Genomic DNA, 115,343 nt, shown 5'->3' with positions numbered 1-115,343 from the left:
ACTGCTTCCATTCCATTATCAGTTTTAATTGATTCATCACATGAAATAGAAATTATATAATCACTTCCTTCTTTTTTTAAATAGACATATTTCGTAATAGCTAGATCAAAAAAAGTTGTTTTTGTAAACCCTTTGGCAATTTCATCAGCTTCTTTTTTCGAAACATTTTGTGAGTCAAAAACAATTTCATGATTCATTTTGCCATATTTCATAGTTATTTCGGTTGGCAAATTATTTGTTGGACTTGATATTGTATCGGATAAAAGCCCAATGCTTACAAATGTTACGAGAGTTACAATAACTCCAATAATCCCGATTGCAATGATTCTCCACCAACCATACAGTTCTCCATTACGTTCAATGTGATTATTTATCTTTTGTCCTTGAAAATGTATTAAACAATAATAAGCAATTACTGTATAAACAATTGGAATAATTTGATTTGGAATTTTAGCATTCTCAGGAATTAAAAGTAATCCTCCAAATATTAATATTGTAACACCTATTGAAATAATCCAAGTTTTTTTTGCTTTTTCTGGTTCGCCAAAAGCTTTAAAATTTTCTGCTATTAAATAACCAGCTACTAATGGACCTCCTAAAAACGTTCCTACCCAAATCGCGCGATCTTTGTAAACTTTATATTTTGGTATTTCAATTAATTCTGAATTTTCCATTTTTGTCAAGGTTGTTTTTTGTGGTTTCTGCTAACGTTTTGCCGGTAAGCGAATTCGCGATGTCAGCGGACTGAGTTTTCTCTGCCAAGATAAAACATTCTTCGTGAAAAACAAACGTTCAACTTACCGAAAACCAGCGTAATTCGCTTACCGGCGGTTACCTGCTGGCTTTTTTGCATTTAATCCTTTCAGTTATTTTATAAATTTCTTCTGGAAGAGCATCTGTTGAATAATATATTTTATCTACTTCGCATTCACATTCAGCATTTTTCAAAGTAATTGAAACTATTCTTGGGCCTAATGGATGATTTCCTCTTCCCCAATTGATGACTGTAAAACCTTTTGTTTTTAGAATTTGTACAAGAATGAGTTTTTCATTTACGTCATTTAAAATTTTATGAGGTAATGAATCGTACAAATTTTCCAATTCTAGATATTTATTGCTCGAGTTTTCAATAATGAAATCGACTATTTTTTCATCAAACTTTTTTGGTTCATTTTTCAAACTTGATTGACACGAAAAAGACAACAAAATTAAAATGCTTTGATATTTCATTTTTTATACGAATTTTGGTCGAAGCTTGCAGGTAACGTTTGGCCTGTAACCGCAGTTGCTGATGCAAGCGAGCTGAGTTTTCTCTGCCAAGATAAAACTTTCTACGTGAAAATAGACGTTCTGTAAACCGAAAATCAGCAATTGCGGTTAAAGGCGGTTGGGCGAAGATTCTATGGTTCTGCAAATGGTGAATCTTTTGAAATCCATTTAATTTTTGAATATTTCTTCCGAAAGACTTTTTCGATACATTTTTTATCTCCGTCAAAATTTGTTAGGTCGAGAAAAATCGTTTTTGAATTCGGCAATTGTTTAATTTCATACTCTAACGATTCACAATTCTCATCTCTGTTTTCTAGCACTTTTACGTACAACGGATTCCGACTTTTTACTTTTATAAGTTTGTCATCAAAATATCTTTCAGAATTTTCTATACTTTCTTCTATAACAGTTTTGTTTTTAAAGATATCTATTAAAATTTTATAGGTCTCAATTATAATTTTTCCTTGTTTGGTTTTCTTAGATGGTGAATAAAAAGTATTTCTCCGAATATTCTTGTTGCCAACGCTATCTTCTACAAAAATTGTAATTCCGTCATTTGGTGGTATTTTTTCTCTTTCAGATAGTTTATAATCTAATAGCTTATCCAAATTTATTTTCAACTTCTCGTATTCTGAGTCACTTATTTCGACAGTTATATTACTTCCTTTTGGAAGAAAATTTTTCACACTTCGCGCGTCAAGAGAATCTATCATTCGGAAAAGCGTTGGCGATAATGAATCAGCAAAAAAATATTGATAATTCTCTTTTGCGCTAATTCGTCTATTTTTTAAATCAAGTTCTATATCGAATCCTTCGTGAAATGATGGCGAAGAATAAAAGAAATATTTTCCAGATGAATTTTCGGAATTACAGCCAGATAAAATGGTAATTAACAAAATTGTAATGACTAAATGTATTTTCATGATGTATGTCTGAATTTTCGCCCAACGTTTTGCCGCTTCACGAAGTTGCCGATGAAAGCGAGCTGAGTTCTGTCTGCCAAGATAAAACATTCTTCGTGAAACAAAACATTCAATAACCTAAAACCGGCAATTTCTTGAAGCGGCGGTTAGCTGTTGTTTTAATCTTCAGACCAAAATTCCGGAGTCAAATAGAAAACGGTATCGATAAAATACAAGATTTCATTCCTTGTCAAAACATTCTCGTCGTGTAAATCTTCTAATATAATTCCTAATTCAGAATTGAAATAATCATTACTACGATTATTCTCAAATCCGTTTTGTGTTAAAAATGTTTTGACTTGTTGCAAATCAGTATTTACTGAATGGCAACATAAGATTGTTGAACTACACAATACAAAATATCGTTGTCTTTTGTAAAACCAATCAATTCATATGCTGTGTCTGGAAAAAAATAATTGTGAAGCAATAAATTGTAAAAGTAATCTTTCCATGAAGTGTAATAAATTGAATCATTTAATTTCAATACATTTTCCGAATCTTTCAGATATACTTTTTGTTCTGCGCCTTCACTAACATATTGAGAAAGATCGATATCTCTAACCCAAAGATTACTCTGCGTAATATAGTTTTCTAATCTCTTTGCTTCTTCACTTTTGAAATGCTTTTCGATTTCAATTGTTCGGCCTGTTGTTTCGCCATTTTTAAGGTAACCGGCGATTGTTTGGATAATTGTTCGAAACCTAACTTTGCTCTTTCCTGAAAGGATATTGTGTAATTCATATTTTAAACGGTTTTGCCTTGACAAATATAATCAAACTTTCAATTAAAGAAAAATCATGATTTTTTTGAGATTTTCAAAAATAACAGCTAACGTTTCGCCGCTTCACGAAGTTGCCGATGAAAGCGAGCCGATTATTCTCTGCCAAGATAAACTTTCTTCGTGAAACTACAATTTCAATTTAAAAAAAACCGGCAATTTCTTGAAGCGGTTGTTGGCTGACGTTTAGTTTTTGTGACTAATTTCGTCTTCCGATTCGATATTAAAAATTTTCTGCAATTTACGAATTTGACTTTGGCGATTAAAAAATTCATCAAAGAGAAATGTAACTAAAAAAGTCGCCATCCAAATTATTAAAAACACAATTGTTGAGAATTTATAATTTGACTGAATCGCTGACAATATTACGCAAAATGCAAATCCTAGCCATGAATAATAATTAGCTTGTTTGAGTTTTAGCTCAAAACCATCATCGAAAAAATTTCTTTTAAAAGGAAAGTTTAGAAATGGAATCCAAATATAAAAGAATAAGTTTTTTTGCAAAAATGATAAATCGTCGACAATATTTTTCTGAATAAAATTCTTGATTTCAAGTTCTTTTGCGGTCTTGTATTTTTTTATGTCTTGTTCATTCAAATTTCTTTTAGAGATTTCTGACATAGCAACCAAAACGGCTATATCAGTATAACTAAATTTATCTTGTATAATTTCCAACAGTTCCGAATTTGAAAATGTTGAGTATTTCTTTTCTAAATCTTCTTTTGTTATCATTTCTTGTTTATTCGTTCTGCGGTCTTCATAAATGTCAGCCAACGTTTCGCGGCTTAAGCGAGGTTGCGATTCAAGCGGATTGAGTTTTCTCTGCCAGGATAAAACTTTCTTCGTGAAAACAAAATTTACGGTTACCGAAAACCAGCAATCTCGCTTAGCCGCTGTTAGCAGATGTTTATTTGCAAATTTCACGAATTATTTGTTCTGCTGCTCGTCTTGGAGTCGAATGTGCAGATTTGGGGTCACCTATGAAAACATTTCCGATAAAGTCAAAAAATATCGAGCTATTCTCCTTTAATTTATATTTTGGTTCCGGCATAAAATGCGTTCCTATTTCACTTTCATAAATATTAAATTGTCCAAGGTCTAATTCTTCATTATAGGTTATTTCAATTAGATACGGTTTATACAAATAAATTATCTTTAAAATATTTTCAGAAAATTCGACAGCATCTGTTTCATTTAGCACATACGCATTTGCATAGTAATCAGTTATTTGTTTAAAAAATAATTTCCCTTTTTCTATTGAAATCCTATAATTGTCAATTCTGTTCTCTTCTTCTTGAGTCATGTTATTTACGTTTTTTGGTTAAATATCTGCTAACGTTAGGCCGCTTCACGATGTTGCCGATCAAAGCGAGCTGAGTACTCTCTGCCGAAGATAAACAATGTTCGGGAAACCGCAACTTCCAGCTACCGAAATCTCGGCAATATCTTGAAACGGCGGTTGTGCGATGTTATGATTTCCAAATATTAAATTCCTTTTGTAAAATATTAATAATTTCAGAATAGGAATTCAATTCATCTACTTTGGGATAATATTTTAAATACTGATCATAATTACTAAAATCAAAATTATGTTTGTAATTATCTGTTCTTACAAAAGCTTCGTAACCAATTCCGTCTAATGGATGAATTTGTCTACTGATTACTTCATATTCTCCATCGATTAACTGATATTCTGGCTTTCCTTTAAGTTTATGCTTGATTTGTTTGATGCTTTTTAGAATTTGAATATCATTTTCTATAAAAAAAAGCCAAACTAATCGCAAGTCTGTATTTGATTCTAGTTTTTGTAATTCAAATTTAGTTTGAGTACTATTTGTTTCGTGATAATATTTATAGAGTTCAGCTTTCCATTTCTTTTCTTTCGTTTGATACATTCGAAAAATCTCACTAGCATTCGTGATGCTATATCTTTTGTAAATTCTTATTTCTTTTTCATTTGACAAAGAATCAGGAATTTTTATTACTTTATTAATTTCTGAAACAGTTTGCGGAAATAAATTTGAAACAAAAAACAATATAAAAATGGTAAATGTTCTTTTCATGATGATGTTTTTCTATAATATCGCACAACGTTTGGCCTGTAACCGTCAGTCGCGGATCAAAGCGAGCTGAGTTCTCTCCTCTAAGATATAATTTCTTCGTGAAAACAAAGCGTCAATTTAACGAAAACTCCGCGATTGCGGTTACAGGCGGTTAGTTGCTGTACCTATTCCAAGGCGATATTTATGCATTCCTTTCTTAGCAATGCTAAATATTTTGATTTTTTTGGATTATGAGTTGTATTTAAAATAGGCTCAAAATGTTTAATTAAATCTTTCTCGATAAAATCAATATTCTTTTCGACTTTTAAATAATCAAATTGAAGATTGTCATTCATCCAATTTATAATTTTTGCAGAATCTATTGAACTAAATTTATAATTGTTTGAATTTGCTTTGCCAATTAATGAACCCTTAGGCGGTTTAAAATTAATAAGCGCACCAATTCCTCTGAAAAATGTTCCATGACTTTTTCCTCGACATTCTTCTTCTAGTCGCTTGCCTAAGTTTTTGCTCGCTTTACCAATATAAATTATAGAAGATTTTTTGTCTTCTATTTCACTTCTAAGTTGCAAAGGGAAAGAAGAAATATCCATAATTCTCAATGCATAAATTCCTGCGAAATTTAGTTTGCATTCATCCAAATCCTTTAGTGATTTGAAATTTTCAGGTTTAAAAATTTCGTTCATTTTATTGCGTTTTTTTTGGTATAGCAACTAACGTTTCGCGGCTTAAGCGAGGTTGCGATTCAAGCGGACTGAGTTTTCTCTGCCAAGATAAAACATTCTTCGTGAAAACAAAATTTCCGGTTACCGAAAACCAGCAATCTCGCTTAGCCGCTGTTAGCGGTAGTAATTGTTCAATTGGTTTTCTATTTTGATTCCTAGTTTTTTCAAACTTTGTATAAAAGCAACTAAAATTTTTCCTTTATAAAATAACGCAAATTCATTTTCTGAATTACTAGAAATTATTCTAATAAGCGGCGTTGGACGACGATTGTCTGTAAAAGTAAATACTATTTTTTCAATATTATTCACGACGAATATTTCACTCTTTAAGTATGGTCGACGAACTTCTAGTAAGTCTTCATACAGATGAAATGTTTTCAAACCTCTTAAAATTATAAATATAGTAAGAAAAATAAAAATGAAAATTAATGTAGAAAAAATAATAAAATTTGCTCTACTAACATAAATTAAAAAAGCACCTGGAAGTAAAACTATTAAGCTACGCGATAAAGAATGCAAATATTGGGGCTTTCTAATCTCGGTTTCAAATAATGGTTTCTTTGTGTGCATTTTTATCTTGATTATTACCGCTAACGTTTCGCGGCTTAAGCGAGGTTGCGATTTAAGCGGACTGAGTTTTCTCTGCCAAGATAAAACTTTCTTCGTGAAAACAAAATTTCCGGTTACCGAAAACCAGCAATCTCGCTTAGCCGCTGTTACCCGCAGATTATACTTGTTCACACTTAAGTTGACTCATCTGTTTTTTTCTTAAAACATCAAAAAGAATAAAAACTGCGATCGCTGATATTCCTAACATAAACCACAAAGTGCCAATTTTAAATGGAAGAAAACCCATAATCAAAGATATAATCCAAATAGCGAAAAGATTCAGATTAAAAAAACCAACTAAAATATAAAAGAAGTTATTTTTTAGAATGTTTTGTTTTTGTTTTTTGAAAATTGTCAACCTCAATATTATCAATAAAATACCAACAGCTATGGCTACGCAAACACTTTCGATAAAGTTAAAATAGCGTCATGCTGCTCATATTGTATTGATCGTTTACCACAGAATTATAATAGTCAAAAAAGCTATATAATGTCCAGATATTTATAACAATAAAGGACAAAGCAATATTTTTGTAAAGTTGTGTTTTCATCATCGTGATTTGTTTACTATTCGCAGCTAATTTGCGGGTAACGTTTCGCGGCTATCACGCAGTTGCGAATCAAAACGAGCTGAGTTTTGTCTGCCGAATATAATGTTTCTTCGTGAAATAAAAATTTCCGGTTAGAAAAAACTTCGCAATTGCTTGAAGCCGCTGTTGTGCGTTCGGTTGAATTGAAAGAAAAAAGTTCTTATTATATTCATTTTCTGCGCAAAACTTTTACGCTTTGTTTTTTTGGTTTTTATGATTTATTGTGCAAAATTTAAAGTTTACACTTTTTGTGTTTTTGCGTAAAACTTTCAAGTTTCTAAATTTCTACGCAAAATTTTTCAAAATCCTTTTTTTCAGATCTCTAGATTATTACGCAAACTTTTCAAGTTTTGCTTTTCACGTTTCTGAATTTGCGCAAAACTTTTCAAAAATCTATTTTCAAATCTCTAAATTATAATGCAAACTTTTCAAATTTCCACTTTTAGGTTTTTAAATTTCTGTGCAAAACTTTACAAGTTATTCTTTCGAGTTCCAAAATTTCCGGTTGAGTTTTTTTGCTCACAACTGGCGCACAACGTGTCGCCGGTAAGCGAATTCGCGATGCCAGCGGACAGAGTTTTCTCTGCCAAGATAAAACTTTCTTCGTGAAAAACAAACATTCAACTTACCGAAAACCAGCGTAATTAGCTTACCGGCTGTTGTGCGTGGTTCTTTATATTCCTTCAGTTTCAATTTTATTAAAAACTAATTTTCCACCTTCAAATCTAAAATACACATTTGTCCAATCGGAGAGTATAAATTTCATTTTGTTTTTACTTTTCTTCTCAACAGAGTATGGACTAATTGTTATATAAAACAATGAGTTTTCGATTGATATCGAAGAAATTTGGACAAGTGTAATTTGACTTTTGTTATTTTTGAAGTACTTATGTAAATCTTTATTTTCAACTTGTATAATTTGATATCCGTTTAGTTTGGCTGGAAGTTTTTCTAGAAATTTTTCAGATTGAATGTAGATTGTTTTATAAATAATTTCTTTGGGAAAATGTATTTTATAGTACGCTACATTTTGTTCTAGATATTTTTCAATAGATTTTAGATAAATGGAATCTGTTTCATTAAGCTCTGTTTTGACTTTAGAATTTACTTGTGAGTAGATTTGAGATGAAATGAACAGAACGAAAAAATATAGAATTTTCATTTTTTTTGCGATTTTTATGCACATTTTTGGCGGAATCACGCACAACGTTTCCTGGCTAAGCGAATTCGGCGAAAATAGGAGTAGAGTATTCTCTGCTGAACGGAAACTAAATTATGGAAAAAGTGTTTCAATTTACACAAAACCAGCCGATTCGCTTAGCCGGTGTTATGAGCTGTAATAGTTTGTAGACTTAATTTTCAATTTCAATTTTTACGATTTGATTTTTAACTTTTCCATAAGTTATTCTAACGTGCAAACCATTTTGTAAAATACTGTTAGTTTCACTGAAGCTATTAAAACGCCCAAGCATTGCATCTCCATAAGAAAATTTTACAGAATCAACCATAAAACTCTCAATTGTTACAACTCGACGTTGTGAAGCAGGTCTTTCTCTTTTAAAACCAGAAATTACGCCTTCAACTTGTGCTACTTTTGGAGAAGTTAAAATTGCTTGAATTCTATTTTCGATATCGTCTTTAACAATATAAGTTAGGTACGCAAACATAGAAGTAGAGAATATGAATACGCTACCAATTATCCATAATAGAATTAATTTTTCATAATCCTTGTTATTTTTTTTGTAGCGCTTAATACAAATCCAAGTGATTAAACAAATTATAGAAATATATAAAAAAACTTCATAGGATTTTATTGAGTTTGTGGGCAAATCAGCAATCGACCAATATGTGTAATATTTCATTTTCATTGTTGTTTAGTCTGCTGCTGAAATTATAGCTCATAACGTTTCGCGGATTTGCGCAAACGCGATTCCAGCGAGCTGAGTTTTCTCTGCCAAGATAAAACATTCTTCGTGAATTGCAAACAATCAATTTACTAAAAACAAGCGCTTTGAGTAAATGCGCTGTTGCCCGCAGGTCGCGGATAAAGTGAACTCGATTTATAAGATTTTTGAACTATTCAATTTTTTTTCGGAAAACCTTCGAGCTACTAAAAACTATCTCGTACAAAAAACATTGTGCGAGTTTTTTCTGCGAAATAATTTTGACAAAGAATTGACAAACAAATCGACGAAAAAGAGAAAAAGAGGCAAAGAATGACTAAGATTTCAAAAGGTTTCGACAGATTTTTTTCAAAGATTTACAAACTTAGAAATCAAATTTTGCCAAACTTAAAAAAGCGGAATAGGAGAGGAAATATTTTCAATTTAATCTATTCGTAAATATGAAAAAAGAGTAAAGTATTCCAGGACCTTTTTACGCGCGCCAAGGCGATTTGCGGGCAACGTTTTGCCGCTTCACGAATTTGCGATTCCAGCGAGCTGAGTTCTGTCTGCCGAATATAAACATTCTTCGTGAAAACAAAGCATTCAATTACCAAAAATCCAGCAAGTTCTTGAAGCGGCGGTTAGCTGTCGTGTCTTAGTTATAACCACCTTTTTTCATTTTCTGTTGCATCAAGAATATCAATATTGAATACCGATTTAAATTTTTCGGCTGTTTCAAAGGCATTAACTTTATCAGATGTTTTATAAAATGTAATATGTTTATTTCCTTTGTAGAATAGATTTAACAGTATTATGTCGCTTTGAAAAGTTGCTTCTGCAGTTATTACACGAATAGTTTGATTTTCTTTCGTTTTAAAAACTGAGACGTATTCAAATCCTGGACATGGTTGCCATTTGCCGAATTTATATCCGAATATTGATTTTATATTTCTATATGTATTGTTATGCAGGTTAATTTGTGAGCCTTCGGTTGATAATAAATTTAAGCCGATTACAGAAAATATTACACCAAATAAAATACTCAACATTGCAATGGAAAATAGTCCAAGACATATAAACATTGGACCAAGTATTTTTTTAAATGTAGAAACTTCCTTTAAGTAAGTAATTATGCTCATTATTATGATTGTTGATTCGGTTGTCGATTTTCGACATGACAGCTAACGTTCCCGGCATATGCGCAGTTGCGGTCTTAATACCTGAGAATTTTCTGCTACCGAAAAACGAAGTTAATGAAAATAATGTTTCTTTTAACTCAAATCCCGCAATTGCGTATATGCCGTGTTGGGCGAGATTTTCTATTAATCATATTTGGAAAAACGATATGACTTTAAAATTAATCATAAATAGATGTGATTAATGAAAATCGACCAGTTTGACCGTGGACGCAGCCAGATAAATACGGATTTAAATATGTCGCTTATGTCTTATAAGCGATCGTTTTTAAATCCGCCAGCCCAAAAACTACTTTTTTTTAAGCGGCCGAAGTTAGCGTAATGAATTTAACAAAATGTACAGTAAAACCGCAGCAGTGTCTCTTGATTCATAGATATTTTTACGCTAACTTCTCCAAGCTTCTAAAGCGATTAGCTTTGAAAAACGCGTTTTTCAGCGAATCCCTTCGCGAAGCTTGGCAGCAAAAATCGTCATTCTTCCTCTTTTGCCCGCTTAAAAAAAAGTAGTTTTTGTCGCTGAATTTATCGGCTGCGGTAACGTCAAATTGCGCCCAACTTATCCATACCCGCACAAATAACCCACAATCCCCACATTTCAAACAGGATAAGCGAATATAAATGCAAATATTTTTAGTACATGCAAGTATACAAATAATTTACAAACCCTCATTAAGTTAAATCAAAGGGATTGCGGATTTTTTGTATTGCAAGATCGCTTACATGCGTATAAATCATTGTCGTCTTGGGGCTGGTGTGTCCCAGTAAGTTTTGGATGTAGCGTAAATCAGTGCCGTTTTCAAGCAAATGCGTAGCAAAACTGTGGCGCAGGCTGTGTGGCGAAACCTGTTTGGTAATTCCGGCACGTGTTGCAGCGATCTTTACCACAGTTTGAACCGAGCGAGCCGAAAACTTTTCACCATTCGGCCCTTCAAATAAAAATATTTTCGGAGAATAAACACGGTAATATTCACGCATAATTGTCAATGCCTTTTTAGAAAGCAAAGTGTACCGGTCCTTTTTACCTTTTGCACTTTTAATATGAATTAGCATTCGGTCACTGTCTATGTCGTTCAATTTAAGCTGCAAAGCTTCACCCAATCTGAACCCACCTGAATAAATAAGGCACAATAGCGTTTTATGGCGCAGGTTCCCCGTATTGTTAATCATTCGCCGCACTTCCTCCATACTCAACACAACAGGCAATTTTTTTTCTCTTCTGGGACGCTCAATCTCTCCAATTTCAACTGCAATCCCTGAATATTCAAAATACTGCTTTATCGCGTTTATGGCCTGGTTTTGATATGAAATTGATTTATTCGGCTGTACGATAAATTCATAATTAAAACGTGAAACGATCATCGGATTCAATTCTGTACAATTTCTCTTTACCAGATATTTACAGAAAAATACTACCAGACTGCAATACGTGTGCACCGTATTATCGCTGTAACGTTTGGTTTCAAGCCACTTTTTAAACTTATATATTTTTTCGATCTCAGAGATAGGCAGCATGATGTCATCCATATTGTAACGCCGCTTTTCTTCCTGAAGATCTAGTTTTTCCGTGTTGATTTTAGCAAAATCACTCAAGATTTTAATACTATTGGCTTTGTTGGATAAGGTATACTTCAAATACCAAAATTTCCGCGTATGACTCCATTTGACGTTGAGCAGTGAACGAACCTTTTGCTCAAGCGCCGCATTTTTTTCAAAACAAATACTCAGGATTTCTTGGTTGCGATGAATCGTTCGGTTCAAAGTTACCACAGGTAGGGAAGTGTGCATATATTCTATATTTTGGCGTGTATGAAGCGAATATACAAAATATATGCAGAATTTTTTCAAGCTATTCCCGCTGTCCGCTGTATCTTTTTTAAATTTACCTTCGCTGCGCTTCGGCAAATTTAAAAAAGGATGCCGCTTCCATCAGGGCTAGGGCAGAACAGTCACTTCGTGTATGCCAAATAATTAAAGCACTTTCGAAAGAACGTGTAAGAATATCCTAAAATTAAGGTTTGTAAGGAAACTGGATCTTAAATGCCTGATACATGCTTTCATGCAAAATCGTTGCATGGTTTTCTTTAGGTAATGGTAAAAAATCAGTTTTCATTTTTGTTTTCGACAGCAAATCAGCTAAAGATTTTGCATCGTTCTCCATGACTTTTCCTTCTGAACCAACTGAAACATAAACATAAGTTTTACTGTAATCATTTTTCGAAAAATTCGACTCGGCCAATTTCAGCAAAGATTCATCATCCCACCACAGGCTTGGACTGATGATAAAATAATGCGTGAACAAATTGGGTTTTTTGATTAAAATTTCAGTCGCCAGTAATCCACCGAGCGATTGTCCGATCAGGTATTTTGTTCCGGTTGTTTTAAAATTTGCTTCAACATAAGGCTGCAATTCATTTTCTAAAAAGGAAATGAATTTCTCTGAACTTCCCGTTGTCGGATATTGCTTTTTGTCGGCTTGGTTTGTAGTCGGAAATGTAAAATCGCGCTTGCGGTCTACATTCGCAATCCCAACAACGATAAAATCAGGCATGTTCAATTGCATGTGGAAAAATTGTACCAACCCAACGATATGCAGAAAATCTTCATTAGCCGAACCATCAGGCAAATAAATCACCGAATGGCTTTTATTTTTATCAAAACCATTCGGAAGATAAATATTTAAAGTCCGGTTTTCATTAAGGATTTTCGATTCAATTGTCCGGCTTTCACCAATGGCAAACGGCACATTGCTTTCGGTTTTAAGTTGTGCATTCGCAATCAAGCTGCAAAATACTGCAGCCAAAAAAATATATTTTTTCATTATTTACTGTTTTTCATCTTAATGCCTTTCAGCAATGCATAAAATCGTCATCCATGGCCATGTCCGAGGTTAAAATCTTATTTCAGCCACGTAATGAATTTCACCGGCTTTGACGTTAGGTTTCAATTTAATATTTTAAGTAAATCCTCATCCTTCAGCCAGTTTTCTAAATTCAGCAGGGCCGTTCCTGGTTTTACTTTTGACATTCTCGAGATACGCCTGAAATGACATAAAAGTTGATTTTTAATTTAAGTAAAGATAAGTTTTTAGGCTAAATACAAACAACAAAAAATCCGCATGAAGCGGATTTTTCTATTCACAATCTGAATAATTTCTATTATGCATATCAATTGACTAAAGGTGAATCACTTCGCCGTAAGCATCAGCCGCAGCTTCCATAATTGCCTCGCTCATCGTTGGGTGCGGGTGAATTGATTTAATGATCTCATGTCCGGTTGTTTCCAGTTTACGCGCTACAACTGCCTCGGCGATCATATCGGTAACGCCTGCGCCAATCATGTGGCAGCCCAGCCATTCGCCATATTTGGCGTCGAAAATTACTTTCACAAAACCATCTGGCGTTCCGGCAGCTTTAGCTTTTCCGGATGCTGTGAAAGGGAATTTTCCGATTTTGAGTTCGTATCCTTTTTCTTTCGCCTGTTTTTCGGTCAAGCCGACAGAAGCGATTTCAGGCGTGGCATACGTACAGCCAGGAATGTTTCCGTAATCGATTTTGTCTACATGCAAACCTGCGATCTTTTCCACGCAAGTAATGCCTTCGGCAGAAGCGACGTGCGCCAAAGCCTGGCCAGGAACTACGTCACCAATCGCATAATATCCGGGAATATTTGTCTGGTAGAAATCGTTCACTAAAATTTTATCACGATCGGTTGCGATGCCGCATTCTTCAAGTCCGATGTTTTCGATATTTGTTTTGATCCCAACTGCAGAAAGCAAAATTTCTGCTTCGATGATTTCTTCGCCTTTTGCCGTTTTTACGAATGCTTTTACACCGTTTCCGGTCGTATCGATTCTTTCTACAGCCGAATTGGTCATGATTTTCACACCCGCTTTTTTCATCGAACGCTCCATTTGTTTGGAAACGTCCTCATCTTCTAACGGAACGATGTTCGGCAAAAATTCAACAATAGTTACTTCAGTTCCCATAGAGTTGTAGAAGTGCGCAAATTCAACTCCGATGGCGCCTGAACCAACAACGATCATCGATTTTGGCTGTGTTGGCAAGTTCATCGCCTGCCTGTAACCGATGACTTTTTTCCCGTCTTGTGGAAGGTTCGGCAATTCGCGTGAACGTGCGCCGGTTGCAATAATGATATGATCGGCTGAATATTCGGTTGTGGTGCCGTCAACTGTCACGTCGATTTTCTTCCCCGGTTTTAATTTTCCGGTTCCCATGACAACGTCAATTTTATTTTTTTTCATCAGGAACTGGATCCCTTTGCTCATACCATCGGCAACGCCACGGGAACGTTGGATTACTGCTCCAAAGTCTTTGTCAAATTCATTTACGGTGAGTCCGTAATCCGCAGCATGCTTTAAATAATCAAAAACCTGAGCCGATTTTAGAAGTGCTTTCGTTGGGATACAACCCCAGTTTAAACAAATTCCGCCAAGGTTTTCTTTTTCTATGATCGCAGTTTTAAATCCGAGTTGTGCTGCTCTGATCGCTGCAACATATCCGCCCGGGCCGCTTCCTAAAACTATAATGTCGTATTTCATTTGGTATTTTTTTATTGTTTTAATGTTGGATGAAACACAAATTCAGGTGTTTCATTTTGCTTTAAATTTTCCGGTTACGAAATTAGTTATTTATTTGCTTACAGAAAAATTATTGGCCTGCGATATTGATTTCGCTTCAGCAATTATCGTGTTTGTCTTTCGGTTCTGGGATAGAAAGCCTTGCATTTGCGAAGCCATCATTTTCAATTGTGAAGTTATCCTTTGCATTTGCGAACTTACCCTTTGCATCTGCGAGCTTGCCCTTTGCATTTGCGAGCTTGCCTTTTGCGTTTGTGAACTGAGCTTTTACATTTGCGAGCTTACTCTCTGCGTTTGCGAGCTTACCCTTTGCGTTTGTCAAGCTATGCTTTTTAATTTGTAGTCACTTATTTGCCCTGTATCCCAATACTGATTTCTGGCTATTCCGCTATATTTATTCTTCCTCACGCGCTTCCACCAAAAACTGCGAATAATACAGGTTTTTGTAAAATCCGGTTTCACGGTTTAATAGTTCGGCGTGGCTTCCCTGTTCTACAATGTGGCCTTTGTCCATGACGACAATTTTATCGGCGTTTACGATTGTTGCCAATCTGTGCGCGATCACAATCGAAGTGCGCCCTTTGGTAATCGTTTCAGTCGCACGTTGGATCAATTCTTCAGAATATGTATCGATAGACGAGGTCGCTTCATCCAGAATCAAAATACTCGGATTGCTCACATACGCCCGAAGGAAAGCGATCAACTGACGCTGCCCTGACGACAACATCACGCCGCGTTCTTTTACATTATAATTGTAACCGTTTGGCAGGCTCATGATAAATTCGTGCACGCCAATGCGTTTAGCAGAAGTCACGACGTCTTCCATTGTAATTTCAGGATTATTCAGGGTGATGTTGTTCAGGATCGTATCTGCAAACAGGAAAACATCCTGTAAAACCACAGCGATTTGCTTCCTGATTGAAGCTAATGTATAGTCGTCAATGTTTTTTCCGTCTATACAAATTTCGCCGGCATTGATCTCGTAAAATCGGTTCAGCAAATTGATAATGGTAGATTTTCCTGCTCCGGTTGCGCCAACAATCGCAATGGTTTCTCCGGCTTTGACATTCAGGCTGATGCCTTTAATCACTTCTTCGCCTTCAATATATCCAAAATGCACGTCTTTAAAACTGATGTCGCCTTTAAAAACCGGTGCTTCATGCGTTCCGGTATCCTGAATCTGGTCTTTGGTATCGAGGATTTCAAACACGCGGTTCGCTGAAATCATTCCGAGTTGCATCTCATTAAACTTATCTGCAATCTGCCTGAGCGGGTTAAAAAGCATTCCAATGAACATCGTATACGTAAACAAATCCCCGAAAGTCGTGGTCGCATCGCCACCCAGAATCCGCGCGCCGCCATACCAAACGACAAATCCTAATGTCAGCGACGAAATGATATCGGCGATCGGGAAAAAGATCGAGTTGTATAAAATGGTCTTGATCCAGGCGTGGTTGTGTTTTTGGTTGATGACGCTGAATTTATCGGCCTCAATGTCTTCACGGTTAAACAATTGCACGATCTTCATTCCGGTTACGCGTTCCTGAACAAACGTGTTCATATTGGCCACCTGCGTGCGCACTTCTTCAAAAGCGAGTTGCATTTTTTTCTGGAAAACGCGTGTAATAATGACCAAAACTGGCATCGCAAGAATCACGATCCATGACAATTTCCAGTTCATGCAAAACATGAAAATCAGTACGATCACCATTTTTAAAAGGTCGCTGATGATCATGAACAAACCCTGGCTGAAAATCCGTGCAATCGATTCGATATCAGATACAGAACGCGTCACAAGCTGCCCAACCGGCGCATTGTCGTAATATTTCATCCTGAAACTCAGCATGTGCCTGAACAATTTGTTGCGGATGTCTTTCACAATATCCTGACCGAGCCAGTTGGCCCAGTACACAAAATAAAACTGCGAAAAAACCTCTGCCAGAAGCACGACAAACATCAAAACGATGTATGATAATAAGCCTTTTGCATCATGATGCTGAATGTAGCCATCCACGGTATGCTTCAGCAAATAGGGGCGAAGCGCTGCGAAAACCGACAACGCGATCGCGAAAAATACCACGCCATTGAACCGCCGCTGGTACGGTTTGGTATATTCCAGAATTCTTTTAAATATTTTGGTATCGAATGCTTTTGCTTTCATTTATTTTTTTTGGGAGCTGTTCCCGCTATCCGCTGCAATCTTTTTATTTTGTTCGTGCCTCACTAAAAATAAAAAGGATTTCCGCTTCTATCGGGGCTAGGACTCGGTATTTACGGCTGTTTCCGGTTTCAGAACAGCATTGTTGTTGCTATAATCGTATTTGATTTCCGTTAGATACAAACCGTGGGCAGGCACGGAAAATCCTGCTTCACTTCGTTTTTTGCTTTCGATGACGGCGTTGAAATCTTCGACTGAAAGTTTTCCAATGCCCACATTTATTAAAGTTCCGACAATCGCACGAACCATATTGCGGAGAAAGCGGTCGGCAGCAATTGTAAAGATGAGTTTGTCATTCTCCTGTTTCCAGAAAGCTTCGGTAATGTTGCAGTTGAAAGTATTTACATCGGTATGCACTTTTGAAAAACATTCGAAATCGGTGTGGCTTAATAATAATTTAGCCGCTTCGTTCATTTTTGAGACATCGAGTTTTTGCGGGCAATGCCAACTTAAATCCTGCAAGAAAACATTTTTAAATGTGTGGATGTGGTATTCGTATGTGCGTTTTTTTGCATCGAATCGCGCATGCGCATCATCGTGAACTGCGAAAACATCATAAAGAACAATGTCTTTTGGTAAAAATGAATTTGCTTTGTGGACTAAATTTTCGGGATCAAATGCTTTTTCGGTGTCGAAGTGCGCGAACATTTCCCTTGCGTGTACGCCGGTATCGGTGCGGCCAGCGCCCATGACATCGATTTCGGTGTTGAGTATGACAGACAGCGCTTTGTTCAGGGTTTCCTGCACAGAGGCCGCGTTTGGCTGGTATTGCCAACCGTGGTAATGGGTTCCGTTGTATGCCAGTTTTATAAAATACCTCAAAAGCTGTGTTGGTTTTAATCGGCTACAAAGATACTTAATTTAATGGTTTGGTTTCCCAGGTTGAAATGCAACAAAATGTTAATTCGGTTTTGAAACCAATTGTTTAATTTTACTGAAATTCCCTAGCCCTGATGGAAGCGGCATCCTTTTGTGCAGCGCAGCGGAGCAAAAGATATAGCGGACAGCAGGAAACAGCTCCTGATTTCTCTTTTCAGTCGAAATGACAATTAAGGAAAAATAATATTTGTATGAAAAAAATACTTCTGCTTTCGGATACGCACAGTTATATTGACGATACGATCTTGAAACATGCCGCGAATGCTGATGAGATCTGGCATGCTGGCGATATTGGCGATTTAGTTGTGACCGATATGCTCAAAAACATTAAGCCACTTCGTGCTGTTTATGGCAATATTGACGACGATAAAGCGCGGATGGAATTTCCGTTGCACAACCGTTTCATGTGTGAAGGCGTTGATGTTTGGATTACGCATATTGGCGGTTATCCCGGAAAATACAATCCGGCGGTTCGTGCCGAAATGGAGAAAAACCCGCCAAAATTATTCATTTGCGGGCATTCGCATATTTTAAAAGTGATGTTTGACAAAAAGTACAATTTGCTACACATGAATCCGGGTGCGACGGGAATTCATGGTTTCCATCAGGTTCGAACAATGTTGCGTTTTGTAATTGACGGCGATAAAATTAAAGACCTGGAGATTATTGAGACGCCGAAACGCGTTTGATCATTCAACAACCGGAATATTTAATGTTACGGTTGTGCCGTGGTCAGGTTTTGAATCGACTTTAAAAGTGCCATTCATATTTTGGATCCTGGCGCGGATTTGCGTGAGACCGAAACCTTCGTCGGTGGTTTTTGTAGTTTTAAAGCCTTTGCCGTTGTCTTTTACGGTGATTTTGAGTTGGCTTTTTTCTTCATTTATTGTAAGTTCAGCCTCAGTTGCTTCGCTGTGCTTGAGGATGTTGTTCAGCAATTCGGTGACGATAAAATAGACCTTCATTTCAAATTCTTCGTTGAATCTTTTGAACGTGAAAACGTTTCCGGAATATTCAAAATGCAGCAGCGAATTGGAATTTTTTTCGCACAAATCCTGCAAGGCATACAGCAATCCGAATTTCGCTAGCAATACCGGAAGCAATTCGTGTGACAAGTCACGCACTTTATCATGCGCTTCTTTTAAAATGGCGCGGGTCTTTGCAATTTCCTGCGAATCGGTTTTTGTAATCGCCGAAAAGGCGGAAAGGTGTAAGCCTGCTGAGGAAAGCTGCGCGCTGATGTTGTCGTGTAATACACTTGCGATTTTCTTGCGTTCCAGTTCCTGTCCGTCGATGGTGGCATTGATGATGTTTTGCTGAACGCGGCTTTCGATGTCTTTGAATTTATTTTTCTCCTTGAGGCGCATGTTCTGTAAAAAGAAATACAATAATATGGATAGTATGATGATCAGTGCGATGATGACGAGGAAAATCTTTTGGTTTTTTGATTGTTCTTCGAGGAGTTCCTGTTGGCGCTTTTTGTATTCGGTTTCGACTTTTTCGATTTGGTAGCGCGTTTCGGCGTCGCGAAGGTTGGAGTTGACTTTGTCCTGGTAGATGATGACCATATTATCGATATATTTCATCATGTATTTATTTGCAGTTTTAAAGTCATTCATTTGCTCATAGGCATACGATAAATTCAGATAGTCATCTGTTGCATCTTGAGAAATGGTGTCTTTTGGTGTTAATGCCAAGCTTTTAAGGTATTGTTCTTCTCCTTTTTTGAAATTTTTTTCAACGGTGAAATAATAATAGCCGAGATTGGCATAACAAACTTTGAGGTATTTTATCTTTCTGTTTTTACTGGCATAATAAATGGCCGTGTCAAGGTATTTTTTTGCAAGTTCTCCTTGACCAAATTTAAAATTATAGCTGGCATAATTGCTATAACTCCTATAAATCTGATCACTGTTTCCATTGTTCTTATATAAATCCTTAATGCTTTTCATGTAAAATCTAGCACTAGTTTCATTATTTTGTGCCATAGAATGTACAAAAAGGCCTTGTTGGCAATACGCTTTTAAAGTATCATTACCCAATTCCATTGCCATGTTTTCGGCGCTTTTAAAATATTTGTATGATTTGGTCTTGTCTAAAGTGAGTTGATAGACTTTTCCAATTTCGTTGAAGACTAGTACTTTTTCAAACTTAAGTTGTTTTTTCTCAGTAAATTTGAGTGTCTCAAACAGCACGCCTATTGCTTTTTGATGGTCGTTGAGTTTGAGGTAAATTTTACTTTTTTGGATGTTATTGGCACACCATTTATTATATAATTTGTTCTTAAATAAATAGTCTGACTGATTTATTGCATATTTTAAAGCTTTAAGGTCTTCATTTTTAGCTAAGTATATTCCAATAGAATCTGTAGCAGTTCTAGCTGAAATAGAACCACTACAGAAAAAAATGAAAATTATAAAAATCTTTAAATGATAAGTCTTAGATATTATCAACTGTAACTTTTGGCTTGTTTGACGTTTTTCCATCACAAATCTGAACAAAGTAGACACTAAGTTTACCATCAATAGGTGCTATCGTTACTTTGCATTGAACGAAAATATTTGAGGGTACAGTTTGTCCCGGCTGTAATTGTACGGTTATGTAATTAATCTTCAAAGAGATACTTTGTGAATACACACAATTATTAGGGATTTCAAAAGTAACATCAAAAGCGATTGCAGACTTGTATTCTACGCAATAGTTGGTAACGATATCCATTTCTTTATGTTTTATTGGTTAATTAAATTGTTTTTGAGTGCATATTTTACGAGTCCGATAGTGTTTTTGACTTCGAGTTTTTTCATCAGGTTTTTGCGGTGCGTTTCCACGGTATGGGAACTTATGGAAAGCGCTTCGCCGATTTCTTTTCCGCTGTATTCCATCGAAATCAGTTTAATGATCTCAAGTTCCCGCTCTGTTAAAACGGAATGGCTGTTGCTGCCGGAGTTGTTTTTCTGTGGATTTGCAAAGGATGCGAATATTTTATCGCGAACCGTTTTGCAATAATAAAATTCCCCATTTGCAACGGTATGTATGGCTTCGAGAATGTCTTCTCCGGCACATTGCTTCGTTAAATAGCCACTGGCGCCCAGTTTCATGACTTCTTTGATCAGTTTGATATCGTCATAACTCGACAGCACTATAATACGGAATGGGAACTCGTTTTGCGAATAATCTTTTAGCAAAGAGATGCCGTCTTTTTCAGGCATATTAATGTCTATCACCAGTATATCGGTCTTTGTTTTAACGGCATCGGCAATGACATTCAGGCCATTTGAAGCAGAACCTACAAATTCAAGATCAGAAGTAGTGGCCAACACAGATTTCATTCCGTCAATCAATACCTGATGATCGTCGGCCAGGAAAATGCGTATTTTCTTAGTGCTCATTCTTTTTGGTTCAGTTGCTCAAATTTAACACTTAAATCGATATAACCTAAGAGTATTTTTAGCAATTTTCAAATATATACAATCAAAAAAAACCCAGACATTGTCCAGGTTTTTCTTCGCACTAAATAAACTAAGTTTATAGGTTTATCTCAATCGGTCCACAGATTTTACGAGATCTTCATCCTTTTTGATGGCTTTGTTGGCCAACACTAAAAAAACGATAGAAACAATAGGTAGAAACATCCCAATACCTTTCTCTGAAACCATAACGGCTTCTCCAGATAAGTTTAGTGAGCGATATACAAATAATCCTAATAAAATTAAATTCAATATGATATTCAATCTGTTGATTACAAATTGATTTTGCCTCTTGGCGTATGATAAGATTGCGAGCAGAGATAAAGCGGCGCTCAATCCAAAAAATGCAGCATACAAAATGCTTTGCATAAAGTAGAAATCAACGTTGCCCTGAAGTGTCCAAAGCGGGAAAGCAAAGGGCAAAGCGCTACTTATAAGCAAGGCGGCAGCAAGGTAAACGGTTTGGATTCTCTGGATCATTTATGCTTTATTTGTTGCACAAAAATATATTTTCTTTTTGATAAATACTATTGCAACCTAAATTTTTATTCGTATTATTGCATAACAAAATCGTAAGTACTTCATTTTACGGCCCGTTTTAAGGATAAAAATCACTACCACTATTTCAATCTCCATATCAATTAAATTCAAATAACATTCATGTTTGATATTTCTGTATTAAAAGAAATGAAGCTACCTGAACTTCAGGATATCGCTAAATCTAAAAAAATAAAATTCAACGGTGTAAAGAAAGAGGTTTTGGTCAACCAGATTCTTGACCAGCAAGCTTCGGAACCAAAGGAAAATACATCCCCAACCGATGAGACTGCTGCCGAAAAACCTAAAAGAAACCGCATTGCAGCAGAGACTAAACCTGCAATCAGCAAAGCATCCAAAACCCTTTTTTCTGCTTCCGATGAGACTGCACCTGATGTTGTAGCTGAACCAAAGCAAGAAAATGACAATCAGCAGGCTAAAATCGAAACCGTACCAAAAGCGATAAAGTTTAAAAAAGCCGATTACGAAAAGAAAATTGCTCCAAAAAAACAGCAAGAGCCGGTTGCCAGGGATGAAGTTGCAGAACAACCCGCAGCAGAAAATACTGAACCAAAACAGCCTGAGAAGAAAATCAATCCAAACCAACTCCATAAGTTAGCTAAAAACAGCAACCAAAGTGGAAATGGCAACGGAAACCAAAATGCGAACAATCCGAACGCAAACAATCAGAATGCCAACAATCCAAACGCAAACAATCCGAACGCAAACGGAAACCAGGCTGCAAACGGAAACCAGGCTGCAAACGGAAACCAGGCTGCAAACGGAAACCAAAATCCAAATCAGAATCCAAACCAAAACGGGCCAAACGGCAACGTAAACCCGAATTTCAAAAATAAAAAAAGTAATAATTTCCGTGATGCCGATTTCGAATTCGACGGAATAATAGAAAGTGAAGGCGTACTCGAAATGATGCCCGATGGTTACGGTTTCCTGCGTTCTTCAGATTACAATTATCTTGCTTCACCTGATGATATTTATTTATCTGTTTCACAAATTAAGTTATTTGGTTTGAAAACCGGAGATACTGTAAAAGGTGTAGTAAGACCTCCGAAAGAAGGCGAGAAATTCTTCCCATTGGTGCGCGTTTTAAAAATCAACGGACACGATCCGCAAGTCGTTCGCGACAGGGTTTCATTTGAACATTTGACTCCGGTTTTTCCATCTGAAAAATTCAGGCTTGCAGAAAAGCAAAGTACGATTTCAACCAGGATCATCGATTTGTTTTCACCTATCGGAAAAGGCCAGCGCGGTATGATCGTAGCCCAGCCGAAAACCGGTAAAACGATGTTGCTGAAAGATATTGCCAATGCGATTGCTGCGAATCATCCCGAAGTGTACCTTTTGGTATTGTTGATTGATGAGCGACCGGAAGAAGTTACCGATATGCAGCGCAGCGTTAGGGGAGAAGTGATTGCTTCGACTTTTGACCGCGAACCACAGGAACACGTTAAAATTGCAAACATCGTTCTTGAAAAAGCAAAAAGATTGGTAGAATGCGGACATGATGTCGTGATCTTGCTCGACTCGATTACGCGTCTGGCCAGAGCTTATAATACGGTTCAGCCCGCTTCAGGAAAAGTGTTGAGTGGTGGTGTAGATGCCAATGCCTTGCAAAAGCCAAAACGTTTTTTCGGAGCTGCCAGAAATGTTGAAAATGGCGGATCGCTGAGCATTATCGCTACAGCATTAACCGAAACAGGCTCTAAAATGGACGAAGTGATCTTCGAAGAATTTAAAGGAACTGGAAACATGGAATTGCAATTGGACAGAAAAATTGCAAACAAACGGATTTTCCCTGCAATCGATCTTACTTCTTCAAGCACGCGACGCGACGATATGCTTCTTGATGAAAAAACATTGCAAAGAATGTGGATCATGAGAAAGTATTTGTCTGACATGAATCCTGTTGAAGCCATGGATTTCATTAACGACCGTTTCAAAAAGACACGCAACAACGAAGAATTCCTGATTTCTATGAATGATTAAATTTCTTAATTTTTATCATAAAAAAAGTCCCGTATGATTACGGGACTTTTTTATTTTCAGTTTATTTTTTCAGCACCTTGATGGTTTTGGCGTTCTGGTTTTCATCAGTAAAACGAATCAGGTAACTTCCGGTGTTGAAACTTGAAAGATCAATCTCAAAATCAAGGCTGTTGGCCGTTTCACGTTTCAGCAACTTGCCTTCAATACTGTAAATATGATACTCTTTTATGCTCTTTGCAGCTTTAATATGCAAGGCATTGATTACCGGATTTGGAGCATAATCAAAATTATCGAACACACCGCTGATTTCCTCATTTGCCAAAGTGGCGCAATTTATCGTTGCATCCCAGCCGCTGTAAGTCTGGCTCCCATCTGAATAAAAAGCAAATGTCAAAGCACCGCTTGCATGTGTCGAAGTAACTGATCCTGGCGAATTGCTGCCAAAAGATTGTGACAACCTCGGGAAAGTATGATCAGGCCCATCGTAAATGCTAAGGTAATCGCAGCAGCTTTCCAATTGGAAACTGTTAAACACGGCATTCACCTTTTTATCTGGCTGATCCGGATAAATGGTTGTCGTATAATTCTCTGCATCCTGATAAGTTCCAAACGGCCCGCCGGTGTCATAAAAATGATTTCCGGAACAATAATCGGGAGTGGTACAAATTTTTAACGGCCCGGCCCAACCTGAAGTTCCTGCGTTACAAACAGATCTTACATAAACGTAATAGCAAGTTCCGGGCAGCAATCCGTTGAATGCAAAAGAATTAACGGTCGTCGTGTAAAACTGTTCGTGCGGCACTTCTCCTTCAGGAACGATAGCGATCTGCCAGGAAGTAATTCCCGGAACATACGACCAGCTTGCAACAGCAGTAGTAGTCGAAACCGCACTCCCTATAAGGGAAATCGGATAGTTTAGACATGCGGCAGGCGCTTCACATAAAATACTAGCATCCCAGCCGGAGCTGGTTGAACTGCCATCCGAAGAGAACCTAAAAGTTAATGCACCTGTTGGATGCGTAGAAGTAAATACCTTTGGCTGGGTGTAGCTGAACAAAACTTCTCCTTGGTCGTTTGGCCCGTTGAAAACAGCCAATTGGTCACAGCAATTTTCCAATACCAGGCTGTTGAATATTGCTTTGACTTTTCCGCCGGATGTTTCAGGAAAGATACTTTTTACATAATTCTCTCCGTTCTGATAATTGCCGCTCACTCCGCCTGTATCGTAAAAATGTACGCCATTGCAATAATCCGGCTGGGTGCAAAAATTATATGGGCCAACCCACAACGAAGGCCCGTCGGTACACATTGACCGCACAAAAATGTTCTGACAGGAATTCAATGCAAGATCAGTGAAAGTAAAAGAATTGGTATTGCAAACCGTTCCTGGCCCCGTAGGGGAAGCACCATTTGGTAATTTTAATATTTCCCATTGTGTCGCTGCTGAATTTTCAGACCATGAAACGGTAACCGTAGATGTAGTCGCATTTGTGAGCATCACATTTGTTGGCGGATTGACACATGGAGGCATTGGTTCGCAGATAATTGTTGCATCCCAGCCGGAAAGTGTTGTATCACTGTAGGAATAAAATACAAATGTCAGTGCGCCGGAAGCATGCGTAGAGGCAAACGTTGTAGGTGCTGCCGAATTTCCATAACTGTTATACAATACCGGTGAAGAGGTATTAGACCCATTGTATATAACCATAGAAGCACAACAGTTGGCAATGTTAAAACTATTGAAAACCGCCCGAATCCTGTCATTTGGATTATCGGGTGAAATGGTGGTCATTTTATATTCGTTAGGAAGATAATTCGCTGTTGGGCCGCCACTGTCATAAAAGTGATCGCCGCCACAATAATCCGGAAGGGTACAAAATTTATAAGGGCCGGTCCAGTCTGAAGGGCCATTCGTGCAAACAGATTTTACATAAACATCATAACAGGTATTTTTTGTTAAGCCTGTGGCGTAGTAAGGTTTAATGTTCGTAGTAATACCGGTGCCTGTAGGAGCAGTTCCGGTGGGAACCACTTCAACCATCCAGGAATTGCTGCCGGAATTTTCAAACCAATCCACTGTAGCAGTTGTTTTTGAGATGTTGTATACGTCAATGTCAGTTGGCCTGTTCGGGCAAGGAGGCATTGGCTCACAAACAATTGTTGCATCCCAGCCTGAACGCGGTGTGCTGCCGTAAGAATAAAACGCAAAAGTCAATGCCCCGGTCGGATAGGTTGAAACCAAAGTTTGCGGAGTTGGAGTCTGATCTGAATACGAATACAGCAACTGCGAAAAAGTATTTGTTCCATTGTAAACAGAAAATCCGGAACAACATTCTTCGATTGAGAAAGTATTGAAAATAGCTTTTATACGTTCCCCGTCATGATCAGGGTAAATGGTAGTCACGCTGTAATTTGTCGGAATATAATTTCCATCAGGCCCTCCGTTGTCATAGAAATGATCGCCTGCACAATAATCTGGAATCGTGCAAAATTGATACGGGCCTGTCCATGTTGATGATCCATCCGAACAGTTGGAACGCACATAAATATCATAACACGTATCTTTCTGAAGTCCGGTAACGTTGTGGAAATAATTGTTGGTTACCCTATTGCCAATGCCAGTTGGAACGGCATTTCGTAGAACAATTTCAACATCCCATGAAACTGCATTTGAATTTTCTGCCCAGGACAAAATGGCAGACGTAGATTTTATCTGATCAGCAAAAATATTTGTCGGCGGGTTGGCACATGGTGGCATAGGCTCACAAACGATTGTCGCATCCCAGCCTGCAGCAGTTGAATTGTATCCGGAATAAAATACGAAAGTCAGCGATCCGTCATAATAAGTTGAGGCTACAGACGGCGGCATATTTCCGGTGGTGCCACGATACAGCAGGTTTCCGTTAAAAGACGGCCCGTTGTAAATGTCTAAAGCATCGCAGCATTCCTGCCCGAGATCAAGACTATTGAATGTAGCACGTATGCGTTGTCCCGGAGCATCTGGAAAAATTTGTTTTTGATAATATTCATTGGGCTGGTAATTCCCCGTTAGGCCTCCGGTATCATAAAAATGATCGCCACCGCAGAAATCCGGAGTGGTGCAAAATGAAAATGGGCCTGTCCATGATGAAGGGCCGTTTGCACAAACTGACCTGATATAAAAATCATAACAGGTATTTTTAATAAGCCCTGCTACAGGATAAGGTTTGGTGTTCGTAATGGTTCCAGTACCGGTTGGCACCTGATCTTTCAATACAATTTCGACTTCCCACGAAACCGGATTTACATAATCATACCATGCGATTGTAGCAGTTGTCGCGTTCACGCTTGTTACAAAAGGCTGAACCGGGGAATATGGGCAAGGCGGAAGCGGTTCACAGATGATTTCAGCATCCCAGCCAGTTGAATTTTCATTGCCATTGGATGTAAATTTAAAAGTCAGCGCACCCGATTCATGATTTGAAACGACAGTTCCGGGAGGATTGCCCCAGTAACTGGCATAGATAATCTGGGAGTTTGTATTTGGACCATTGTAAATTTCAAGATTGTCCTGATAATCTAATAAGTTCATATTAAGGAATCGCGCTTTAATCCTGTCACCTAGATTTTCAGGATAAATAGTGGTGATTTTTTGCTCGTTGTCCGGATAATTGTTTGTAGCGCCGCCCGTATCATAGAAATGCGCGCCATTGCAGTAATCGGGCTGGGTGCAAAAAGTATAAGGCCCGGTCCATACAGGTGCGCTGTCAATACAACTGAGTAACACATAAGCGTCGTAACAGGTATTTGAATTCAAGCCTGTTACCGTAAACGGATTTGTCGCTACAGTAATTGCAGGGCCTGAAGGCAAATTGCCTTGGGGTACAACCCTAAGCTGCCATGAGGATGCAGCAGCCTGTTCTGTCCAGCTGATGGTAGCTGTTGTTGAGTTGGTTCGTAAAACTGTAAAATCAGTCAAGGCGAGACAACTCGTAATAAATGAAACCGGTGTTGAATAATTTCCGGATGCGCAACCGTTTTTGCCTTTTACGCGCCAGAAATACCTGTTGTTGTTTTTTAAAGTTAAAGCAGCATACATGTTTGAAAATACCGTTGCAGTTTCGATTATCGGATCAAAATCAGCTGAAGCTGCAATCTGAATTTCGTAGCTTTCGGCTATGGCATCGGCTGTCCATGAAAAGTTTACCGGATTGCTAATCCCGACGGCATTGTTGGTAGGAAGCAGTGGCGTGATCGTTGAAAAATCCGATGATAAGACTTTTAAAACAAGGTTCATCTCGAATTCATCCGACGCAGACTGCCCTTTGATGGAGAAAGGGTAATTTCCTAATGCCAATTGGTCCAGGCCATTTAAAGTCAGCACAAACGGTCCGGAAGCCAACAAGAGCTGCGGACTGAATGCGGCAGTAACGCCATTGGGAAGGTTCAAAGCAGACAAAGCCACGGTTCCGCTAAATTCAGATTTGGTATTTAACTGAAATGGGATGGTTGCCGTATTGCTTCCCCTACAAATGCTTTTCGTACTTTCATTTGTTGTAAACCAGAAATCGGTAACGGTATTCCCCGAAATGATCAAAGAATATCGTTGGGCATTATTCAACAAAACGCCTTTATGCGACACTGTCACGACATAATTTCCGGAAGGGTTCTGGATTTCCTGTTTTTCGACATTGTCAACGGTATTGTCAGATTTTGTGGCTGCCGCCGATGGCAAGGCCGGGTCGAGTTTCCACGGTAAAAATGTATCTGTTCCCCTAGTAATTCTGATGTCGAGATCATTAACTAGGCTTGGCGTATTGAGGTCGATGGTTTGGGCCGGAATGTTTCCTTTTGGATCTGTCCACGATAAAGTCGCAACAAGCGGTTCATTTCCAATAGCTTTGACCGCAAGGGAAAACGTTTCGCCCTGTTGCAGGTTATTTTCCTGAATATATGCCTGGTTGCCGTTTTTAGTGATGACATCCGCAGCTTTTTCGGCATTAATTAACCCGTATCCAAATGCGTAATCAGGCCCCGGATTTGTACCGGCTTCGTCTGCAGTATGAATCATCAGCCCACGCAAAGTAGCCGCCCGCATAAATGAATTGTTGCGCTGGTTGTAGTATTGCTGGAGCAGGAGCAAAGTGCCGCTTACGCTTGGCGAAGCCATAGAAGTTCCTGAAAGAACGCCATATCCTGTATTGGAATCATCAACTGCTGAGAATGTATTCACGCCTTTCGCCGAAATATCGGGCTTGATCCGGCCGTCATCTGTTGGGCCCCAACTGCTGAATTCAGACATGACTACAGTTTCCGGCCCGGTATAATCCTGCACTTCATTTACAGCTGCCACCGTGATTCCGTTTTTACTCACACCATGGCCGCTGATGAGATCGTAGCCATTTTTCCCGGTATTGAAATCATTTCTGCTGTTTCCTGCAGCGCAGACAAACTGGTAATAGGGAGCGAAGAACATGATATCATCTATTGTTTGTGCCGATTCGTTGTATTTTCCCCATTGGTACGCTTCCATAAAATACGGATTTATGCCGTAAGAATGATTGGATAACAGCAATCCATTGGCTGCGGCCACAGCAATTTCTGCAAGATCATTGCTCCAGTCGTAAGATTGCATGTTCGACTTAAAAGCCATTCCACGTGCTGCACCGTTCTGAAATTGATCTGAACCCATGATTGTCCCGGCGACATGCGTAGAATGATAATGTGTCTCGGCGGTATTGTCCATGATTTGTACGCGCCCGCTAAAAAGCTGGTGTGAATGCAAAGCAGCACCGGCATCCCAAACGGCAGAAGTCATGTTTTCTCCCTGAATGTTAAGCCCAAGTCCACCGTCAGTATACAATTTATTGGCACGTGACGTCACTCCTGCGCCGCGGTTGAATGTAGTGTAATAGATTGGTTTTAAACGGTCTGAAACCCCTACAAGCACAGAAAAATCATCTTTAGTCTTTATTTCTTTGGGCCAGTTGTACTGTTTTGCCAGATCATTTGCGAGCTTCCTGTTCTCTTTAAAAAAGGCTTCCTGTTTTTTAGAGATGCTTTGAAGCGCTTTGACATCCGATTTTGCAGCAATCACTACTTTTTGCTTTTCATTTTGAGCAGACATGAAAAAGGGCAAAAGGATCAGAAGAAAGTATATTTTTTTCATTTTTGAGTCTTTGGAAAAAATTCGTTTTTAAGAAAATTTTAAGATTTGGAATCAAAAATAAAACAATCATCCATATAAAAAAATTTAATGCTGATAAATAAAATACAGATATAAAAAAAGCCCGCCATTTTTTTGGCGGGCTATATGAAAAAGTAGAATAATTAGCTTAATTCACGATTATTTTTTTCGTAGTAGATTGATTGTTAGCATTTAGTTTTAGAAAATAAAATCCTTTTGGTAAATCTTCAACGGTGTAGGTATGGTTGATTGAAACCGGTTTTTTGATCTGTTGCACGATTTGTCCATTGATGTTTATCAACTGGATTTCATCCAAGTCGGCTTCTGAATCGATATTGATCCTATTGTCGTTCGAAGGATTTGGATAGATAGAAATTCCTGACATGACATCAAATGCATCAGTGGCAAGAAATACATCCGGCCAACGGTTTTCTGCTGGCTGCCCGCCCCAGATGACTGTTGCCAGATACGGATTGTCAATAAAAGGGTTTCTATTTCCTTGTCCGTAAGTATTTGATGCATCACCAAGATAAGTGTTTCTTTGGTCTTCAACTGCAGATATCGGATCTTCGGCATTCCATTTCAAAAATAAATCGATCATGTTGCTGTCATTTGCAACTGCAGTTCCAACACCGACATTTTTAGGAAGGCAACGGTTGCCATATCTTAAGTACATATACATGACCATGCGGGCGACATCACCTTTCCATTCGTCACCCGGATACCAGGTTGCCGAAGTAACATCGTGTGAAGTTCCTGTCCCGGCTGTGAATTTTTCACTTCCCCGGTCGCCGTTTCTCTGCACATCAGAAGCTCTTAAATGGTGTGCATCTGCTCCCGGCCCTGAAGTTCCCAAATCTGGCGTTCCCAATGATTTTGCATACGTATGTTCGCGGTTCCATTGGCAGCTCGCGCCTCCGCCATCACTGTTTTTGTTTCTTCTTCTGTGGTCATTGTCGTCAGCGGTGCTTGAAGGACAGATGTTGTTGCTGAATCCGTACAACAATAAAACATTTGTTTTGGTTGCATCGTCCGGATCAATGTCAACAATTTTCAACGCTTCTTCAGCCTGGCTGTAATTGAGCGTTTTGGTATGTGTTGCAGTGATTTTTGTTGAAATTGCAGTTTTTAAGGCTGCAGCCGACTGGTTGAAATTGATATCACTGTAATAAGTTGCAGGTGATCCCGCTTGTGCCATTATCAAGCCTGTTGTAAGCAAGGCAGCAATTGAATAGAATTTGTTCATATGTAGATTTTTTCGGATGGCAAAGTTATACGGATATTTGGATTGGCAATAAACTTTAACTTTTGTTCAAAAAAAATGCCTTTCTGTTGTGAAAGGCATAATTTATAAACGGTATTGTTGAAATTAATTCACCAATACTTTTTTCGTAGTTATTTGATTTCCTGCAGATAATCTTAGGAAATAGAATCCTTGAGGTAGATTTCCAAGCTCGTAATTGTGGTCATTGGCTACAGGTTTTTGAATCTGCAACATGATTTGTCCATTGATGTTTACCAGTTGAATTTCGTCAAGGTCATTTTCTGAATGGATGTTGATTTTCTGGTCGTATGCAGGATTTGGATAAACAGTTACATCAGCCAATACATCGTAATCTGATGTAGCAAGCGGCTGGCCCCAGATTTCATTTACAAATTCTGGACGGTCGATGTATGGATTTCTGTTGTTCTGGCGTGCATAAACTGCGTTGTTTCTTGAGATTTCCCTGTCACTTACAGGATCCATTCTGTTCCATTCTAAAAGAATGTTCTTAAATGCACCGGTGAAAACCTGAGTGGTTGTTCCGTTAAACATCGCATAAGAATACCCAGAAACTACATTTTCATAGCGTGTTGCAAAGTAAAAGTACATCCGCGCAATATCACCTTTAAATTCATCGATTGGTTCGAAAACGGTACCAGAATATCCGGCAGCATAACCTGAATTAATTCCTGGCCCTAGTTTCGATCCATTTAAGGAAGTAGAAGAAGCTACGCCAACCTTCCCGTGAGGAAAATTGCTTCTTACGCCATTTACTTTACCGTCTGTAGGCGTAATAAAATGCGCATCATTGTGCATAGGTGCTGCTTCATTAAAAACAGATTGCGGGATGATATGCTCTCTATTATAACAGTCGCCTTCGGCAGTATAATTCCCACATCTGTCGGCAGTTCCTAAAGAGAAATTATATGGGTCAACTCCAGTTGGATTTTCTGAGTACATGTCAAGTACAGTGCCATCATTTTCGTAAAAAATATCCTTATCAGATGTTTGATAAGTGACATACAGTCCATCATACCCACGGTCAATATGCCCTTTGATGATGTTGTACAATTGCGTTTTTAAAGCGTAACCCGTTCCGGTGGCGTTGGAATAATATCCTGCAGGAGCTTGGGAAAAACCTGTCATTACAAACAAAGACAGGAATAAAATGTAGACTTTTTTCATAGTGGTATTTAATTATTCAGTTTTATTTCTTTCGAGTTGTGCCATATAGAATCCGTCAAATCCTGATTCCGAGGCTAAAATTTTGGAATCTTTGACAAAAGTAAAATTTTTGCCTGTCTCAGTACTTAAGAAACGCTTAATTTGTTCCTGGTTTTCAGAAGGCAATACAGAGCATGTGGCATAAACCAATTTTCCGCCAGGTTTTACAATTTTGGCATAGCTTTCTAAAACTTCTGACTGGACTTTACGGATATTATCTATAAATTCAGGCTGCAGCTTCCATTTTGCATCTGGATTTCTTTTTAAAACACCCAATCCGCTGCAAGGCGCATCGATTAAAACACGGTCGGCTTTTTCATGGAGTTTTTTAATGACTTTGGTAGAATCAATGATTCTATATTCGATATTGAAGGCCGAATTTCTTTTGGCGCGAAGCTTTAATTGCTTGAGTTTGCTTTCATACAAATCCATTGCAATCAGTTGCCCTTTGTTTTCCATTAATGAAGCAATGTGGAGCGTTTTTCCACCGGCACCTGCGCACGTATCGACGACACGCATTCCTGGAGCCACATCAAGATAGGCCGCTACGAGCTGAGAATTGGCATCCTGAACTTCAAAAAATCCTTGTTTAAAAGCATCGGTCAGGAAAACATTTGCACGTTCTTTTAGAACCAGTGCATCGGGTTGGTCTTTAAGGAATTCGGTTTCGATATTCAAATCCATTAAAATCGCACGGAGTTTTTCTTTGGTCGTTTTTAAAGTATTGACTCTGAGAACAACTTTTGCAGGCTGGTTTTGAGCAGCAATTTCAGTAGCCCAAACTTTTTCTCCAAGTTCTTTCACACCGAGTTCATCCATCCAATCAGGAATGGATTCTTTGAGTGCACGGGTTTTTGACAATTCGTCGAAACGTCCTTTGATTTTTCTTTCAGGCGTGCCTTCAAGCTGTCTCCAATCCGGAATCGGGTAACCGCGCAAAACGGCCCAAACGGCAAACATGCGCCAAAGATTGTCCCTGTCATAAGGTTCTCTCACCTCGGCAATTTCTGCATACAAACGTTTCCAACGCACAATTTCATATATGGTTTCTGCGACAAATTTCCTGTCGGAACTGCCCCAGCGTTTGTCTTTTTTCAAGGCACGTGCTACTACTTTATCGGCATATTCGCCATCATTAAAGATCGCGTTTAGGGAGTCGATAGTCGTGTAGACTAAATTTCGGTGTAATCTCATTTTTAATTATTGAGGGGCAAAGGTACTATTAAATGCTTAATTAAATGTTAAACTGCAATTCTTTGCTTATTGCATAAAAAAACACTGTTTTGAGCAGTGTTTTTTTTAAATTATTAGTTGATGCGGTTTAAGCATATCCTTTCGGGCGGATGCAAAACCATCGGGAATTTTTCAATTTTTACAGAACTGCTGTCGAGCCCGAATGCTTTTTCTTCTGATAAACTGAATTTTTTGATCAGGAAATACGTATTCATAATGATTTTTTCATGCCACAACATGTCACTGTCGTTAGAAAGGAATTTTTCAGACAATACAAATTTAAAATCACCTAGGATGTTATTTTTGTTCAAGGATTCATATCGGCTGGTCACATCTACTTCTCCATTTTTTACCATGTCGCGAAGCACCTCTTTAAACATGAGGTTGATTTTTGTTGGTTCACGGAAACCCAGATTAAAGTCAATTCTAAACAAGTCGTCTTTTAATATTTCGGTAACCTTATATTCTGTTTTGTAAGGTTCGCTAAGAATATTTACATGGACAAACCAATAAATATCGGCTCTTTTAGGACGTTTTTGCAGAATAGAATACATTACTTTCTCCTCGATTTCATCTGTACGCCCGGCATTGGTCATGTAAACGAGATGCGTTGCGTATTTTGGGATTGATAAATCGACACTAAGTTCAGCAAGGACTTTTTTATAATTGTCGATCTTAACGATTTTCGTGTAGCTTTTGCTAATTTTCTTGGCTTTAAACCAAACAGCCATGATGATAATAAGAACCAGGGCAATCAAAAGCGTTACGTAACCGCCATGTGAAAACTTTTTAAGGTTTGCAATCAGAAAACTGATTTCAATGGCCAGATAAACCAAAATGATCGGTGTGATGAAGTACCAGGAAACGCGCTTCATGATCATGTAATAATTCAACAGAATTGTTGTCATAATCATACACAAAACAATCGCAAGCCCATAAGCAGCTTCCATATTTCCCGACTCTTCGAAATGCAAAACAACCATGACGCAACCAGCTAAAAGTAACCAGTTGATTGACGGAATGTACAATTGTCCTTTCAATTCTGTCGGATATTTGATCTTTACTTTAGGCCAGAAATTCAATCGCATGGCTTCATTAATCAAAGTAAAAGAACCACTGATTAATGCTTGGGAAGCGATCACTGCGGCAATCGTTGCAATGGCTATTCCGAAAGGCTGAAACCAGTCTGACATAATCAGGTAAAACGGATTGGCAAAATCCCCGCCCAATTCCTGTAATGTTTTTCCTTGGTGCTGAATCAAATATGCGGCTTGACCAAAATAATTCAGGACTAAAGTTGTTTTTACGAAGATCCAGCTGATGCGGATATTTTTTCGTCCGCAATGACCCATATCAGAATACAAAGCTTCAGCTCCGGTGGTACAAAGGAATACGAATCCGAGTACATAAAAACCTTCAGGGTGTATTTTTAATAAATGATACGCATAATACGGATTGATGGCTTTCACGACATCAGTATGTCCCATGACCTGTATAAATCCGAGCACACCGAGCATTCCGAACCAAATGAGCATCATTGGTGCAAAGAATTTTCCGACAAGTTTTGTCCCGAATTGCTGGATCGTAAAAAGTGCTACAAGAATTCCGATAACAATCGGAACGGTATTAATGTCGGGATAAAATGTTCTTATTCCTTCTACTGCGGACGATACTGAAATGGGAGGTGTGATGATGCCGTCTGCTAAAAGTGCGCTTCCGCCAATGATCGCAGGAACAATCAGCCATTTGATTTTTGTTCGTTTAACGAGTGCATACAGAGCGAAAATCCCGCCTTCGCCGTGGTTGTCGGCACTTAAAGTAATCAGCACATATTTAATGGTAGTCTGTAAAGTCAGCGTCCAGAAAATACAGGAAATCCCTCCAAGGACAACATCAGCATTAATGGGATATTTTCCAATTATGGCTTTCATTACATACAGAGGTGAAGTACCGATATCACCGTAAATAATGCCGAGGGTAATTAATAAACCTGCAAAAGTGAGTTTATTGTGAAGGCCGTGATGTTGAGCGCTCATAAAAAGTTGTTAAAAAAGATACAAATTTACCAATTTAAGTATACCAATGATGAATGTTGGTATTAAATTTTATAGGAAAGAAAAATATTGACAACATAAAAGAGCATCATAATGTTATGATGCTCTTTTTATAATGATTGTTAGAAGGATTATCTCCTTGAAGATGAATTTCTTGACTCTGATCCCTGTACTTGTGCGGCACGTTGCGAAGATTCGTTTCTAGGCGTTGCAGCAGATCGTGTTCTTGGCGGACTTTGTGCAGGAGCTGCACTTTGTGTACGAATTGCACTACCAGAATTATTTCTTACCTGATTTGACTGGTTTTGAACTTTAATCGGATTTTGCGTCCTGATTCCAGCATTTGTTGGTGTTCTCTGAATTTGAGTAGCCTCGTTTCGGGTTCTTGCTGTGTTCGGGGGAACAGCTTTTACGTCATTTGTACGCACTCTTGTAGTGTTGTAGTTCTGGGCTTTGACATTTGCGGTACGCGTTGTTCCGTTTGTAACCGATGTATTTCTAGTCGTTCCGGTCCTGGTTTGCCCATTATAACCCTGGCGTTTGATGCTTTCAGTTCTCGTTTTGTCTAGTTCGTAACGATTCGTAACGTTCGCATTTCTTCTGTCAAAAGCACGGTCGGGATATTGTCTTTCGTATCCGTTAGCGCGTCGTCCATTGTATAATACTGCTGCCGTCTGGCTTCTTCGCGTTGTAACGTAATTGTAATGGTTGTGAATGTTAATGTGTACATGTACATTTCTTCTGTATCTGTAAATAGGGTAGGGATTCCACATGTGGTAATACCCTGGATAGTAATTCCAATACCAACTCGATACGTAAGGACGGTAATTGGTAACCCAGAAATGGTTGTAAATAACAGGAGTATTTACATAAACGGGTTCATAAATATAATTTTGGCCATACATGAAAGTATTCCCGACAACTTGTACCTGAACCTGATTGTTGCTGCCTTTTTCAACTTCTATAGTAGCCACATCCTGATAAACATCTTTGTCTAAAACGGCTTGAATAATGATTAAATGGGTATTGCTTTCAACAGATTCGATTACCCTTAAATAATCAACCTCATTGTCATTATTCAGGTCGAGGTTTGAAATCTGTAAATTTGGATCGTTTAGTCTTTGCTCAAAATCTTCAAGATTTTGTGAGTCGCCAAAAATAGATGCTACAGCTTTTAAATCAAGATTGTCACTGATGTCTGAACCAGTTGCTGTTACAGTTGTACGGTCTTGGGCGAAAATGGGCGCACTTAATACAAATGCGAATAATGCGAAAGTTACTATTTTAGTTTTCATGATTTGTGGTTTAATGATACTGTAAGGGTTACCTTTGATTTGCGCAGTTTCAATTACTGTGCCAAGACTGCAATTGAAATTTAGGGATTGTAAAATTATTATTTAATTTATTAAAGATTAACAAAATGGATAGGTTTTCACTAATGATTCTCTTAACGATTTTTGCTTTATCTTGCCGCGTTTGTGCACAGGATATTTTTAAATCGGTTGCAATTGATACGCTTTTAGCAGATGATTTCAGCATTCGTTCGATTGTTGTTGATCAGAATAAAATTTGGTATGCAGCCGATAAAGGCAAATATGGATGGATCGATATCGATACCGGAATTGATGAACAAAACCAAATCGATTATAAAGATTTGAAGCCAGAATTCAGAAGTATTGCCCAAACAAATGAAAACATCTTCATGCTCTCTATCGGTGATCCGGGTTTGCTGTATAAAATCCATAAATCTGATAAAAAAATAGAACTTGTGTATCAGGAAAGTCATGACGGAAAAGTTTTTTATGACAGTATGAAATTCTGGAATGACAAGGAAGGCATTGCTGTTGGTGACCCTGTTGAGAATGTTTTTTCAATAATCACTACCCACGATGGCGGTCAAACCTGGAAAAAAGAAAAGGCTGTTAATTTGCCAGAACTCTCACCCGGAGAAGCCGTTTTTGCTGCAAGCAATACCAATATAGTGATTGTAAAAAATGAAACCTGGATTGTTTCGGGTGGTACAAAAGCCAGAGTTTTTTATTCATCAGACAAAGGAAAGCATTGGACTTTTTATGCGACGCCAATCATACAAGGTAGTGCAATGTCAGGAATCTTTACTGCCGATTTTTATGACGACAAAACTGGATTTATTGCCGGAGGAAATTATGATGACTTAAACAATAATTACAAGAATAAAGCCATAACTTCTGATGGCGGCAAAACCTGGAAACTCACTGCCGATGGACAAGGTTTTGGATATGCCTCCTGCATACAATATGTTCCTAAAAGTAAGGCGACCCAAATTGTTAGTGTTGGCGCATCGGGATTGCAGTATTCTTCTTATTCTGGTAAGAACTGGATAAAATTTTCCGATGAAAATCAACTTTATACTTTGTATTTTGTCAATAAAAACACAGCTATCGCAGCAGGAAAAAATAAGATCGTAAAATTGAATTTTAAGTTTTAAAACTATTCTTTCCGGCCTTTGTTCCTGTATTGTTTTAGCAAAGTCCTGTTAAAATCTTCTTCTGCTTTTTTTAATTTGAGAATTTTTATGGCTGGAAGTATTGCTTTCAGGCTTGTTGTGAATTTCTTCCGGGACTGATACATCTCATCTTCGGCATTTTCAATTTGAGACAAAAAGCCTGAAGCCTCTTTATCGCTCAAGTTGTCAATGTTTCCGTCGTTCATGCGATCCATATAAGAGCGCATCTTTTGTTGCCTAAAATCATTTTGCTTTTCATCAAATGCATTATATAAAGGCCAGAATTTTTCAGCTTCTGCTGACGTAAGACCTAGCTTATCTGTAATAAAAGCTACTTTAAGTGTTTTGATTTGTTCTCTTTTCTCTTTAAACCTGCCACCTTGGGCAAAAGAATGAAACGAAGAAGATATCAAAAGAAGCAACATTATTTTTTTGAAATTTTTCATAGTTACTCAATTATGTATTGTTCTAAATTAGGATTTTGCGAAAGTAGATCTTCGATTGTTTTATCTTCAATATCGTAAGTAACGCTGAAATTTTTTATGTCTTCTTCATCTAAAAGATCAACCAAATCATTTTCTGTATTATTGGCAGAAACAAGATAGTTTTCTAATGTTGTTCCGTCAGGTTCAATCATTTGGGGTGACATTTTTTGAAAAACGGTTATGCTTAAAGCTAATATTAGAACTGCCGCTGCTGCTAGATACCATTTTTTTCTTTTGTTGAATAAAGGAATTACGTTTGTGTTTTTTATCGGAATTTGAGTCATCATTTTTTCTGAAAGCGACACAAAGTAAAGTTCAGGAACTTTAAATCCCGATTGTAATTTTTGATCTTCTTGAATTTTAAAATCTTCCATGTTTCTAAGATATATTTTATTCCAGATGGTTTAATGGTGCTTTACAAAATCTTCAACTTTTTTAACGGCATGATGATATGATGCTTTTAAAGCGCCTACCGAAGTTCCTAATATTTCAGACATTTCCTCATATTTTAAATCCTGAAAATACCTCATATTGAAAACCAGTTTTTGTTTTTCAGGTAATGTCAATATTGCTCTTTGCAACTTAATCTGGACTTCATCACCGTCAAAATAAGCATCAGCTTTTAAATTGTCTACAATTTTTGTCTGTAATGCTTCACTGGTTGTGGCATTTTTTTTTGCCTTTTGATTAATGAAGGTAATGGCTTCGTTTGTAGCGATCCGATACATCCATGAAAACAATTTGCTTTCTCCTTTAAAATTCTTTAAGTACTGAAAAACTTTTATAAAAGTGTTTTGCAATACATCATCGGCATCATCATGATTCAGGACAATGTTCCTGATATGGTGGTAAAGTGGTTTTTGATATATGAACAACAGTTTTTGAAACGCATCATTTTGCGTTTTTGGATCTAACAATTGTTTTATGAAAACTGATTCTTCCTCCAAAATGATTGTTTTTTCTTTGACCTTATAATTGGTAATAAGTTTAACCAGCTTTCTAAATTAAGCAAAAAAAAACCCTGCATAAAGCAGGGTCTTCTTTTTATATTGCAATTAGTTCTTAGTGTGCAATCATCACTTTTCCAGTAGTAATTCCATCTTGTGTAGTCAAACGAGAGATGTAAAGACCATTTGAAAGTTGAGAAGCGTCAAATTTAACTGTATTGTCTTGGCTGTCTGAAGCTTGTCCGCTAAACAATTTAGCAACAAGTTGTCCATTCGTATTGTATAATTCAAGTGTAGCTTCGCCAGTTTCAACTACATTAAAGCTAAAGTTAAGGTCAGTTTTTGCAGGGTTTGGCCATGCAATTACACCGTTAGCATTTGCTTGTAAGCTAGAAACGATTTCAGTTGAAGGATTGTTACGAACAATTCCAGGAGTACAATCACCATTCAATACAACTACACCATCCACATCATAACCATCTTCTGTTTGAGATAAAAGGTCGTTGTTTGTGATACGTACATATCTGATCCAAGGTAAAGCCAATGGTGCATTAGAAATATCAATTGAAGCATCAAGACATACTGCATTTCCAACTGGATACCAAGTTAAACCATCCAAAGATACAGATACATCAGCATATTCTTTATAATTTTCACATTCAGGGCTTCCGAAAGAAGTTTCAACAATTTGAAGATCATCACCATCTTGGTTGAAAACCACACCATCAAAACAAAGTTCGATAGATCCACCATATCCTAAAGTCACAAAGTTAATTGTATCATTGTTTTCAGGAGCACCTAAAGCTTTTTCTGGGTGAATTCTCAATGGAGAAATTGGTTGTCCATTTTTCTTAGTACCTTGTACGTAGTGGTCTTGGTAAACACAAGTGGCATAACATCCACCTCTAGTTGGAGGCGTATCATCTGTACCACAACCCCATAAAGCTTCAACACCATCAACATCAAAGAAATCAGGTGTGTTTCCTAGAGTACTGTCATTTGAAATTCTTACGAAAGAAACTGGCAAACCTGCAGGAATAGCTCCGTCAAGATCCAATCTGATGTCTGGTCCCTGACAAACAATACCAAGATCATACCATGGCGCTAAACCGTCAGCTGAAACTTCAACTTTAGCATATTCTGGATAGCTTGAACACGGACGATTTCCCCATGTTGTTTCGTAAACTCTTAAATCTGGAGCAGATGTTCCGTCAGTCATGATGTTTCCACCCATTCTGATGATAATCCATCCATTTTTACCTAAAGAGAAGAAGTTAGCAGCACCATTTGAACGGTTGTTTTCAACTGCAAGGGCTCTGTTTGGGTCTGTACGGATTGGATCAGTAATTTGACCACCGTTTGCAAGTGTTCCTTGCTCGTAATCAAACACATCAATACCAACACATCCAAGTCTTGTTGGAACTTCAGCACATCCTGCAATAGCGATTACACCATCAACATCATAACCATCAAAAGTAGTACTTGAATCATCGTTGCTGATTTTGATTGCAGTTACGTAAGCAAGTCCGGAATCTGCAATATCAACTGATCCATTTCTGCAAACCTGGCCTACCGGAAAGAAATTGATTCCATCTTGTGATACTTCAATATTAGCTCTTTCAATACCATCGCTGTTGCAATCGTTTGAAGCATAAGAAGTTTCAATAATTGTGATGTCATTTCCCGGATGATCCAATACAGCACCATTGAAATCAATAATGATTGATCCGCCATAACCCAATGACACGAAATTTTCAGTGTTGTCATTTTGTGGTTGTCCTTCTGCTTTTGTAATGTCACGTCTGTTAAGGTCTACCAATTCGGAAGATCCTTTTTTAGTGCCTACTACATAATCCCTTGCTGTAGCTCCGTAACACAGTTGCTGTGCATTTGTTACTGAAGCAGCTAACATAGCTACCCCGAAGATCGCTACATTAAAAAGTTTGTTTTTCATCATAATAATACGTTTTTAATTTTAATAAATAAATGTCATCGATAGTTTGAAACTATCCCCTTCGTTTAAAATTCCATTTTGTCAGTAGGCAGAAAAAAAATTCATTTTATTGTCAATTTTTTGTGTTAAGCTTGGTGTAGTTTTGGGGAAACTTTGGAAGCTGTATTCTAAATCTGAAATGAAGGTAATACATCTTGTAATTCTCACCATAACAATCAGATGAAAAGCCTGAAAAGTCGATAAAAGTGCTTTTTTTAGGTATTTGAGCGGTAATTTTTTTGGTAATGGCTCCTAAACTATGACTTTCCAGATTGTAACAGAATAAACCATTTTATCATAAAATATTTACAAAACCTGATGTAATCGCCATTTCAAAAAACCATAATTGTGAATATGATAAAAAGCCACGATAAAATATTTTATCGTGGCTTTTAAAAATTAGTAATTAAATTATCTTTTAAGGTTCTGTAATTTTCTCAGTTGGAGGCGGAACAGCTACAGGATTTTGCACAGGTAAAACTATTTTTTTAACCGGAACAACACTTCTTGAAGCAGCCGGAATATAAATTTCAGTGACCCATTTCGACGGATGTTTCTCCTGAACCATATTTACGGAATACATTTCAACGGAAGCACCAGGGTTTTGTACAAGATTGTTCTTCGAAATATATTCGAATGTTTTATCCCAAGCCGCATTCGAATGGCTGTAATCACCTGTTAGGGTTGTTTTTACCGCCTGAAAAGATTCCAATTTCCCCGACGTAATATCACTTCCGGGGCTTGTGAAAATTTCCTGGCTAACAGGTACGCAAACCGACATGTCTGTAAGCCCTTTCGCCAAATCATACGTATGGTAAATCACGAATGGTTTTCCATGCATCACAATTTTATTTTTGCTGAAAAAATGAATCAGCTTAGGAAGCATGATCCTGATGTTTTTAGGAACGTTTGCGATTTTACTGGTAATTCTTTGCTGTAAATAATAAGTCCCAAGTTTTTTTACCAAACCGTTTACCTTAATATTATAGGTATTCATTTCATAGTCCAGTGACTTGTCTAGATTTTCGAGGCTTCTTTCATACATTCCACCAATTACTTTGTCGGAGCCACCTTTAAAAACGGTATAGATCTTAAATCCAAAATTCATTGTTCCTTTTGAACGCCAGGTTACTTTTGTTCCGCCAACGGTATCTTTAAAAGTCCAGAAAACATCTGAAAGGCTGCCGCTGTAATTCATTTTTTGAGTTATGGTTTCATTATCCTTGATGTCGGTCGTTTTTACATTTCCATCGCCATCAGTTCCTTTCCAGGAATAGGAACCGCCTTTTCCAATGGTATTTGCTGGATAAATAAATTGCATTTTCGGATCATCAATTTTCCACGAACCGAAATTCTCCCAATTCCTGAAATCATTTACATAATTAAAAACAGTAGCTTTTGGAGACTTGATCACCTTACTTCGCTGCACATTAAAATCCCCTTTCTGCGTTGCCAAAAAAACAGATAATGCGAAAAAAGCCAGTACAATAAGAAGAAAAATATATTTAAAGATTTTCATAGGATGCCATTAATTTCTATGTAAAGTTAAAAATTATATTCAATGGGCAATTATATAATTTCAACGCTTCACATCGGGATTGTACGGACTAAGATTGTTATATTTGTTCGAATAATTAAATTATACCAATAATGAATTTAAAAAAAATAGCCGGAATTTTTTTGACGACTGCAGTCTTGGTTTCCTGCAATAAAGACAAATCCGATTCTAAAAATGACGATCCGAATTTTAAATATGAAGCAGAGCAATTTGCCGATATCAAAGTATTGCGATACCAAATTCCGGGTTGGGAAAATCTAACATTGAAAGAGCAGGAACTGGTCTATTATCTAACCCAGGCTGGAACTGCCGGCCGCGACATCCATTGGGATCAAAACTACAAGCACAATTTAAAGATCCGTAAAGCGCTCGAGCATATCTATGAAAATTTTAGCGGAGACAAATCAACTCCCAATTGGAAGAATTTCGAAATCTATCTCAAAAGGGTCTGGTTTTCAAACGGAATCCACCACCATTATTCAAGCGATAAAATCAAGCCGGGCTTTAAAATCGATTATTTCAACCAATTGTTAGCAGATACAAAAACGAATCTTGCGCCTGAAATCGTAACGATTTTGTTTAACGATGTCGATGCTAAAAAAGTAAATCTGGATGAATCCAAAGGTTTGCTTGCAGGTTCGGCTGTGAATTTTTATGACCGCGGCATTACTGTCGAAGAAGCCGAAGCATATTATAAAACCAAAACCAGCCCCGACGCAAAAAGGCCTTATTCATTCGGATTAAACTCCAAGTTGGTTAAAAATGCCAATGGCCAAATCGAAGAAAAAGTCTGGAAAAGTGGCGGAATGTATGGTGCTGCGATTGATAAGATCATTTTCTGGCTCGAAAAAGCAAAAGGCGTAGCCGAAAATAAAAAGCAAGCCGATGCTTTAGGTTTATTGATCGAATTCTACAAAATCGGCGATCTCAAAACCTGGGACGATTACAACATCGCGTGGCTTCAGGCAACCGAAGGGAATATCGATTACATTAACGGATTCATTGAAGTGTATAATGATCCATTGGGTTACCGCGGTTCTTATGAAGGCGTGGTTCAGATCAAAGATTTCGACATGTCTGCCAAAATGGAAAAGATCTCGAAAAATGCTCAGTGGTTTGAAGACAATTCTCCGTTAATGCCCGCTCATAAAAAGAAAAATGTGGTTGGTGTTTCATATAAAACGGTGATTGTTGCAGGTGAATCCGGAGATTCTTCGCCAAGTACGCCAATCGGTGTCAACCTTCCAAATGCCGACTGGATCAGGGCGGATTACGGATCAAAATCGGTTTCTCTCGGAAATATTGTCGACGCTTACAATAAAGCCGGCGGAACTGACAAGCTTAAGGAGTTTGCCAATGACAAAGAAGAAATTGAACTCGAAGAAAAATACGGTGAAACTGCCGATAAATTGCACACGGCTTTGCACGAAGTAGTAGGGCATGCTTCGGGCCAAATTAATCCCGGTGTAGGAACTCCTAAAGAAACGCTGAAAAGTTATGCTTCAACACTTGAAGAAGGCCGTGCCGATTTAGTAGGCCTATTTTATCTGTACAACTCAAAATTGCAGGAACTTGGCCTGGTTGAAGACTGGAAGAAAACCGGAATGGCCGCTTACGACAGTTACATTAGAAACGGATTGATGACGCAGCTTGTTCGTCTTGACCTCGGTGCCAATATCGAAGAAGCACACATGAGAAACCGCCAGTGGGTGAGTGCGTGGGTTTTTGAAAAAGGCAAAAAAGACAATGTGATCGAGAAAATTACGCGTAACGGAAAAACATATTTCAACATTACGAACTATGAAAAATTGCATGAATTGTTCGGGCAGTTGTTGAAAGAGACGCAGCGCATTAAATCTGAAGGCGATTACAAAGCCGGAAAAGCATTGGTTGAAAATTATGGTGTAAAAGTCGATCAGAAATTGCATAAAGAAGTTTTGGAAAGAAATGCCAAATTTAAATCTGCGCCTTACAGCGGATTTATAAATCCAATGCTGGTTCCGAAGAAGGAAGGTGGAAAAATCATTTCAATTGATGTAATACAGCCAAAATCTTTCGCAGAGCAAATGTTATATTACTCTAAGAACTTCGGATTTTTACCAGAAGACAATTAGATAATAGATAAAAATCAAATTTTAAGGAAAAACCGCTGCATCAAAACAGCGGTTTTATTTTTTTAAACTTTCAAATCCGTTTCCAATTTTGATTCGTATATATTTTCATGGAAATATATGAAGGCTTAAAAATGAACAGGAAATTCAGATTTTTTTACTATAGCTTAATGTCTCTACTGATTGTCGTTTTGGTATATCAGGCGTATCTTCTGATCGATATCTTATTTGAATTACCTGATAACGGACAGGCTTTTTTGGTTTTTCCGTGGAAATAACCCTAACGTTTCATCGTGAATTTGATGATGAACAAAAGTACAATGAACAAAAGGAATCCGATCAGAACACGGTAACTTCCCTTGTAAAACTTTCGGTGCAAAACCGCATCTTTACGATAAACGTAAATGGATGCCATTATAAAAGCCACCAAAAATAACCCCGCGAAAATCCATTGTCCCTGTGAAAACATTGTGTATAATTTTTTTGCCAAATTTACTCAAATTTGTTCCAAACCCATTATTTTGCAATACCAATTAATTCACAAAATCATGCAGAAACAAATCAGTTCAGTTAAGGAATTTCATACGGCTTTCGGGCTCGGCGTAAGCGCAACGGTCAAAGGCGATCTCGGCGAAAGCAAAAACATGCTGCGTTACAATCTGATGAAAGAAGAAAATGAAGAGTATCTCGAAGCAGTCCAAAATAATGACGTTGTTGAAATTGCCGATGCGCTTGGCGACATGATGTACATTTTATGCGGAACGATCATCGAACACGGCATGCAGCACGTCATCGAAAATGTATTCGACGAAATCCAGCGCAGCAATATGAGCAAACTCGGAGAAGACGGAAAACCGATTTACCGAGAAGACGGAAAAGTGCTTAAAGGCCCGAATTACTTCAAACCAGATTTTTCGAAAATAATTGAAAACAATGGATAATGGACAATTGATAATTACCATAATTGCGTATAAATAAAAAGCCGAAAATTTTTTTTCGGCTTTTATACGTTTTAGATAGCATTGTCCATTATACTTTAACGGTCCACCCAAAAGTGTCGTCAGCCAATTTATACTGAATGCTGTTCAGTTTGTCTTTAAGCTGCAAAGCAAATGAATTTTCGATTTTTGGAAGTTCATAATAAACATCCTGGTATGAAAATCCTACGATCGGATTGACCACTGCGGCAGTTCCGGCGCCAAAAACCTCTTTCAGGCTTCCGTCTTTTGCGGCTTCGACCAATTCTGAAACCAGTACCGAACGGACTTCCACGTTAATTCCGTCGCGCTCAGCAATCGAAATTAAGCTTTTTCTGGTCACGCCGTCAAGAATCCTTTCGCTTGTTGGCGCAGTAAATAAAGTATCGTTGATGCGGAAAAATACGTTCATTGTTCCGGCTTCTTCCAGTTTGGTGTGCGTCGCGTCGTCTGTCCAGATGATTTGCTGAAAGCCTTTTTCGTTCGCCAGTTTTGTTGGATAAAATTGTGCCGAATAGTTTCCGGCCGCTTTTGCAGCTCCAATTCCACCATTCGCCGCACGGCTAAAATGCTCTGCGATAATGACTTTTACTTCACCTGAATAATATGATTTAGCAGGAGAAAGAATGATCATAAAACGGTATTGAGTCGATGGCGCAGCAATAACACCGCTTCCGATGGCAATCATAAACGGCCTGATGTATAAAGTATTTCCGAGTCCTTTTTTAACCCATTCGCGTTCAAGATCGATCAATTGGTGCAAACCGCTCATGAAAATGTCTTCGGGAACTTCTGGCATTGCCATGCGCTTAGCCGATTTGTTGAAGCGGTCCATATTCTGGTCCGGGCGGAAAAGCCAAACATCATCATGCTCGTCTTTATATGCTTTCATTCCTTCGAAAATGGCCTGTCCGTAATGAAAAACTTTTGCTGACGGATCCAATAAAAACGGCTCGTAAGGTTTGATTTGAGGCCTTTGCCAATTGCCTTCACGGAAATCACAAACAAACATGTGGTCTGTGAATGTTGTCCCGAAAGAAATGTTCTCAAAATCAATAGAATCAATTTTTGAAGATGAAACTCTTACTATATCGATTTCGCTTGTCGTATTTAAACCCATTTAAAAGTTATTTTTAGATCAAATATTGAGTTTAAATAATTGAAAGTCAATGATTTGTGAGCAATATTCAAAAATTAATTTAAGGAAATAATTATTTCGCTAAAATAATAAAAAAATATCTTTGGAATTGGCTCAAGCGCTTGTTTTATTTTATGATTTTTTTAATTCTTTTTCCTGTAAGCTGTTTATTGTGAATTCAGCAACAAATTCCATAAAATACTGGAAATATAGTTTGGTATTTGAATAAAGGGTTATTTTTGCATCCAACATTTCATTTTAAAGTGATCCACATGAAAAAAATTATTGTTTTAGGGTGTTCCTTATTGGCATTGGCAAGCTGTAAAAATAAAAGCGAAGAAGTAAAGATTGACGAAACTAAGGTAGAAACACCGGTTGATACTATTGTTCAAAAAGATACAGTTGCCATATTGGAAACTGCGGTTCAGGAAACTAAAGAAACTCCTGTCGCTGAAAAACCAATCGGAGATAAGACCATTCCCGCTAAAATGTTAACGCCAAAACCTGCAATAATTAAGGTACAAAATGCTAAAAAAATGGAGGTTTCATACAGTTCTTTTGGAGATAAAATCTTAGCAGATAAAGCGCTGACTCAGGAAGAGATGCTCAACAAATACAACAACCTAAAAGCTGGCGATACGATTGCAGTCAAATTCAAATCGAAAATAACTGCCGTTTGCAAGAAAAAAGGCTGCTGGATGAAAATGGATCTGGCCCATAAAAAGGAATCGTTTGTACGGTTTAAAGATTATGGATTTTTCGTTCCGGTTGATGCCGATAATTCAGAAGCAATTATCAGCGGGCGTGCTTATGTTGAAGAAATTTCGGTAGCAGAGCAAAAGCATTACGCAAAAGATGGCGGAAAATCTCAGGAAGAAATCGATAAAATTACAACGCCAAAAGTAACTTATGCTTTTGAAGCTAACGGTGTTTTAATCCAACAATAAATTGAAAAGGGAAATCATCCAGACTTCCGACGGTTCGACAACCATTCATTTGCCGGACTGGAACGAATCGTACCATTCTAAACACGGCGCGATCCAGGAAGCCTATCACGTTTTCATACAAAACGGTTTGTCCTTATATGTGGGTAAGCCGATTTCAATTCTCGAAATCGGTTTTGGAACCGGACTCAATGCTTTCATTACTTTTCTCGAAAGCCAGAAATCGAATCAGCAAATTGATTATGTTGGAGTAGAAGCATACCCTGTTTCTGCAGATGAAGTGCTGTCGATGAATTATGTGAACGAACTTCAGGCTGAACAATACTCTGAGGTTTTTAAAGAAATGCATGAGAGCGAATGGAACAAGAAATTTTCTCTTTCGGAAAACTTTTCCCTTACCAAGCGCAAACAATTTTTTAATGAAATCAACGACATCGAAAAATTCGATCTGATTTATTTTGATGCTTTCGGATATCGCGTACAACCCGAATTGTGGAGTACCGAAATCTTCCAGAAAATGTATAATGCTTTAAAGCCAAACAGTGTCCTTGTTACTTATGCTGCTCGCGGCGTGGTAAAGCGCAGTATGATTGAAGTGGGTTTTACAGTTGAGAAACTAGCCGGACCGCCGGGGAAACGCGAAATGTTCCGGGCAACTAAAAATTAAAACCGAGTATTACAGTTCTCAATCAATTTTATTATTGGAAAATACCTTAGCCCCGATAGAGCCGGTATCCTTTGTGAGGTACGAATAAAGATAAAGGCGAAAGCGGGAAACAGCTCCTAAAAAATTAACTTCCCAATTAACGTTTCATTTGGATAGCCGACTTGAAATTTGCCTAAATTTGAGATAACCAATTTGTAAAAACAGATTTCTAATGAAAAACATGTTTGCTTACACTAAAACAATACTCGAAAGGGTAAGTTTTGATCCCGTACTTTTTTGCAAAGAACTGGAAAAAGCCTTTAAAATGCTGTTGCCTTACGAGATAGAACAATTAACTGAATGGGTTTTTAGCTTTACAGACCAAAAACCAGAATTGAGGCAATGTCTGATTTACGTTAACAAATAAAACTAAAAGGAGCTTAAACGGCTCCTTTTTTTATGCACTCCATATTTGTAATAGCATATTTTTTAGAATTGCAAAACGAAATATTTGTAAGATTATATTTTCAAAATATACTAAAATATGTAGATTATCGTGTTTATTTGCACTTTATCGTCATTTTTTTACATTTTTTGTTTGCGCGTTTAAAATATTATTATACATTTGATCCAGAGATAACCCCTAAATCTTTTAACCATGCCAAGAATGATTTATGATTACACGAAATCGGTGCTGGAGAGAGTAAGTTTTGATCCGATACTGTTCTGCAAAGAATTAAAAAAGGCAATAAAAAACTTACTGCCTTATGAGTTGGAACAACTGAAGAAATGGTTGTTGAGTTACACGAATACGAAGCCCGAGCTTCGACCGTATATCGAAATTTTGAGTTAGTTTTATATATATTTTGTTGTGAGTTTAGTTTTTGAAAAGAAAAAGGAGTTTGGTGAGAGAACTCCTTTTTTTTTGTGCTTATTTTTTTGGGATCGGACTGATGATCTCGACGTTCTGGAATACGATCGCGCCTTTGATCACACCGGCTATTGTAGCTCTTAATGCATCGATGATGTGGATTTTAAGTTCGGTTTTTGGAAAGATGAGGCTCACTTCCCGCGCTGGTTTCGGCTCTTTAAAATGGCGCAATTTCAGTTTTGCTTTTTCAGGAAGATCAAGCGTGTGTAAGTAAGGAAGCAAGGTTGTTCCCAAACCTTCATCGGCAAGTTTGATCAAAGTTTCAAAACTGCCGCTTTCAATTCGGAAATGATTGGTGTCGTTTTGAAGATCGGAGCTTTTACAAAGGTTTAAAATGCCGTCGCGGAAACAATGGCCGTCCTGAAGCAATAAAATTTCATCCAGGTTTAAATCATCTACATCAATTTCAGATTTATGAAATGTCGGATGGCTTTCCGGAATGTAAGCGACAAACGGTTCGAAATATAAAACCACTTCTTTAATTTTTTCTTCCATTAGCGGCGTTGCTGCAATTGCGGCATCTAAGTGTCCGTTTTTTAAACGCGTGATAATTTCATCGGTATTCAATTCTTCAATGATCAGTTTGATCTTTGGGTATTTTTTGATGAAATTATTGAGGAACATCGGCAATAAAGTCGGCATGATCGTTGGGATGATTCCGAGGCGAAATTCCCCGCCGATAAAGCCTTTTTGCTGTTCGACGATGTCTTTGATCCGGTTCGCTTCGTTGACAATATTTTTTGCCTGGTTCACGATTTTTTGCCCGATTTCAGTCAACTGGATTGGTTTTTTGCTTCGGTCGAAAATCAAAATGCTGAGTTCATCTTCTATTTTCTGGATCTGCATGCTTAACGTAGGTTGCGTAACGAAACATTTTTCGGCGGCAAGCGTGAAATTCTTGTGTTCGGCCACTGCCAGAACGTATTGCAATTGGGTGATTGTCATTATATCAAATTTTGGCATAAAAATAAGAAAACTATAAGCTTCATTTATAGTTATTCGAATAAACTTTTACTAAATTTATCCAGCTAAAAAATTTCAAACCTTATAAAACGACACCATGAAAACCAACATTTTAGGATTGCCTGTCAAAGAATCTGAGCAAATTGTAGAAGAATTGAACATACTTTTATCCAATTTTCAGATTTATTACCAAAACCTTCGCGGCATCCACTGGAACATCCGAGGCAAACGTTTCTTTGATCTGCATGTGAAATTTGAAGAATTGTATAATGATGCACAACTCAAAATCGATTTAATCGCCGAGCGCGTCTTAACCATAGGTGGAACGCCGCTGCATACTTTTGAAGATTACATCAAGTACAACAGATTGACAGTTGGAAAAAATATTTCAAATGACGAAAAAGCAGTTCATTTAATCGTAAATTCCTTATCTGATCTATTGAAGATCGAACGTGAAATCTTAAACAAAACAGCCGAAATCAACGACGAAGGAACCAATTCGATGATGAGTGATTTCATTTCAGAACAAGAAAAGACAATCTGGATGATGCGTGCATGGTTAGAAGAATCTTTGTAAAATACTGTTTTTCAGATATTAAAATCCGGATTGGTTTTCAATTCCGGATTTTTATTTTGGAAAAATGTTAAATTTGCTTTAAATAAATAATTTGGTTGTTGTTTAAACAGATTTCCGTTTATTTTTGCGCTATGAAGACTGTAGTAAAATTAGTATTGTTCCTATTTGTGTTTTTCCTGGCGACTCCGACCATCGTGAGTCTGATCGAAAAAAACTGCAATACTTCTATGTTTTACAGCATGTCTGAAGAAGAGCATGTACACCACAAAGAAATTAAAGCCGAGATTAAAACTGATTTTTGCTACGTGATTCCGTGCATTTCCGAAAATACTTCAAGCCTTATCCATTCAGAAAATTTATCAAAACACGATAATATTTCTGCCTCCATTTTCATTCCACCGCCCGAACAGGTTTAATACAAAGCCGGATTTATCCTTTAAATCCTGATGCTGCATTTGTTGTGGCACAACATTTTTGTATTCAATTTTTAGTAAGGTATCATGACAAAGAAAATCAATCTTTTTGCCAACCTTAAATCGGATTTTGCATCTGGTTTGGTGGTTTTTCTGGTGGCGCTTCCCTTGTGTTTGGGTATTGCGATGGCTTCGGGCGCACCGCTTTTTTCAGGAATTATTTCAGGTGTGATCGGTGGAATCATCGTGGGGGTTTTGAGTAAATCGCACCTCAGTGTTTCGGGGCCGGCTGCAGGTTTAACTGCAATTATCTTAACTGCTGTATCCGATTTGGGCGCTTTTAATTTGGTGCTGACTGCAGTCGCAATCGCTGGAGTGATCCAGTTGGTATTGGGCTTTATAAAGGCAGGAAGCATTTCTAATTATTTTCCGACAAATGTGATCGAAGGCATGCTTGCCGGAATTGGGATCATTATCATTTTAAAGCAATTGCCGCACGCCGTGGGATATGACAGCGACTTTGAAGGCGACCAGGCATTTTTTGAAACCGACGGGCACAATACATTTTCGACTTTGCTTGGTGCATTGAATTATGTGCAGTTGGGTTCGATTATCATCACGATCATTTCCTTAGCGATTTTGATTTCGTGGGATAAAGTTCCGGCATTGAAGAAATTAAAACTCGTTCCGGGCGCGTTGATCGCCGTTATTCTTGGTGTGGTTTTAAATGAGATTTTTACCGCTACCGGAAGTTCATTGGCCATAGCCAAAACACATTTAGTATCCTTACCGGTGCCAACGAGCTTTGAAGAATTCAAGACGATTTTAGTTTCCCCGGATTTCGCTGGATTTACCAATCCGAAAGTGTGGATCCTTGGCGCAACCATCGCCATCGTCGCATCAATTGAAACTTTATTGTGTATTGAAGCGGCTGACCGAATGGATGTTCAAAAACGTTATACCGACACCAATGTCGAATTAAAAGCGCAGGGAATCGGGAATTTACTAAGTGCATTATTGGGTGGTTTGCCAATGACATCGGTGGTTGTGCGAACATCGGCAAACAACAATGCCGGTGCAAAATCGAAAATGTCGACGATCATTCACGGCGTTATGCTATTGATTAGCGTTTTGGCAATTCCGATGGTTTTGAATAAAATCCCGTTGGCTACTTTGGCAGCAATCCTTTTGGTCGTCGGATACAAATTGGCCAAACCATCCACAGTAAAACATTTCTGGGAAAAAGGAAAATACCAGTTTATTCCGTTCATTGCAACGATGCTGGCAGTTGTTTTCACCGACTTATTGAAAGGTGTCGCACTCGGAATTATCATCAGTATAATTTTCGTATTGAAAGGAAACCTGAAACGCGCGTACAATTTCAGGAAAGAAGAATATGCCGATGGTGACGTGATTCACATTGACCTGGCACAAGAAGTTTCTTTTTTGAATAAAGCCGCAATCAAATCCACTTTAAGTGAAATTCCGGAAAACTCAAAAGTCATCATTACAGCTCACGATACGGTTTACATTGCGCATGACATCTTAGATTTGCTGCATGAGTTTAAAACGACACGCGCGATTGATGAAAATATTAAAGTCAAGCTGAAAGGTTTTAAAAAAGCCTACAATCTTGAAAATTCGCAGGAAATCCCGAACAAAGTTTCGTTGGAACACCACCAATACGACGCGATGAAAAGAAGGACTGTAAAATCTGAATCGCTAAACAGCGAGTTTTCAGAATAAATAATTAGCTACCCTTAACCGAAATTTACCTAAATTTATATCCGATTTTTAATCGAAATCAAAAGAAAAAAATTACACATTATGAGCGATTTTTATAAAGAAATACTTGATAAGAACAAAGAATGGGTAGAAACGTCACTTTCTAAAGACCCAAATTATTTTAAAGATTTAGCCAAAGGCCAGACTCCGCCATTGTTGTGGATTGGTTGTTCAGACAGCCGCGTTCCCGCCAATGAAATCATCGGGGCGAAACCAGGCGAAGTTTTCGTACACAGAAATATTGCCAACATGGTAATCCATTCAGATATGAACATGCTTAGCGTATTGGATTATGCGGTAAATGTACTGAAGGTAAAACATGTGATCGTTTGCGGACATTACGGTTGCGGAGGCGTGAAAGCCGCGATGGGAAATGCTTCCATTGGGATCATCGACAACTGGATCCGCCACATTAAAGACATTTACCGTTTGCACCACAATTACCTGGATTCGATCATTAATGAAGACGACCGATTTAACGCATTTGTAGAATTGAATGTAAAAGAGCAGGTTTTCGACCTGGCAAAAACATCTATTGTCCAGGCGGCTTGGAAACACGGGCAGGACTTGACGTTGCACGGTTGGGTTTACGGATTAAATTCTGGTTTTGTAACCGATTTGAATGTAAACCTGAGCTCAGACAAAGATTTGGATAAAGTAGACCAGTTGAAATTTACTTAAACCAAACCTATACAATTGCCTTGTGTAGATTACAAAGTATGGCAATTTTTTCAGCCACGAATTGCATAAATTTTCACGAATCATTGAGTGAAAATTAGTGTGGTTCGTGGCTAATTTTTTATTCTTCGTTCAGATTTTCATTAAAGGAAGAAGGTAGCATTTGCGGAATGAATTTAACCAAAATAGGAAGCAGCAAACTTCCGCCGGGAATCAGGAAAATAGTCAACGACGGAATGCTTTTGCAAATGTCAAGCAGCTGTTTTTTTACTTTTTTCTTTTCGGATTTATCGAGATCGCGCGTTGTGGTAGCCGCGAGAAGTACCATTAATTCTTTACTTTCCGAAATTTCCTTGATGAGCCTTTTTTTGTTCCTGTTGATCAAAGTCACCACCAATTGTGTCGTCTGGTCGTAGAAATGTTTTACTGGATTGGAATAATTGAAATACGGAATTTGCTTTCGGTGTTTCGAAATAAAATCATGTGTCGAAATAATGCTTTCTGATACAAATTCTTCCGATATGTTCATATTTCTGGCGAGAACGTGCAGGAAATAGGCTTCTTCATTTTCGACAATTCCGTCGCTCCATAAAGCCAGTCCGGCCATATCAAGCAGGTAATATTTCTCAAGCGGATATTCAAAATACGACAATTCGAGTGTTTCCAGATTCAGGATATTGACTTTTGAAAACTTGCTGTAACGCACCGATGCTTCGAAAAGCCTGATCAGTAAATCATCGTGCTGTGATTTATTGGTTTTGGTTTTGAGTGCCAATGTGACAATGCTTACGATCGTTTCTTCAATTTTCTTCAGGTATTTTTCAGGGATTTCACCAAGGATCAAATAGCGCTGAAATGCCAGGACATCTACAAAAAGTAAGGCATTGGTAACAATATGCGAAAAGTTCTTGCTGATGATATTGTCATTTGTCTGGACGCGGTCGTCGATGATTTTTTCGAGCGTGGCAGCAGCCGAATGTACCGGCAGTACTTTTTTGAAGAAATTAAATCCCTGTGGATGCATTTCATCATAAAATGCCACTGCTTTTTTGACAAATATTTCAGGCGTATTTTGCTTGGTCGTAATGCAGAAAATCTGGTATAAGGAATTCAGCAGCGCCAGTTTGGAAATCTCATCGCGAAGCCATTGATCAGAGGCGATCGGGATTTCGGAAGTGAACCCGATGATGTGGCCGTAAATAAATCCGGTTTCCCTGACTCTGGTGTAAAACAAATCGGCATCAGCATTTGCGTAAGGTTTGCTTTGCTGTTCAAAGAAAAATTTGTCTATCCAGCCATTTGCCGAAGGATTGATCATGGTATGCGGTTTGATTGTGCAAAGCTATACTTTTTTGACAATCCTTGTTTTTATTTGCGATTTAAAATGTACGATTTACGAATTCACTTAAATCGTACATCTGAAAATCGTATATTATTTAATGATCGCGGTACAGGCTACTCTTCCTCCGGCGTTTCCTGTTGGCTGTGTGGCATAATCATCGGCTTTTTCATGAACGATCAGGCCTTTTCCGAGAACATCTTTGTTTTTATCGCCACAACCCACACACCATTCGTCGGTGGTTAAAACAATGGTTCCGTTTCCGTCAACATCTGCGGTAAAGTTTCCAATATCGCCTTTGTGATGGTCGGCATCGCCCCATTTACCGTGTTTTTTGAATGTTGGGTTCCAGTGTCCGCCGGCAGAACTGGCATCTGCTGCAGAACAATCTGCTTTTTCATGGATGTGGATTGCGTGAACGCCGGGTTCCAATCCGCTGAGTTTTGCAGTGAACATAACTTCGTTTCCTTTCTGGACAAACTCGGCTGTTCCTGTGGCTTTACTGCCGCTTTTCGATTCGAAGTTTATTTTGATTGTTTCGCCGGGTTTAGCATCAGTTCCGTTTGATTTGCATCCAACGGCGATTGCAGCCACTGATAAAATTGCGAGTGTAAAATGTTTCATAATTGTAGTTATTTTCTGGTTTTCTATCAAAGATAAAGAAAAGACGTCATTTAAGAATCCAAAAAAATCTTTTAAATGATCAATGTGGTAATTATGTAAATACACCAGGAAATTTTAATAGCCCTGTGAAAGCCGAAAGATTTGGAGGCAAACTGTAATTTGCAGGAAACAAATTTTGGACGAAAATGCCCGCGTTAGCGATTGTAGCGGAAATCCTTTTTTAAAGCGGAACAAAGTGGCGCTGTAAAAAAGATTGCAGCGGAAAGCGCGGCCCGCAGGGAAACGCCCAAAGGAAATTTTGTAAGGGATTTAAATTTATACTTAATAATATAGACCTGATGATTTTCTCCAAATCCCAATGATAGCGCGGGAATTTGTGTGTTATGGAGTAACATAATAAAATAAAAAAATCCAACTTCTGATAATCGTATAACATTTCAGAAATATTATATAACAAATTTTTATCCTCAAACCGACAACTTTGTAACATACTAAAACCAATAACAAAAACGCAGTAAAAATGAAAAAGACAACACTTCTCAAAAGCGCTTTATTGAGTGTCGCGATCAGTTCCATGTCGGTTACAATGACTTCTTGCAAACAGGAACCGAAAGCAGAAGATACTAAAGAAGTTGCCGAAGATCAAAATGAGGCAAAGTTTGATGATACAAATGATGCCAAAGAAGACGATTCCCAATATTTAGTGGCTGCTGCCGAAACGGATATGGCCGAAATCGAACTGGGAAAACTGGCGCAATCTAAAGGTACTGATCCTGATGTAAAAGCCTTAGGTAAAATGATGGTTGACCAGCATACCAAAGCTTCAGCTGATACTAAAGCGCTTGCAGACAAAAAACAAATTTCCCTTCCTGTTGCAGTTACGGATAAAGGAAAAGAGGAATATGAAGACCTGAATAAAAAATCGGGAAAAGATTTTGATGAAAAATTTGCTTCGATGATGGTTGACGGTCACAAAGATGCAATCAGCAAAATCGAAAAAGCTTCTGAAAAAGCAACTGATCCTGAAATTAAATTGTGGGCAGCAAATATGCTTCCAACTTTACAAACGCATTTGCAGCATGCAGAAACAGTTCAAGAAAAATTAAAAAATAAAAAATAAGAAATCATGGGAAATTTACTATATACAATCGCAGTCATCTTAATTATTATTTGGGCAATCGGATTTTTAGGTGGTTTTGTTACCGGAAACCTGATCCACATCTTATTGGTAATCGCAATTATTGCAGTAATTCTAAGAATTATTCAGGGGAGAAAACCTTTGTAATTGAAAATTAATGTTTGTTTGGTTCGCAATATCTTTATAACAAATTGGCTTATTTCAAATATGGGGTTATAAATGTTAAAAGTCAAGATTAAGGATATTGTAAAAAAAAACGGTCGCTCTCGAACAGGCGGCCGTTTTTGCGTTTAAGAATTTCTGCAAATTACTTCGTTTTTTCTCCAACAAAATAATCTGAATTGGATTTAAACAATACATTGAATGTTGTCAGGCTTCCATAAATCCTGGTAATATATTGCTGCAAATCGATTTTTTCATGTTCGTCCAATTTGCTCGCGTTGATCTTTTGTTCCATCACGCGAATTCTGTCGCGAACCATCACGATTTTGTGAAAGAACTGATCGATCGGAACTTCTTTTCCTGCAACTCCGGCTTGTCCGGGATCGAGGATTAATTTTCCGCCTTTCCATTTGTCGGCAATTGGAGTGGCTGGCGTAATATCTGACCATTTCTGGAGAATTTGCCTCAGGCTTTTTTCAACGTCAGAAAAACTTACCGTATCGACTTCGTTTTCAGCGGCTTCAATGACTTCAAATTCACTGTTGATCGCGATTGTTTCCAATCCGTTTTCAATAAATGTTACCCAATATTCTTTTGATGAAACGTTTGTGACAACGCCTTTTCCGTATTGCGGATGCGAAATTCTTGAACCTATCCCGAGTATTTTCATGATTTTAATTTTTCTACTAAAATAGAAATCCAAATCTATTCCCGCAAAAAAATGTGTCTGTGAAAAACATTGCTGTTAAAATTTGCGTAACTTTATAAGAATCAACCATTAAAACCATAATAATATGAAAAAGATCATTTTTATTTCGGCATGCATTGCATTATTTTCAGTTTCCTGCAACAGTACCAAATCGTCGACCACTGAGGAAATGGCAACAACTGAAAAAGGAGGCAATCCTTCTGCCCTTGAAGGAATATGGGAACTCGATTACCTGAGTGGAACAAAAGTAGCTTTTGAGAATTTATATGTGGATAAAAAACCATTTTTGTCATTCAATACCAAAGACAGCCGCGTGAGTGGAAACAGCAGTTGCAACAGTTTTACCGGAAACATAACGGTTTCAAAAAACTATTTAAGGTTTGATGATGCGATGGCGATGACCAAAATGTTCTGTCAGGGCGATGGTGAAAGCAGTTTTATGGACGGACTTAAAAAGATCAATTCGTATTCGATTTCAGATGAAGGGAAAACCCTGAACCTGATTATCGGTGACATTGCAATTATGCGCTTTCATAAAAAATAAGTAAATAAAAAACCGCCTAATTTTAACAATTGCGGCGGTTTTTTCCAACTTAACTAAAAACTATTTTTTACTAAAAGCAGTATTCATTTTCAGCAACCAATTTGCTGGTGATCGTTTCTCGCAATCCAACAATATTCGGCATGTTCGTATATTTTGTAAATCGGCGCAAGCCCATAAGCATCATGCGTTGTTCATCACCTTCAGCAAATGAAATAATGCTTTCTTTTCCTTTTTGGGTGACTACGTCAACAGCTTTGTATAAGTACAATTTCGCCATCGCGATTTGTTCGGTTGCTTTGTCTTCACCAACCGATTTTGCAAGTTTTTCAGTTCTTAAAATCGTCGATTCAGCGATGTAAATTTCAATTAAAATATCGGCAGCAGCCATTAACAATTGCTGGTGTGCATCGAGATCCGGGCCATATTTCTGAACTGCACCACCTGCAACCATTAAAAACGCTTTTTTGAGTTTGCCAACGATTTCTTTTTCTTCAGCAAACAATTCAGAATAATCCGGCGTATTAAAATCAGGAATTCCCATCAATTCTTCCTGGACTTTTGTCGCTGGCCCAAGCAAATCAACGTGGCCTTTCATGGCTTTTTTGATCAGCATTCCAACAGACAACATGCGGTTAATTTCATTCGTTCCTTCGTAAATTCTTGAAATACGCGCATCGCGCCACGCGCTTTCCATCGGCGTATCTTCTGAAAATCCCATTCCGCCAAAAATCTGGATGCCTTCATCGGCACAATTCTGAACGTCTTCAGAAACAGCCACTTTTAAGACCGAACATTCAATGGCATATTCTTCAACGCCTTTCAATTCAGCTTCCTGATGCGAAACTCCCGCAGCTTCACGCGCCTGAATTCTGTCCTGAATGTCTTTGGCGGCGCGATATGTTGCGCTTTCTCCTGCATAACAACTCGTTGCCATTTCGGCCAATTTATATCGGATCGCGCCAAAACTTGAAATCGGCGTATTAAACTGGATTCTTTCGTTTGCATATTTCACAGCTCCGGAAGTAACACGTCTTTGTGCATCTAAGCAGGCTGCAGCCAATTTAATTCGGCCTACATTCAAAGCATTCATCGCGATTTTGAAACCGTTTCCTCTATCAGACAGCATGTTTTCAACAGGAACTTTCGTATCGTTAAAAAATACTTGTCTTGTTGAAGATGCGCGGATTCCGAGTTTGTGTTCTTCTTCATTCATTGAAATGCCGTTTGCCGGATCATTTTCTACAATAAAACCGGTAATGTTTTTATCGTCACCGATTCTGGCAAAAACGATAAAAACGCTGCAAAATCCTGCATTTGAGATCCACATTTTTTGTCCGGTGATCGAATAATATTTTCCATCTTCAGATAAAACAGCTTTGGTTTTTCCTGAATTTGCATCCGATCCTGCGCCAGGTTCTGTCAAACAGTATGCGCCAAACCATTCTCCTGAAGCGAGTTTCGGAACATATTTTTTCTTTTGCTCTTCTGTACCATAAAGTGTAATTGGCATCGTCCCGATTCCGGTATGTGCGCCAAAAGCGGTTGAAAAAGAGCCAGTTGCACCTGAAATATAATCGCATACCAAAACGGTGTCGACAAATCCCATTCCCATTCCGCCGTATTCTTCAGGAACGGCTACGCTTAAAAAGCCCATTTCACCAGCTTTGCGCATTGTTTCTTCGGTAAAAGCATAATCTTTGCTTTCAAACCTATTTTTAAAAGGCCAGATTTCCTTGTCAACGAATTCCTTTACAGAATCGCGCATCATTTTTTGCTCTTCGGAGAAATCTTCGGGAGTGAAAATATCTTCGCATTTTGTTTCTTTCACTAAAAACTGACCGCCGCGGGTTACGTCTTTTTCAACTGCTGTCTCTGCCATTTTGTATGTTTTTAATTTATTAATTATAGTAATTCGTAAACACCTGCCGAACCTTGTCCGGTTCCGACGCACATCGTGACGATCCCGTATTTGCTGCCGCGGCGTTTCATTTCATCGAATAATTGTACAGAAAGTTTAGCGCCGGTACAACCCAATGGATGGCCGAGTGCTATAGCGCCACCGTTTACATTTACGATTTCGGGATTCAGATTCAATTCTCGAATAACGGCCAACGATTGTGAGGCGAAAGCTTCGTTTAATTCGATCAGATCAATGTCATTTAAAGTCAATCCGGCTTGTTTTAAAGCTTTCGGAATCGCTTTTACCGGCCCGATTCCCATAATTCTTGGCTCGACTCCGGCAGATGCAAAATTGACCAGACGTGCAATAGGTGTGAGGTTTAGTTCTTTTACCAATTCTTCTGACATGACCATGACGAATGCGGCGCCGTCGCTCATTTGCGAAGAAGTACCTGCGGTTACGCTTCCGTCAGCGGCGAAAACCGGACGTAATTTTGCGAGTGCTTCCAAATTCGTATCGGCTCTCGGGCCTTCATCTGTGGTTACTGTATAGGATTTGGTTTCTTTTTTTCCATTTTCATTAATGAACGTCTGCTCGACGGTAATCGGAACAATTTGTTTGTCGAATTTGCCTTCAGCCTGTGCTTTCAATGCTTTCAAATGCGAATTCAATGCAAATTCATCCTGGTCTTCACGTGAAACGTTGAATTGTTTGGCAACCGCTTCTGCAGTTAAACCCATTCCCCAATAGTAGTCTTCGTGGCCTTCTTTCGCTACAGCGTAATCTGGAGTCGGTTTGTAGCCGCCCATTGGAATAAAACTCATGCTTTCTGCGCCACCGGCAATGATGCAATCGGCCATTCCGGATTGGATTTTCGCTGTCGCCATTCCGATGGTTTCGAGTCCGGAAGCGCAATATCGGTTTACGGTAACTCCGGGAACATCAACCACGTTCAATCCCATTAAGGAAATCAATCTTGCAACGTTCAAACCTTGTTCAGCTTCTGGCATGGCATTTCCAACCATGACATCATCTATTCTTTTTTTGTCAAAATCCGGCAGTTCATTCATCATGTACTGAATCGTTTCTGCTGCGAGTTCGTCAGGGCGTTTAAACCTGAAAACTCCTTTTGGCGCTTTGCCCACCGCGGTGCGATAAGCCTTAACTATATATGCTGTCTTCATTTTCTTAATTTCTTAATGGTTTGCCTTTGGTAAGCATAAATTGAATTCTTTCTAGCGTTTTTCTTTCGGTACAAAGCGATAAAAAAGCTTCGCGCTCAATGTCTAAAAGGTATTGTTCAGTTACGAATGTCGGTTCAGATAAATCGCCGCCAGCCATGACATAAGCCAGTTTGTTTGCGATCTGTTTATCGTGGTCGGAGATGTAGCTTCCGGCTTCCATTTGGTCTGTTCCAACCATAAACATTCCGAGCGCTTGTTTTCCAAGCACCTTTACATCTTTACGTTTGATGGGCTGCGTATATCCGGCTTCAGCCATAATTAACGCGTGCTTTTTAGCTTCGGCGATTTGTCTGTCTTTATTGACGACCACAATGTCTTTTCCGTGCTGTAAAATTCCGGTATCAAATGCTTCATAAGCTGACGTTGATACTTTCGCCATGGCAACCGTTAAGAAATATTCCTGCAACACATTGAGTTCGACATCGTTTTTATGAAACAAATCCGAAGCACGCAATGCCATCTCTTTAGATCCGCCGCCACCTGGAATAACGCCAACGCCAAATTCAACCAAACCAATGTAAGTTTCCGCTGCTGCAACAACTTTATCCGCATGCAGGCTCATTTCACAGCCGCCGCCCAAAGTCATTCCGTGTGGTGCAACGACAACCGGAATTGAAGAATAACGCACACGCATCATCGTGTCCTGGAACAATTTAATCGCCATATTGAGTTCGTCATATTCCTGTTCGACCGCCATCATAAAGATCATTCCGATGTTGGCTCCGACAGAAAAATTCGCCGCTTGGTTTCCAATGACCAATCCCTGAAAGTCTTTTTCTGCCAGTTCGATCGCTTTATTAATTCCTTGTAAAACATCGCCGCCGATGGTGTTCATTTTCGAGCGGAATTCGAGGTTTAAAATTCCGTCACCTAAATCCTGAACAATTGCACCTGAATTGCTCCAGACTTTTTTGCTCTCGCGGATATTATTCAGAATGATAAACGAATCCTGTCCCGGAATTTTGTTTTGTGATTTCGAATTGACGTCGTAATAATAAGAAGCGCCTTCTTTAATTGTGTAGAAAGATTTATTTCCAGATGAAAGCATATCGTCAACCCATTTGGCGTTTGACAAACCTTCGGATTTCAATAATTCGATTCCTTTTTCGACACCAACGGCATCCCAGATTTCAAACGGGCCGTTTTCCCAGCCGAATCCGGCTTTCATTGCGTCATCAATTTTGTACAGATCATCGGTGATTTCAGGAACGCGGTTTGAAACATAAGCAAACATTGCCCCGAAGCTTTTTCTGTAGAATTCGCCGGCTTTGTCTTTTCCTTTCACTAAAACTTTGAAGCGATCGATGGGTTTATCGATGGTTTTTGTAAGTTCCAATGTTGCAAAAGACGCTTTTTTAGCAGCGCGGTATTCCAGTGTATTCAAGTCTAAAGACAAGATTTCCTTGCCTTCTTTTTTATAAAATCCTTGACCGGTTTTTGATCCGAGCCATTTATTTTCGAGCATTTTTGTGATGAAATCCGGAAGTTTGAACAAGTCGTGCGCTTCATCTTCAGGAACGCCTTCATACAATCCATTGGCCACGTGAACTAATGTGTCAAGTCCGACAACATCGACCGTTCTGAAAGTTGCCGATTTTGGGCGTCCAATAACCGGCCCGGTTAACTTATCGACTTCTTCAATCGTCAGATCCATTTCTTTAACAAGATGGAAAAGGCTTTGTATTCCGAAGATCCCAATCCTGTTTCCAATAAACGCCGGAGTATCTTTGGCTACGACCGAAGTTTTTCCAAGGAATTTTTCTCCGTAATTATTTAGGAAATCCAATACTTCTGTTGAAGTTTTTGGCCCCGGAATAATTTCGAATAATTTTAAATAACGTGCCGGATTGAAGAAATGCGTGCCGCAAAAATGCTGTTGAAAATCTTCACTTCGGCCTTCGCTCATAAAATGAATCGGGATTCCGGATGTGTTTGATGTAATTAAAGTTCCCGGTTTTCTGTGTTTTTCAATTTGTTCGAAGACTTGCTTTTTGATGTCTAATCTTTCAACAACAACTTCTATAATCCAGTCGCAATCAGCGATTTTATGAAGATCATCTGTAGTGTTTCCGGTTGTGATCCTGCTGGCGAATTTCTCGTGGTAAATAGGCGAGGGCTTCGATTTTAAAGCATTTGCCAAGTGGTCGTTGACAATCCTATTTCGGACCATCTTGTTTTCTAAGGTTAGTCCTTTTTTGGTTTCAATTTCAGTAAGCTCTCTCGGAACGATATCCAAAAGCAACACTTCGACGCCAATATTGGCAAAATGGCACGCAATGCCTGAACCCATAATTCCGGATCCGACTACGGCAACTTTTTTAATAATTCTTTTCATAAATGTGAAATTTATTTTTTAACGGGCATTTATGGTATCGCCATATTTATTGGTTGTTTTTTGCAAAAACCCTTTGTTGATGGCGATTTCATATTTCGGGTTGGTTGAATATATTTTTGTCCTGTATGAGTTCGTTGATGACTTCGGCAACTTCTGTAAAATGCTTTAGCTGTTCTTCGGTCACATTTTTACGAACGCTTTCGTTGAATTTTAGTACGTTGTTTTTTGACAATTCCCGTTTTTCTTTTCCGAATTCCGTCAGGTAGATTAAAACGCCGCGCCCGTCTTCAGGGTTTTTCTTTCGGATGATCAAACCTTTTTCCTCCATCGATTTTAAGGTTCGCGTTAGGCTTGTCGCTTCCATTCCCATTTTTGGACCTAAAGCTGTAGAGGGAGTTCCTTTATCTTTATCGATGCTGAGTAATGCAAATCCGGTCGCCATCGTTGCGCCGTATTTTGAGGCTTCTTCGTTGTACATCCGCGAAACGGCCTGCCAGGTGGCACGAAGAATATAATCTATTGTTTTGTCTTTCATTTAAGGATTGATTTTTTACGCAATCGTTTTCAAATATAATAAAAAATACTATGCATGTATAATCGCGAAAATGAATTGTACATAAATTAAAAATGAATTGTACACAAACGGATGCATTTCCAGTCAATTATCGACGTGCTGAAGGCGATTAAATCGATGCGGTCACAAATATATCATTTTAGTTTAAACAGCGCTTAAATCGCTTTTAAACGATTTTTAAAAGATCAGATTGTAAATGAAAAAAACCGCAGATATTTGCGGTTTTTTATTGCGTTTTACTTGCGGGAAAGCTTTGTTTTTCTTATCTTTATGTCAAATAAACCGCCTGTTTTAAGCCTTGTATTGAAATCATACTTTGGCGAAAAAGCGCAATATTGTCGTTTGGAATCACAGCGCCATAAAAGTATTGATCAACACCTGGATTAAATACAATTGATGTTATTGTGCCTGCAACGAATCCTTGTCCTGCTGTTGTTGTTGTATTAATATAAACTTCCATAATGTTTCCTGGCTTAATCACGCCTATTACTTCTAAAAAAATATTGCCCACAGTATTTGTTGCGTTTAATGAAGCTATACCTACACCGCCAGTGGCAGCGGATGTGTTAAATACCATTTGAACGATGTTACTGTTTGCGGTGCTTCCAGTTTTTTCGATTGCAATGTTGAAACGCAATCTTGTTCCGACCGCCCACGTGTTGGCAGGAATTAAATAGTACTTAAAAGCTTTTATTCCAATTCCGGTAACAGTATAGTTTGCACCATCGAAAACAAAAAATCGTTCCATTGCAGCGGTGTAATCAATAACAGCGTTTGCGCTCGGTGCAATTAATGACGATCCATTCATGTTGTTTTGAACTTTTCCGTTAACTAACGCCGGTGTTGCAAAATCAGTATCTGCAACTGCTGCAACAACATCTTTGTTGGCATTTAACTTGACCATTGATCCTGCCGCAATTCCGGATAAGCGTAGCGTTGCCAATGTTTGCCTTGCAGTCCAAACCCACGGCAATGCTAAAACCCTAAGCCAGGTATTTTGCCACCATTTTTTGGCGGTAAGTATGTCAGTGTCATTTGTACTGTTTTCATTTGCAGCTTCAGAAGCAAGTATAATTTTCGCAACACCTGCAGCAGTTTCGATTGCCTGTTGTTGGTTGTAGTCCAATGATGACCAGTTTGCATCGATTTGGCCTGCAGGGACATTCACAACATAAAAAATGTCGCCATAATTAACTGTCATACCGTGAAACGTGACAGTTGCACCATTGTGACGATAAGCGTCGCCACGACGGAGCGCGCCGCCGGTTCCCGATCCAACACCTGCGACAGGATAAGAACCTGTTCCAAAATCATGATCGCCAAGCAACTTGAAGCTTGACACAGACAACGCTTCAGCGTATGTCCGTAGTGTTGTTTCCAACGCGGCCATTTGATTTACGGTTACCAAATCCTGCGCTGAAGTTCCGTTTGCAGAATTAATTATCTTATTACCGTTTGCATCAATATTACCAAAAACCTTATTGTTTCTTGAACGCGAATCTTCAAGATCATTATTTGCTTTTAATGAAATCAGCCATTGCGCTACCGTTCCGTTAAATCCGTTTGCGACAGCCACCATGTAAGCGTCAAGACCGGCATCTCCTTTAGCCTTTACGCCAGTATCTACACCGGCAACGAACCAATTTCCGGTATTCGGATCGATTTCCGGTGAAATGCCATCGTTTCCTTTTTCGCCTCCAGCTTTTATTCCGGTATCGATTCCTGCAATAAACCAGTTGCCGGTTTCAGGATCTATTTCGGGTGAATTTCCATCAGCGCCTTTTTGACTGTTCCAGAACTGTTCCATTGTCCCTCCTGGATTATCCACCAACCACAATTCAAAGTTGTTCAAGCCATTTTTTCCATCGGAAAAGCGACTGATTGTGATTTGTTTCTTCTGTTGCGTTTCAACCCGTACCACATTAGGCACCGAGCAGGAAACGGTTACTTGCTTTTTTGGAGCAGCGCCAATTGTGATTGTTTTCATTTACGTGTAATTAAATCGCCTTTAAATTCTATTTGATTGGTGTCAATGTTCCAAATTTCGTAGTAAAATTTGCCGTCTTTTATATCATACTTCGACGGCCAAACTTGAAATGCCATATCCTTGTCGTCAGTAGTCAAAGCCCCAGTCATTTTGTATAAAGTGTTTTTTGCCGAACTGTTCCAGACAAACACTTCATATTGACCAGGCCAACCTTCAGAGTTCGTATAAATGACTGTCAGGCTTTCGTTTACTGCAACGCTGTCGATGTGTACGACTTCTGCGATTGATGGATCAATTGTAAAACTCATAATTATTGGTTTAATTTAATTACTCGAATCATCCAACCGTTAGTCAGAACATCGTTTGAAGCGACACCTGATACTTTTGTTCGTACAAAGAGATTTCTGTCAACCTGATACGCTGTTGCGGTACGCATTTCATTTGCTCCTGCATAATTTGACCATTGGTAAATTATTTGATTGTCGGCCGCGAACGAATCTACATTTAAGCGGAAATACCCATCAGCAAAGGCGGTGACAAAAATATCCGGACTATAGCCATTAAAGGAAACTAAATCAACAAATGGTTGAGTGCTGCCATTCTGCACCACTTTGATAAAACATTCCTGATAGCCTGGATTAAATGAACCGGTCGGCGGTGATGCTTCATCGCTTTTATACAAAAAGATTACGTCTGTAGCTGCTAAAGACGTAGAATTGAAACCATATTGACCAGGGGTGCCAATAAAAACATAAACAAAGTCAATCCCTGCTGTCGTGAATGTTATAAATGATGTTCCATTAGTTCCCAGTGACAAAGGCGCGACTGATGAATTTACAAAGTCAATAAAATTGATTTCTATATTTCCCAATGGAACAGGAACGCCAGTAGCGATAATTTGTTGAATTTGTGCAGGCGTTGCAATAATTAATCGCCTAAGCGTTTTAATAGCTTGCACAACTTTATTGAATTCTGGCGCAAATAAATATTCATTGTGAGGTTTGCCCTGAACTGCTGCAAGCTTCACTGCACTATCGTGTTTGCGCTCGATGTCTAAAAAAATATCAATTGGATCGATTGATTCTGCCATGATTATGCAATTGTGTAATTAGTAATTTCGATGATCTTATCGTAGTACGCATTTAAAAATGCAGAAAGGTTCGCGGATGCTATGTGTACAATTTCGCCTTTGACATTCATCATGTCAATTCCCTTTGGTGAAGCTGCAACAGCGGCATAGCGCAATTGCGCTGCTTGATGCATAGGATAATCGTTGGAACCATACGTAAATTTGTCAGAACCGATTGTCTGTATTGATTCAGCAGCAGTTAAAATCGCCGATTTTTGTTCAAAAACAACTTGATAGGTTTCCATTTCAATTTCATCACGTGCGACTAAAATCCCGTTGTCGAATTTTAGCGGACAAACGCCGTAGATGTTTTCAGGAACTTCATTTTCAGGTAAGATCAGGGGATTATTTACATCGCCCATAGCTGTCAATTCCTCTAAGTTATTTGCCCACAGCGCCCATCTAATAATTGGCCTGTCAGGATCTGGAAAAGCTTTTACAAATCTCATTCGGTAGGTTGTTGAATTAATATATAATCTAATTTCACGTTTTGAACGTGTGCAGGCACGCCGTAATTAATTTCCTGAAGCGCGATGTCAAAACTTACTGGTGTTTTGTTTTTAATGACAAAGTTCACGTCGTTTTCGTCTGTCCAACTTCCTAATGAAACCAATGTGGCAACGACTATATAGTCAGATGTTCCAACAGTTGGAAAATTTACAGTAACAAGTTCATCGTATGGAGTTCCAAAGTCACCAATCACAAAGAATGAATTTCTTAACACCTTTGGCAAATCCGGTTTGTTTAAAATAAAACCGGCTTCATTTAAAGCAGCAGTCCAATTTGAAAGCACATTTACTTGCGCGTTTGCCTGAATTCCGTTCAACTTATCTTTTAATGCCTGTGAAAAATTGAAATCAGTGTGAACGTAATTTGCATCGTGTACCAAATCTGAAGGGATGTCTTGCAAGTTTTCCCAGGATAAAGCAACAACTGCAGGAACTCGTGTAAACGTCGATAACAAAACACCGTCAACAGCGACAATTGCGCTTGTGGTTCTAAAAACGTTAGGGTTTGATCCGTTCTGAAAGGCTATCGATTCGAGAACTACATCCTTTTTTACTTTTGGATCAGTATTTCCGTTTATGCCTGCAAACGGACATAATTCGCCATCGATGTACATCATTCCTGGTGTAATATTTCCCGCCACAATTTTGCAGCCCGAAATGATATATTTTCCGACATCAGAAATATTCAAATGACCGGCCATCGTTCTAAGAATTTCAAAATATGCCGACTGCATTTTTTTGAAGGTCATTTGTTTTAGCCTATAACCGCCAGGCTGTGTAAAATCTATTAATTCCATGTTAGTAGGTTTGGATATTGTATTTTTTTCCGAAGTATCTGTAACTGTCTATTTCTGCTCTTAGATTTGGTTCCTGAAAAGCATAACCAACAGGTATGAAAATTGTAAAACTGTAAGCGCCGGATCCTTCCACATCAACATCCAAAAACAGATCTGATTCACTATCTTCATCTTGTAAGAAAGAAACATCTGGTTCCTGATCCTGATAAATGTATAGTGCGCCGGTTTCCTGAATGTCTCCGATGTAAACCCTTTTTGTCGTGTCATGATGTTGCGTATCATATCCTGGTACTTGAAAATATTCATTTAACAATTTTTCTAAATAGATCGTTGTGCCATTGTGCTGCATCCGATAAAGCGTTTTTTCCTGCAGTTTGTTCAATGGCTTTAGAAATGAAAAGAGCATCGCCATTTGCGCGGGCTTTCGCAAGAATTGTGGGTGCAGTTCCGACAATCTTTCAAAATCAATTTGTGACCAAACCATAATCCAGATAATTAATTGTTAGATTTTCCGGCCTTATTTTTATGTAGCCCGCTTCAGGGATTTTCCATTCGCCAAATTCGGTGAATGGGTAAGCAGCGAACTTTGAGCGCATCATATCGATTGTAACCAACTTAATACCTTTGGCAGATCTGACTTTAGCTTTGAGATAATCTTTCACAAATGCACCGTTAAACTCCAATTCAGATAAATATTCACTGATGGCATCTTTAACTGGAAATACATTACCTGCAGTATCTAAAAGCCTTCCGGTTTCTAAATCGATTAATGCCGGATCCACATATACAGTCAGATTAGTTTCTATAAGATCAGCTTCCATATTGATCAAGCGGATACGTACGCCTGGCACTTTGATGTTTTGCAGATATGCCTTTATTCGCAATTCTTGCGCTGCATTAACAGGTTCTAAACTTCCGTTATTATCTGTTGCAATTTTGATAACCAATTCGCCATCGTCACTCTCTAAAATCGAACATCTGTCAATAATTTTCCTTTCTTCTGCATCAGCGATATTTGTCAGATCATATTGAAACTGGCCGTCTTTCCAAACGAGTTCCAAACCATCATGATAATTCAGAACTGCAAGCTTCAGGTTTGGCAAATTTTGTGGCCTGGAATTTTGCGCGTTTGCTTCTACTATCTGTTCATGAAGCATGTATGAAAATGATAGCGCATCGAAAAAAGTGTTTTCAAATGATGTCAATGAAAATTCTTCTTCAAAGGTTTTTCCAGGCGTTAATTGATACTGTTCGATTATAACCCGATCAGCAATGAATGCTGCAGTTATTTCGTGTTTAATGTCTATTCTACTTCTTGCCATTTTTAAAAAGAATAAGGGAATTCGCCTGGGAATTCATAAGCTGTTAGTTCTGGTTCTGGTTCCGGTTCTGGCGTTAGTACAGACAGGGCACTTGCCGGTCGGTTCTTTGTATTAAAAATGTTTACAATTTGGTTTTTTGTTACTGCAGGTGATTTTAGAACCTGGCCGATTTCCAAATGATCTGTCACATTTATACCGTTCAATAATGCCATTGCGAAGGCGTTTTCAACATCGCCGGTGCATTCGATCACTTTATCAAAAAAGCTTTGTCCCTGGTACACGATGTTTTTATCAGTCATAACTTGCAATCAATTTGAAAGGTTTGTTTTGGTAAAAATCCAACGATTCCACTTTCAGGCCATCTTTGGCCATGTGTTCTCGGATCAGGTGCCTGTAGGTTAAATATTCCTCGCTTAATAAAATATCTTCTAATCCTACACCCAAATCGGGATTAAACTTAAAATCGCCTTGGTGCGCAATCAGGATCAAAGCCTTATTTTGTTCGAGCGTGTTCCCGATCACAATGCCGGAAATGATCTTTCCATCAGATCCGCGAACCGGTTGTATTTTCAAATCCAGAACTTCGCCTGAATCGTTCCTGTCGTTATATTGGATAGCTCTATTTTTCATCGTTTAAAATCATTTTAAAAGCTGATTAATTTTAGCTTCAAGTTGTTCGACTGCAGTCAATACATCGGGTGTAACAGTACTACTTGGTGCGTTGGGAGCCAACACGCCAACTTTTAAAATTTTGATAATGTCTGCAAATCCGGAAAACAGATCTTTTAGATTGACAGCTTCATTTTTTATCTGAACTTTCTTATCTTCACTATCGAATGCTACTTTTAAACCGGACTGGAAAAACTCAAACTTTTTAAGCTGATCAATTTTTATTACAACCAGATTGCTTAACGTGCCGTCGATACTTAAAATCGTCACATCAGATCCTTCGAGCGGCGTTAAAAGCAGATAATCTTCACCATCGGTTACAGTTGCGTTTAATCGAACATCTGATGTGATAAACCCTGAAGCAAATTTTACAGTGCAGGTTTCGCCTTCGATAGATTGTACAACCACATTCATAGGATAGTTAGGATCTGCATCGACAATCGCTTTTATTGCGGCTTTTATTTCTGAAGCTTTACTCATTATCCTAATTTTATTCCTGGTGTAATTGTTCTTTTCCCGCCCGATTCGTCAAAGGTTGTTTCCACTCCAACAACATAATAAGTTCCCTTTTTGTGCGGATAATCCAGATCGATGTAATGCGCTGAATCGCCAGGACGAACGAAAGGAACCAACCAACCGTCAAATGTGCCGGCGAAACCGTCGAAGTTGTTTTTTCTTAAAGCTGCAGCGGCGATTTCTTCCATTGCCGCGGCTGTCATCGGGCCGACTTTTAATGTGATTGAATCGCCGCCGGTTGTTCCGCGTTTGATGCTTGTAACCTTGCCTTTAATATTCGTGCTTTCAATCGTGACTTCAACTTTTTTATCAATGGCTCGTTTGTATTCAAGTGACGATTTTTCAATGTTCCGGTGCATCGAGTAAACCACATCGGCACCTTTCTCGATGTATGGCGGGTGAATGTGCAGGATCTTATTTGACGTATCAAAATAAATATTGGCCTTTGTTTCTTCCTGCAGCTTTTTCAGAACATCGTAACCGGTAGCCTGGTGAATTGTGAACTTTTCGTACGAGATGTTATAATCGCAGCTTACTTTGAAACTTGGATCGATTTGGTTGACTAAATATTGCGCAATGGCTTTTATCGACGTTGGCTTCAATTCCAGATCTTTCACACTTTTACGGAACAAGAACAAGGCATCTTCGCATAAAATTTTCAGTGTGCTGTCATTGGTTGTAATGTCCTGGATAAAACCTTCAAACTCTTTTTCGAGTTGGCCATCATAACCAAGCTTGATTATTAATGAAGTTCCGCGCGGAATACTTGCTTCCAAACTTAGAACTTGGTTCATTACAGCTTCAGGCAATGTAATTTCGGCAACATCGGCAAGGTTGTCAACAGAACAATTAATTTTCAGACTTGCCAACAAACCCAAACGAAATTTCTTTCCGGCATTATCAAACCGGATGTCCCAATTCATGTCGTACATTACAATTTTATTAAAAGGTTGTAACTTGAATCGGAAATTACTTTGACTTCGTAAGCTTGCACGTTCTCGCCTTTCGTAAACGGAAAACTGAAATCTTCAACAACAATTTTTGTTATTCCAAGCAATTCAAGCGGCGCACAATTCACACGCACTTCTTTTGAATGCTTCAAAACCGCATTAAGCTTCCTGAAATCTTCAACAGGAAAACAATCTTCGACAGCGCCGGTTAAGATCGAACCAAACAGCGCACCAGTGATCGTGATGCTGTAATCATCTTGTGACCATCGTTCTTTTATCGTTCCGAAAAGCTGTTCAGATCCTTCAGCATGCCATTTGGCTACATTTCGCTTTACGATGTTATTGTGGCCAGAAATACTGATCATTGGTTCGTATGGCAAAGTGAAATAAGTAGCGCCGTTATCGATAGATAAAGAAAATGGGAAAAATTGTTCCTGCAGGTTTGGCATGTCAGCAGTGTAGGAACCAGGAATAGTTTCAAATTCTGTCGAATCGATTTCCGATTGGTTTTCCCACAATGGAAAAGGCAAAACCGGCAAAACGTGTTTTCCGATTTCGTTCTGGATTAGCTTAAACTTTGGAACCTGTTTTACAACATTGTTTCCCAAAAGCGATGCAAATAAAAGGTCAGTATTGTTCATGTTAGCTTCCTGCTGTTGTTGACATTGCCAGAAGCCTTAAAAGCGCATCCTGTGTCATGTTGCTCATTTGATCAGTTCCTTCTTTAAAATCCTTAGCGTAAATGTTCAATACGCCAATAAGATCTTTCAGATTGATCGTGATGTAATTGTGTTTGGTTCCGCCAGTCGCAATTGCTTCATTCGTTTTGGCTTTTTTATCTGAAGCTGCAGCAGGATTTGCACCGGCACTTTTTGCGGTTCCTGGTGTTGTTGGATCTGCAATGCCATCGGTTTTTTCTGCAGCTTTTTTCCAGTGAACCGATTGGCCTGCTAATGCAAATTCATCTTTCGATTTGATTGCTAAATCAGCGACCTTCTTTGCGCCGTCAACGATGGCTTTTTTCCTGGCTTCAGTATCTGCATGAATCTGGCTGATCATTTTAAGATTTTCGGAACTATCGCCTAAGCCCATCGTTTCCTTAAATTTGTACCAACCTTCTTTGATGTAATTGATCCCGATCATAATTGCATTTACAACTGTGTTCCATTGAAACTTCAATCCTTCAACCCACGCTAAAAACAGGAGTTTCGCACCATTGACCGTGTGCTTCCAAGCTTCGCCCCAACCTTCAGTAGATGAAACAACCCACGCGATAACGGCGATAAGCGCAATAATGGCCAACGTGATTAAAATGATAGGGTTCATTGCCATAACAGCGTTAAAAATCGCTTGCGCTCCCGCCCATATTTTAGTAGATTTCGATACAACGTTTGTCCAAAATTCATGAAGCTTCTGGCGGCTCGTAAGGAATGAAATCGCATCGCCTGCAAGTGTAAATGCCGGTATTAAATTAGAAACATCCCTTGCGGTGTCACCCAATACTGAAGCGTAACCCATAAGACCATCTGTAGCGTTAAACATCGAGATCTTGAAATCATCGATTTGAGCCTGAAGGCGTTTGTTTTTTTCCGCCGGACTTTCCATAATGATAGCCGCCTGTTCGTAGGCCGTATTGGTTCCAGTGATCGCTTTTGTTAAACGATCCTGTTCTTCAATTCCGGCAATCAGTGCAATTGCAGCGTTGTTATTTTCAGTACCAAATAGCTTTGTCACAAGTGCGCTGTCATTCATAATCCGGCGCAATGGCCGTAAGCGATCTGTTAATGAAAGTGACTTATCACCAAGTTTACCAATATCGACACCTGCAGATCTAAGTTCTTTTTGAACATCTTTCGGAAGGAAACGGCCTTCAGATAATTTTGCCAAAGTATTTCTCAATGCGACACCGCCTTCAGATCCTTTTTTACCGGCTTTGTCTAAAACCTGAATTGCCGCGTTGGTTTGCGCGAAATTGACATTTGCGCCTTTTGCGGCCATTCCGCATTGCTCTAATGCGCCTTTAATGTTTGGGAGTTCTGCAGATCCTTCACCTGCAGCAGCAGCCATTACATTCATCATCGATGCCATTTCTTTACTGGCCTGGATCGGATCAGCTAAAGAAACCTGATATTGGTTCATTGCCGTTGTCAGAACCTCGGTTGCTGCGACCTGGTCGCCGCCCATAAGCTTGCTTGTAACAGCGACAGATTTGCCCATCGCATCGAGCGCTGAAGGTACCTTTGCAATTTCGGGTGTAAGTTGTCCCAGGATAAGCTTAAATGATTCGGCACCGTCTGCAGCAGATCCGCCAAACGTTACAGCTGATTTTCTGGCATAGCCCTCGATCTCTTTTAATTTGTCACCCGCAACGCCAGTCATTGCCGACAGATCATACATTGATGTGCTAAGATCCATTCCAGGCTTATTCAAAGTATTCAAACCATTAGCGACACGATCAACCTGATCAAGTATTGACGAAAGCTTAATGGTTTGAATCCCTTTGTTTATGTTGGCAAAGGCTTTCATAAACGACTTATCCATAACTACGGCGCTCTTTTCGACCTTGTGCATTGTCGCATCAAGCTTATCCATTCCGGCGGTTATTCTGGCCGCATCGGATTGAATTTTAAATATGTAGTTAAAGACATTATCCATTTGTTATTTTCCTTTTTCTAATTTGCGGATGTATTCGAGTTCCTTAATTCTCATTGCCCAATCCTGATCGGATAGACTGTCGGGATCCGGAATGTGCATGTAGTATTGCAGTTGGGCGTTGCTGATTCTGATGAATTCTTCCGGACGTACTTCGGCAGTCTCTAAAGCTTTTCCAAAGTGGCCTGTTTGATCACAATCAGATCTGCCAGTTTAGATCCGCATGCCAGGAACAAATCATCATCAGATTGCAGCTTTTCGTCACCGGCAAGCCAACAGGCTTTTAAGATGATTTCGTTAAACTTCATCGGATCTTTGGTACCGATAGATGAAGCGTAACCAATTGCTTTTCTTCCTGGCTTTTTCAAATAAGCGGTGTGTTCATCAACCGCGATTCTGAATACTTCGCCGTGTTCGGCTTTCCAGGCATCGATCTGTTCCTGGCTAACAGTGTGACCAGTTTTGATCACTTCCAGTTTTTTGTTTTCAATTGCCTGCACTTCTGCAGCAAGTGGGTGTGCGATCACACTTTTTATTGCTTTGTTTTTTTTCTTTTTGTTCTTTTTGGTTTTTTGAGTTTCCATCGTTATTTTAGGATTTGGGTTTTAAAAAAAATCCCTTCCCAGATCGGAAGGGATTTTGCATGATTGAAAATTTCTATTTTAAGTGACGTTCTTTTGAATGCGTCTCGCAATCCAGGGAAGCTTAACTTCAGCGAACTTGTCGCCTTGTTTCATTTCCAGAGCATCTTCGGTGAAACGAGCGCCGATAACACGGTGTGTTGTCATTTTATCGCCGTTCAAAGGATCGCCGAACACGATCAAACAGTCCACGTTTGCGGATAAGATGTCACCGCCTGCAGCGAGTTCGATAGCATCGAAATCAGATTGCAACATTGTGAATTCGCCTTCGTTGCTTTCGTTTCCGGTTTGGATTGAATGTGCATAACGACCTTTGCCGTAAACAGATTCGCGTTCAATTTTTCGCGTCCATTTTACACCGCGTATTGTAACGATGTCGCGTCCGCCGATGATAATTGTAATATCAGCCCATTCGTATTGTCTTGAATCGAACATTATTAATTGGTGTTTGAGGTTACAGGTACAAAGCCAAGCGGTACTTGGAAAAACTTGTTATAGCCTTTCGACGCAACCTGAAATTGGCGGATTTTGATTTTTGAAGTCGATGTAACGTTGTGGGTTAAATCGAGCCTGAAGATTACGCCCCGATCTTTTGCATTTTTCGGATTGTATGATAGTTCGTCATTAGCTGACATCTGTTGAAAAATCAAAGTTTCAACTGCATTTTCGATGGTGCTTGCGTAAATCGGATCAATCGTACCGTTTGGCAGTACGTTGTTAGAATCAAGCAAAAAGGGAAGCAATGCATCGTAACCCAATCGGTACGCTTTATCAATTACACGCCTTCTGGCCGCCATGTGATAATCGTCAGCGATTGGACATGCCAAATGATCATCTACAAAATAGTAACCCGACTTCCTAACGTGATTCCTGAAAGTCACATAACCTTTATCGTTCAACGCTCCAAAGTCGTAAAGTTCTGCAGGCGTATCAACGATATAAGCTTTCAGGTTTGCTGTCGGGCCGTCAAGCAATCTTCCAATATTCTGATGAACTTGGATCTTTGCGAATCGACCGCCAACTATTCCAACTGCAGCGCCGTTACTTACAGGTACACCAGTTCGTTTTTCCGAATCTCCGATCATGATCATGACACGGTTCCAGTCGCGCTGTAGCAGATCCGAAAGAACTACTTTGTTTCCGTTAAAAGCATAAGCTTCGATTATGGCAAACAATGGCGCGTAATACTTTTTGGTGTAGTTTTCCGCAAGCAATTGTGCAAGGTTTGCAGCTACGAAAACATCAGAATCAATTCCGGTTTCCAAAGTCACAACATAGTCACCGGTTGGCGAAAATGAAGTCATGATGAAATTCAGTTTTCCGTTTGCAGCATCCAAAAGTTTTTCTGCAGGCGCTTTGCCGGTTCCTGGATCACTTGTGAACCAATCGCTGACCTTTTGGGTTTTTGCAAATCCCATCAACCATAGTTCGGTACCTTCGCCAGCTTCAGCATAAAACTCTTTTAAAGTTTTGTAAAGCCTGTAATTGTTTACATCTGGCAGAATTCCAAGTGCAGCGACATCGACCATGCTTTTTACCATGTAAGCGGTATTTAAAGCAAACTTGTCGGCTACAGCAACGGCACTGGCAAGCAAGCCGCCAACGCCGTCTGGCGTATCGACAACCTGTGCGAGATTGCCGTTTTCAAATTCAATGTCAATGTTTGGATACATTATTCCGCTGTTTTAGTGGTTTCAGTTTCGGTTGTTGCAGGATCTTTTACTGCAGCAGTTTTCGCTTCTGCAGCTTTGGCCGCTTTGGCGGCTTTGGCAGCTTTGGCAGCATTTGCCAATTTTGTTGCAGCAGCTTTTTTGGCTGTAGCTGCTCTCTTTTCTGCAGCCAGATCTTTGCCTTCGTCTTTTGCCATTTGATTCTGAATTCCAGAATTCAAAGCTTCTGCAGTTTCATCTGCAGATTTCACGGCATTTGTCAAAGCATTCAAAACAAAGTCTTCAACTTGTCCGGCATCTTGTCCGGCATCTTGTCCGGTTTCGTCAGAACCTGAATCTTCAGATCCTTTCTGATCTTCTGAATCTGTTCCGGCATCGCCTTCAGGTTGGCCAGTTTCTTCGGTAGCGCTTCCGAGATCTTCAGCAGATTCTGCATCCAATACTTCAGCATCGACCACTTCGATCTGGTTGATGTTTTTTACTTCTGTAACCGTTTTGTTCTTTAAAGAAACAGCGTGGTTTTTCGCGTCAGATGGTTGGTAAAAACATTGTCCGTCTGAAGTTTTGTGATAGCTTTCCAGTGTTGGATTGGCTTCAAAAATTGGATCGATTTTGTTCATTATTTGAGGGGATTAAATGATTTGATGTAGCGGCCAATGATGAACAGGATCAGAAGGAAAAACAAGATCCGACCCGCCCAAATCTGTAGTTCCTGCCAGAAGCTTAAATCCCTGGGAACTAAAACAGGCACTTTCTTTACAACCGTAATTGATTCCTGTCGGTTTTCGGATTTCCATTTAGCGTGTAATTCCTGTTCTTTTAAATCACAATCGCATGTTAACTGATTGTCTTTTAGATTGACCTTTGGCGGATTCAATGAACCGTTTTGCGACTTGATTACTTTGGGTTCTACCAGAACCGGCTTGCCGTCAACTATTTTAACTGTTGCTGAATATTGGGATTGATCAGCAGGGATCTTGAAAAGCGAATCGTGTTCTTTTTCAGTGATCTTTAACAGATTTGTTGTTTCTGTTGTTTCCTGGATCGGAACGCTGCTGCTCTTGCATGAAGTGCAGAGCAGCGCTCCACCAAAAACTAAAACAAAAACTAAAGTCAGAAATGCAGAATATTGTTTCATTATGTATTTTTAAAAGGTTTTTAATTGGTTTTTAATCTTAGGAATCCTTTCATTTGCGACACCTTCCTATCGTGTCGTATGCACACTTCGTAACCTTCGCGGCTACCTTCATCGTTGGTATTGCCTTCGATGGTTTTCAATATGTTGCCAGGCATTACAGCTATGACAAATCCCGCGTGTCCGGTGCCATTTCCAAAATCCATTATGAAAATATCGCCTGGCTTTGGACATCCGACTACTCGTAGTTCCGGTTTGCTGTTCCACATATCAAGAACACCGGCGGTTCTCTTTAGCGGGTTTTCGATCTTTAAATCTTTACAGGCCATTGACACGCACCAGTAAACAAATGCCATGCACCACGCATAGCCCTTTCCAAGTCCCACTGATAGAAGGTATTTTTCAACCGCTTGCCCGCTGTTTGTATTTTTCGGGATTTCCTGAACGCCGTTTTGGCTTTGGGCGTGGTTCAGGGCTATTAATGGTAGTGTCATGCTGTTGTTTCTGTTTTTCCGTTCAACTGTTTGTATTTTTTGAGTTCGTCAACTAACTCGCGATTTTCCTGCATCATGTGCTGAAGTTGTTCGTCAGATCGCTTCATGTGATCCTTTAAATCGTCAAGTTCTTTGACAACTTCTTTATATCTGAGTGCCATATCATCAAGCATTTCGCGGTAATACTTCACGGCCTTTGTTGCGTTATCCAGTTCGTTTGAAGTGACTTCTGCAAGATTTTTACGTCTGGCTGCGAACCAGGTACCGACACCGACCAGTAATGGCAGAATCGCATTGATTAGATATTCGTTCACTGAAATTTCTGTTTAAGGAATGGCTGCTGCAGATCTGCAGCAGCCATTGATTTAATACTAAAGGATCGCTCCGACTAACCTTGCGCGGAAAGGCACACAAAGGAAATAATGGCGGTAAGCCAAATCGTTTGTTTGACCGTGCGGGTTTGTTGCAGCAGGTTGGAAATACTGTTTTGTAAGGCCTGTTTTCTTTGCAATTCCTTCTGGCGAAAATGCTACAGTTCCATCTTTGTCACCTGCAGCAGCGATAGCGCCGTATGCTTTTTTCACATTTGCAGAAGTGTATTTTGGTGCCGTTTTGTACGGCGGGTAAATTTCAAATCCTGCAACAACCGGCGCGGGTGTTCCTTTCACGTGATTTGAAATAAGGTTTCCAAAATTCTTTCTGTCCAATGCCAAATCCGCGTAGTGATTGCTGTTTGGTACCAGACGCATTTCGCCTTCAACAAATCCTGCAATTCTGCACAAGCGTGCAAATTCAACAAGGTCTTCGTACGTCAGTCTTTTACGACCTGTCGAATCTTGCAACCCATCAGGACCGCCTGTAGCAACAAGTACCGGCGTATTGGCTGTGTGCGATGCAGGCGCAATTGAATGGAGCGCTTTAGCATATTTAGCACTTGTAATCGCCTTAGTGCCTTTTTTGGTTACGGTGTCAATTTTGTCGTACGACGCACCGATAACCTGATCATCGGAAACAGTCACGACTTTCGTTTGAAGTTTGTCCAGGGAAAAACTCAATGTACCGTCAGCATATTCCTGTACTGGAATTGGGTAAGTATTGTTGTTAATCAAAACGTCAACTTCAAAGTCAGTTGATGCAACATGAATAACATTTGTTTCGTTAGCAGATCCTTCACCGAAAACTGTAATGTCAGCATCAAGTTCAGTGATATTGTCTAACCAAGGGGCTACATCTGCATTGTCAATGTTTTCAATGACGCGATCTAACCAAACATCTGGGAAATTAGCAGGCATGGGCTTTTTTTATTTAGTGAATAATTTTTTGTACGCTTCAGGGCTTGTGTTTCTGAAGGCTAATTGCGCATCAATTGAAAGTGTTTGGAAACTTTCTTTTGTCATTGTCGCATCACCTGCAAGAACCGTTTCAGCACTCAAAGACACTTTTGCCGGAATTCCTTCTAAAGTCGAGGTCAAAAGCGACAGATCTTGTTTTCCAAGCTTTTCAAAATCAGCCCTTTTTTCTGCCGAAATTTTACCGGCTTTAATGGCCAGATCAACTTGCGTTTTAATTGACAATTCGGCAGCATTTTCAGCAGCAGTTTCGTGCGCCAGTTTTGCCGCAAGCAGCTTCGTGTTTTCGGCCTGTAACGCCAGAACTCTTTTTTCAACTTCTTCAACATCCTGTTCAGGCGTTTTCGTGTCGAATGACAATGCGGCCAGAACGGCCACTGATAAAGTGATTTTCTTCATATTAATAGGATTGTTTAACTCTAAGGTTTGGGTTTCTTCTTCGACTGGTGTAGTTTCATCATCGAAGGTTGTTCCTGGTCCGGATTGGAGCGACAAGCAAAGATTTTTTACATCTTCATCTTTCATTACTTCGCCGTTGTCTGCATAAAGCCTGATCGAATTGGCGTTTGATGGAACTGCTACGATTGAAACTTCGTACAACTCACATTTTGTCATGATCAGTTCTTCACCGATGATCTTTAAATCTTCGCGCTTAAAAGTGATACCCATCGAACAGGAATTGATAAATTCCCGTTCGACTTGACCTGATACTTTTGCAGCATCAGGATCTTCAGTATCAAAGATTGGATCGCCTAATAACAAATCTTTGTCTTCGCGCCAGTTCTCCCATTTTCCCAACACACTTTTAGTGCTGTTCCAGTGGTCATTCAACATCATAGGATTTTTTGAAAATCGCTTTAGACTGATTCCGTTCGTTATGATCCGGAAGCCGTAGCTGTTGGTTTGGTTCTGATCGTTAAAAACAAATGATTTTGGTTTGGGCATAGCAAAAAGGGGTTATATCCATGTGGATTCGGCGGCAAAGATTAGCCGGAAAAATGCATCAAAAAAAAAACTGTTCAATCCTTAAACAGTTGTGTTTGTTGACTTAACCAAGTTGTTAAGCAACTGAACACTTCTTTTTTCACAGCGCTTTACTTTATCAATTTTGCTTCAAAAGATAGATTATGGCGCTACGAAAAAAGCAGGAAATGGAGTTTGCGAAATCACTGTATTTAAGTGGCGGCATAACTCAAAAAGAAATTGCGGAAAGAATCTCAGTTACCGAAAAGACACTAACCAAATGGATCAAAGAAGGTAAATGGGACACTCTTAAAAAATCGTTGCTTACGACAAAACAAAACCAATTGACATTTCTATATGATCAGTTGGAGTGCCTGAACTTAACTATCTCACAAAGGCCGGATCCAATCAAACCAGATGAAAAAATCGAACCTTTCGATTTACTCGTTCAACGCGGCAAATTCGCAACGAGCAAAGAAGCCGATGTGATCATCAAGCTTACAAATGCAATCAAAAAATTAGAAACTGAAACTTCAGTTGGCGATACTGTAGAAGTGGCCAGAAACTTCATTGAATTTGTGCGGCCTCAAAACTTAGAACTTGCCAAACAGATCACAAACCTTTTCGATGTATTCATAACTGCAAAAATGAAGTAATGGCTACAGCAGAAGATAAAAAGTATTTTGAGGAATGGCAGAAATTTCGGGACAACACCCGAAAGGCAACGCCAATTGATCTTAACGAAACTGTTGTCGATAGGCAAAACAGAATTGCAAAACTTGAAAAAGATCCTGAAGCCTGGTTTAAATATTACTTCCCGAATTTTTATACTTCGGAACCGGCACCTTTTCACATCAGAGCCACGCGACGGATCTTAAACAATCCTGAATGGTATGCCGTGCGTTCCTGGTCACGTGAACTTTCAAAAACGGGCCGAACGATGATGGAAGTTCTTTATCTGGTTATGACCGGAAAAAAGAAAAACATCCTAATGGTGTCAAGCACTTACGATAATGCGGTAAGGTTTTTATTGCCATACAAAGTAATTCTGGAAGTAAACAACAGGATCATTACAGATTATGGCGACCAGGAAACGATAGGAAATTGGGAAGCAGGCGAATTTGTAACCAAAAAAGGCGTTTCGTTCAGGGCGTTAGGAGCCGGTCAAAGTCCGCGTGGAACCCGCAAGGATGAAGTACGTCCGGACGCTATAATAATTGATGATATTGATACCGATGAAGAATGCCGTAACCCATCGAGAATAAAAGAAAAAGTGAAATGGATTGAAGAAGCCCTTTACGGTACCAGATCAATTTCAAACCCGCTTTTATTTATGGTCAATGGCAACATCATTGCCAAATATTGTTGTGTTACCGAACTCGCTAAAGTTGCCGATGAACATGAAATCATTAACATTCGCGACAAAAACGGCGTTTCCACATGGCCTGCAAAAAATACTGAAGCTTTAATTGATCGGGCGCTTTCCAAAATATCCTGGTCAGCACAACAAAAGGAATACTTCAATAATCCTGTAAGCAGTGGTGATGTTTTCAAAACACTAAAATTCGATAAATGCCCGCCGCTGAAATCTTGCGATGCTGTAATCGCTTATGCCGATCCATCAACATCAAATAAAGATCGAGGTGTAAACAAACAAGCTTCTTACAAATCTGTAGGTGTGATTGGCCGGAAAGGCACCAAGTACTATCTGTATAAAGTCTGGTTGCGACAAACCAACAATTCAACTTTTGTAAGTTTCTTATTTCAGGCTTACAAGTACATGGAACTGCACGGTGTCGATGTTAAACGTGTGGCAATTGAAAACAATTCACTGCAGGATCCGCACTACGAACAAGTAATCATGCCCGAAATCAAAGCACAAGGAAAAGCGCAAGATCTATACTTGCCGGTTACGCCCGACAAACGGAAAAAAGGCGACAAGTTCGACCGGATTGAAGGAAATCTGGAACCAAAGAACAGGCTTGGAAATCTCATTTTCAACATCGATGAAAAGAATGATCCTGACATGAAAGTGATGGAAGAACAAATGTTGGGAGTAGCTGTAAACGCTAAAATGATGGACGGCCCCGATATGCTCGAAGGCGGTACATGGATGCTTGAAAATAAGACTTTACAAATGGAAGGCGGCTATGCTTTCGGATCAATTAATAGTAGAAGATTTTAGCAGTTATGAATGAAGAAGAAGCGAGAATAACCAAACTTTTAACCGATGCTCACAATGCTTTTGTTGTGCTAGAAATGACGCACCCATCAGACATAAATGACTGGGTAAATGGTATTCATGAATTGCAGAAAATTATAGGAATGCGCATTCTTAGAAGGGATTATCCAGAAACTTACCCCACAATTAATTAGTTATGTTTTTACAAAAAGAAGATTTAGGAAGTGCCATGTATGGCTACCAAATTGACCAAATCACTGAAGGAAACGATGATCTTGTTTTACAGGCAATCAATGCGGCCATTCAGGAAGTTGGCGGCTATTTGGCCGGAACATCGCTCTATGATGTGGCCGCAATATTTGCCGCTGAAGGTTCTGCACGAAATGCCTTGATTGTTACGCACACGGCCACTGTTGCCAAATGGTACATTGTAGAATTATGCAATGCTGACATTATTGCAGAACAGGCAAAAGAACGTTACGACCGCGCGACCGCGTGGCTAACAAAATTGGCTAAAGGAACCGTAAACCTACCGGATCTGCCAATCATTTCAATTGATACCGATGAATCCGAAACTGACACTTTCGGATATGGATCACGCACCAAATTTACACACGATATATAATTTATGGCACCTACTAAAAAACCTGTAGCAGCAAAGGCAACTTTAGCCGCAAAAACCACAAAACCTGCAGCGGCCAAACCGGCGGCAAAAGGCGCACTCGATATGAAGTTGATCAACCAGATTTTGGAAAAGTCAATTTCACGCGTTCGTCAAGATGTTGCGTCCTGGAATGCGGCGCTCACAAATGCCAGAAAAGCAGAGAAACCAAAACGCTTTTTGTTGTATAATTTGTATGATGAAATTTCGATTGATGCCCTTGTAACATCGCAGGTAAAAAATCGCTTTTTAAAGTCGTTGTCTGAAAATTTTATTATTCAGGACAAAGCCGGAAAAAAGAATGAAGAACTTACAAATTTGCTTCAGGATAAAAAATGGGTAAATGATATTAATAAAGCCATTTTAGGATCAATCACACACGGTCATTCTTTGGTCGAATTGTCCTGGATCGGTGAAGGCGAAACTGCAGACTTAAATGCAGATCTGATTCCACGTCAAAACGTGGAACCGCGCGACGGTCTTTTTTATCCAGACTACAACGGCGATAAATCAACCGCTTACCGTTTAATGCCGGAATTCGGAACCTGGCTTTTAGAATTTGGCGATAAAAAGGATTTAGGACTTTTAAATAACGCGGTTCCGCACGTGCTTTTTAAACGGTTTGCGCAATCGTGTTGGTCGGAACTTTGCGAAATTGCAGGGATTCCGCCGCGTGTAATGAAAACTGATACCGGTAATGCGGCGATGTTGCGCCGTGCTGAAAGAATGATGAAGGACATGGGCGCTGCAGCTTGGTTTATTATCGATGAAAACGAAAAGTTTGAGTGGGCGGAAGCGTCAAACGCAAACGGAGATGTATATAAAAACCTCATGACATTTTGTAACAACGAAATTTCTATGTTGTTTTCCGGCGCTGTAATGGGACAAGATACAAAGAACGGTTCCAGATCAAAAGAAGCGGCAATGCAGGAAACTTTGCAGGCGTTGGTTGATGCTGATATGTCATTGATTGAACAATATTGGAACAGTACGATCATTCCGGCACTTTTGCGAATCGGTGTGATTTCTGGCGATTGTGTTTTCACATATCCTGAAGCTACAGATCTGGAACAGCTTTGGAAAATGACAACTGAAGCTGCAGCAAATTTTGAAGTTGATCCGGTTTGGGTTAATGATACTTTTGGCGTGAAAATTTTGGGCGCTAAGAAAACCGAAGCGCTTGCAGGATCCAATCTATCGTTAAATTTTGGTGACGGTTTTTTCGTATAAGCCCCAAAGGTTTTAAAAATTACTTTGGGGCGTTTCATCAGCGCCTTAGCTTTCTATACGATTGCGATTGTCACGATTGTAAAACACAACCGGCACAAATTCACCTGGCCGCCAAAAAGGATTTTAAACAGCTTTTAAACGCCGCTGAAAAGGCGTTTAAAAAGCTGCATGAAAATGGCAGTTATAAGCCTGAAGATCTTTTCAAAGTCAAAGAGTACAAAGATCTGATTAACGGTACCAGCGCAATTTTTAATAGTGCTATCGAAGACAACAAAATCCCAGATGAAATGCTGAAAAGCCTGAAAGAAGACACGTTCTTATTTTCAGCGCTGAAAACCAACGCCCAAATTTTGGAAGCGTCGCAGCTTCTTTTAACTGAAGACAACAAAGTCAAATCGTTCGCCGCGTTTTCACACGACATCGAGAAAATCAAAAGCGGTTACAATCAACTGTATCTGGAATCCGAATATCAGTTTGCAATTACATCGTGGCAAATGGCCGGAAAATGGGCTGAAGTCCTTCCGAATTATTATCTGCAGTATCGCACGGCCAAAGATAACCATGTGCGCGTAAGTCATCAGGCGCTTGCTGATATTACTTTGCCTTCAGATGACGCGTTTTGGATCTCATATTATCCGCCCAATGGTTGGCGCTGCAGGTGCAACGCAATACAGGTTCGTAAAGGGAAATATCCTGAAAGCGACAGCGCAAAATCTATAGCACATGGCGAAGCTGCTACAAGTCAGATCGGGAAAGATGGAAAAAACAAGCTTGAAATTTTCAGGTTTAATCCAGGAATGCAAAAGGCTGTTTTCCCGCCAAAGCATCCTTATAACAAAGTAGCCGGTGCGCAAAAGGTCAAAGCCCTGGTCAAAGAAGAAACCGGCTTTAAGATTGGAAAACAACTTAAAACCGGTGCGGATGTAAGCAGGGTTATGGGTGACTTTGCTACAGCAAATCCAGAATATTTTGTGCGTGGTTATCAATTTACGAAAGCCACTAACAAACGTGGTGTGAACGGCTATACAACGTTGCGCGGCGACATCTATCTGAAAAGTGATAGAATTACGCTTGTTAAAGAAGCTTTAAACAATATCAGATCCGGTAACAAAACAACCTTTGCCCAGGAAGATGCGATTTCAACTATGCATCATGAAATGTGGCACAATGCAAACAAGCCTGGAAACACAAGATTGTCGATTTCCCAAACTAAAACAATGGAATTGGCCAACGAATTCGTTAGCCGAAAAACACTTCCTGAATTCATGAAAAAATTGGGTGGTGAACTTCAAAATGAAAATTTGGTAAATGATAGAAAAAGCACTGGTTACAACAAAATGGTGCGAAAGTATGATCAACTTGTCGAATGGTCAAATGCTCATAAAACTAAAGTTTTAGAATCTGTGAAAGATCATCTGATCAGTGGCGATTATAATAATCAAATGGAAGGTCTTGTAAAAGCGGTCACAAAGAATTCAGCATTCAAGATAAAAGACGCAACCATTGAAACATTAATCAACTATGCGAAGGATGAATCAATACCGGAAGAAATGTATTTGGATTTGTTAAGCAGGAATAAAAGTTTACTCGTTAAAAAATAATTCCAATTCATTTTTATAAATGGATTTTAATTTTTCAGTGAGTTCAGGAATGTTCTTTTCTTCAGCAAAATCTAACATTGAAAACGCCCTGCTTAAAGGTGTATTTTCTCCCATTGCTAAGAAATCTTCTTTGGTATTTATACCAAGTGCAGGCGATAAAAAACGGCTCAAAAAGACTTTATCATCAGTTAAATCAAAAACTGTGACAGATCTTAAATCATGGCCATTATAGAAAAATTTATCATTGCTCATTTCGCAAAGATATAAAATCTTTAAATACAATGACCATAAAGGACTTAGAAAACAATATTACACAAGATGTGGCCATTGAACTGCACGAAGCTTTCGACCGGAACTTTGAGCGCCGTGCATTTTTCGATGAAGCCTGGATAGAACCGAAGCTTGCAAATTCGCGCGGATCAGTAATGAACCGGAGCGGGAACCTGCGGCGCTCGATCCGGTATTCAGTCCAGGCGAATCAAATACTTTTCAGCAGTTCTTTGCCGTATGCTTCCATTCATAACAGCGGCGGTGAAATCGAGGTGACACAAAAGATGAAGTCATTTTTTTGGGCGATGTATTACAAAGCAGCAGGCGCGATCTTATTCAACGTGAAATCAAAAGGCATGGCCAAAACGAAAAAGAACGTCCGGCTGTCAAAAGAAGCTGAACAATGGAAGGCTTTGGCGCTTATGAAAATTGGCCATAAAATCAAAATCGAAAAACGTCAGATCATTGGCGAACATCCGCAAGTAACGAAGATAGTGAAAGACGTTATCGATGAACACATGCAATTATTTAACCAGGAATATATCAAAAAATTCAAGCGATGAAGCAGAGTATTGAAGAACAGATTTTAGAAAAAACGATCAATCATTTAACGCACCACACGACCGCACAATACATTGATGAAGATTGGGGGCAACTATCCGACTATGGTCAGAACCCGCCTGTAAAATGGTTCTGCATCCTTATCGATATATCTGCAGCAAATTATTCGGATATTGGCAGGGATCGAAAAGAATGCCCTGCAAACCGTCAGCAAGGTACCGGCATTTTTACGTTTACGATTGCAGATCTGAAGCTGACCAATTCGAGCGCAAAAGCCCCGGCATTACAAAAGGAAAAATCCCGATCAATTCACGCTTATAAGGAAATGGTTCATGAAGCGCTGCAGGGATTTGCCCCAACGGAAACAACCGGCGGATTCGTAAGAACCGGAATGCGTAAGATTAAAAGGGATGATGGAATTCAGCAGTACCAGATTACATATACGCTTGGATTAAACAACGTTTAAGAAAACAATTGCTGCTGCTGATTGATCTGCGTTTCAAGTTCGCGCAATTCTTTGTTTACCGGCGTTGTGAGTATCGTCCAAAGTGTAGTTCTGGAAATTGGATATACCGGATAGATGTATTTTCTTAATACAACCGCGTCAGCAATATCTTCAGTTTTATGCCTATGGTAAAGTTCCAATATCAATTGATACCGGCGAAGTTTATTCAAACTAATACCTTGTTTTTGAAGCGACATGAAATGGGGTTATGGTGCCAAAGATATATATTTCATATATACGTGTCAAGGTGAGTTTTTTAGCATAAAAAAAGCCCTCAAATTGAGGGCTTTTCATTTTCCATTACAGTGTTGATGTTTTCGAATTCATAGGGTTCAAAAGAATCATGTGCCTTACAATTGGGACACACTGTATATGTGTAAAAATATTCGTCGTCGTCAAAATTCTCATGATCAATTTTATTGACTGGCACTTCCGATTTACATACTTCACAGATCAGATTTGGATATATGTAGCTATATAGATATTTCGGCAAAGGCTGGTGGAAAATCGTTTCCCAATGTCTTTTTTGTTTAACTGTCACGCCTGGCAACAATGACATTTCATCAGCCGTGTCTGGTCGTGAAATTATTCCTTCGGTTCGGACACCATCAAAATATTGCGTTGTGATTATAACATCATTTTCAAAATCAAAGTGATCCGGCAATTTACCTTCAGCTACAAAGTGTGCTTCCCAATAACCTGCAACACGGCTTAGCGTTTTGTTGGCATTAGGATTTCTGGATATACTTTCTCTGTCTATTTTTACAGTTATCATACTATTGTAAGCCGATCCAACATTTGTTACCGGCATTATACCGTTCAACATAAAAATCATAATTTGGCTTATCGACAAATACCGTTGTTAGATGTGACGAATCCGCGCCGTAATCAATTGTATAATATGGATTCTGACCCGCGCCATCTGTTCCGAAACCATAATGAAAAACGGTTTGATCACATTTTACCGTGGCTTCTGGTTGCACCACTGGTGCGTTATTATCATCATCATTGTTGCAGCTTAAAAAAGTGATTGAAAGTAATGCTGCGAGTAATAATTTTTTCATTGTTTAAAATTGTTTATTTTATCTATTAATATTTTACATTGTTCATAGTCCTCTATCTCTTCAGCGGCTTGCAATTGCCGTTTTAATTCTTCGATGTCAAATTCTTTAACTGGCAATTTAAAGATCATCGACCTTATAGCGAAAATATCTTTTTCATGAAGCGACATTTTAATTTCGGCGCCAATGATTCTTCTATCAAGTTCAGACGGGGAACCAACAGGCGGCATAAGAGTTGGAAATAACGGAGGAATTAACGATATATACCATTGTAAATCATCCCCTTCAAAATCTTTAGCAAACTTTTCAATATTTGGCCAAACTGAAGTGCCTGAAAAAACTTTAAAAGTATCCTTATTCATATCCAAAAAGGCGAAAGCAGTAACACCGTTTCTTAGCCTGTCAGTCAAATCTATAAATTTTATCATGATGTGCGCGAATTTAATTAAATATTCTTTTCTTAATTTACGGAAAACCGTAAAATCTATTTCTTGAAATTGTTTGCACCTCTTAAATACCTTTCAGGAATTACGTTGCGCGGCGGTTCGATCTGTTTTACTTTGAGTTTATTGAGCGCTTTTGCAATATCTTCAAAGTTAATTTTTGCATTTTCGGCGGCGCAAGATAGATCAGCCGCCGTAAACGTCATTAAACCCATTCCTTCAGCCAATCTTCGAAACATTTCTCCCGCTTCTACAGCGCTGGAAAAACCTATATTTATAATCCTATTTTCCATCAAGCAAACAGATTTGGGTATTAATTTCGCCAACGGTTTCAAAAATCCCATCGTAGATTTTATACATCAATTCCGGTTCCTGATGTACTGGCTGATAAACGAAAACCGCCTTTCCCATTCCTTTCATCCAACCAGCTTCGGTATTTGCGCTACGGCCACATGGTAAAACCATTACACAACAATCCGCCCATTTCATTGCATCGAAATCAGAATCAAATCCGGCGATTGCTAAAGGATGTTCTAAGGCGGCTTTGTATTCCCCAAAAGTCCAAAGTTCCCAATGTTCATCTATTGAACTCCACGCGAAACCACTTCTGGAAGGTGGGTTTTTAAAATCATAAACTTCATGTCCGGCACCTCTCAAAAGTGCGACTACCAATTGTTGATGTTCATTTCTCCATGAACTTGCTACGTAAATTTTCATATCGTTTATTTTTAATATTCATCGTTATAGCGCTTTTGATTAATCCATGTGACCAGGTGCGCTTTTGACTGGCCAGTTTTTGCAAGATCTTTGTTGTACGGTTTTATTGCCAGGAAACATTTCACTTTGTCACCTTCAGATAATTTATTGAAGGCTTTTTCCGAAAGTTCCCTTTTCCTTTTGAGCGCGTACAGTTCCCAAAGCGTGTCAAAATTTAAAATCGGCTCCGCTTTTACGATCTCGAAATTTTCTTTCATTTTTGGAATCCAATTTTGTAAAATCATCGATTCCAATGCCGGAAAATTACCTTCAAAAAAAAGCCACTTTGTTTGCTTAAAAGTCAAAATTCCTGACAAGATTTGAAAGCTTTCGATTTCGCCGGACAAATGGTACCGGAATACCCAAACACTGTCAGCTTGCCTCGCTTTTACAGTGTAACTTGTTATTAATTGTTGCATCCGGTTTATTCTATATCGGTTAATTCTGCGTACAGATCCAGATTTAATTGCATTGCGTGTTCTAACTCCCATTTAGATTCCGGCGACGCTTTAGAATCCGGCAAAAAGAAGATAGCCTGACAATCTTCGAGCGCACGAAGCTTTGCGCGCATCGCTCTCAAATATCCCATCGATGCCGGAACCAGTGTGTAAGGATTCACGACTTCAAAACCCTTCTTTTCCAACAACACTTGCATAGCGGAAAACTTTTGTTGTGTCGGAATGGATGGGCCAGAAACTTTGCCTGATATGTATATTTTTGGTTTCATAATTTTTGATCTAACAGAAGATTTATTGTGATTGCGTTAGCTCTAATTTCAGAAACAGTTTCATTGTTTATCAGTCCGGTCAAGTACACGCAAATTGCATAAGCTTCATGATACTTGAAAGTAAATTTGTGCTTTTTCTTTGTGTCAAAAAGATTGACCTTTTTACTGATGCTTTTGAACTTTTCAGTGAAAATGTCTTTTATGTCTAAAATGATACTGATCTGGGATTTTAAAATCCGGTCTGGATTGTTTAGCAGCTTCATTTGAAATTCTTTTGAATCTTCAAATTTGCTTAAAGAAGCTGCTAAAAATCCAATCTGATCTGGTGTAAGTTTAATTTCAATTTCCATCGCCTAAATATAATCCGGTTGATAATTGGGTTTTGTATTCGCCGCCTTCGATACCTCGCATCTTTGCGCGATCTGCAAGCTCTTTTTGAGTGAGTTTTGACAGGTCAATCGTTGTCAGATCTTCAGGGCGGTAAAGCTTTGATGCGATGATGTACCGGCCAAAGAATAGCTGCTGTAATTCAGCGCGGCGGGCGTTACGTGTTTTGGCTGATCTGCAGCGCTTCAGTTGCGGCAAAACAATCTTTTTGTACTCTTTGTTCATGTGCTGCTTGAAGTACTCGAAAGCGCAAGAAAACAGCACATAATCCAAGTATTCAAACTTCATTTGAATTTCCCTGCAGCCGAATGTGGAAAGCCAGGGTTTAAATTCCTTTCCAGGGAAAAAGAAATCGTACAGTTCTAAGAAAAGCGATTTGTCGATCTCTAAAGAATATTTGAAGCTGTACGTTTTTTCTTTGATCCGCTCGATCTCTGAATCATCAATATTGTAGCGTTTCATTAAACGATCCAGTGCGCGTTTTGCGGCTTCTTTTTCACCGGCTTCGCCGCGATTTACCAATTCGTAAACTTTGGCAATTTTCAATCTTGTTTCTTCAGTCATTTTAGCAGTCTGTTTGAGTTGATAAAGTTTTTTTGCATTCTGAACAGCGATAGATACTTTTTTCGCAAGTGCCTGCCGTCATCATTATTAATTTTTCCTTAGGGAAATCGTGTGTACACATATCCTGTTTGAATAACTGCTTTGCATTGCACCACGTATTGCAATAATTTGGATCTAAACAGGTGCATTTTGGATAAGGGCTGTAACGTTTCGGCTCTTTTGTTCGGCGCTTTGATCGAATAAGCTTTAAAATAAAGCTGCAGATTAACGATGATATAAAGCCGGTGAAAAACGAAATTGTTAAAATACTTTGAACACTATTATAATTATTTTCCATTTACTTAAATCTGTGTTTTACAATGCCTTCCAGGGCTTTGATTGTTTTTGACAATTCGATTTGTGTTTGCAGCTTTAAAGGCTTTTTAACTGGTGATTTATCGCTTTTCAAAAAGTCGCTTAATCGTTCCAAATCCGGTACTTCTTCATGACGTGCATTTGGTACCGTCCATTGCGCCTGATACATCAATGATAAAATAGCGTTGTGCTTCGGGTTGTTTTTGTCGAAAAATGCCCAATTTTCTTTCGGTTGCGCCGTTCCTGTTTGCTTCGCTAAAATTTGGTTGGCCTGATCGAAAGAAATGGCTGTAAGGCTCGTTTTTGAGTTGTCGCCGGTAACCCATTGCACCCATTCGTTTTTGGTGTCGATCTGGTAGCTGCTGTTGCGCATGATTTCTTTGCGCTGAACAGAAGTTGATGGTTTAAAGTCTGTCGCTGTCATTTTTGCCGATTAACGTTACTGTAAACATTTTATAGTTGTTGTCGCCGTTAGCTTTAACTTTCCAAACTTCGAGAGTTCTAAGATCGATAGCGCTTGCCGTATATCCGAACTCAGCAGAAAAACAGTTTTTTCTGGGAATAGCCCTTAATCTATCTTTAAATTGGTTAATCCACGTTTCGGAATCCGAAGCAAAAGTGACCTGCATCTCTTTCACTAAAATTGAAACTTGTATTTCCTGTTGTCCGTTGCCGCGCCTATGTGGCTCTGCGTTCCACTTCATGCTCATATTTATAAATTTTAAAATTTGTTCCCGATGCGGGGATCGAACCCGCAAGCTTTCGCTTTGCTCCGCTCACACACAATCGGGATCCGTACTGTGGTATTTAATTACTTGATGTACTCAAGCTTTTTCAATTTATCGGCAAACCATTGTTTGAAAATGCCGAGCCAAAGTATCAGGCAAGCTGTTGCGAAAAATGCACCGCAAGCAAGCCAGACATAAAAGATCAGGTTTAGGAACTGGTTAAACTTTTGCATCGCTCAAAGGTTCAGGGCTGAAAAAATCGAACGAATAACCTGCAGGAAAATCGACTGATGAAAGCGCAAGCGGAATATTGACTTTCTTACCGCCATCATTGATAACAGAAGCTTCAACAAACCAACTGGATCTTACTGGCCTGTAAGCTGCAGCAATAATCTGCACACCGTCGATCAATTCCTGGTCTTTTTGCTGTTCTGCAAATTGTTGAAGTTCTAAGACACGACTGCCTTTTAAATTTCCTTTAGAATCGAGTTTTAAAAGGTTGAAAACAACGTTAACCAGATTGGCTGTTTTTTCATCGACAGATAACCTTTCTAAGTATTTTTTTACTTTTTCGATTCCTGCAGTATGCGTATCATCCCAACCATCATTGATCCGGTAACCGATTACGATTTCGGCATGTTCAGTTGTGAAAGTGTGCGAACGTTGTTTTTCCTTAATGCCATAAACTTCATTTTTGAGTTCAAGAATTTGCTCGAACCTCTGAAATATCTTTTGTTTGGCTTTTGATAATTCTTCGGAAATAACACACAATTCAAAAAGTCCGGACGAAACGGCACCGGTAACTAATTCCTTGTAAGCGGTGCGGTTTTGTTGCTTTTCGTTTTTCCTGGCTTCCAGTGCAGCCAATAATTCTGCAGTTGAAACTGCATTTAAATCTGGTTTTGTAAGTATTTCTGACATGGTATTTTGTATTAAAAATTTACTTCTATAAAATCAATTGGTTTTTCAATGGCTGTAAGGCCGTATTTATCGATCAGCTTTGGCACTTGTGCGATAATGTATTCTATACTTTCGGGAACCGGTCGCGGTTCGCATTCAACTTCTGGAAGGGCAAGTAAGCGGCCACGTTCCTGATTGATTAATATTCTTTGACCTTTCGTCAATAACCAGGGATTTTCAGTTCCGTACATCAAAGCCAGGAATAAATCATCCAAGCGGGATTTTGCAGCTTCGTATGTCATACTGAAATTTTGTTTAATTGTTTTTCTTCGAGTTCGATTAACTTGTTTACATAGTAATTTCGCCTTTGTGTAAGCATTATTTTACCATATTGACTGACATTTTGATGCTGCAGATCAGTATTCAATTCTGCAATTTTGGCTTCGAGCCATTCTTTTGTTACTTCCATCTTAGTTATAGCTAAAAACTTTGATACCGGCTACGGCAATTTGTTTGGTTTGTTTGTCAACTTTTTTCGCTTCATAAATCAGCGGCTTTGGAGAAATGTTCAGCATTTTTTCAACGCATTGGGTATAGCATACGGCCAGATCTGCCGCATCGATTACACCATTGCTCACATATCGATTTGCGCGGTATAAAAATTCCTGTTCGCATTTTGTGTACTCAGTCCGGTACCATTTTGCGATGGCATTATTTGAGATGATTTTTTGCGTTTCCAAAATATCCATTGCAACGCTTTCGCACCATTCCAGATAGTTGGTAAAAAAGCCGCGTTCGTACTGTTCTGGCGTGACGTTTAATAATTGATAAATTCTTTTCATTGTGGTATTTTTTATTATTCTAAATCCAACCAATATTTTGCGGCCTCTTCTGGCCAAATCACATAAGGTTCCCCGCCGCCAAGTCTTGAAATTGGAAAAGCTTTGTAACCTTCAACTCGGATCTTTATATCCGAATCGTATCTAACAAAATCGGCAACCGTACCTTTCGGCTCTTTGCCTTCCGCATGGCTGATGAAAATGAACAGCTTATTCGGAAACTCATTAATCAAATCGATGAACTGAACTTTTGTCAATTTGGAATGCTGTACGCTGTTTATAAAAATGAATTTGGCGCTTTTTCGCTTCCTTAGCCGGACTTTTAAGTCTTCGATGGGTTCTTTGTTTAAAAGCAGAAAGTTTTGCTTTACATCGATCATTTTGCATTCTCGAATCGTTTTTTGCATAGACTTTCGTACACCTTCTTCTAAATCATTCCAAAGTACTTTTCCGTGACCGGCCAGACACTTTGCAAGCATCATTGTAAATCTTGACTTTCCAGATCCTGATTGTCCCCAAACGATCCATGAGCCACTTGATTCGGGTTCGCCCAATAGTTTGAGCCAATCACCTTCCAACACGAGATCTTTATACTTCTTATTTTCAATTTCATCGACCGTTACTGCACGGTTATTCGCCATTCAGTTTCTGTTTTTTGTAAGCATGGATCATACGTTTCACACGGCGCATGTCATATTCACACGAATTCCAAATTTTTTTAATTTCTTCAGGATCACTAACGCCATTTGCGACACACGCCTGCATAACATCAGTGCTTGTTAAACCGTTGAGTTCAATAAATCGTCTACCGATTCGGCTGTAGATTTCGTTGTAACCTTTTTTGTTAAGTCTTAAACCGCGTTCAACCCTCTTTTTCAAGTGATCTGTAGCACAAAGGATAAAGCCGCAACGATCTTCCAAATAATTGTAAAGCGTGATGTAAAAAAGCAACACTGAATCTGGAAGTTTGTCATATTCGTCAAGTATGATTATTGGATCGATTCTGGTAATGATCCGGCGTGTAATTTCACGCATCATCTCTGACACTTTTAGACCTGAACAACTATGTCCCATTACAGTGAGTAATTCTTCTAAAAATTGTTTGCGATCCCAATACTCATTGCAGGTAAGCACATAAGTATTTCTATTTGCTTTAGCATACAATTCAAAAGTTTTCGATTTGCATGATCCGGCGCGGCCAATGATACCCATTGAAAGGCTATTGGTTTTAGCGTCGTTTAAAAACTGATTAAGTTCTTTGTAATCGACGGTTTCAACATAAATCCATTCATCTGCAATGCTTCTTTTGCCAGTGCCGATTTGCGCTGAAACAGTTAGCCACATTTTGTCGGCAATATTGTTCCAATTTTTATTTATGATTTGGCTGATCGTTGCAGAACTTACATCTTTAAGTGAATTTGCAGCCTGTGATTGGCTTTCAAACCGTGAACAGTAGATGATAAGATCTGCAGTAATTTGTTCTTTGTTTGGAGTGTCCATATTCGGGGTGTGGTATTTGTACTTTTTTTAATATTTGCTGAAAACACTTTCGGTGTTTACAAAATCCATCGGATCTGCAAACGATTCTTCTTTTTGATGTTGGCCAATGTCAATTGGAACAGCTTCTTTTTCTTTTCTAGCTTTTTTTTGTTTGCGGCTCGATTCGATTCCTTTTAATGCCGGATTTTTCAAGCCGTAACTTTCAGTTGACATATTTTGTGAATCGAGAATAGCGTCCATTTGATCACGTGCTTCAATTCTGATCCGCTTGTTTTCAAGTTCAACTTGCTTAATGAAACTTGCTTCCCATTCGGCCTGTTCTTGATGGCCTCGATGAATATTCACTTTAGTTTCTGCTGCAGCAACTCGTTTTAAACCTAATGGCGTTTGTTCGTAAAGCTGAATCATTGTCATATCGTCTGGATCGTATTTGACAACGAACTTTTTATCGACGTTGTTTCGCAACCATGTGATGTCGGGCATTCGTTCCTGATCCATAACCACGTATTGGTATTCGGTTTTTTTTAAAGTGAAATTGATACCATAAGAAGTGCAAGTGATCGGCTGATCAAGTGAGATCCAAAACATATCAATCATATCAAACATTGAAACTTTTTGTGTGCCAGGATTTTCAGATCCTAAATACATTTCTAAGCGTGATATTCCAGTTTTTGAGTGTATTCCTTCGTTCCATTCCTGGCGTCTTTTTCGATAGGTTTCTTTGACTTCATCAAGCGTTGGAAGACTGGCGGCATTTGCTAAAATCATTTCCATATCGGCTTTACTTTCGATGCTTTTAGCCTGGATATTTTGACCGGTGAAAAACCAGTCTTGTTTTAAATATTCCATCTGAAAACGTTTAAAGGCATTTTCAATGGTTTTCGATTTACCGTTATAAGGCGTAGTATTTCGTGTAATTCTCGCAAGCTTGCCTAAGAAGCTGTTGGCCTGCAATTTCTTTGTTCCGCCCTGGTTATCAAATTTGATTTCATAGGGCTTATGTGCTGAAATCTGTAGCGCCATTTTAAAAGCGTGGTATTGCGCTTCGTAATTTTCACTGTCGCTGATATGATACCCGACAAATACTTCGCTGTAGGTGTCAAAAACCTCGTAAACTTGACAGGTTTTCGGCTTATTGTCGGCACCCAAATAATAATAGTTCAGTTTGGTTCCATCACTGTACCAAAGGCTGTCACGCATCGACGGTAGAATTGTCGTGTGCTGATAGCTGTACTTTTCTTTTGATTTGAGTTCACCGAAGCGATGACCATACCAAAGCGGTTCTATTTTTGGATCCTGCAGGAACACGATCAGCGACTTTTCGCTTTTTAGTTGCTTCCAACCATGTTCCGGCGCAACTTTGTTGTATTCTCGCAGAAGTTGCATGTGCGTAGCACAACGCTGTACGCGATTTGCCCATCTAGCAAGAACCCACGCTTTTGCATCGTCATTGATCTTCTCGGAATTCTTGTGACAGAAACCTTTGTGAATTAAACTTACATAACCTTCAGTTTTATAAAGCTTCCATTTATCGTGAAGGCGGCGAGGGTTTGCCGGTAACGAATGCGGAAATTTATTAAAAGGCAATTCTGAAACAATTTCAGCTATTTTTTCCCAGGGCTTTACAACCTTAGAACCTAATGCTTTTCGTTTGTTCATCGTAGTAGATAAAATTCTATCTACAGCATTTAGAATTTCTGCATTTGCAATATATTCTGTTTTGTTTTTTTCCGGAAGTTCCTCTTTGTTTTCAAGTCGGTAACTGTTGAAAAATTCAGACGCAAAAGAATCCGACTGCACATAATCAACGAAAGTAATGTGCTTTGCTTTTTGTGCAGGATCGCCCGCTAAAGCAATAATCTTTTGCTTGATGTCATTGCGTATGGAATCAAACTTTATCCAGGCTTTGCGACCGTTACCTCCGATATTCATTTTCTCGAATATTTTGCGGGAACATAGCTGCTTGTAATTTGATTCGGAAACGACCTCATTTTCAATAAGCCACGATCCGGACACGCATAAAATGTTGTTTTGGTACTCGAACATAATTTTACTTGTTTAGGTATTTCGTTACCACAACTTTTTCGGAATTTTCAAGACGCTTATATTCTGTCTGAATCCGATCTTGCATTAGACCAGGACGGTCGCCTCGCAGAAATTTTCTAAGGTAGTCATGACCGAATCCAAACATTTTTTGAAGCGCATTGAGAAATTCCGTATTGTAGTAATTCCTTTTTTTTGTTTCTTTGCTCATTGTGGTATTTGTATTTTGTACGAGACAAATGTATCGAAATATTTCTACTAACAAAGTAATTTACTAGAAATATTTCTATGAATAATGAAAATATTATTGATCGCCTTGATGAATACATGAAAATCAAGAACTTGAATGATAACCAAGTCACCAAAGACGCGGGTTTGTCAAATGGCTTGATTGGGAAATCCAGAAAAGCAGCTAAAGGCTTACATTCCGACACAATCGAGAAAATCTTATTGACTTATGGAGATTTAAACCCTGTTTGGTTTTTGCTGAATCGCGGCGAAATACTCATTGACGACATAAAAATTTATCCTGAAGATTTTCACAAGATTGATGAACTATCGGAGCCGGAAAAGGTGTTTAAATTGAAAACGGATCGGTTACTATTAGAACAAAGGATTCCGATATATGACATTGAAGCTTCAGCAGGAATTGTTGGTCTTTTCAATAATATGGATTCAACTACAATTGAACCTGTTGGTTATCTTTCGATTCCAAATTTACCTAAGAGTGACGCGGCTTTAAGGATCACTGGCGACAGTATGTATCCACTGCTGAAAAGTGGCGATATTGTTGTCTATCGCCTAATAGAACTTGACATCGATAATATTTTCTTTGGTGAAATGTATTTAGTTTCAATGCAAATAAGTGGCGATGATCATTTATCTGCAAAATGGATTCATAAATCTGAAAAAGGTGATTCTTATATAAAATTGGTAAGTGAAAACAGACACCACCATCCTAAGGATGTGCATATATCAAAGATCACGGCGATGGCAATTATCAAAGCTACAGTCAGGATAAATTCTATGTCTTAATCGGAGAAAGAGTATTTTTTTCGTAGAAATCGGCAGAATACCACTAAAATCGCGGCTTTTCGAGAATTAGAAGCTGTTTTTTAGGGGTAGTTTGTGGTATCGAATAACATTTTTTTGCGCATTTTTAGCAATTTTAAGGTGCGTTTGTGGAATGTCAGCGCATAGAAAAGTTTCTATAATGTAACCGCAACTGTAACCGCAACTGTAACCGCAAATTAAAATGTACCTTTTCTGTAACATTACTGTAAAATAAAGAAGCCTTCAATAAACTGAAGGCTTCTTTAATATATTATAGCTTGTACGAACTTCTTTAAATTGCTTTTAAACGCTGATAAATAGCCGGTTTGTGACCTTTTGAATGGGATGTGGTAGTATGTGCGGTATTATGGTAGATCGAAGTACACAGCAATGGTACTTGAATTATACACAATGGTAGTAAAATGTACAATTCATAAAATACTTGCGTTCGACCTTTTTAACTGTGAGAGCCTTATTTTGTTGGCTTTAGACCTTTTTTGAACCTTTTTATAAATGTACAATTCATTTTAGTGGCCTTACATGCATAATAAAATTCGTTAATTTTTTTAATACATAAAAAAACTCCCCGATGTTGGAGAGTTGTTTATTGAGCGAATAAGAAATTAGAAAATTAGAAAATGGCTAATATTTAAAAAATCGCTGATCATTATCTGATTTTCTAATTGTCACATTATCTAATTTTAAGATTGCCCGTATATTTTGTTATACAAATCCTTGTATTTTTCCATGACTTGCTTGCGCTTGAGCTTCATTGTAGGTGTTAAATGCCCGCCGTCAATCGACCAAACATCTGGTGTGAGTTCGAATTTTTTGACTTTTTCCCAATTTCCAAATTTTTCATTTGCGGAGTCCACTTCTTCCTGGAAACGTTTGATGACTTCTTCGTTCTTAATCAGCTCTTCCTTGGTTGAACCAATATTCAAGCCTTTTTTTGAAGCCCATTGCTTTACAAATTCAAAATCGGGCTGTATGAAAGCTGCAGGCATTTTTTCGCCTTCGCCAACGACCATAATTTCACCAATAAAACGCGACTGTTTCATTGCATTTTCGATCAATTGCGGCGCAACATATTTTCCTCCCGAAGTTTTGAACATTTCCTTTTTGCGATCGGTGATCTTCAGGAAGCCTTCGCTGTCGATTTCGCCAATGTCGCCGGTATGAAAATAGCCGTCAATGATTGCTTCATCGGTTTTTTGTTGGTCATTATAATAACCCATCATCACATTTGGGCCTTTGCAGAGGATTTCGCCATCGTCAGCGATTTTAACTTTTACATTATCGATGATTTTTCCGACAGTTCCAATTTTAAATCCGCGGTTTCTCATGTCATTTACGGCAATTACAGGCGAGGTTTCGGTCAATCCATAACCTTCCATCACTGGAATTTCTGCAGCAGCAAAAACACGCGCCAGCCTTGGCTGTAGTGCTGCGCTTCCTGAAACCATCAGTTCGAGATTTCCTCCCAGGCCTTCTTTCCATTTAGAGAAGATCAGCTTTCGGGCAATTTTTAATTGGAATTCGTACCAGAATCCGTTTTTGCCATAAGGTTCAAATTTTAATCCAAGGTCAATCGCCCAAAAGAACAGTTTTCTTTTAATTCCGGTTAATTCAGCGCCTTTGGCATAAATCTTATCATAGACTTTTTCGAGCAATCGCGGCACGGCTGTGATCACATTTGGATGCACTTCCTTTAAATTGTCGCTCAATTTATCAATCGATTCGGCGAAGTAAATCCCAACACCATAATATTGGTACAAATAAGTCACCATTCTCTCAAAAATATGGCAGATTGGCAGAAAACTCAAAGCGCGTGTTTTCCCCGCATTAAACGGAATGCGTTTTTCACTTCCCAAAACATTAGAAACAATATTTTCATGGGAAAGCATGACGCCTTTTGGCCTTCCGGTTGTTCCTGAAGTATAAATAATCGTTGCTAAATCTTTGGTTGTAATGGCGTCTTTCCTGGTTTCGACCTCATTTTGGTTGCTTTCGTCTTTTCCGAGTTCGAGGATTTCCGACCAGTTTTTGCAGCCTGAAATCTCGTTAAATGAATAGACTTCTTTTAAAGCAGGAACATTTTTCCTGATAAGGTTGACTTTTTTCAGCACTTCTTCATCTGAAACAAAGCAATAAATTGAACCCGAATGGTTTAAAATGTATTCGTAATCTTCCTCAGAAATCGTAGGATAAATAGGTACGTTCTGGGCACCGGTTTGCAAAATCCCAATATCCAAAATATGCCATTCTGTTCGGTTGTTGCTTGAAATGACGGCAATTTTATCGTCTTTCTGAATTCCCAAACGAAGCAAAGCCCGCGATACAGTATTGGCTTTCGCCAGATATTCTTCAGTAGAAGTTTTTACCCAATTGTCTTTGTATTTGGTAACCAATGCATCGGGAATCTTGTAATTTTGCAGCTGGTGGTAAGGGAAATCGAACAGTCGGGTGATGTTGGCCATTAGGGATTATATTTTAATTCCATGCAAATTAGTAAAAAAACTCCTCAAAAAATTATGCGTTAAGCAAAAATTAAGTGTAAATCTTCACGTATTGATTATATTTGGGAATTCCGAACATTAAACTTTCACAATGAAAAAGCTGTCATTTTTAAAACCCATTCTTAATTTTTTGCTCATCGGATTGATAATTACGACTTTAAGCAGGATTTTCCTGTTTTTCGTATTTAGAAATCGTGTTGTTGCGACTGAAGATTTCTGGATGATTTTCCCTATTGGATTGCGGATGGATTTGATCGTTTTGTGCTATTTGTCATTTCTCCCAACTTTATTAATTTGCATTTTGCCTGACAAAGCGCTTTTTAAAATCAGGAAATTCTTTAGCTTTTATTTTATACTTTTCCTGTTTTTATTTTTGTTCATGGAGTTGGCTACTCGTGACTTCATCAATGAATATGACACGCGCCCAAATAAATTGTTTGTCGACTATTTACTGTACCCAAAAGAAGTGGGAACAACTTTATTAAAAGGCTACTTATGGTCGATCATTGCAACGATTGTCGTACTTGCGATCGGGTTGTATTACAGTTTTAAATTTGCGCCGAGATTGTTTTATCCAAGAGCAGCTGTTTATAAAAATAAGTTGGTTGCTTTTCCGTTAGTTGCTTTTTTATTGTTTTTCGGAGCCAGGTCAAGCCTGACTTCAAAGCGCCCGATCAACGCCAGCAATGCGATTTTTTCTACAGATCAGTTGACCAATTCATTGGGACTCAATTCACTTTACACCGTTGGATTTGCAATTTATTCGATTAAAAACGAAGGAAATGCTGCCAAAATGTATGGCAAAATGGATGAAAAAGAAGCTTATGCCAGGGTCAAAAAATACATGAATGTATCGGAATCTGACTTTACAAATCCGGATTTGCCGTTCAGTCACGTGCAAAAAACCGACAGCCTTCGCGAACGTCCTTATAATCTCGTCATCTTTTTACAGGAAAGCCTCGGTGCCGAATATGTAGGAAGTCTTGGTGGAAAACCGTTAACGCCTGAATTTGACAAACTGACCAAAGAAGGCATGCTGTTTACCAATTTATATTGTACCGGAACGCGAAGTGTCCGTGGCATTGAAGCAGTTGTCACCGGATTTTTGCCTTCCCCGTCGGAAAGTGTCGTAAAGCTCAGCAATTCGCAAACCGGCTTTTTTACATTGGCGGAAGCCCTAAAAGAAAAAGGTTATGACACCAGTTTTATTTACGGCGGCATGGCGAATTTTGACAATATGGCTTCGTTTTTCAACGGAAATGGCTTTGAGAATATTATCGATGAATCGGATTTCGATGCTTCGAAAACGGCTTTCCACGGAACCTGGGGTTATTCGGATGAAGATTTGGTCGTAAAAGCCAATGAATATTTCAAATCGCAAGGCAACAAGCCGTTTTTCTCACTGATGTTTTCGACTTCAAACCACGAGCCTTTTGAGTTTCCTGACGGCAGGATCCAATTATACGACAAGAAAAAGCAAACCGTAAACAATGCGATGAAATATGCCGATTTCTCTATCGGAAAATTCTTCGAAATGGCTAAAAAGGAAGCTTATTTCAAAAATACGATTTTCATTGTAATCGCCGATCACAATACCAGAACGTATGGAAAAAACCTTGTACCAGTGAATAAATTTCACATTCCGGCACTTATAATCGGGCCAAATGTTCCAAAAGGAAAACCATATGAGAAACTCAGCAGCCAGATCGATATTCCGCCAACTTTACTTAATTTAATCGGAATGAACATCGAAACGCCAATGCCGGGCCGCGATTTATTTAAATTGCCAGAAACCACAATAGGCCGTTCCATCATGCAATTTCACGATACGAATGCATTTCGTGTAGGCAACCAAGTTGTGATCTTACAGCCTTTTAAAGATCCTGTACAATTTGAATTGAAAAACGATACGACGATGGTTCCGGTAAAACTCGATCCCGAAATGGCTAAAGATGCTTTGGCGCATGTGATCGCCGCATCGAATTTGTATAAAGAAAGAAAGTATAAATTGAAAGCACAGAAATAGAATTACAAGGCTTATAAATTTACATAAATGCTTTTTGAATCAGACATTATGAATATGACAGTCATTAGAATGGCCATCAATTCGAGTAAGAACAGCACATAAAAAAGTATGATCCGCCATAAAAATCCTGGAAACCGATAGGCTTTTTTTGTTGCATCGTAATAACTCCAAACCGGAAAAAATAAGATCATAAAAAATGAAATTATGTATAATACGCCAATGAATTGTGGAATTTTAAAGGTATTTATGAAGCTCATTGTAACAAATAATAAACTCAAAATCAGCATTCCCAGTAAACTCAAGCCGCTGACAATAAAGTGTTCTGCAATATTTAATTTTAATTTTCGAAAAATCAACTTTGCATTTATTGCCAAAACGGGAACAGTGCTAAGCATCGCAATTTTCAAATACTTGCTCAGAAAACCGGTCAAATCAAAATCTTTCGATGAAGCTTCCCTTATTGTTTTAGGATGAATTTCGTGAAAAGTGTGCGTTAGAAGAATATTCAATCCAATCACCAGCAAGCACAAATAAAATACATTGTAATAACGAATCCTTTTTCCGCCGATGTAATCCAGAGCCGCTTGTCCCGGGCGCACAAAAGTTTCTTTGATCGTAAATAAAATGCCTTTTTCCAAATGCCATACGCCGTGCAAAACATCATGAAGCAAAAAGTGTTTTATTTTGATCCGGTGTGTATCGGTTTTCTGCCCGCAGTTTGCACAGTAATTTTTAAATGTTTCTTCAGAACAATTCAAACAGTAGTTTTGATCCATAGTATTGGCGAATTTGTGCTAAAATAAAAAAAGGCTTCCGTTTTAGAAGCCTTTTTTATTATTTATTCTCCAACCATTTTCTGGCATTCACGAAAGCTTCAACCCAAGGCGATACTTCATCGTTTCTTCCATCCGGGTAATGCGCCCAGTTCCATTGAAAAGTAGAGCGTTCAATATGCGGCATCGTTACCAAATGGCGCCCGGTTTTATCGGCAAGCATTGCAATGTCGAAATGTGATCCGTTGGGATTTGCGGGATAACCGTCATACGCATATTTCGCAACGACATCGTATTTTTCTTCGCCGTATGGCAGATTAAAACGTCCTTCACCGTGTGAAATCCAAACACCTAAAGTCGTGCCGGCCAAAGTCGAAAGCATCACCGAATTGTTTTGCTGCACTTTCACCGATGTAAATCCGCTTTCGTGTTTCCCTGAATCGTTGTGCAGCATTTTTCCATGGATTTCATGTTCCGGATTGATGACTTCAAGTTCCATAAACAACTGGCAGCCGTTGCAAATCCCAACCGACAAAGTGTCTTCGCGCTTGAAGAAATTATTCAAGGCATTTTTCGCTTTTTCATTGTATAAAAATGCGCCGGCCCAGCCTTTTGCCGAACCTAAGACATCTGAATTTGAAAATCCGCCAACAGCACCAATGAACTGAATGTCTTCCAATGTTTCACGTCCCGAAATCAAATCGGTCATGTGCACATCTTTGACATCAAATCCGGCCAGATACATTGCATTGGCCATTTCGCGTTCAGAATTGCTTCCTTTTTCACGAATGATCGCCGCTTTTGGCTTTGGTTTTGAATGATCGATTGCTGGTTTTTTTCCATCAAAATGCGCTGGAAAAACATATTGTAAAGGTTGGATTTTAAAATTGTCAAAACGCTCTTTTGCTTTTTGGTCGCCCGATTGTTTTTTATCCAATAAATACGAAGTTTTAAACCAGGTATCGCGCAATTCAGAAACGTTTAAAGATAGGGCAGAAGTACCATTTTTGATATTAACCGTATTGCTCGCAGTGGCTTTTCCGATGTTGAAAAATGCAATATTATTTTGTTTGAAAATATTTTCTACAGATGGATCAGCCTGAAAGACAATTCCGATATTTTCTGAAAAAAGCAATTTCGTCGTATCGCTTTCGCCAATGTTACTCAGGTCGAAATCGGCTCCGAGGTTTACATCTGCAAAGCACATTTCAAGTAAAGTCGTAATCAATCCGCCGCTTCCGATGTCGTGGCCTGCCTGTATTTTCCCAGCTTTGATCAAATCCTGAATCACGTCGAAAGTGTTTTTGAAATTTTCAGAATTTTTGATCGTTGGCGCTTCATTTCCGATCTTATTCAGAATCTGGGCAAATGAAGATCCGCCAAGTTTAAAATCATCCTGAGATAAATTGATGTAATAAATGTCACCGCCGTTTTTCTGAAGAACCGGCTCGACGACTTTGGTAATATCAGTACAATTGGCACCAGCCGAAATAATTACCGTTCCCGGCGCAATCACATCGCCATCGGGATATTTCTGCTTCATCGAAAGCGAATCTTTTCCGGTTGGAATGTTGATTCCGAGTTCGATCGCAAAATTTGAACAGCTTTCTACCGCTGCATACAAACGCGCATCTTCACCTTCGTTTTTACACGGCCACATCCAGTTTGCCGACAGTGAAATGCCTTTCATCCCGTTTTTCAAAGGCGCCCAGATAATGTTAGATAAAGCTTCGGCAATGGCTGTACGGCTTCCGGCAGCAGGATCGATCAATGCTGCAATTGGCGAATGCCCGATCGCGGTAGCCACGCCTTCTTTTCCGAGATAATCCAAAGCCATCACACCGACATTATTAAGTGGCAATTGCAACGGCCCGGCACATTGTTGTTTGGCGACTTTTCCGCCTACGCAACGATCTACTTTATTTGTCAGCCAGTCTTTAGAAGCAACGGCTTCAAGTTGTAACACGGCTTCCAAATACGTTTTTATATTTTCTTCAGAATAAGACAATTCCGAATATTTCCTGATCATTGTAGTGTCGTTCATCACGACTTTCGGAGAGCTTCCGAACATATCTTCCAAGGCAAAATCCATTGGTTTTTCGCCTGTAGTTTTTGATTCGAATGTAAAACGATGGTTTCCGGTGACGTCGCCTACTTCATACATTGGCGAACGTTCGCGCTCTGCAATTCTATGTAAAATATCGATGTTTTTTTTCCCAATGACCAACCCCATTCTTTCCTGTGATTCGTTTCCGATGATTTCCTTTGCGGATAAAGTTGGGTCGCCAACAGGAAGTTTGTCCAAATCGATCAATCCGCCGGTTTCTTCAACGAGTTCGGAAAGGCAATTTAAATGCCCGCCAGCGCCGTGGTCGTGGATCGAAACGATCGGATTGTTGTCGCTTTCTACAAATCCGCGGATGGCATTGGCTGCACGCTTTTGCATTTCGGGATTTGATCTTTGGATCGCGTTCAATTCAATTCCGGAACTGAAAGCACCTGTATCTGCTGAGGAAACTGCTGCGCCGCCCATTCCGATCCTATAATTCTCCCCACCTAAAATGACGATTTTATCACCAGCTTGCGGTTTCTTTTTGATCGATTGGTCTAATTTTCCGTAACCGATTCCACCAGCCTGCATGATGACTTTGTCGTAACCCAATTTCCGGTTCTGTTCATCATGTTCGAACGTTAAAATTGAGCCTGTAATCAATGGTTGCCCGAATTTATTCCCAAAATCAGAAGCACCGTTTGAAGCCTTAATCAAAATGTCCACTGGTGTTTGATACAGCCATTTTCTTTCCGGCATGCCATTTTCCCAATTCCGGTCTTCCAAACGCGAGTAAGCAGTCATGTAAACTGCGGTTCCCGCCAACGGCAACGAACCTTGTCCTCCAGCCAAACGGTCACGGATTTCTCCACCCGATCCGGTTGCAGCGCCATTAAAAGGCTCGACAGTTGTAGGGAAATTATGGGTTTCCGCTTTAAGCGAAATTACCGAATCGAAATCTTTGGTTTCATAAAAATCGGGTTTGTCGGCAGATTTTGGTGCGAATTGCTGTACTCTAGGCCCTTTTACAAAAGCGACATTGTCTTTATAAGCCGAAACAATATCATTAGGATTTTCGGCAGCTGTTTTTTTGATCAATTTGAATAGGGAAGAAGGCTTTTCTTCGCCGTCAATCACAAAAGTTCCGTTAAAAATCTTGTGTCGGCAATGTTCTGAATTGACTTGTGAAAATCCGAAAACTTCAGAATCGGTTAGTTTGCGATTCAGTTTTTCTGACAAATTATTGAGATATCCGACTTCTTCATCACTTAAAGACAAGCCTTCTTTTTTGTTGTATGCTGCGATGTCTTCGATTTCTAAAATCGGTTCCGGCTTGATGTTGATTGTGTAAATTTCCTGGTCGAGCTGGTCGTATTTCTGTGATAGCATCGGATCAAAATCTGCGAAAGCGGCATCGGTTTTATGAAATTCTTCAATACGGACAATTCCGTCAATGCCCATGTTTTGGGTAATTTCTACAGCATTCGTGCTCCAAGGCGTAATCATTGCGGCACGTGGGCCAACAAAAAAATCCGTCAGGACGGATTTTTCTATTTTATTTGCGTTGCCAAAAAGCCAGTTTAATTTTGAGATGTTTTCTGCCGAAAGTTCGCTTTGCGCCTGGACTGCAAAAACGGTTTTGCTTTCGTTTCCGAAGAAATGAACCATTGTAGTTGTTTTTTATTCCGCTGCGCTCGATACAATTCGGCGACGCCTCGGGTGTTGTTGTGTGTGTGCAAATTTAGTTTAAAAACGTTAAAAAAACAACGTGTCGGTTTCAAAGAAATCTTAAAGTTTTATTGAGTGAAAGCGGCGCTTTGATAAGCTCCTATATCATTCGTTGTCCTTGAAACGCCGAGAATGTCAAATGGGAGCAGGTAAGCGGTATTTGCTTTTCTGACAGCATTTGATTCGGGGCTGATATTCAATTTGTTTTTTTCGATATTCTGGAAACCCGGATTCAATTCGATGTAATTTCCGGACGTTGCAGTAGCTGCAGTTTTGATTTGCGCATACAATTCGGGATTTGGAAGGTTTACGCCATCGTCATTGAATTTTATCAAACAATGATTGAAATCATAATTAAAAGCCGTTGCCGCATCGGCTCCTTTATCAAGGAACAATTCGACGCGGTTTGATCCGTAAATAATGCAATTGAAAAAATCTGCCTGGTTTAATGGGCTGTAATCAAAAGTGCCGTCGGCATTTTCAATATAATTGGTGAGCGTTACTGCAACCTGATTGGAATTTGCCCAATTGTTATTGAACGTGCAATGCCTGAAACTGTAATTTCCGCCATGCGTACAGGCTAAATTGGCCTGTCCGGAAGTATTGATCACTAAATTCGTTGCATTGATATTGGATGCGCGGGCAAGAATTCCTACATTCGACGTATCGTAAATCTGCGAACTTTCAATCTTTAATTTTGCGCCTTCGACCAATAAACCAACAACCGCATTTTTCAAAGTCAGGTGGTTGATCGTATTGTTGTTTTGCGAACCGCGAATCCACACCGTTCCCCATTGTCCCGGAATATCTGAATACATTGGTTCGAGTCGGTCACCTTCAAAAACCACTTCAGTTGCTGGCGAATAAGGTATATTTGAACCTTCAGTACCAATGTTGATCTGTGCGTTTGGCTGCACAACAATTCCTGAAGCATCGTGAAAATGCACGCGTGCGCCTGGGTCAATTACAAGGTTTTTTCCATCTGGAACACCGGCGTATCCATAAATAACGTAAGGTTTTTCGTTTGTCCAATGCAGTTCATTTCCGTTAACAGGATCGCTTCCATCAAGTTCAAAACCTTCAATGCGCACTTCATTTCCGTCTTCGTCAAGTCCGAGCAACAAATTTTCCCTGATTCCATTTTCCCTTGACGGATATAAAAACACGGCATCCTGAACCAGCGTTACAAGGTCAACTTTCTGGTAATTGCTTCCGCTGTAAAACTGGATCTCATCGGTATATAAAAAATCGGCAGGATTAACATCTGCAACGCTTGCCGTCGTTTCTATAAAAATAAAAAGGCTGTCTTTTGCAAGCAGTTCTACATTTGAAAATACTCTTCCGCTGCCGCCTTTTCCAGTCATTCCGTCAACCATGATGCGGTATTTGGAGTCGCCTTTGCCTAATTTTATTGTTGGGATTACAATGTCGTCTATGCTGCGGTTGTATACTTTTAACATGTAAGTGCTTGATCCGATGTTTGTAAAAACGGTATCAAGATAAACGGTTGCTTTAGAGAATTCAAGGCTTCCGGTGTTTTGGATCGTATCAAAATCTTTTCGGCACGAAGTCAGGGAAAGAATCATTCCGACGAAAAGTACAAATATAGTATTGCGCATTGTTGATTGAATTTTGGTAAAAATAGTAAAAATGTTCTTTATATAAATTGTTGTTAAAGAATAAACGCAAAACTTCAAATATTCGTGCGCGGTGTTTTTACTGTCGGCATTATATCCTATTTTTACATCAAAAACCAACCTATGAGTTTTGACAAAGACAAGATCATAAAACTGTGTAATGATTTTTCGAAAAATACGCTGATGCAGACCCTCGACATTGTTTTTACCGATGCAGGCGAAGATTTTCTGGTAGCCACCATGCCCGTTAATCCCAGAATTCACCAACCGATGGGATTGCTGCATGGCGGTGCTTCGGTGGCCTTGGCAGAGAGCGTTGGAAGTGCAGCATCAATGTTGTATGTGAATCCTGAAAAACAGGAAGTCCGTGGCATAGAGATTTCTGCCAATCATCTGAAAAGCAAAAGAGAAGGCGTAGTTACCGGAACTGCAAGGATCATCCACAAAGGCCGGAGCATTCACCTGTGGGAAATCAAAATTACCGATGAAGAAGGCAAACTGATTTCGCTTTGCAAACTGACCAATATGGTTTTACCTAAAAGAGAGCGATGAAAGATTTTTTTCAAAAAGTACAATCGCAATTGGATGCAAAACTGCCGTTTGTGATTTACAGAAAACCAAATTCTGAAAGGGTAGAAGGTTTGCTTCAAAAAGACAACAGTGTGTTTCAAACCGAAGAATTCACTGAAAAAGGTTTTGTAATGGCTTCGTTTGACGGAAGGGAAAAAGTTTTGATTCCGGAAAATCAGTCAGAAAAAATCACTTCAAATCATATTAAACAGACCGAAACAGATTTCGTTTTACCCGAAAAGACATTTACGCTTCATGCAAAAAATGACTTTGAAAACCTGGTTCAGAAAGGCATAGATGCCATAAATAATAAAGATTTTAATAAAGTAGTTTTGTCACGGACAGAAATTCTGGAGCTTTTAGAATTCGATACAATTTTTATTTTTGAAAAGCTCATCAACAACTATCCATCCGCATTTTGCTATTGTTTTTTTCATCCAAAAATAGGATTATGGTTTGGCGCCACTCCCGAAAAATTACTTCAGGTCAAGAATAATAAATTTCAAACGATGGCTTTAGCCGGAACACAGCAATTTAATGATATTGACGAAGTTATATGGGAGAATAAAGAAAAAGAAGAACAGCAATTTGTAACCGATTTTATTTTAGAAAATCTGGAAAGCGTAACATCTGATATTGCCATTTCAAATCCGTATACGTATCGTGCCGGGAATTTATTGCATATTAAAACAGACATTGAAGGCGCAATGGATAAAGATTCTACCATAAAAAAAATACTGGATATTTTGCATCCGACACCAGCTGTTTGCGGATTGCCGAAATTGGCTGCAAAAGAGTTTATTCTTGCAAATGAAGGTTACAGCAGGAGTTTTTACAGCGGATTTCTTGGCGAATTAAACTCGGATGGACTGACTGATTTGTATGTAAACCTAAGATGCATGGAAATCAAAAACCAACGTGCACATTTGTACATGGGCTGCGGCATTACCAAAGACAGCATTCCCGAAAAGGAATTTGAAGAAACGGTCAACAAATCGATGACGATGAAAAAAATTTTAAAGGACATATGATGAAATTAGACATACTGGCTTTTGGTGCACATCCCGATGATGTGGAATTGGGTTGCGGAGGTACATTGGCCAAAGAAATTGCCTTAGGCAAAAAAGCCGGAATCGTAGATTTAACGAGAGGCGAACTCGGAACACGCGGCTCAGCAGAAATTCGCGACATGGAATCGGCTGCAGCGGCGCAAATATTAGGCGTAAGCATACGGGAAAACCTGAATATGCGAGATGGTTTTTTTATAAATGATGAGGAGCACCAGCTTGCTGTGATCAGGATGCTCCGGAAATACCGCCCGGATATTGTGCTTTGCAATGCGATTGACGACCGCCATATCGATCATGGCAGGGCGAGCAAACTGGTTTCAGACGCGTGTTTTTTATCGGGATTGATGAAAATCGAGACCGAATACATTGGCGAAAAACAACAGCAATGGCGCCCGAAAGTGGTTTATCATTACATTCAATGGAAAAATATTCAGCCCGATTTTGTAGTAGATGTTTCAGGTTACAACCATAAAAAAGTGGAAGCGATCTTAGCATACGGTTCGCAATTTTACGACCCGAACAGCAACGAGCCGGAAACACCAATTGCGACAAAAAATTTCCTTGAAAGCCTTAATTACCGTTCACAGGATTTGGGCCGTTTAATTGGTACCGATTTTGGGGAAGGATTTACCGCAGAAAGGCATTTGGCAGTCAATAGCTTAGCAGATTTGCTGTAACTTTTACATTTTTTTGTTTGCAGAAGTAAACTTTTATAATATATTTGCACTCGTTAAACACGGTGATTGTAGCTCAGCTGGTTAGAGCATCGGTTTGTGGTGCCGAGGGTCGCCGGTTCGAACCCGGTCATTCACCCATAGTTATAAAGCCTTGAGGAAACTCAGGGCTTTTTTTATGCATACGATTTTGCATACACTTTACATTTATTTATAATTATTCTGAGATAAAATTATTTATGTTTATTATTCAACAGATGTAACAACTTTTAATAAATCTAATTGAAAAGTTTGCTCTAGGTTATTTGCTAGTTTTACCTGTCATTTGTTTGCTAAGATGCTCAGAAATAGCTAGTGCCATCATATCATTGATAATGATTTTTGATGGCCAAATAATTTTGTTTTCAAAAACAAAGCATTTCTTTTTTGCGATCGGCCAAATCTTAGTCAGACCCCACTCGTCATTCCATTGACATTTTTCGATTAATAATTCTGGGCCTGAGGCACAATGAAAAATAAATTTTCCAATAACCATCGTTGAAAATTGCACATTTGGGCTGAGTTTCCGTTTTCCATTAGAATGCAACATAGCTTCATGAACAGTTGTAACAACGTTCGTGGCATGTCGGTATCTGAATTTCCAATCCTTGCCGGAGAAATTGCCAATCCAAATTTTCCACCCTGTTGGTGGCATTTGAAATTCATATAAAAAATGACGATGGATAACCGGAATTGCCTGCGTGAAAGTATCAATGTATTCCGCCATTATCATTGTCATTGTTACCCAATTTGCTAGTGTATGACAATCATCAAACGCTAAAGTAACTGAATTCCCTGCAATCATTTCGGAAATCATTGACTGAGCTTTTTGTTCCATTTCACTCATCCAACCCTCATTGCATTTTTTACACACATTTCTAACTTGCCGTGTTCCTAAATGCCCTTGCTTTTGGAATTCATTAACGCTCATTGATGATGTCTTTCCGGGATTAAAGGCAACATTGTGCCTGTTGAGTTGATTGTGAAAGTTAGCATCCCGAGGAATTACTTTTCGCAACCAATTTGGCCAAATATGTTGTTTGGTTAATCCAGTTCCGCCACAAAAGATACATTTACCAGGTTGTTGCATATTAATTTATCTTTTGAAATGTAGTCAAATTTTTTGATAAATTACATTGCTGATACAAAGATTCTGTGCATAACTCCGCGTACTATTTACATTCTCAGGAAACAATTTAGATAATGAATTCTAGCAATAACAAAGTTGACAATAAGTCCTAAAATTGTGGTGCCGAGGGTCGCCGGTTCGAACCCGGTCATTCACCCATAGTTATAAAGCCTTGAGGAAACTCAGGGCTTTTTTTATGCCTTGTAATTTTAAGAACCCTGGCACTTTTCAGCCTCGGATTTTCCTTACTTTTCTCCCAATTAAAACTTAAAAATACACCCACTGTTTTTTTAAAACTCTAACTTAGAATAAAAAAAGCTATGTCAGAATTCATCACCATCGCAAAAAAGATCACTTTGCCTTTGCTTAGGGATTATATCATTACACACAAAATTGACCAGGGCGATACCATTGTCTTGAACCAGAAGGATTTGAAAGAATTGTTTGATGAGATTAAACGCCTGGGCGAAGAAATGCCGGATATTCCGCTGGAAATGCTTGGTGTTATTATCACGCAAGATGCGACAGATACGATCCCGATTGGTAAAATCCAAATTGTAAAAAACGAAAAACCATACTGATAAGCCAGATTTTCATCCATAAAAACAACCCAAATCATAAAAGAAGCTATAGCATATTAAAATACGGAATCTCAGGCGAAATGCACATCGTTAACGGAAATTTCCATCTCTATAGATCCTGTGATCCTGACGAACAATCCATCTGTGAAAAAAGTATGGACACAGGAAGGAAAATGGCATGATGGTTCCATCTGCCTGACAGCATTTGTCGCAAAGCTTAGCGAAAAAGTCTGTGCTGATTGTGTGAAATCACTCTACACAAAATATTAAACGCAAAAAAGGATCTGCTTTCGGCAAATCCTTTTTCTAACTTAATCCTAAATATTGAAACAATCTGTGTAAACCCAAAATTAGGAATATTTGCTTTTAAAGAAGTCAATTTATCATTAAGGAATCTACAAGTTTAATGACACTTATTTTCCGTCTTTATCAATTACGAGGCGATTTTTCCTATTGGCAATTTCCCACACTACAG

General features: G+C 39.0%; 120 protein-coding genes and 1 tRNA gene (2 of these 121 running past the window's edge). 31 read left to right on the top strand and 90 right to left on the bottom strand.

Annotated features, from left to right (window positions below):
• The 19 genes from BLS32_RS16285 to truA form a co-directional block, all read right to left on the bottom strand.
• Nucleotides 1-674, bottom strand: the 5' portion of a protein-coding gene (locus BLS32_RS16285) for a hypothetical protein (protein ID WP_091398394.1). It extends 106 nt beyond the left edge of the window; only the first 674 of its 780 coding nucleotides appear in the window; it begins with the start codon at nt 672-674; the stop codon falls past the left edge of the window.
• A gap of 157 nt (nt 675-831) precedes the next feature.
• Nucleotides 832-1,230: a hypothetical protein gene (locus tag BLS32_RS16280; RefSeq protein ID WP_091398391.1), complete on the bottom strand. Its 399-nt coding sequence runs from the start codon at nt 1,228-1,230 to the stop codon at nt 832-834.
• A 170-nt stretch (nt 1,231-1,400) separates the two neighbouring features.
• On the bottom strand, nt 1,401-2,192 hold the full coding sequence (locus BLS32_RS16275) for a hypothetical protein (protein ID WP_139171798.1): 792 nt from the start codon (nt 2,190-2,192) through the stop codon (nt 1,401-1,403).
• Between the two features lie 158 nt (nt 2,193-2,350).
• Nucleotides 2,351-2,539 carry a putative polyvalent protein kinase domain-containing protein gene (locus BLS32_RS18765; protein ID WP_255314678.1) on the bottom strand — a complete coding sequence of 63 codons (189 nt, stop codon included), beginning with the start codon at nt 2,537-2,539 and terminating at the stop codon, nt 2,351-2,353.
• 8 nt (nt 2,540-2,547) lie between these two features.
• A complete protein-coding gene (locus BLS32_RS16270) occupies nt 2,548-2,997 on the bottom strand; it encodes a putative polyvalent protein kinase domain-containing protein (RefSeq protein ID WP_255314677.1) in 450 nt (149 codons plus the stop codon).
• Between the two features lie 198 nt (nt 2,998-3,195).
• Nucleotides 3,196-3,933, bottom strand: coding sequence for a hypothetical protein (locus BLS32_RS16265; protein ID WP_091398383.1), 738 nt, complete (start codon nt 3,931-3,933; stop codon nt 3,196-3,198).
• The gene (locus BLS32_RS16260; protein ID WP_091398379.1) at nt 3,917-4,312 is read right to left on the bottom strand and encodes a hypothetical protein; all 396 of its coding nucleotides are present in this window, start codon (nt 4,310-4,312) and stop codon (nt 3,917-3,919) included. The genes BLS32_RS16265 and BLS32_RS16260 overlap by 17 nt, the downstream gene beginning before the upstream one ends.
• A gap of 166 nt (nt 4,313-4,478) precedes the next feature.
• Nucleotides 4,479-5,072 (bottom strand): hypothetical protein, encoded by a 594-nt coding sequence (locus BLS32_RS16255; RefSeq protein WP_091398376.1) that lies wholly within the window; start codon nt 5,070-5,072, stop codon nt 4,479-4,481.
• Between the two features lie 164 nt (nt 5,073-5,236).
• Nucleotides 5,237-5,758: a GIY-YIG nuclease family protein gene (locus BLS32_RS16250; RefSeq protein WP_091398373.1), complete on the bottom strand. Its 522-nt coding sequence runs from the start codon at nt 5,756-5,758 to the stop codon at nt 5,237-5,239.
• A gap of 153 nt (nt 5,759-5,911) precedes the next feature.
• Complete coding sequence (locus tag BLS32_RS16245; RefSeq protein ID WP_091398370.1) at nt 5,912-6,538, bottom strand: hypothetical protein; 627 nt, start codon at nt 6,536-6,538, stop codon at nt 5,912-5,914.
• Between the two features lie 1,131 nt (nt 6,539-7,669).
• Nucleotides 7,670-8,158, bottom strand: coding sequence for a hypothetical protein (locus BLS32_RS16230; protein WP_139171797.1), 489 nt, complete (start codon nt 8,156-8,158; stop codon nt 7,670-7,672).
• A 190-nt stretch (nt 8,159-8,348) separates the two neighbouring features.
• The gene (locus tag BLS32_RS16225; protein WP_139171796.1) at nt 8,349-8,858 is read right to left on the bottom strand and encodes a hypothetical protein; all 510 of its coding nucleotides are present in this window, start codon (nt 8,856-8,858) and stop codon (nt 8,349-8,351) included.
• 683 nt (nt 8,859-9,541) lie between these two features.
• Nucleotides 9,542-10,021 carry a hypothetical protein gene (locus BLS32_RS16215; protein ID WP_139171795.1) on the bottom strand — a complete coding sequence of 160 codons (480 nt, stop codon included), beginning with the start codon at nt 10,019-10,021 and terminating at the stop codon, nt 9,542-9,544.
• 726 nt (nt 10,022-10,747) lie between these two features.
• A complete protein-coding gene (gene xerA / locus BLS32_RS16200) occupies nt 10,748-11,863 on the bottom strand; it encodes a site-specific tyrosine recombinase/integron integrase (RefSeq protein WP_091398470.1) in 1,116 nt (371 codons plus the stop codon).
• A 223-nt stretch (nt 11,864-12,086) separates the two neighbouring features.
• Nucleotides 12,087-12,896: an alpha/beta hydrolase gene (locus BLS32_RS16195; RefSeq protein WP_091398342.1), complete on the bottom strand. Its 810-nt coding sequence runs from the start codon at nt 12,894-12,896 to the stop codon at nt 12,087-12,089.
• Between the two features lie 354 nt (nt 12,897-13,250).
• The gene (gene lpdA, locus BLS32_RS16185) at nt 13,251-14,636 is read right to left on the bottom strand and encodes a dihydrolipoyl dehydrogenase (protein WP_091398339.1); all 1,386 of its coding nucleotides are present in this window, start codon (nt 14,634-14,636) and stop codon (nt 13,251-13,253) included.
• 136 nt (nt 14,637-14,772) lie between these two features.
• Entirely contained in the window at nt 14,773-14,997 is a 225-nt protein-coding gene (locus BLS32_RS16180; RefSeq protein WP_091398336.1) for a hypothetical protein, read from the bottom strand.
• Between the two features lie 72 nt (nt 14,998-15,069).
• Nucleotides 15,070-16,836 (bottom strand): ABC transporter ATP-binding protein, encoded by a 1,767-nt coding sequence (locus BLS32_RS16175; RefSeq protein WP_091398333.1) that lies wholly within the window; start codon nt 16,834-16,836, stop codon nt 15,070-15,072.
• 96 nt (nt 16,837-16,932) lie between these two features.
• The gene (truA, locus tag BLS32_RS16170) at nt 16,933-17,715 is read right to left on the bottom strand and encodes a tRNA pseudouridine(38-40) synthase TruA (RefSeq protein ID WP_091398330.1); all 783 of its coding nucleotides are present in this window, start codon (nt 17,713-17,715) and stop codon (nt 16,933-16,935) included.
• Between the two features lie 248 nt (nt 17,716-17,963).
• Here truA and BLS32_RS16165 point away from each other — a divergent pair, with 248 nt between their 5' ends.
• The gene (locus BLS32_RS16165; protein ID WP_091398327.1) at nt 17,964-18,461 is read left to right on the top strand and encodes a metallophosphoesterase family protein; all 498 of its coding nucleotides are present in this window, start codon (nt 17,964-17,966) and stop codon (nt 18,459-18,461) included.
• On the opposite strand, the gene BLS32_RS16160 is transcribed toward BLS32_RS16165, so the two are convergent.
• The 4 genes from BLS32_RS16160 to BLS32_RS16150 all read right to left on the bottom strand — a co-directional run bounded on the left by BLS32_RS16160 (nt 18,462) and on the right by BLS32_RS16150 (nt 21,719).
• Nucleotides 18,462-19,967 (bottom strand): ATP-binding protein, encoded by a 1,506-nt coding sequence (locus BLS32_RS16160; protein ID WP_170227607.1) that lies wholly within the window; start codon nt 19,965-19,967, stop codon nt 18,462-18,464.
• Nucleotides 19,968-20,211: 244 nt separating this feature from the next.
• Nucleotides 20,212-20,490, bottom strand: coding sequence for a hypothetical protein (locus tag BLS32_RS18645; protein WP_170227606.1), 279 nt, complete (start codon nt 20,488-20,490; stop codon nt 20,212-20,214).
• Between the two features lie 11 nt (nt 20,491-20,501).
• Nucleotides 20,502-21,161, bottom strand: coding sequence for a response regulator (locus BLS32_RS16155; RefSeq protein WP_091398320.1), 660 nt, complete (start codon nt 21,159-21,161; stop codon nt 20,502-20,504).
• A gap of 144 nt (nt 21,162-21,305) precedes the next feature.
• Entirely contained in the window at nt 21,306-21,719 is a 414-nt protein-coding gene (locus BLS32_RS16150; protein ID WP_091398318.1) for a DUF4293 family protein, read from the bottom strand.
• Between the two features lie 180 nt (nt 21,720-21,899).
• Between BLS32_RS16150 and rho the strand changes: the two genes are divergently transcribed.
• Nucleotides 21,900-23,783 carry a transcription termination factor Rho gene (rho, locus tag BLS32_RS16145; protein ID WP_091398316.1) on the top strand — a complete coding sequence of 628 codons (1,884 nt, stop codon included), beginning with the start codon at nt 21,900-21,902 and terminating at the stop codon, nt 23,781-23,783.
• Nucleotides 23,784-23,844: 61 nt separating this feature from the next.
• On the opposite strand, the gene BLS32_RS16140 is transcribed toward rho, so the two are convergent.
• The 6 genes from BLS32_RS16140 to BLS32_RS16115 all read right to left on the bottom strand — a co-directional run bounded on the left by BLS32_RS16140 (nt 23,845) and on the right by BLS32_RS16115 (nt 37,019).
• Nucleotides 23,845-29,931: a S8 family serine peptidase gene (locus tag BLS32_RS16140; RefSeq protein ID WP_091398313.1), complete on the bottom strand. Its 6,087-nt coding sequence runs from the start codon at nt 29,929-29,931 to the stop codon at nt 23,845-23,847.
• Between the two features lie 166 nt (nt 29,932-30,097).
• Nucleotides 30,098-31,195: an endonuclease gene (locus BLS32_RS16135; RefSeq protein WP_091398311.1), complete on the bottom strand. Its 1,098-nt coding sequence runs from the start codon at nt 31,193-31,195 to the stop codon at nt 30,098-30,100.
• A 123-nt stretch (nt 31,196-31,318) separates the two neighbouring features.
• Complete coding sequence (locus BLS32_RS16130) at nt 31,319-32,398, bottom strand: endonuclease (protein ID WP_091398309.1); 1,080 nt, start codon at nt 32,396-32,398, stop codon at nt 31,319-31,321.
• 12 nt (nt 32,399-32,410) lie between these two features.
• Nucleotides 32,411-33,631 carry an RsmB/NOP family class I SAM-dependent RNA methyltransferase gene (locus tag BLS32_RS16125; RefSeq protein ID WP_091398306.1) on the bottom strand — a complete coding sequence of 407 codons (1,221 nt, stop codon included), beginning with the start codon at nt 33,629-33,631 and terminating at the stop codon, nt 32,411-32,413.
• A gap of 113 nt (nt 33,632-33,744) precedes the next feature.
• Nucleotides 33,745-35,706, bottom strand: coding sequence for a KUP/HAK/KT family potassium transporter (locus BLS32_RS16120; protein WP_091398304.1), 1,962 nt, complete (start codon nt 35,704-35,706; stop codon nt 33,745-33,747).
• A 149-nt stretch (nt 35,707-35,855) separates the two neighbouring features.
• Nucleotides 35,856-37,019, bottom strand: a complete 1,164-nt coding sequence (locus BLS32_RS16115; RefSeq protein WP_091398300.1) for a hypothetical protein — start codon at nt 37,017-37,019, stop codon at nt 35,856-35,858.
• A 125-nt stretch (nt 37,020-37,144) separates the two neighbouring features.
• Between BLS32_RS16115 and BLS32_RS16110 the strand changes: the two genes are divergently transcribed.
• On the top strand, nt 37,145-38,191 hold the full coding sequence (locus BLS32_RS16110) for a sialidase family protein (RefSeq protein ID WP_139171794.1): 1,047 nt from the start codon (nt 37,145-37,147) through the stop codon (nt 38,189-38,191).
• Between the two features lie 2 nt (nt 38,192-38,193).
• Here BLS32_RS16110 and BLS32_RS16105 read toward each other — a convergent pair whose 3' ends face one another.
• From BLS32_RS16105 to BLS32_RS16085, 5 genes are all read right to left on the bottom strand, one after another.
• On the bottom strand, nt 38,194-38,655 hold the full coding sequence (locus BLS32_RS16105; protein WP_091398294.1) for a sensor of ECF-type sigma factor: 462 nt from the start codon (nt 38,653-38,655) through the stop codon (nt 38,194-38,196).
• 2 nt (nt 38,656-38,657) lie between these two features.
• Nucleotides 38,658-39,068, bottom strand: a complete 411-nt coding sequence (locus BLS32_RS16100) for a hypothetical protein (protein ID WP_091398291.1) — start codon at nt 39,066-39,068, stop codon at nt 38,658-38,660.
• 30 nt (nt 39,069-39,098) lie between these two features.
• Complete coding sequence (locus tag BLS32_RS16095; RefSeq protein ID WP_091398288.1) at nt 39,099-39,641, bottom strand: RNA polymerase sigma factor; 543 nt, start codon at nt 39,639-39,641, stop codon at nt 39,099-39,101.
• A 115-nt stretch (nt 39,642-39,756) separates the two neighbouring features.
• A complete protein-coding gene (locus BLS32_RS16090) occupies nt 39,757-41,598 on the bottom strand; it encodes a T9SS type A sorting domain-containing protein (RefSeq protein WP_091398286.1) in 1,842 nt (613 codons plus the stop codon).
• A 454-nt stretch (nt 41,599-42,052) separates the two neighbouring features.
• Entirely contained in the window at nt 42,053-43,153 is a 1,101-nt protein-coding gene (locus tag BLS32_RS16085; RefSeq protein WP_091398283.1) for an SRPBCC family protein, read from the bottom strand.
• 131 nt (nt 43,154-43,284) lie between these two features.
• Here BLS32_RS16085 and BLS32_RS16080 point away from each other — a divergent pair, with 131 nt between their 5' ends.
• Nucleotides 43,285-45,306 (top strand): dipeptidyl-peptidase 3 family protein, encoded by a 2,022-nt coding sequence (locus BLS32_RS16080; RefSeq protein WP_091398280.1) that lies wholly within the window; start codon nt 43,285-43,287, stop codon nt 45,304-45,306.
• A gap of 545 nt (nt 45,307-45,851) precedes the next feature.
• Nucleotides 45,852-46,244, top strand: coding sequence for a pyrophosphohydrolase domain-containing protein (locus BLS32_RS16070; RefSeq protein WP_091398276.1), 393 nt, complete (start codon nt 45,852-45,854; stop codon nt 46,242-46,244).
• Between the two features lie 88 nt (nt 46,245-46,332).
• On the opposite strand, the gene BLS32_RS16065 is transcribed toward BLS32_RS16070, so the two are convergent.
• Nucleotides 46,333-47,400 carry a branched-chain amino acid aminotransferase gene (locus BLS32_RS16065; protein ID WP_091398273.1) on the bottom strand — a complete coding sequence of 356 codons (1,068 nt, stop codon included), beginning with the start codon at nt 47,398-47,400 and terminating at the stop codon, nt 46,333-46,335.
• A gap of 290 nt (nt 47,401-47,690) precedes the next feature.
• Here BLS32_RS16065 and BLS32_RS16060 point away from each other — a divergent pair, with 290 nt between their 5' ends.
• The 4 genes from BLS32_RS16060 to BLS32_RS16045 all read left to right on the top strand — a co-directional run bounded on the left by BLS32_RS16060 (nt 47,691) and on the right by BLS32_RS16045 (nt 49,861).
• Nucleotides 47,691-48,365 (top strand): DUF4920 domain-containing protein, encoded by a 675-nt coding sequence (locus tag BLS32_RS16060; protein WP_245699503.1) that lies wholly within the window; start codon nt 47,691-47,693, stop codon nt 48,363-48,365.
• Nucleotide 48,366: 1 nt separating this feature from the next.
• Entirely contained in the window at nt 48,367-49,029 is a 663-nt protein-coding gene (gene mnmD / locus BLS32_RS16055; protein WP_091398270.1) for a tRNA (5-methylaminomethyl-2-thiouridine)(34)-methyltransferase MnmC2, read from the top strand.
• Between the two features lie 220 nt (nt 49,030-49,249).
• Nucleotides 49,250-49,435 carry a hypothetical protein gene (locus BLS32_RS18720; RefSeq protein ID WP_091398463.1) on the top strand — a complete coding sequence of 62 codons (186 nt, stop codon included), beginning with the start codon at nt 49,250-49,252 and terminating at the stop codon, nt 49,433-49,435.
• Between the two features lie 231 nt (nt 49,436-49,666).
• A complete protein-coding gene (locus BLS32_RS16045; RefSeq protein WP_091398237.1) occupies nt 49,667-49,861 on the top strand; it encodes a hypothetical protein in 195 nt (64 codons plus the stop codon).
• A gap of 78 nt (nt 49,862-49,939) precedes the next feature.
• Here BLS32_RS16045 and BLS32_RS16040 read toward each other — a convergent pair whose 3' ends face one another.
• The gene (locus BLS32_RS16040) at nt 49,940-50,884 is read right to left on the bottom strand and encodes a LysR substrate-binding domain-containing protein (protein WP_091398232.1); all 945 of its coding nucleotides are present in this window, start codon (nt 50,882-50,884) and stop codon (nt 49,940-49,942) included.
• 115 nt (nt 50,885-50,999) lie between these two features.
• Here BLS32_RS16040 and BLS32_RS16035 point away from each other — a divergent pair, with 115 nt between their 5' ends.
• The 4 genes from BLS32_RS16035 (at nt 51,000) to can (ending at nt 54,358) form a co-directional block, all read left to right on the top strand.
• Nucleotides 51,000-51,479 carry a Dps family protein gene (locus BLS32_RS16035; protein ID WP_091398231.1) on the top strand — a complete coding sequence of 160 codons (480 nt, stop codon included), beginning with the start codon at nt 51,000-51,002 and terminating at the stop codon, nt 51,477-51,479.
• Nucleotides 51,480-51,610: 131 nt separating this feature from the next.
• On the top strand, nt 51,611-51,895 hold the full coding sequence (locus BLS32_RS16030; RefSeq protein WP_091398228.1) for a hypothetical protein: 285 nt from the start codon (nt 51,611-51,613) through the stop codon (nt 51,893-51,895).
• An 84-nt stretch (nt 51,896-51,979) separates the two neighbouring features.
• The gene (locus BLS32_RS16025; RefSeq protein ID WP_091398226.1) at nt 51,980-53,638 is read left to right on the top strand and encodes a SulP family inorganic anion transporter; all 1,659 of its coding nucleotides are present in this window, start codon (nt 51,980-51,982) and stop codon (nt 53,636-53,638) included.
• Between the two features lie 81 nt (nt 53,639-53,719).
• The gene (can, locus tag BLS32_RS16020; protein WP_091398224.1) at nt 53,720-54,358 is read left to right on the top strand and encodes a carbonate dehydratase; all 639 of its coding nucleotides are present in this window, start codon (nt 53,720-53,722) and stop codon (nt 54,356-54,358) included.
• A gap of 118 nt (nt 54,359-54,476) precedes the next feature.
• On the opposite strand, the gene BLS32_RS16015 is transcribed toward can, so the two are convergent.
• Entirely contained in the window at nt 54,477-55,673 is a 1,197-nt protein-coding gene (locus tag BLS32_RS16015; protein ID WP_091398223.1) for an LETM1-related biofilm-associated protein, read from the bottom strand.
• 114 nt (nt 55,674-55,787) lie between these two features.
• Nucleotides 55,788-56,318: a superoxide dismutase family protein gene (locus BLS32_RS16010; protein WP_091398221.1), complete on the bottom strand. Its 531-nt coding sequence runs from the start codon at nt 56,316-56,318 to the stop codon at nt 55,788-55,790.
• A gap of 520 nt (nt 56,319-56,838) precedes the next feature.
• On the opposite strand from BLS32_RS16010, the gene BLS32_RS16000 reads away from it, so the two are divergent.
• Nucleotides 56,839-57,438: a DUF4142 domain-containing protein gene (locus BLS32_RS16000; RefSeq protein WP_170227604.1), complete on the top strand. Its 600-nt coding sequence runs from the start codon at nt 56,839-56,841 to the stop codon at nt 57,436-57,438.
• A gap of 6 nt (nt 57,439-57,444) precedes the next feature.
• Nucleotides 57,445-57,603, top strand: a complete 159-nt coding sequence (locus BLS32_RS18360; RefSeq protein WP_139171793.1) for a lmo0937 family membrane protein — start codon at nt 57,445-57,447, stop codon at nt 57,601-57,603.
• A 160-nt stretch (nt 57,604-57,763) separates the two neighbouring features.
• Here BLS32_RS18360 and BLS32_RS15995 read toward each other — a convergent pair whose 3' ends face one another.
• Complete coding sequence (locus BLS32_RS15995; protein ID WP_091398214.1) at nt 57,764-58,288, bottom strand: hypothetical protein; 525 nt, start codon at nt 58,286-58,288, stop codon at nt 57,764-57,766.
• A 124-nt stretch (nt 58,289-58,412) separates the two neighbouring features.
• Here BLS32_RS15995 and BLS32_RS15990 point away from each other — a divergent pair, with 124 nt between their 5' ends.
• Complete coding sequence (locus tag BLS32_RS15990; RefSeq protein ID WP_091398212.1) at nt 58,413-58,871, top strand: META domain-containing protein; 459 nt, start codon at nt 58,413-58,415, stop codon at nt 58,869-58,871.
• A gap of 70 nt (nt 58,872-58,941) precedes the next feature.
• Here BLS32_RS15990 and BLS32_RS15985 read toward each other — a convergent pair whose 3' ends face one another.
• The 26 genes from BLS32_RS15985 to BLS32_RS15860 form a co-directional block, all read right to left on the bottom strand.
• The gene (locus BLS32_RS15985; protein WP_091398209.1) at nt 58,942-60,750 is read right to left on the bottom strand and encodes an acyl-CoA dehydrogenase family protein; all 1,809 of its coding nucleotides are present in this window, start codon (nt 60,748-60,750) and stop codon (nt 58,942-58,944) included.
• Nucleotides 60,751-60,773: 23 nt separating this feature from the next.
• The gene (locus tag BLS32_RS15980; protein ID WP_091398205.1) at nt 60,774-61,955 is read right to left on the bottom strand and encodes an acetyl-CoA C-acyltransferase; all 1,182 of its coding nucleotides are present in this window, start codon (nt 61,953-61,955) and stop codon (nt 60,774-60,776) included.
• Nucleotides 61,956-61,959: 4 nt separating this feature from the next.
• Nucleotides 61,960-64,350: a 3-hydroxyacyl-CoA dehydrogenase/enoyl-CoA hydratase family protein gene (locus BLS32_RS15975; protein WP_091398202.1), complete on the bottom strand. Its 2,391-nt coding sequence runs from the start codon at nt 64,348-64,350 to the stop codon at nt 61,960-61,962.
• A gap of 88 nt (nt 64,351-64,438) precedes the next feature.
• Nucleotides 64,439-64,885, bottom strand: a complete 447-nt coding sequence (locus tag BLS32_RS15970) for a MarR family winged helix-turn-helix transcriptional regulator (protein WP_091398200.1) — start codon at nt 64,883-64,885, stop codon at nt 64,439-64,441.
• Between the two features lie 307 nt (nt 64,886-65,192).
• A complete protein-coding gene (locus tag BLS32_RS15965) occupies nt 65,193-66,911 on the bottom strand; it encodes a hypothetical protein (protein WP_091398197.1) in 1,719 nt (572 codons plus the stop codon).
• Nucleotides 66,908-67,219, bottom strand: coding sequence for a hypothetical protein (locus tag BLS32_RS15960; protein WP_091398196.1), 312 nt, complete (start codon nt 67,217-67,219; stop codon nt 66,908-66,910). Before BLS32_RS15960 ends, BLS32_RS15965 begins: the two co-directional genes overlap by 4 nt.
• 2 nt (nt 67,220-67,221) lie before the next feature.
• Nucleotides 67,222-68,001, bottom strand: a complete 780-nt coding sequence (locus tag BLS32_RS15955; RefSeq protein ID WP_091398193.1) for a hypothetical protein — start codon at nt 67,999-68,001, stop codon at nt 67,222-67,224.
• Between the two features lie 2 nt (nt 68,002-68,003).
• Nucleotides 68,004-68,489 (bottom strand): hypothetical protein, encoded by a 486-nt coding sequence (locus BLS32_RS15950; protein ID WP_091398191.1) that lies wholly within the window; start codon nt 68,487-68,489, stop codon nt 68,004-68,006.
• On the bottom strand, nt 68,486-69,346 hold the full coding sequence (locus BLS32_RS15945; protein WP_091398188.1) for a hypothetical protein: 861 nt from the start codon (nt 69,344-69,346) through the stop codon (nt 68,486-68,488). The genes BLS32_RS15950 and BLS32_RS15945 overlap by 4 nt, the downstream gene beginning before the upstream one ends.
• A 1-nt stretch (nt 69,347) precedes the next feature.
• Nucleotides 69,348-69,830 carry a hypothetical protein gene (locus BLS32_RS15940; protein ID WP_091398185.1) on the bottom strand — a complete coding sequence of 161 codons (483 nt, stop codon included), beginning with the start codon at nt 69,828-69,830 and terminating at the stop codon, nt 69,348-69,350.
• Entirely contained in the window at nt 69,811-70,668 is an 858-nt protein-coding gene (locus BLS32_RS15935; protein WP_091398182.1) for a hypothetical protein, read from the bottom strand. The genes BLS32_RS15940 and BLS32_RS15935 overlap by 20 nt, the downstream gene beginning before the upstream one ends.
• Nucleotides 70,669-70,670: 2 nt before the next feature.
• Nucleotides 70,671-70,967, bottom strand: coding sequence for a hypothetical protein (locus BLS32_RS15930; protein WP_091398180.1), 297 nt, complete (start codon nt 70,965-70,967; stop codon nt 70,671-70,673).
• Nucleotides 70,960-71,298, bottom strand: coding sequence for a hypothetical protein (locus BLS32_RS15925; protein WP_091398177.1), 339 nt, complete (start codon nt 71,296-71,298; stop codon nt 70,960-70,962). The genes BLS32_RS15930 and BLS32_RS15925 overlap by 8 nt, the downstream gene beginning before the upstream one ends.
• 9 nt (nt 71,299-71,307) lie before the next feature.
• On the bottom strand, nt 71,308-71,817 hold the full coding sequence (locus tag BLS32_RS15920; protein ID WP_091398174.1) for a hypothetical protein: 510 nt from the start codon (nt 71,815-71,817) through the stop codon (nt 71,308-71,310).
• Nucleotides 71,817-72,785: a hypothetical protein gene (locus BLS32_RS15915; RefSeq protein WP_091398171.1), complete on the bottom strand. Its 969-nt coding sequence runs from the start codon at nt 72,783-72,785 to the stop codon at nt 71,817-71,819. Before BLS32_RS15915 ends, BLS32_RS15920 begins: the two co-directional genes overlap by 1 nt.
• Nucleotides 72,785-73,444: a DUF6046 domain-containing protein gene (locus BLS32_RS15910; protein ID WP_091398169.1), complete on the bottom strand. Its 660-nt coding sequence runs from the start codon at nt 73,442-73,444 to the stop codon at nt 72,785-72,787. The genes BLS32_RS15915 and BLS32_RS15910 overlap by 1 nt, the downstream gene beginning before the upstream one ends.
• Before the next feature lies 1 nt (nt 73,445).
• The gene (locus BLS32_RS15905; protein ID WP_091398460.1) at nt 73,446-75,395 is read right to left on the bottom strand and encodes a phage tail tape measure protein; all 1,950 of its coding nucleotides are present in this window, start codon (nt 75,393-75,395) and stop codon (nt 73,446-73,448) included.
• A gap of 224 nt (nt 75,396-75,619) precedes the next feature.
• A complete protein-coding gene (locus BLS32_RS15900) occupies nt 75,620-76,039 on the bottom strand; it encodes a hypothetical protein (RefSeq protein WP_245699497.1) in 420 nt (139 codons plus the stop codon).
• Between the two features lie 78 nt (nt 76,040-76,117).
• Complete coding sequence (locus tag BLS32_RS15895; protein ID WP_091398166.1) at nt 76,118-76,531, bottom strand: hypothetical protein; 414 nt, start codon at nt 76,529-76,531, stop codon at nt 76,118-76,120.
• 2 nt (nt 76,532-76,533) lie between these two features.
• Nucleotides 76,534-77,769, bottom strand: a complete 1,236-nt coding sequence (locus tag BLS32_RS15890) for a DUF2586 family protein (RefSeq protein ID WP_091398163.1) — start codon at nt 77,767-77,769, stop codon at nt 76,534-76,536.
• Entirely contained in the window at nt 77,769-78,386 is a 618-nt protein-coding gene (locus BLS32_RS15885; RefSeq protein ID WP_091398160.1) for a hypothetical protein, read from the bottom strand. The genes BLS32_RS15890 and BLS32_RS15885 overlap by 1 nt, the downstream gene beginning before the upstream one ends.
• The gene (locus BLS32_RS15880) at nt 78,386-78,904 is read right to left on the bottom strand and encodes a hypothetical protein (RefSeq protein ID WP_091398156.1); all 519 of its coding nucleotides are present in this window, start codon (nt 78,902-78,904) and stop codon (nt 78,386-78,388) included. The genes BLS32_RS15885 and BLS32_RS15880 overlap by 1 nt, the downstream gene beginning before the upstream one ends.
• 20 nt (nt 78,905-78,924) lie before the next feature.
• A complete protein-coding gene (locus BLS32_RS15875) occupies nt 78,925-79,395 on the bottom strand; it encodes a CHAP domain-containing protein (protein ID WP_091398153.1) in 471 nt (156 codons plus the stop codon).
• Nucleotides 79,392-79,709: a hypothetical protein gene (locus tag BLS32_RS15870; RefSeq protein WP_091398152.1), complete on the bottom strand. Its 318-nt coding sequence runs from the start codon at nt 79,707-79,709 to the stop codon at nt 79,392-79,394. The genes BLS32_RS15875 and BLS32_RS15870 overlap by 4 nt, the downstream gene beginning before the upstream one ends.
• A 57-nt stretch (nt 79,710-79,766) precedes the next feature.
• Entirely contained in the window at nt 79,767-80,687 is a 921-nt protein-coding gene (locus BLS32_RS15865) for a hypothetical protein (RefSeq protein WP_091398148.1), read from the bottom strand.
• A 9-nt stretch (nt 80,688-80,696) separates the two neighbouring features.
• Entirely contained in the window at nt 80,697-81,581 is an 885-nt protein-coding gene (locus BLS32_RS15860; protein ID WP_217639577.1) for an HK97 family phage prohead protease, read from the bottom strand.
• Nucleotides 81,582-81,871: 290 nt separating this feature from the next.
• Between BLS32_RS15860 and BLS32_RS15855 the strand changes: the two genes are divergently transcribed.
• From BLS32_RS15855 to BLS32_RS15830, 6 genes are all read left to right on the top strand, one after another.
• Nucleotides 81,872-82,363, top strand: coding sequence for a hypothetical protein (locus BLS32_RS15855; protein WP_091398141.1), 492 nt, complete (start codon nt 81,872-81,874; stop codon nt 82,361-82,363).
• Entirely contained in the window at nt 82,363-83,892 is a 1,530-nt protein-coding gene (locus BLS32_RS15850; RefSeq protein ID WP_091398138.1) for a hypothetical protein, read from the top strand. Before BLS32_RS15855 ends, BLS32_RS15850 begins: the two co-directional genes overlap by 1 nt.
• Before the next feature lie 5 nt (nt 83,893-83,897).
• Nucleotides 83,898-84,083: a hypothetical protein gene (locus tag BLS32_RS15845; protein WP_091398135.1), complete on the top strand. Its 186-nt coding sequence runs from the start codon at nt 83,898-83,900 to the stop codon at nt 84,081-84,083.
• Between the two features lie 2 nt (nt 84,084-84,085).
• Nucleotides 84,086-84,514 carry a phage protein Gp36 family protein gene (locus BLS32_RS15840; RefSeq protein WP_091398131.1) on the top strand — a complete coding sequence of 143 codons (429 nt, stop codon included), beginning with the start codon at nt 84,086-84,088 and terminating at the stop codon, nt 84,512-84,514.
• Between the two features lie 3 nt (nt 84,515-84,517).
• Complete coding sequence (locus BLS32_RS15835) at nt 84,518-85,780, top strand: phage portal protein family protein (RefSeq protein ID WP_091398129.1); 1,263 nt, start codon at nt 84,518-84,520, stop codon at nt 85,778-85,780.
• Between the two features lie 494 nt (nt 85,781-86,274).
• On the top strand, nt 86,275-87,381 hold the full coding sequence (locus tag BLS32_RS15830; protein ID WP_170227603.1) for a phage head morphogenesis protein: 1,107 nt from the start codon (nt 86,275-86,277) through the stop codon (nt 87,379-87,381).
• Here BLS32_RS15830 and BLS32_RS15825 read toward each other — a convergent pair.
• Entirely contained in the window at nt 87,364-87,633 is a 270-nt protein-coding gene (locus tag BLS32_RS15825; protein WP_091398122.1) for a hypothetical protein, read from the bottom strand. The genes BLS32_RS15830 and BLS32_RS15825 overlap by 18 nt on opposite strands.
• A 29-nt stretch (nt 87,634-87,662) precedes the next feature.
• Here BLS32_RS15825 and BLS32_RS15820 point away from each other — a divergent pair, with 29 nt between their 5' ends.
• Both BLS32_RS15820 and BLS32_RS15815 read left to right on the top strand, forming a co-directional pair.
• A complete protein-coding gene (locus BLS32_RS15820) occupies nt 87,663-88,214 on the top strand; it encodes a phage virion morphogenesis family protein (RefSeq protein ID WP_091398119.1) in 552 nt (183 codons plus the stop codon).
• Entirely contained in the window at nt 88,211-88,678 is a 468-nt protein-coding gene (locus tag BLS32_RS15815) for a hypothetical protein (RefSeq protein WP_091398116.1), read from the top strand. The genes BLS32_RS15820 and BLS32_RS15815 overlap by 4 nt, the downstream gene beginning before the upstream one ends.
• On the opposite strand, the gene BLS32_RS15810 is transcribed toward BLS32_RS15815, so the two are convergent.
• From BLS32_RS15810 to BLS32_RS15725, 18 genes are all read right to left on the bottom strand, one after another.
• The gene (locus BLS32_RS15810) at nt 88,675-88,887 is read right to left on the bottom strand and encodes a hypothetical protein (protein WP_371860036.1); all 213 of its coding nucleotides are present in this window, start codon (nt 88,885-88,887) and stop codon (nt 88,675-88,677) included. The two genes, BLS32_RS15815 and BLS32_RS15810, sit on opposite strands and share 4 nt — an antisense overlap.
• 104 nt (nt 88,888-88,991) lie before the next feature.
• A complete protein-coding gene (locus tag BLS32_RS15805) occupies nt 88,992-89,492 on the bottom strand; it encodes a hypothetical protein (protein WP_091398110.1) in 501 nt (166 codons plus the stop codon).
• A gap of 1 nt (nt 89,493) precedes the next feature.
• Complete coding sequence (locus BLS32_RS15800) at nt 89,494-89,781, bottom strand: hypothetical protein (protein ID WP_091398107.1); 288 nt, start codon at nt 89,779-89,781, stop codon at nt 89,494-89,496.
• Nucleotides 89,778-90,206, bottom strand: a complete 429-nt coding sequence (locus BLS32_RS15795) for a hypothetical protein (protein ID WP_091398105.1) — start codon at nt 90,204-90,206, stop codon at nt 89,778-89,780. The genes BLS32_RS15800 and BLS32_RS15795 overlap by 4 nt, the downstream gene beginning before the upstream one ends.
• A 56-nt stretch (nt 90,207-90,262) precedes the next feature.
• Entirely contained in the window at nt 90,263-90,514 is a 252-nt protein-coding gene (locus tag BLS32_RS15790; protein ID WP_091398102.1) for a hypothetical protein, read from the bottom strand.
• Nucleotides 90,504-90,938 (bottom strand): TIR domain-containing protein, encoded by a 435-nt coding sequence (locus BLS32_RS15785; protein ID WP_091398099.1) that lies wholly within the window; start codon nt 90,936-90,938, stop codon nt 90,504-90,506. Before BLS32_RS15785 ends, BLS32_RS15790 begins: the two co-directional genes overlap by 11 nt.
• An 11-nt stretch (nt 90,939-90,949) precedes the next feature.
• Nucleotides 90,950-91,195: a hypothetical protein gene (locus tag BLS32_RS18355; protein WP_139171792.1), complete on the bottom strand. Its 246-nt coding sequence runs from the start codon at nt 91,193-91,195 to the stop codon at nt 90,950-90,952.
• A 206-nt stretch (nt 91,196-91,401) separates the two neighbouring features.
• Nucleotides 91,402-91,704 (bottom strand): DUF4406 domain-containing protein, encoded by a 303-nt coding sequence (locus BLS32_RS15775; RefSeq protein WP_091398093.1) that lies wholly within the window; start codon nt 91,702-91,704, stop codon nt 91,402-91,404.
• Nucleotides 91,701-92,054 carry a hypothetical protein gene (locus BLS32_RS15770; RefSeq protein WP_091398089.1) on the bottom strand — a complete coding sequence of 118 codons (354 nt, stop codon included), beginning with the start codon at nt 92,052-92,054 and terminating at the stop codon, nt 91,701-91,703. The genes BLS32_RS15775 and BLS32_RS15770 overlap by 4 nt, the downstream gene beginning before the upstream one ends.
• Nucleotides 92,044-92,655, bottom strand: coding sequence for a hypothetical protein (locus BLS32_RS15765; protein WP_091398086.1), 612 nt, complete (start codon nt 92,653-92,655; stop codon nt 92,044-92,046). The genes BLS32_RS15770 and BLS32_RS15765 overlap by 11 nt, the downstream gene beginning before the upstream one ends.
• Nucleotides 92,656-92,992: 337 nt before the next feature.
• The gene (locus BLS32_RS15760) at nt 92,993-93,433 is read right to left on the bottom strand and encodes a hypothetical protein (protein ID WP_091398084.1); all 441 of its coding nucleotides are present in this window, start codon (nt 93,431-93,433) and stop codon (nt 92,993-92,995) included.
• Nucleotides 93,414-93,719, bottom strand: coding sequence for a hypothetical protein (locus BLS32_RS15755; RefSeq protein ID WP_139171791.1), 306 nt, complete (start codon nt 93,717-93,719; stop codon nt 93,414-93,416). Before BLS32_RS15755 ends, BLS32_RS15760 begins: the two co-directional genes overlap by 20 nt.
• Before the next feature lie 237 nt (nt 93,720-93,956).
• Entirely contained in the window at nt 93,957-94,658 is a 702-nt protein-coding gene (locus BLS32_RS15750) for a DUF3164 family protein (RefSeq protein ID WP_091398079.1), read from the bottom strand.
• 11 nt (nt 94,659-94,669) lie between these two features.
• Nucleotides 94,670-94,939, bottom strand: a complete 270-nt coding sequence (locus tag BLS32_RS15745) for a hypothetical protein (RefSeq protein ID WP_091398076.1) — start codon at nt 94,937-94,939, stop codon at nt 94,670-94,672.
• A 168-nt stretch (nt 94,940-95,107) separates the two neighbouring features.
• Entirely contained in the window at nt 95,108-95,479 is a 372-nt protein-coding gene (locus tag BLS32_RS15740) for a hypothetical protein (protein WP_091398072.1), read from the bottom strand.
• Between the two features lie 14 nt (nt 95,480-95,493).
• A complete protein-coding gene (locus tag BLS32_RS15735; RefSeq protein ID WP_091398069.1) occupies nt 95,494-96,117 on the bottom strand; it encodes a hypothetical protein in 624 nt (207 codons plus the stop codon).
• On the bottom strand, nt 96,107-96,976 hold the full coding sequence (locus tag BLS32_RS15730) for an AAA family ATPase (RefSeq protein WP_091398067.1): 870 nt from the start codon (nt 96,974-96,976) through the stop codon (nt 96,107-96,109). Before BLS32_RS15730 ends, BLS32_RS15735 begins: the two co-directional genes overlap by 11 nt.
• A gap of 27 nt (nt 96,977-97,003) precedes the next feature.
• Nucleotides 97,004-98,635 carry a transposase family protein gene (locus tag BLS32_RS15725; RefSeq protein ID WP_139171790.1) on the bottom strand — a complete coding sequence of 544 codons (1,632 nt, stop codon included), beginning with the start codon at nt 98,633-98,635 and terminating at the stop codon, nt 97,004-97,006.
• Between the two features lie 672 nt (nt 98,636-99,307).
• On the opposite strand from BLS32_RS15725, the gene BLS32_RS15715 reads away from it, so the two are divergent.
• Complete coding sequence (locus BLS32_RS15715) at nt 99,308-100,054, top strand: S24 family peptidase (protein WP_091398058.1); 747 nt, start codon at nt 99,308-99,310, stop codon at nt 100,052-100,054.
• Nucleotides 100,055-100,773: 719 nt separating this feature from the next.
• On the opposite strand, the gene BLS32_RS15710 is transcribed toward BLS32_RS15715, so the two are convergent.
• Nucleotides 100,774-102,552, bottom strand: coding sequence for an AMP-dependent synthetase/ligase (locus tag BLS32_RS15710; protein WP_091398055.1), 1,779 nt, complete (start codon nt 102,550-102,552; stop codon nt 100,774-100,776).
• A gap of 130 nt (nt 102,553-102,682) precedes the next feature.
• Between BLS32_RS15710 and BLS32_RS15705 the strand changes: the two genes are divergently transcribed.
• Nucleotides 102,683-104,617, top strand: a complete 1,935-nt coding sequence (locus BLS32_RS15705) for an LTA synthase family protein (RefSeq protein WP_091398052.1) — start codon at nt 102,683-102,685, stop codon at nt 104,615-104,617.
• A gap of 11 nt (nt 104,618-104,628) precedes the next feature.
• Here BLS32_RS15705 and BLS32_RS15700 read toward each other — a convergent pair whose 3' ends face one another.
• The 3 genes from BLS32_RS15700 to BLS32_RS15690 form a co-directional block, all read right to left on the bottom strand.
• Nucleotides 104,629-105,393, bottom strand: a complete 765-nt coding sequence (locus BLS32_RS15700) for a DUF3667 domain-containing protein (protein WP_091398049.1) — start codon at nt 105,391-105,393, stop codon at nt 104,629-104,631.
• A gap of 58 nt (nt 105,394-105,451) precedes the next feature.
• The gene (gene purL, locus BLS32_RS15695; protein ID WP_091398045.1) at nt 105,452-109,108 is read right to left on the bottom strand and encodes a phosphoribosylformylglycinamidine synthase; all 3,657 of its coding nucleotides are present in this window, start codon (nt 109,106-109,108) and stop codon (nt 105,452-105,454) included.
• 128 nt (nt 109,109-109,236) lie between these two features.
• Nucleotides 109,237-110,787: a hypothetical protein gene (locus BLS32_RS15690; protein ID WP_091398456.1), complete on the bottom strand. Its 1,551-nt coding sequence runs from the start codon at nt 110,785-110,787 to the stop codon at nt 109,237-109,239.
• Nucleotides 110,788-110,928: 141 nt separating this feature from the next.
• Between BLS32_RS15690 and BLS32_RS15685 the strand changes: the two genes are divergently transcribed.
• The 4 genes from BLS32_RS15685 (at nt 110,929) to BLS32_RS15670 (ending at nt 113,259) form a co-directional block, all read left to right on the top strand.
• Nucleotides 110,929-111,357, top strand: coding sequence for a PaaI family thioesterase (locus tag BLS32_RS15685; RefSeq protein WP_091398039.1), 429 nt, complete (start codon nt 110,929-110,931; stop codon nt 111,355-111,357).
• Nucleotides 111,354-112,406, top strand: a complete 1,053-nt coding sequence (locus BLS32_RS15680) for a chorismate-binding protein (RefSeq protein ID WP_091398035.1) — start codon at nt 111,354-111,356, stop codon at nt 112,404-112,406. The genes BLS32_RS15685 and BLS32_RS15680 overlap by 4 nt, the downstream gene beginning before the upstream one ends.
• Nucleotides 112,406-113,122, top strand: a complete 717-nt coding sequence (bshB1, locus tag BLS32_RS15675; protein ID WP_091398032.1) for a bacillithiol biosynthesis deacetylase BshB1 — start codon at nt 112,406-112,408, stop codon at nt 113,120-113,122. The genes BLS32_RS15680 and bshB1 overlap by 1 nt, the downstream gene beginning before the upstream one ends.
• Nucleotides 113,123-113,183: 61 nt before the next feature.
• Nucleotides 113,184-113,259: transfer RNA gene (locus BLS32_RS15670), tRNA-His, on the top strand.
• Nucleotides 113,260-113,420: 161 nt separating this feature from the next.
• Here the strand turns inward: BLS32_RS15670 and BLS32_RS15665 are convergent.
• Nucleotides 113,421-114,248 carry a hypothetical protein gene (locus tag BLS32_RS15665; RefSeq protein WP_091398028.1) on the bottom strand — a complete coding sequence of 276 codons (828 nt, stop codon included), beginning with the start codon at nt 114,246-114,248 and terminating at the stop codon, nt 113,421-113,423.
• A 359-nt stretch (nt 114,249-114,607) separates the two neighbouring features.
• Between BLS32_RS15665 and BLS32_RS15660 the strand changes: the two genes are divergently transcribed.
• On the top strand, nt 114,608-114,868 hold the full coding sequence (locus BLS32_RS15660; protein WP_091398024.1) for a hypothetical protein: 261 nt from the start codon (nt 114,608-114,610) through the stop codon (nt 114,866-114,868).
• A 413-nt stretch (nt 114,869-115,281) separates the two neighbouring features.
• Here the strand turns inward: BLS32_RS15660 and BLS32_RS15655 are convergent, their stop codons facing one another.
• Nucleotides 115,282-115,343 carry the 3' end of a M28 family metallopeptidase gene (locus tag BLS32_RS15655; RefSeq protein WP_091398020.1) on the bottom strand. 958 nt of this gene lie beyond the right edge of the window, so only the last 62 of its 1,020 coding nucleotides appear in the window; the start codon falls outside the window, past its right edge; its stop codon occupies nt 115,282-115,284.

This window comes from Flavobacterium noncentrifugens (assembly GCF_900100375.1).
Classification (GTDB): Bacteria; Bacteroidota; Bacteroidia; order Flavobacteriales; family Flavobacteriaceae; genus Flavobacterium; species Flavobacterium noncentrifugens.
The sequence above is the reverse complement of the archived record's forward strand: the minus strand, read 5'-3'. Positions and strand labels throughout refer to the sequence as shown.

What these genes read in the sequence shown, in the direction of transcription:
- BLS32_RS16280 (WP_091398391.1), bottom strand. Translation starts at nt 1,230, where the DNA reads ATGAAATATCAAAGCATTTTAATTTTGTTGTCTTTTTCGTGTCAATCA.
- BLS32_RS16275 (WP_139171798.1), bottom strand. Translation starts at nt 2,192, where the DNA reads ATGAAAATACATTTAGTCATTACAATTTTGTTAATTACCATTTTATCT.
- BLS32_RS16260 (WP_091398379.1), bottom strand. Translation starts at nt 4,312, where the DNA reads ATGACTCAAGAAGAAGAGAACAGAATTGACAATTATAGGATTTCAATA.
- BLS32_RS16255 (WP_091398376.1), bottom strand. Translation starts at nt 5,072, where the DNA reads ATGAAAAGAACATTTACCATTTTTATATTGTTTTTTGTTTCAAATTTA.
- BLS32_RS16250 (WP_091398373.1), bottom strand. Translation starts at nt 5,758, where the DNA reads ATGAACGAAATTTTTAAACCTGAAAATTTCAAATCACTAAAGGATTTG.
- BLS32_RS16230 (WP_139171797.1), bottom strand. Translation starts at nt 8,158, where the DNA reads ATGAAAATTCTATATTTTTTCGTTCTGTTCATTTCATCTCAAATCTAC.
- BLS32_RS16225 (WP_139171796.1), bottom strand. Translation starts at nt 8,858, where the DNA reads ATGAAATATTACACATATTGGTCGATTGCTGATTTGCCCACAAACTCA.
- BLS32_RS16215 (WP_139171795.1), bottom strand. Translation starts at nt 10,021, where the DNA reads ATGAGCATAATTACTTACTTAAAGGAAGTTTCTACATTTAAAAAAATA.
- xerA (WP_091398470.1), bottom strand. Translation starts at nt 11,863, where the DNA reads ATGCACACTTCCCTACCTGTGGTAACTTTGAACCGAACGATTCATCGC.
- BLS32_RS16195 (WP_091398342.1), bottom strand. Translation starts at nt 12,896, where the DNA reads ATGAAAAAATATATTTTTTTGGCTGCAGTATTTTGCAGCTTGATTGCG.
- lpdA (WP_091398339.1), bottom strand. Translation starts at nt 14,636, where the DNA reads ATGAAATACGACATTATAGTTTTAGGAAGCGGCCCGGGCGGATATGTT.
- BLS32_RS16175 (WP_091398333.1), bottom strand. Translation starts at nt 16,836, where the DNA reads ATGAAAGCAAAAGCATTCGATACCAAAATATTTAAAAGAATTCTGGAA.
- BLS32_RS16165 (WP_091398327.1), top strand. Translation starts at nt 17,964, where the DNA reads ATGAAAAAAATACTTCTGCTTTCGGATACGCACAGTTATATTGACGAT.
- BLS32_RS18645 (WP_170227606.1), bottom strand. Translation starts at nt 20,490, where the DNA reads ATGGATATCGTTACCAACTATTGCGTAGAATACAAGTCTGCAATCGCT.
- BLS32_RS16155 (WP_091398320.1), bottom strand. Translation starts at nt 21,161, where the DNA reads ATGAGCACTAAGAAAATACGCATTTTCCTGGCCGACGATCATCAGGTA.
- BLS32_RS16150 (WP_091398318.1), bottom strand. Translation starts at nt 21,719, where the DNA reads ATGATCCAGAGAATCCAAACCGTTTACCTTGCTGCCGCCTTGCTTATA.
- rho (WP_091398316.1), top strand. Translation starts at nt 21,900, where the DNA reads ATGTTTGATATTTCTGTATTAAAAGAAATGAAGCTACCTGAACTTCAG.
- BLS32_RS16140 (WP_091398313.1), bottom strand. Translation starts at nt 29,931, where the DNA reads ATGAAAAAAATATACTTTCTTCTGATCCTTTTGCCCTTTTTCATGTCT.
- BLS32_RS16135 (WP_091398311.1), bottom strand. Translation starts at nt 31,195, where the DNA reads ATGAACAAATTCTATTCAATTGCTGCCTTGCTTACAACAGGCTTGATA.
- BLS32_RS16130 (WP_091398309.1), bottom strand. Translation starts at nt 32,398, where the DNA reads ATGAAAAAAGTCTACATTTTATTCCTGTCTTTGTTTGTAATGACAGGT.
- BLS32_RS16125 (WP_091398306.1), bottom strand. Translation starts at nt 33,631, where the DNA reads ATGAGATTACACCGAAATTTAGTCTACACGACTATCGACTCCCTAAAC.
- BLS32_RS16120 (WP_091398304.1), bottom strand. Translation starts at nt 35,706, where the DNA reads ATGAGCGCTCAACATCACGGCCTTCACAATAAACTCACTTTTGCAGGT.
- BLS32_RS16115 (WP_091398300.1), bottom strand. Translation starts at nt 37,019, where the DNA reads ATGAAAACTAAAATAGTAACTTTCGCATTATTCGCATTTGTATTAAGT.
- BLS32_RS16110 (WP_139171794.1), top strand. Translation starts at nt 37,145, where the DNA reads ATGGATAGGTTTTCACTAATGATTCTCTTAACGATTTTTGCTTTATCT.
- BLS32_RS16105 (WP_091398294.1), bottom strand. Translation starts at nt 38,655, where the DNA reads ATGAAAAATTTCAAAAAAATAATGTTGCTTCTTTTGATATCTTCTTCG.
- BLS32_RS16100 (WP_091398291.1), bottom strand. Translation starts at nt 39,068, where the DNA reads ATGGAAGATTTTAAAATTCAAGAAGATCAAAAATTACAATCGGGATTT.
- BLS32_RS16090 (WP_091398286.1), bottom strand. Translation starts at nt 41,598, where the DNA reads ATGATGAAAAACAAACTTTTTAATGTAGCGATCTTCGGGGTAGCTATG.
- BLS32_RS16085 (WP_091398283.1), bottom strand. Translation starts at nt 43,153, where the DNA reads ATGAAAATCTTTAAATATATTTTTCTTCTTATTGTACTGGCTTTTTTC.
- BLS32_RS16080 (WP_091398280.1), top strand. Translation starts at nt 43,285, where the DNA reads ATGAATTTAAAAAAAATAGCCGGAATTTTTTTGACGACTGCAGTCTTG.
- BLS32_RS16070 (WP_091398276.1), top strand. Translation starts at nt 45,852, where the DNA reads ATGCAGAAACAAATCAGTTCAGTTAAGGAATTTCATACGGCTTTCGGG.
- BLS32_RS16065 (WP_091398273.1), bottom strand. Translation starts at nt 47,400, where the DNA reads ATGGGTTTAAATACGACAAGCGAAATCGATATAGTAAGAGTTTCATCT.
- BLS32_RS16060 (WP_245699503.1), top strand. Translation starts at nt 47,691, where the DNA reads ATGAAAAAAATTATTGTTTTAGGGTGTTCCTTATTGGCATTGGCAAGC.
- BLS32_RS18720 (WP_091398463.1), top strand. Translation starts at nt 49,250, where the DNA reads ATGTTTGCTTACACTAAAACAATACTCGAAAGGGTAAGTTTTGATCCC.
- BLS32_RS16045 (WP_091398237.1), top strand. Translation starts at nt 49,667, where the DNA reads ATGCCAAGAATGATTTATGATTACACGAAATCGGTGCTGGAGAGAGTA.
- BLS32_RS16040 (WP_091398232.1), bottom strand. Translation starts at nt 50,884, where the DNA reads ATGACAATCACCCAATTGCAATACGTTCTGGCAGTGGCCGAACACAAG.
- BLS32_RS16035 (WP_091398231.1), top strand. Translation starts at nt 51,000, where the DNA reads ATGAAAACCAACATTTTAGGATTGCCTGTCAAAGAATCTGAGCAAATT.
- BLS32_RS16030 (WP_091398228.1), top strand. Translation starts at nt 51,611, where the DNA reads ATGAAGACTGTAGTAAAATTAGTATTGTTCCTATTTGTGTTTTTCCTG.
- BLS32_RS16025 (WP_091398226.1), top strand. Translation starts at nt 51,980, where the DNA reads ATGACAAAGAAAATCAATCTTTTTGCCAACCTTAAATCGGATTTTGCA.
- can (WP_091398224.1), top strand. Translation starts at nt 53,720, where the DNA reads ATGAGCGATTTTTATAAAGAAATACTTGATAAGAACAAAGAATGGGTA.
- BLS32_RS16015 (WP_091398223.1), bottom strand. Translation starts at nt 55,673, where the DNA reads ATGATCAATCCTTCGGCAAATGGCTGGATAGACAAATTTTTCTTTGAA.
- BLS32_RS16010 (WP_091398221.1), bottom strand. Translation starts at nt 56,318, where the DNA reads ATGAAACATTTTACACTCGCAATTTTATCAGTGGCTGCAATCGCCGTT.
- BLS32_RS16000 (WP_170227604.1), top strand. Translation starts at nt 56,839, where the DNA reads ATGAAAAAGACAACACTTCTCAAAAGCGCTTTATTGAGTGTCGCGATC.
- BLS32_RS18360 (WP_139171793.1), top strand. Translation starts at nt 57,445, where the DNA reads ATGGGAAATTTACTATATACAATCGCAGTCATCTTAATTATTATTTGG.
- BLS32_RS15995 (WP_091398214.1), bottom strand. Translation starts at nt 58,288, where the DNA reads ATGAAAATACTCGGGATAGGTTCAAGAATTTCGCATCCGCAATACGGA.
- BLS32_RS15990 (WP_091398212.1), top strand. Translation starts at nt 58,413, where the DNA reads ATGAAAAAGATCATTTTTATTTCGGCATGCATTGCATTATTTTCAGTT.
- BLS32_RS15985 (WP_091398209.1), bottom strand. Translation starts at nt 60,750, where the DNA reads ATGGCAGAGACAGCAGTTGAAAAAGACGTAACCCGCGGCGGTCAGTTT.
- BLS32_RS15980 (WP_091398205.1), bottom strand. Translation starts at nt 61,955, where the DNA reads ATGAAGACAGCATATATAGTTAAGGCTTATCGCACCGCGGTGGGCAAA.
- BLS32_RS15975 (WP_091398202.1), bottom strand. Translation starts at nt 64,350, where the DNA reads ATGAAAAGAATTATTAAAAAAGTTGCCGTAGTCGGATCCGGAATTATG.
- BLS32_RS15970 (WP_091398200.1), bottom strand. Translation starts at nt 64,885, where the DNA reads ATGAAAGACAAAACAATAGATTATATTCTTCGTGCCACCTGGCAGGCC.
- BLS32_RS15965 (WP_091398197.1), bottom strand. Translation starts at nt 66,911, where the DNA reads ATGAAAACAATCACAATTGGCGCTGCTCCAAAAAAGCAAGTAACCGTT.
- BLS32_RS15960 (WP_091398196.1), bottom strand. Translation starts at nt 67,219, where the DNA reads ATGAGTTTTACAATTGATCCATCAATCGCAGAAGTCGTACACATCGAC.
- BLS32_RS15955 (WP_091398193.1), bottom strand. Translation starts at nt 68,001, where the DNA reads ATGGCAGAATCAATCGATCCAATTGATATTTTTTTAGACATCGAGCGC.
- BLS32_RS15950 (WP_091398191.1), bottom strand. Translation starts at nt 68,489, where the DNA reads ATGAGATTTGTAAAAGCTTTTCCAGATCCTGACAGGCCAATTATTAGA.
- BLS32_RS15945 (WP_091398188.1), bottom strand. Translation starts at nt 69,346, where the DNA reads ATGGAATTAATAGATTTTACACAGCCTGGCGGTTATAGGCTAAAACAA.
- BLS32_RS15940 (WP_091398185.1), bottom strand. Translation starts at nt 69,830, where the DNA reads ATGGTTTGGTCACAAATTGATTTTGAAAGATTGTCGGAACTGCACCCA.
- BLS32_RS15935 (WP_091398182.1), bottom strand. Translation starts at nt 70,668, where the DNA reads ATGGCAAGAAGTAGAATAGACATTAAACACGAAATAACTGCAGCATTC.
- BLS32_RS15930 (WP_091398180.1), bottom strand. Translation starts at nt 70,967, where the DNA reads ATGACTGATAAAAACATCGTGTACCAGGGACAAAGCTTTTTTGATAAA.
- BLS32_RS15925 (WP_091398177.1), bottom strand. Translation starts at nt 71,298, where the DNA reads ATGAAAAATAGAGCTATCCAATATAACGACAGGAACGATTCAGGCGAA.
- BLS32_RS15920 (WP_091398174.1), bottom strand. Translation starts at nt 71,817, where the DNA reads ATGAGTAAAGCTTCAGAAATAAAAGCCGCAATAAAAGCGATTGTCGAT.
- BLS32_RS15915 (WP_091398171.1), bottom strand. Translation starts at nt 72,785, where the DNA reads ATGTACGACATGAATTGGGACATCCGGTTTGATAATGCCGGAAAGAAA.
- BLS32_RS15910 (WP_091398169.1), bottom strand. Translation starts at nt 73,444, where the DNA reads ATGAACAATACTGACCTTTTATTTGCATCGCTTTTGGGAAACAATGTT.
- BLS32_RS15905 (WP_091398460.1), bottom strand. Translation starts at nt 75,395, where the DNA reads ATGGATAAGCTTGATGCGACAATGCACAAGGTCGAAAAGAGCGCCGTA.
- BLS32_RS15900 (WP_245699497.1), bottom strand. Translation starts at nt 76,039, where the DNA reads ATGGAAACTCAAAAAACCAAAAAGAACAAAAAGAAAAAAAACAAAGCA.
- BLS32_RS15895 (WP_091398166.1), bottom strand. Translation starts at nt 76,531, where the DNA reads ATGTTCGATTCAAGACAATACGAATGGGCTGATATTACAATTATCATC.
- BLS32_RS15890 (WP_091398163.1), bottom strand. Translation starts at nt 77,769, where the DNA reads ATGTATCCAAACATTGACATTGAATTTGAAAACGGCAATCTCGCACAG.
- BLS32_RS15885 (WP_091398160.1), bottom strand. Translation starts at nt 78,386, where the DNA reads ATGAACAAAATCGATCCAATTTTTGAAGCCAATCCAACACTGGAAAGC.
- BLS32_RS15880 (WP_091398156.1), bottom strand. Translation starts at nt 78,904, where the DNA reads ATGAAACAATATTCTGCATTTCTGACTTTAGTTTTTGTTTTAGTTTTT.
- BLS32_RS15875 (WP_091398153.1), bottom strand. Translation starts at nt 79,395, where the DNA reads ATGACACTACCATTAATAGCCCTGAACCACGCCCAAAGCCAAAACGGC.
- BLS32_RS15865 (WP_091398148.1), bottom strand. Translation starts at nt 80,687, where the DNA reads ATGCCTGCTAATTTCCCAGATGTTTGGTTAGATCGCGTCATTGAAAAC.
- BLS32_RS15860 (WP_217639577.1), bottom strand. Translation starts at nt 81,581, where the DNA reads ATGATGTTGAATGACCACTGGAACAGCACTAAAAGTGTGTTGGGAAAA.
- BLS32_RS15855 (WP_091398141.1), top strand. Translation starts at nt 81,872, where the DNA reads ATGGCGCTACGAAAAAAGCAGGAAATGGAGTTTGCGAAATCACTGTAT.
- BLS32_RS15850 (WP_091398138.1), top strand. Translation starts at nt 82,363, where the DNA reads ATGGCTACAGCAGAAGATAAAAAGTATTTTGAGGAATGGCAGAAATTT.
- BLS32_RS15845 (WP_091398135.1), top strand. Translation starts at nt 83,898, where the DNA reads ATGAATGAAGAAGAAGCGAGAATAACCAAACTTTTAACCGATGCTCAC.
- BLS32_RS15840 (WP_091398131.1), top strand. Translation starts at nt 84,086, where the DNA reads ATGTTTTTACAAAAAGAAGATTTAGGAAGTGCCATGTATGGCTACCAA.
- BLS32_RS15835 (WP_091398129.1), top strand. Translation starts at nt 84,518, where the DNA reads ATGGCACCTACTAAAAAACCTGTAGCAGCAAAGGCAACTTTAGCCGCA.
- BLS32_RS15830 (WP_170227603.1), top strand. Translation starts at nt 86,275, where the DNA reads ATGGCCGGAAAATGGGCTGAAGTCCTTCCGAATTATTATCTGCAGTAT.
- BLS32_RS15825 (WP_091398122.1), bottom strand. Translation starts at nt 87,633, where the DNA reads ATGAGCAATGATAAATTTTTCTATAATGGCCATGATTTAAGATCTGTC.
- BLS32_RS15820 (WP_091398119.1), top strand. Translation starts at nt 87,663, where the DNA reads ATGACCATAAAGGACTTAGAAAACAATATTACACAAGATGTGGCCATT.
- BLS32_RS15815 (WP_091398116.1), top strand. Translation starts at nt 88,211, where the DNA reads ATGAAGCAGAGTATTGAAGAACAGATTTTAGAAAAAACGATCAATCAT.
- BLS32_RS15805 (WP_091398110.1), bottom strand. Translation starts at nt 89,492, where the DNA reads ATGATAACTGTAAAAATAGACAGAGAAAGTATATCCAGAAATCCTAAT.
- BLS32_RS15800 (WP_091398107.1), bottom strand. Translation starts at nt 89,781, where the DNA reads ATGAAAAAATTATTACTCGCAGCATTACTTTCAATCACTTTTTTAAGC.
- BLS32_RS15795 (WP_091398105.1), bottom strand. Translation starts at nt 90,206, where the DNA reads ATGATAAAATTTATAGATTTGACTGACAGGCTAAGAAACGGTGTTACT.
- BLS32_RS15790 (WP_091398102.1), bottom strand. Translation starts at nt 90,514, where the DNA reads ATGGAAAATAGGATTATAAATATAGGTTTTTCCAGCGCTGTAGAAGCG.
- BLS32_RS15785 (WP_091398099.1), bottom strand. Translation starts at nt 90,938, where the DNA reads ATGAAAATTTACGTAGCAAGTTCATGGAGAAATGAACATCAACAATTG.
- BLS32_RS18355 (WP_139171792.1), bottom strand. Translation starts at nt 91,195, where the DNA reads ATGAAAGAAAATTTCGAGATCGTAAAAGCGGAGCCGATTTTAAATTTT.
- BLS32_RS15775 (WP_091398093.1), bottom strand. Translation starts at nt 91,704, where the DNA reads ATGAAACCAAAAATATACATATCAGGCAAAGTTTCTGGCCCATCCATT.
- BLS32_RS15770 (WP_091398089.1), bottom strand. Translation starts at nt 92,054, where the DNA reads ATGGAAATTGAAATTAAACTTACACCAGATCAGATTGGATTTTTAGCA.
- BLS32_RS15765 (WP_091398086.1), bottom strand. Translation starts at nt 92,655, where the DNA reads ATGACTGAAGAAACAAGATTGAAAATTGCCAAAGTTTACGAATTGGTA.
- BLS32_RS15760 (WP_091398084.1), bottom strand. Translation starts at nt 93,433, where the DNA reads ATGACAGCGACAGACTTTAAACCATCAACTTCTGTTCAGCGCAAAGAA.
- BLS32_RS15755 (WP_139171791.1), bottom strand. Translation starts at nt 93,719, where the DNA reads ATGAGCATGAAGTGGAACGCAGAGCCACATAGGCGCGGCAACGGACAA.
- BLS32_RS15750 (WP_091398079.1), bottom strand. Translation starts at nt 94,658, where the DNA reads ATGTCAGAAATACTTACAAAACCAGATTTAAATGCAGTTTCAACTGCA.
- BLS32_RS15745 (WP_091398076.1), bottom strand. Translation starts at nt 94,939, where the DNA reads ATGACATACGAAGCTGCAAAATCCCGCTTGGATGATTTATTCCTGGCT.
- BLS32_RS15740 (WP_091398072.1), bottom strand. Translation starts at nt 95,479, where the DNA reads ATGAAAAGAATTTATCAATTATTAAACGTCACGCCAGAACAGTACGAA.
- BLS32_RS15735 (WP_091398069.1), bottom strand. Translation starts at nt 96,117, where the DNA reads ATGGCGAATAACCGTGCAGTAACGGTCGATGAAATTGAAAATAAGAAG.
- BLS32_RS15730 (WP_091398067.1), bottom strand. Translation starts at nt 96,976, where the DNA reads ATGGACACTCCAAACAAAGAACAAATTACTGCAGATCTTATCATCTAC.
- BLS32_RS15725 (WP_139171790.1), bottom strand. Translation starts at nt 98,635, where the DNA reads ATGAACAAACGAAAAGCATTAGGTTCTAAGGTTGTAAAGCCCTGGGAA.
- BLS32_RS15715 (WP_091398058.1), top strand. Translation starts at nt 99,308, where the DNA reads ATGAATAATGAAAATATTATTGATCGCCTTGATGAATACATGAAAATC.
- BLS32_RS15710 (WP_091398055.1), bottom strand. Translation starts at nt 102,552, where the DNA reads ATGGCCAACATCACCCGACTGTTCGATTTCCCTTACCACCAGCTGCAA.
- BLS32_RS15705 (WP_091398052.1), top strand. Translation starts at nt 102,683, where the DNA reads ATGAAAAAGCTGTCATTTTTAAAACCCATTCTTAATTTTTTGCTCATC.
- BLS32_RS15700 (WP_091398049.1), bottom strand. Translation starts at nt 105,393, where the DNA reads ATGGATCAAAACTACTGTTTGAATTGTTCTGAAGAAACATTTAAAAAT.
- purL (WP_091398045.1), bottom strand. Translation starts at nt 109,108, where the DNA reads ATGGTTCATTTCTTCGGAAACGAAAGCAAAACCGTTTTTGCAGTCCAG.
- BLS32_RS15690 (WP_091398456.1), bottom strand. Translation starts at nt 110,787, where the DNA reads ATGCGCAATACTATATTTGTACTTTTCGTCGGAATGATTCTTTCCCTG.
- BLS32_RS15685 (WP_091398039.1), top strand. Translation starts at nt 110,929, where the DNA reads ATGAGTTTTGACAAAGACAAGATCATAAAACTGTGTAATGATTTTTCG.
- BLS32_RS15680 (WP_091398035.1), top strand. Translation starts at nt 111,354, where the DNA reads ATGAAAGATTTTTTTCAAAAAGTACAATCGCAATTGGATGCAAAACTG.
- bshB1 (WP_091398032.1), top strand. Translation starts at nt 112,406, where the DNA reads ATGAAATTAGACATACTGGCTTTTGGTGCACATCCCGATGATGTGGAA.
- BLS32_RS15665 (WP_091398028.1), bottom strand. Translation starts at nt 114,248, where the DNA reads ATGCAACAACCTGGTAAATGTATCTTTTGTGGCGGAACTGGATTAACC.
- BLS32_RS15660 (WP_091398024.1), top strand. Translation starts at nt 114,608, where the DNA reads ATGTCAGAATTCATCACCATCGCAAAAAAGATCACTTTGCCTTTGCTT.